96 protein-coding genes, 1 tRNA gene and 1 pseudogene (1 of these 98 running past the window's edge) are annotated in these 115343 nt (G+C 61.7%); 59 read left to right on the forward strand and 39 right to left on the reverse strand.

Annotated elements, in window-relative coordinates:
• Positions 1-422 (forward strand): LPXTG cell wall anchor domain-containing protein (locus tag HMPREF2743_RS05020; RefSeq protein WP_141761396.1); only part of this gene is annotated, 422 nt, incomplete at its 5' end.
• 707 nt (positions 423-1129) lie between these two features.
• Here HMPREF2743_RS05020 and HMPREF2743_RS05025 read toward each other — a convergent pair.
• The gene (locus tag HMPREF2743_RS05025; protein ID WP_070528925.1) at positions 1130-4831 is read right to left on the reverse strand and encodes a multifunctional oxoglutarate decarboxylase/oxoglutarate dehydrogenase thiamine pyrophosphate-binding subunit/dihydrolipoyllysine-residue succinyltransferase subunit; all 3702 of its coding nucleotides are present in this window, start codon (positions 4829-4831) and stop codon (positions 1130-1132) included.
• A 153-nt stretch (positions 4832-4984) separates the two neighbouring features.
• On the reverse strand, positions 4985-5752 hold the full coding sequence (locus tag HMPREF2743_RS05030; protein ID WP_070743913.1) for a hypothetical protein: 768 nt from the start codon (positions 5750-5752) through the stop codon (positions 4985-4987).
• Between the two features lie 115 nt (positions 5753-5867).
• Here HMPREF2743_RS05030 and HMPREF2743_RS05035 point away from each other — a divergent pair, with 115 nt between their 5' ends.
• The 3 genes from HMPREF2743_RS05035 to HMPREF2743_RS05045 all read left to right on the forward strand — a co-directional run bounded on the left by HMPREF2743_RS05035 (position 5868) and on the right by HMPREF2743_RS05045 (position 9455).
• Positions 5868-7589, forward strand: coding sequence for a carboxylesterase/lipase family protein (locus tag HMPREF2743_RS05035; protein WP_070818315.1), 1722 nt, complete (start codon positions 5868-5870; stop codon positions 7587-7589).
• Between the two features lie 76 nt (positions 7590-7665).
• On the forward strand, positions 7666-8541 hold the full coding sequence (locus tag HMPREF2743_RS05040) for a DNA primase (protein ID WP_070528915.1): 876 nt from the start codon (positions 7666-7668) through the stop codon (positions 8539-8541).
• Between the two features lie 62 nt (positions 8542-8603).
• Entirely contained in the window at positions 8604-9455 is an 852-nt protein-coding gene (locus HMPREF2743_RS05045; RefSeq protein WP_070818316.1) for a hypothetical protein, read from the forward strand.
• 77 nt (positions 9456-9532) lie between these two features.
• Here HMPREF2743_RS05045 and HMPREF2743_RS12925 read toward each other — a convergent pair whose 3' ends face one another.
• A complete protein-coding gene (locus HMPREF2743_RS12925) occupies positions 9533-10054 on the reverse strand; it encodes a hypothetical protein (RefSeq protein ID WP_246824467.1) in 522 nt (173 codons plus the stop codon).
• 94 nt (positions 10055-10148) lie between these two features.
• On the opposite strand from HMPREF2743_RS12925, the gene HMPREF2743_RS05055 reads away from it, so the two are divergent.
• Positions 10149-11384, forward strand: coding sequence for an MFS transporter (locus HMPREF2743_RS05055; protein ID WP_070529501.1), 1236 nt, complete (start codon positions 10149-10151; stop codon positions 11382-11384).
• Between the two features lie 344 nt (positions 11385-11728).
• Here the strand turns inward: HMPREF2743_RS05055 and HMPREF2743_RS05060 are convergent, their stop codons facing one another.
• From HMPREF2743_RS05060 to HMPREF2743_RS05075, 4 genes are read right to left on the reverse strand one after another with little or no spacing between them, the layout of a single operon-like run.
• On the reverse strand, positions 11729-14845 hold the full coding sequence (locus HMPREF2743_RS05060) for a DUF3427 domain-containing protein (RefSeq protein WP_070818317.1): 3117 nt from the start codon (positions 14843-14845) through the stop codon (positions 11729-11731).
• The gene (locus HMPREF2743_RS05065; RefSeq protein ID WP_070528905.1) at positions 14842-15234 is read right to left on the reverse strand and encodes a (deoxy)nucleoside triphosphate pyrophosphohydrolase; all 393 of its coding nucleotides are present in this window, start codon (positions 15232-15234) and stop codon (positions 14842-14844) included. The genes HMPREF2743_RS05060 and HMPREF2743_RS05065 overlap by 4 nt, the downstream gene beginning before the upstream one ends.
• A 33-nt stretch (positions 15235-15267) precedes the next feature.
• Entirely contained in the window at positions 15268-16236 is a 969-nt protein-coding gene (hutG, locus tag HMPREF2743_RS05070; protein WP_070818318.1) for a formimidoylglutamase, read from the reverse strand.
• A gap of 2 nt (positions 16237-16238) precedes the next feature.
• Positions 16239-17639 (reverse strand): amino acid permease, encoded by a 1401-nt coding sequence (locus HMPREF2743_RS05075; RefSeq protein WP_070528899.1) that lies wholly within the window; start codon positions 17637-17639, stop codon positions 16239-16241.
• 365 nt (positions 17640-18004) lie between these two features.
• On the opposite strand from HMPREF2743_RS05075, the gene HMPREF2743_RS05080 reads away from it, so the two are divergent.
• From HMPREF2743_RS05080 to HMPREF2743_RS05105, 6 genes are all read left to right on the forward strand, one after another.
• Positions 18005-19351, forward strand: a complete 1347-nt coding sequence (locus tag HMPREF2743_RS05080) for a YjiH family protein (protein WP_070528896.1) — start codon at positions 18005-18007, stop codon at positions 19349-19351.
• 37 nt (positions 19352-19388) lie between these two features.
• A complete protein-coding gene (locus HMPREF2743_RS05085; protein ID WP_070818319.1) occupies positions 19389-20117 on the forward strand; it encodes an IclR family transcriptional regulator in 729 nt (242 codons plus the stop codon).
• A 181-nt stretch (positions 20118-20298) separates the two neighbouring features.
• Positions 20299-21852, forward strand: a complete 1554-nt coding sequence (gene hutH, locus HMPREF2743_RS05090; protein WP_070818320.1) for a histidine ammonia-lyase — start codon at positions 20299-20301, stop codon at positions 21850-21852.
• A gap of 415 nt (positions 21853-22267) precedes the next feature.
• Entirely contained in the window at positions 22268-23944 is a 1677-nt protein-coding gene (gene hutU, locus HMPREF2743_RS05095) for a urocanate hydratase (protein ID WP_070528883.1), read from the forward strand.
• A gap of 21 nt (positions 23945-23965) precedes the next feature.
• Positions 23966-25144 carry an imidazolonepropionase gene (hutI, locus tag HMPREF2743_RS05100; RefSeq protein WP_070818321.1) on the forward strand — a complete coding sequence of 393 codons (1179 nt, stop codon included), beginning with the start codon at positions 23966-23968 and terminating at the stop codon, positions 25142-25144.
• Positions 25145-25512: 368 nt separating this feature from the next.
• The gene (locus tag HMPREF2743_RS05105) at positions 25513-27528 is read left to right on the forward strand and encodes a DEAD/DEAH box helicase (RefSeq protein WP_070528878.1); all 2016 of its coding nucleotides are present in this window, start codon (positions 25513-25515) and stop codon (positions 27526-27528) included.
• A 104-nt stretch (positions 27529-27632) separates the two neighbouring features.
• Here the strand turns inward: HMPREF2743_RS05105 and HMPREF2743_RS05110 are convergent, their stop codons facing one another.
• The 3 genes from HMPREF2743_RS05110 to putP all read right to left on the reverse strand — a co-directional run bounded on the left by HMPREF2743_RS05110 (position 27633) and on the right by putP (position 30552).
• On the reverse strand, positions 27633-28076 hold the full coding sequence (locus HMPREF2743_RS05110) for a DUF2269 domain-containing protein (protein WP_070528876.1): 444 nt from the start codon (positions 28074-28076) through the stop codon (positions 27633-27635).
• Positions 28077-28122: 46 nt separating this feature from the next.
• On the reverse strand, positions 28123-28665 hold the full coding sequence (locus HMPREF2743_RS05115) for an HNH endonuclease family protein (protein WP_070818322.1): 543 nt from the start codon (positions 28663-28665) through the stop codon (positions 28123-28125).
• A 324-nt stretch (positions 28666-28989) separates the two neighbouring features.
• Positions 28990-30552, reverse strand: a complete 1563-nt coding sequence (putP, locus tag HMPREF2743_RS05120; protein WP_070743929.1) for a sodium/proline symporter PutP — start codon at positions 30550-30552, stop codon at positions 28990-28992.
• 243 nt (positions 30553-30795) lie between these two features.
• Here putP and HMPREF2743_RS05125 point away from each other — a divergent pair, with 243 nt between their 5' ends.
• The 8 genes from HMPREF2743_RS05125 to HMPREF2743_RS05160 all read left to right on the forward strand — a co-directional run bounded on the left by HMPREF2743_RS05125 (position 30796) and on the right by HMPREF2743_RS05160 (position 40459).
• Positions 30796-33867: a DEAD/DEAH box helicase gene (locus HMPREF2743_RS05125; RefSeq protein ID WP_070818323.1), complete on the forward strand. Its 3072-nt coding sequence runs from the start codon at positions 30796-30798 to the stop codon at positions 33865-33867.
• Positions 33868-34701, forward strand: coding sequence for an SWIM zinc finger family protein (locus HMPREF2743_RS05130; protein WP_070684335.1), 834 nt, complete (start codon positions 33868-33870; stop codon positions 34699-34701).
• A gap of 62 nt (positions 34702-34763) precedes the next feature.
• Positions 34764-35888 (forward strand): metallophosphoesterase family protein, encoded by a 1125-nt coding sequence (locus HMPREF2743_RS05135; RefSeq protein WP_070818324.1) that lies wholly within the window; start codon positions 34764-34766, stop codon positions 35886-35888.
• 3 nt (positions 35889-35891) lie between these two features.
• Positions 35892-38477 (forward strand): AAA family ATPase, encoded by a 2586-nt coding sequence (locus HMPREF2743_RS05140; protein WP_070818325.1) that lies wholly within the window; start codon positions 35892-35894, stop codon positions 38475-38477.
• 24 nt (positions 38478-38501) lie between these two features.
• Positions 38502-39011, forward strand: a complete 510-nt coding sequence (locus tag HMPREF2743_RS05145; RefSeq protein ID WP_070443726.1) for a MarR family winged helix-turn-helix transcriptional regulator — start codon at positions 38502-38504, stop codon at positions 39009-39011.
• 65 nt (positions 39012-39076) lie between these two features.
• Positions 39077-39370: a molecular chaperone GrpE gene (locus HMPREF2743_RS05150; RefSeq protein WP_070443729.1), complete on the forward strand. Its 294-nt coding sequence runs from the start codon at positions 39077-39079 to the stop codon at positions 39368-39370.
• Between the two features lie 165 nt (positions 39371-39535).
• On the forward strand, positions 39536-39760 hold the full coding sequence (locus HMPREF2743_RS05155) for a hypothetical protein (RefSeq protein WP_246818716.1): 225 nt from the start codon (positions 39536-39538) through the stop codon (positions 39758-39760).
• 258 nt (positions 39761-40018) lie between these two features.
• Positions 40019-40459, forward strand: coding sequence for a hypothetical protein (locus tag HMPREF2743_RS05160; protein ID WP_070529498.1), 441 nt, complete (start codon positions 40019-40021; stop codon positions 40457-40459).
• Between the two features lie 202 nt (positions 40460-40661).
• Here the strand turns inward: HMPREF2743_RS05160 and HMPREF2743_RS05165 are convergent.
• From HMPREF2743_RS05165 to HMPREF2743_RS05190, 6 genes are all read right to left on the reverse strand, one after another.
• Positions 40662-40735 (reverse strand) — tRNA-Arg (locus HMPREF2743_RS05165).
• A 139-nt stretch (positions 40736-40874) separates the two neighbouring features.
• Entirely contained in the window at positions 40875-42476 is a 1602-nt protein-coding gene (locus HMPREF2743_RS05170; RefSeq protein WP_070818326.1) for an alpha/beta fold hydrolase, read from the reverse strand.
• Between the two features lie 104 nt (positions 42477-42580).
• Complete coding sequence (locus HMPREF2743_RS05175) at positions 42581-43210, reverse strand: LutC/YkgG family protein (RefSeq protein ID WP_070528844.1); 630 nt, start codon at positions 43208-43210, stop codon at positions 42581-42583.
• Positions 43207-44712, reverse strand: coding sequence for a LutB/LldF family L-lactate oxidation iron-sulfur protein (locus HMPREF2743_RS05180; protein WP_070443742.1), 1506 nt, complete (start codon positions 44710-44712; stop codon positions 43207-43209). Before HMPREF2743_RS05180 ends, HMPREF2743_RS05175 begins: the two co-directional genes overlap by 4 nt.
• Positions 44712-45497 carry a (Fe-S)-binding protein gene (locus tag HMPREF2743_RS05185; RefSeq protein WP_010187137.1) on the reverse strand — a complete coding sequence of 262 codons (786 nt, stop codon included), beginning with the start codon at positions 45495-45497 and terminating at the stop codon, positions 44712-44714. The genes HMPREF2743_RS05180 and HMPREF2743_RS05185 overlap by 1 nt, the downstream gene beginning before the upstream one ends.
• A 324-nt stretch (positions 45498-45821) precedes the next feature.
• Complete coding sequence (locus HMPREF2743_RS05190; RefSeq protein ID WP_070818327.1) at positions 45822-47474, reverse strand: L-lactate permease; 1653 nt, start codon at positions 47472-47474, stop codon at positions 45822-45824.
• Between the two features lie 236 nt (positions 47475-47710).
• Here HMPREF2743_RS05190 and argS point away from each other — a divergent pair, with 236 nt between their 5' ends.
• From argS to thrB, 4 genes are all read left to right on the forward strand, one after another.
• Entirely contained in the window at positions 47711-49372 is a 1662-nt protein-coding gene (gene argS / locus HMPREF2743_RS05195) for an arginine--tRNA ligase (protein ID WP_070818328.1), read from the forward strand.
• A 12-nt stretch (positions 49373-49384) separates the two neighbouring features.
• Positions 49385-50722, forward strand: a complete 1338-nt coding sequence (lysA, locus tag HMPREF2743_RS05200) for a diaminopimelate decarboxylase (protein WP_070818329.1) — start codon at positions 49385-49387, stop codon at positions 50720-50722.
• Positions 50723-50873: 151 nt separating this feature from the next.
• Positions 50874-52199: a homoserine dehydrogenase gene (locus HMPREF2743_RS05205; RefSeq protein WP_070528834.1), complete on the forward strand. Its 1326-nt coding sequence runs from the start codon at positions 50874-50876 to the stop codon at positions 52197-52199.
• A 17-nt stretch (positions 52200-52216) separates the two neighbouring features.
• Positions 52217-53140 (forward strand): homoserine kinase, encoded by a 924-nt coding sequence (gene thrB / locus HMPREF2743_RS05210; protein ID WP_070818330.1) that lies wholly within the window; start codon positions 52217-52219, stop codon positions 53138-53140.
• Between the two features lie 5 nt (positions 53141-53145).
• Here the strand turns inward: thrB and HMPREF2743_RS05215 are convergent, their stop codons facing one another.
• The 4 genes from HMPREF2743_RS05215 to HMPREF2743_RS05230 all read right to left on the reverse strand — a co-directional run bounded on the left by HMPREF2743_RS05215 (position 53146) and on the right by HMPREF2743_RS05230 (position 56722).
• On the reverse strand, positions 53146-53844 hold the full coding sequence (locus HMPREF2743_RS05215; RefSeq protein WP_070528829.1) for a helix-turn-helix transcriptional regulator: 699 nt from the start codon (positions 53842-53844) through the stop codon (positions 53146-53148).
• Between the two features lie 117 nt (positions 53845-53961).
• Positions 53962-55716: an ATP-binding cassette domain-containing protein gene (locus HMPREF2743_RS05220; RefSeq protein ID WP_070743941.1), complete on the reverse strand. Its 1755-nt coding sequence runs from the start codon at positions 55714-55716 to the stop codon at positions 53962-53964.
• On the reverse strand, positions 55717-56439 hold the full coding sequence (locus tag HMPREF2743_RS05225; RefSeq protein ID WP_070818331.1) for a molybdate ABC transporter substrate-binding protein: 723 nt from the start codon (positions 56437-56439) through the stop codon (positions 55717-55719).
• Positions 56440-56461: 22 nt separating this feature from the next.
• On the reverse strand, positions 56462-56722 hold the full coding sequence (locus HMPREF2743_RS05230; RefSeq protein WP_070818332.1) for a DUF2249 domain-containing protein: 261 nt from the start codon (positions 56720-56722) through the stop codon (positions 56462-56464).
• 94 nt (positions 56723-56816) lie between these two features.
• Between HMPREF2743_RS05230 and HMPREF2743_RS05235 the strand changes: the two genes are divergently transcribed.
• Complete coding sequence (locus HMPREF2743_RS05235) at positions 56817-58016, forward strand: beta-carotene 15,15'-monooxygenase (RefSeq protein WP_070818333.1); 1200 nt, start codon at positions 56817-56819, stop codon at positions 58014-58016.
• A complete protein-coding gene (locus HMPREF2743_RS05240) occupies positions 57997-59376 on the forward strand; it encodes a multicopper oxidase domain-containing protein (RefSeq protein WP_070818334.1) in 1380 nt (459 codons plus the stop codon). Before HMPREF2743_RS05235 ends, HMPREF2743_RS05240 begins: the two co-directional genes overlap by 20 nt.
• A gap of 84 nt (positions 59377-59460) precedes the next feature.
• Here the strand turns inward: HMPREF2743_RS05240 and narI are convergent, their stop codons facing one another.
• From narI to HMPREF2743_RS05265, 5 genes are read right to left on the reverse strand one after another with little or no spacing between them, the layout of a single operon-like run.
• The gene (gene narI, locus HMPREF2743_RS05245; protein ID WP_070528812.1) at positions 59461-60243 is read right to left on the reverse strand and encodes a respiratory nitrate reductase subunit gamma; all 783 of its coding nucleotides are present in this window, start codon (positions 60241-60243) and stop codon (positions 59461-59463) included.
• A gap of 9 nt (positions 60244-60252) precedes the next feature.
• Positions 60253-61113 (reverse strand): nitrate reductase molybdenum cofactor assembly chaperone, encoded by an 861-nt coding sequence (narJ, locus tag HMPREF2743_RS05250; RefSeq protein ID WP_070528806.1) that lies wholly within the window; start codon positions 61111-61113, stop codon positions 60253-60255.
• A gap of 43 nt (positions 61114-61156) precedes the next feature.
• Positions 61157-62758, reverse strand: coding sequence for a nitrate reductase subunit beta (narH, locus tag HMPREF2743_RS05255; RefSeq protein WP_070818335.1), 1602 nt, complete (start codon positions 62756-62758; stop codon positions 61157-61159).
• Complete coding sequence (locus HMPREF2743_RS05260) at positions 62758-66507, reverse strand: nitrate reductase subunit alpha (RefSeq protein ID WP_070818336.1); 3750 nt, start codon at positions 66505-66507, stop codon at positions 62758-62760. Before HMPREF2743_RS05260 ends, narH begins: the two co-directional genes overlap by 1 nt.
• A 54-nt stretch (positions 66508-66561) precedes the next feature.
• Positions 66562-67887, reverse strand: a complete 1326-nt coding sequence (locus HMPREF2743_RS05265; protein ID WP_070528793.1) for a nitrate/nitrite transporter — start codon at positions 67885-67887, stop codon at positions 66562-66564.
• Positions 67888-68084: 197 nt separating this feature from the next.
• On the opposite strand from HMPREF2743_RS05265, the gene HMPREF2743_RS05270 reads away from it, so the two are divergent.
• Entirely contained in the window at positions 68085-68582 is a 498-nt protein-coding gene (locus HMPREF2743_RS05270; RefSeq protein ID WP_070528789.1) for a molybdopterin-binding protein, read from the forward strand.
• Here HMPREF2743_RS05270 and HMPREF2743_RS05275 read toward each other — a convergent pair.
• The 5 genes from HMPREF2743_RS05275 to HMPREF2743_RS05295 are packed head-to-tail and all read right to left on the reverse strand — an operon-like array spanning position 68566 to position 73954.
• Positions 68566-69162 carry a molybdenum cofactor guanylyltransferase gene (locus HMPREF2743_RS05275; protein ID WP_070528786.1) on the reverse strand — a complete coding sequence of 199 codons (597 nt, stop codon included), beginning with the start codon at positions 69160-69162 and terminating at the stop codon, positions 68566-68568. The genes HMPREF2743_RS05270 and HMPREF2743_RS05275 overlap by 17 nt on opposite strands.
• The gene (moaC, locus tag HMPREF2743_RS05280; protein ID WP_070528782.1) at positions 69156-69635 is read right to left on the reverse strand and encodes a cyclic pyranopterin monophosphate synthase MoaC; all 480 of its coding nucleotides are present in this window, start codon (positions 69633-69635) and stop codon (positions 69156-69158) included. The genes HMPREF2743_RS05275 and moaC overlap by 7 nt, the downstream gene beginning before the upstream one ends.
• A 15-nt stretch (positions 69636-69650) precedes the next feature.
• Positions 69651-70976 carry a molybdopterin molybdotransferase MoeA gene (locus tag HMPREF2743_RS05285; protein ID WP_246824468.1) on the reverse strand — a complete coding sequence of 442 codons (1326 nt, stop codon included), beginning with the start codon at positions 70974-70976 and terminating at the stop codon, positions 69651-69653.
• 42 nt (positions 70977-71018) lie between these two features.
• Positions 71019-72152, reverse strand: coding sequence for a GTP 3',8-cyclase MoaA (moaA, locus tag HMPREF2743_RS05290; RefSeq protein WP_070528773.1), 1134 nt, complete (start codon positions 72150-72152; stop codon positions 71019-71021).
• A 50-nt stretch (positions 72153-72202) separates the two neighbouring features.
• Positions 72203-73954, reverse strand: coding sequence for a long-chain fatty-acid--CoA ligase (locus tag HMPREF2743_RS05295; protein ID WP_070818338.1), 1752 nt, complete (start codon positions 73952-73954; stop codon positions 72203-72205).
• A 467-nt stretch (positions 73955-74421) separates the two neighbouring features.
• On the opposite strand from HMPREF2743_RS05295, the gene rho reads away from it, so the two are divergent.
• From rho to HMPREF2743_RS05395, 21 genes are all read left to right on the forward strand, one after another.
• Positions 74422-76362 carry a transcription termination factor Rho gene (gene rho, locus HMPREF2743_RS05300; protein ID WP_070528766.1) on the forward strand — a complete coding sequence of 647 codons (1941 nt, stop codon included), beginning with the start codon at positions 74422-74424 and terminating at the stop codon, positions 76360-76362.
• On the forward strand, positions 76362-77438 hold the full coding sequence (gene prfA, locus HMPREF2743_RS05305; protein ID WP_010187085.1) for a peptide chain release factor 1: 1077 nt from the start codon (positions 76362-76364) through the stop codon (positions 77436-77438). Before rho ends, prfA begins: the two co-directional genes overlap by 1 nt.
• Before the next feature lie 24 nt (positions 77439-77462).
• Positions 77463-78359, forward strand: a complete 897-nt coding sequence (gene prmC, locus HMPREF2743_RS05310) for a peptide chain release factor N(5)-glutamine methyltransferase (protein ID WP_070528763.1) — start codon at positions 77463-77465, stop codon at positions 78357-78359.
• A 53-nt stretch (positions 78360-78412) separates the two neighbouring features.
• Positions 78413-79090 carry an L-threonylcarbamoyladenylate synthase gene (locus HMPREF2743_RS05315; RefSeq protein WP_070818339.1) on the forward strand — a complete coding sequence of 226 codons (678 nt, stop codon included), beginning with the start codon at positions 78413-78415 and terminating at the stop codon, positions 79088-79090.
• Positions 79091-79100: 10 nt separating this feature from the next.
• On the forward strand, positions 79101-80276 hold the full coding sequence (locus tag HMPREF2743_RS05320) for an MraY family glycosyltransferase (protein WP_070528758.1): 1176 nt from the start codon (positions 79101-79103) through the stop codon (positions 80274-80276).
• Between the two features lie 16 nt (positions 80277-80292).
• Positions 80293-80727 (forward strand): Cg1360 family ATP-synthase-associated protein, encoded by a 435-nt coding sequence (locus tag HMPREF2743_RS05325; protein WP_010187077.1) that lies wholly within the window; start codon positions 80293-80295, stop codon positions 80725-80727.
• Between the two features lie 445 nt (positions 80728-81172).
• On the forward strand, positions 81173-81985 hold the full coding sequence (gene atpB / locus HMPREF2743_RS05330; protein ID WP_070528755.1) for a F0F1 ATP synthase subunit A: 813 nt from the start codon (positions 81173-81175) through the stop codon (positions 81983-81985).
• A gap of 99 nt (positions 81986-82084) precedes the next feature.
• Positions 82085-82327: an ATP synthase F0 subunit C gene (locus HMPREF2743_RS05335; protein WP_010187073.1), complete on the forward strand. Its 243-nt coding sequence runs from the start codon at positions 82085-82087 to the stop codon at positions 82325-82327.
• Between the two features lie 45 nt (positions 82328-82372).
• The gene (locus HMPREF2743_RS05340) at positions 82373-82945 is read left to right on the forward strand and encodes a F0F1 ATP synthase subunit B (protein ID WP_046648931.1); all 573 of its coding nucleotides are present in this window, start codon (positions 82373-82375) and stop codon (positions 82943-82945) included.
• A 6-nt stretch (positions 82946-82951) separates the two neighbouring features.
• A complete protein-coding gene (locus HMPREF2743_RS05345; RefSeq protein ID WP_070443809.1) occupies positions 82952-83767 on the forward strand; it encodes a F0F1 ATP synthase subunit delta in 816 nt (271 codons plus the stop codon).
• A gap of 60 nt (positions 83768-83827) precedes the next feature.
• Positions 83828-85468 (forward strand): F0F1 ATP synthase subunit alpha, encoded by a 1641-nt coding sequence (gene atpA / locus HMPREF2743_RS05350; RefSeq protein ID WP_070443812.1) that lies wholly within the window; start codon positions 83828-83830, stop codon positions 85466-85468.
• Positions 85469-85524: 56 nt separating this feature from the next.
• Positions 85525-86508, forward strand: coding sequence for a F0F1 ATP synthase subunit gamma (locus tag HMPREF2743_RS05355; RefSeq protein ID WP_070818340.1), 984 nt, complete (start codon positions 85525-85527; stop codon positions 86506-86508).
• A 3-nt stretch (positions 86509-86511) separates the two neighbouring features.
• Positions 86512-87960 (forward strand): F0F1 ATP synthase subunit beta, encoded by a 1449-nt coding sequence (atpD, locus tag HMPREF2743_RS05360; RefSeq protein ID WP_070528745.1) that lies wholly within the window; start codon positions 86512-86514, stop codon positions 87958-87960.
• Positions 87961-87970: 10 nt separating this feature from the next.
• Entirely contained in the window at positions 87971-88339 is a 369-nt protein-coding gene (locus HMPREF2743_RS05365) for a F0F1 ATP synthase subunit epsilon (protein WP_070528741.1), read from the forward strand.
• Positions 88340-88523: 184 nt separating this feature from the next.
• On the forward strand, positions 88524-89009 hold the full coding sequence (locus tag HMPREF2743_RS05370) for a DUF2550 domain-containing protein (protein ID WP_070528738.1): 486 nt from the start codon (positions 88524-88526) through the stop codon (positions 89007-89009).
• A 24-nt stretch (positions 89010-89033) separates the two neighbouring features.
• On the forward strand, positions 89034-89726 hold the full coding sequence (nucS, locus tag HMPREF2743_RS05375) for an endonuclease NucS (protein ID WP_070528735.1): 693 nt from the start codon (positions 89034-89036) through the stop codon (positions 89724-89726).
• The gene (locus tag HMPREF2743_RS12415; protein ID WP_083299018.1) at positions 89726-90010 is read left to right on the forward strand and encodes a hypothetical protein; all 285 of its coding nucleotides are present in this window, start codon (positions 89726-89728) and stop codon (positions 90008-90010) included. The genes nucS and HMPREF2743_RS12415 overlap by 1 nt, the downstream gene beginning before the upstream one ends.
• A gap of 10 nt (positions 90011-90020) precedes the next feature.
• The gene (locus HMPREF2743_RS05380; protein WP_049155059.1) at positions 90021-90329 is read left to right on the forward strand and encodes a thiamine-binding protein; all 309 of its coding nucleotides are present in this window, start codon (positions 90021-90023) and stop codon (positions 90327-90329) included.
• Entirely contained in the window at positions 90326-91255 is a 930-nt protein-coding gene (locus HMPREF2743_RS05385) for a tetratricopeptide repeat protein (RefSeq protein WP_070743959.1), read from the forward strand. Before HMPREF2743_RS05380 ends, HMPREF2743_RS05385 begins: the two co-directional genes overlap by 4 nt.
• A gap of 189 nt (positions 91256-91444) precedes the next feature.
• On the forward strand, positions 91445-93022 hold the full coding sequence (locus tag HMPREF2743_RS05390; RefSeq protein ID WP_070743961.1) for a peptide ABC transporter substrate-binding protein: 1578 nt from the start codon (positions 91445-91447) through the stop codon (positions 93020-93022).
• 47 nt (positions 93023-93069) lie between these two features.
• Positions 93070-93468, forward strand: coding sequence for an arsenate reductase/protein-tyrosine-phosphatase family protein (locus HMPREF2743_RS05395; protein WP_070743963.1), 399 nt, complete (start codon positions 93070-93072; stop codon positions 93466-93468).
• Between the two features lie 91 nt (positions 93469-93559).
• Here the strand turns inward: HMPREF2743_RS05395 and glgB are convergent, their stop codons facing one another.
• A complete protein-coding gene (gene glgB / locus HMPREF2743_RS05400) occupies positions 93560-95680 on the reverse strand; it encodes a 1,4-alpha-glucan branching protein GlgB (protein ID WP_070743965.1) in 2121 nt (706 codons plus the stop codon).
• A 106-nt stretch (positions 95681-95786) separates the two neighbouring features.
• Positions 95787-97793: a maltotransferase domain-containing protein gene (locus HMPREF2743_RS05405; RefSeq protein ID WP_070818348.1), complete on the reverse strand. Its 2007-nt coding sequence runs from the start codon at positions 97791-97793 to the stop codon at positions 95787-95789.
• Positions 97794-97850: 57 nt separating this feature from the next.
• Between HMPREF2743_RS05405 and HMPREF2743_RS05410 the strand changes: the two genes are divergently transcribed.
• From HMPREF2743_RS05410 to HMPREF2743_RS05445, 8 genes are all read left to right on the forward strand, one after another.
• Positions 97851-98699, forward strand: a complete 849-nt coding sequence (locus HMPREF2743_RS05410; protein WP_070818341.1) for an ABC transporter ATP-binding protein — start codon at positions 97851-97853, stop codon at positions 98697-98699.
• A 95-nt stretch (positions 98700-98794) separates the two neighbouring features.
• Positions 98795-99622, forward strand: a complete 828-nt coding sequence (locus HMPREF2743_RS05415) for an NUDIX hydrolase (RefSeq protein ID WP_070743967.1) — start codon at positions 98795-98797, stop codon at positions 99620-99622.
• 21 nt (positions 99623-99643) lie between these two features.
• Positions 99644-100795, forward strand: coding sequence for a THUMP-like domain-containing protein (locus HMPREF2743_RS05420; RefSeq protein WP_070743969.1), 1152 nt, complete (start codon positions 99644-99646; stop codon positions 100793-100795).
• A gap of 34 nt (positions 100796-100829) precedes the next feature.
• On the forward strand, positions 100830-101630 hold the full coding sequence (locus HMPREF2743_RS05425; protein ID WP_070818342.1) for an electron transfer flavoprotein subunit beta/FixA family protein: 801 nt from the start codon (positions 100830-100832) through the stop codon (positions 101628-101630).
• Between the two features lie 12 nt (positions 101631-101642).
• Positions 101643-102602, forward strand: coding sequence for an electron transfer flavoprotein subunit alpha/FixB family protein (locus tag HMPREF2743_RS05430; protein ID WP_070528697.1), 960 nt, complete (start codon positions 101643-101645; stop codon positions 102600-102602).
• Positions 102602-103726: a cysteine desulfurase family protein gene (locus HMPREF2743_RS05435; protein ID WP_070818343.1), complete on the forward strand. Its 1125-nt coding sequence runs from the start codon at positions 102602-102604 to the stop codon at positions 103724-103726. Before HMPREF2743_RS05430 ends, HMPREF2743_RS05435 begins: the two co-directional genes overlap by 1 nt.
• Before the next feature lie 163 nt (positions 103727-103889).
• Positions 103890-104435 carry a hypothetical protein gene (locus HMPREF2743_RS05440; protein ID WP_141761397.1) on the forward strand — a complete coding sequence of 182 codons (546 nt, stop codon included), beginning with the start codon at positions 103890-103892 and terminating at the stop codon, positions 104433-104435.
• 465 nt (positions 104436-104900) lie between these two features.
• Complete coding sequence (locus tag HMPREF2743_RS05445) at positions 104901-106055, forward strand: glycoside hydrolase family 25 protein (protein WP_070529493.1); 1155 nt, start codon at positions 104901-104903, stop codon at positions 106053-106055.
• Here HMPREF2743_RS05445 and HMPREF2743_RS05450 read toward each other — a convergent pair.
• Positions 106052-106894 carry a spermidine synthase gene (locus HMPREF2743_RS05450; RefSeq protein WP_070818344.1) on the reverse strand — a complete coding sequence of 281 codons (843 nt, stop codon included), beginning with the start codon at positions 106892-106894 and terminating at the stop codon, positions 106052-106054. The two genes, HMPREF2743_RS05445 and HMPREF2743_RS05450, sit on opposite strands and share 4 nt — an antisense overlap.
• A gap of 102 nt (positions 106895-106996) precedes the next feature.
• On the opposite strand from HMPREF2743_RS05450, the gene mnmA reads away from it, so the two are divergent.
• Both mnmA and HMPREF2743_RS05460 read left to right on the forward strand, forming a co-directional pair.
• Positions 106997-108082, forward strand: coding sequence for a tRNA 2-thiouridine(34) synthase MnmA (gene mnmA, locus HMPREF2743_RS05455; RefSeq protein ID WP_070743984.1), 1086 nt, complete (start codon positions 106997-106999; stop codon positions 108080-108082).
• Positions 108083-108991 carry a uroporphyrinogen decarboxylase/cobalamine-independent methonine synthase family protein gene (locus HMPREF2743_RS05460; RefSeq protein WP_070743986.1) on the forward strand — a complete coding sequence of 303 codons (909 nt, stop codon included), beginning with the start codon at positions 108083-108085 and terminating at the stop codon, positions 108989-108991.
• 8 nt (positions 108992-108999) lie between these two features.
• Here HMPREF2743_RS05460 and HMPREF2743_RS05465 read toward each other — a convergent pair whose 3' ends face one another.
• The 6 genes and pseudogenes from HMPREF2743_RS05465 to HMPREF2743_RS05490 form a co-directional block, all read right to left on the reverse strand.
• Positions 109000-110130, reverse strand: coding sequence for an ATP-binding protein (locus HMPREF2743_RS05465; RefSeq protein WP_070528682.1), 1131 nt, complete (start codon positions 110128-110130; stop codon positions 109000-109002).
• A gap of 108 nt (positions 110131-110238) precedes the next feature.
• Positions 110239-110502 carry a FitA-like ribbon-helix-helix domain-containing protein gene (locus HMPREF2743_RS05470; protein WP_070528679.1) on the reverse strand — a complete coding sequence of 88 codons (264 nt, stop codon included), beginning with the start codon at positions 110500-110502 and terminating at the stop codon, positions 110239-110241.
• A 4-nt stretch (positions 110503-110506) separates the two neighbouring features.
• Entirely contained in the window at positions 110507-110791 is a 285-nt protein-coding gene (locus tag HMPREF2743_RS05475) for a hypothetical protein (protein ID WP_070528676.1), read from the reverse strand.
• Between the two features lie 9 nt (positions 110792-110800).
• A complete protein-coding gene (locus HMPREF2743_RS05480) occupies positions 110801-111799 on the reverse strand; it encodes a serine hydrolase domain-containing protein (protein WP_070528672.1) in 999 nt (332 codons plus the stop codon).
• Complete coding sequence (locus HMPREF2743_RS05485) at positions 111799-112311, reverse strand: ArsR/SmtB family transcription factor (RefSeq protein ID WP_070528669.1); 513 nt, start codon at positions 112309-112311, stop codon at positions 111799-111801. Before HMPREF2743_RS05485 ends, HMPREF2743_RS05480 begins: the two co-directional genes overlap by 1 nt.
• Positions 112312-112374: 63 nt before the next feature.
• Positions 112375-113045 (reverse strand): annotated as a pseudogene (locus HMPREF2743_RS05490) (3'-5' exonuclease).
• Positions 113046-113190: 145 nt separating this feature from the next.
• Here HMPREF2743_RS05490 and HMPREF2743_RS05495 point away from each other — a divergent pair.
• Positions 113191-114450: an ATP-binding protein gene (locus tag HMPREF2743_RS05495; protein ID WP_070743988.1), complete on the forward strand. Its 1260-nt coding sequence runs from the start codon at positions 113191-113193 to the stop codon at positions 114448-114450.
• Between the two features lie 53 nt (positions 114451-114503).
• A protein-coding gene (gene ligA / locus HMPREF2743_RS05500) for an NAD-dependent DNA ligase LigA (RefSeq protein ID WP_070818345.1) crosses the window boundary here: on the forward strand, positions 114504-115343 show its 5' end (the start). The gene runs 1185 nt beyond the window's last position; 840 of the gene's 2025 nt are visible here — the first part of the coding sequence; it begins with the start codon at positions 114504-114506; the stop codon falls past the right edge of the window.

A 115343-nucleotide genomic window follows, 5' to 3' on the forward strand; every position in this document is an offset into this window, starting at 1 on the left:
ACAAGCCAGGCAACCCGGACAAGCCAGGCACCTCGACCATCCCGAACCTCAGCAGCCTGTGGCCGCTCATCCCGCTGGTGATTATCCCGCCGGCATTGGCCCACTTCTTTAAGCTTCCGCACCTTCCGGAGCTGCCGACGAAGCCGGCCAAGCCAGTTGAGCCGCTGAAGCCTGAGGAGCCGAAGGCACCAGAGGCACCGAGCGAGGAAGCACAGCCGACGGCCGAGCAGACCCCGAGTGCTCAGCCGAGCCAGGGCAGCCAGCCAAGCGCGACCACGAGCACCCCGGCCTCTTCCAAGAGCACCTCGTCTGGCAAGCTTGCCAACACCGGTGCTAACGTCCTGGGCCTCATTGGTGTGGCGCTGGCACTCATCGCTGGTGCAGCTCTGATTCTGCGTCCTAGCCGCCGCAAGGACTCCTAAACGCTAGGTGTCCGCAGGGGCCCTTCCGGCCCCACGGCAGTGGTTGAGTAGACCACGAGTAAACGCCCGAGCAATAGCTCGGGCGTTTCTTTTTGATCAATTGCACTGCGGCAGTCGAAAAGCATTTTCGAAATTCGGGGTCATATCGAGTTAGGTCTGTCTGCTTTCGGCGTGAAGCACCACTCGACCCGAGGTGAGCAAGATTGGGGAGCTCGCTGTCCAGCTCAACGACTCTCTTAGTGCTGCCGTGGGTTCTGCCGCGATCGTCGGCAGCTGGGGCGTCATCGTGGTCGAACGCGCTGGTGGATGCGAAGACCGCTTAGAGGTTTCGCCACAGCTTTATCTCCTCGCGCAGTTCTGCCCAACATTTCGTGGATTTTCTGAGAAGAGATTCTTATGCGTGTCTCCCTTCGCGCTCACCAGGAGCCTGAATCGCTGACCACGGGCGTTCCCGGTGAGCGCCAAGGGCGAGTAGGGGAAAGCGAGGGGCGGTGGGGTGAGTGTGAAGGGCGATTGGGTGAGCGCGAAGGGCTGTTTGGTGAAAGGGGCATAGGCGCGCAGCGCGGCTGTAGTGCTCTGGTAGGGGAGGCAACCCGGGTTACACAAGCAAGAAAAGGCCCCGGCCACCACACTCGCTGTGAGTTCGTGGTGGCCGGGGCCTTGCTCGGCGCTGCGCAGTGTGCCAGCGCCTGTGGCGTTAAGCGCCTTTAGATGTCGAAGGCTTCCTCGAGCAGGTTCTTCTGCTCAATCTGGTGAACCTTCGCGTTACCGGTCGCAGTCGAGGACTGCGAGCGGCGGGATACGCGGGCCATCTCCGGCATGTCCGGGATGAGGTCGCGCAGGTGCTCGTTGTAGAACGGCCACGGGCCCTGGTTAGCCGGCTCGTCCTGCACGAAGCGAATCTGCGTTGCGTTCGGGTAAGCCTCGAAAGCCTCACGCAGGCGGTTGAACGGAATCGGGTGGAGCATCTCCACGCGCACGATGGCGATGTCATCGCGGCCATCGGCTTCCTTCTTCTTAGCCAGTTCCCAGTAGAGCTTGCCGGAGACCAGCATGATGGTCTTGACCTTGTCGGTGTCGCCGACCTTCTTGCCGTTGAGGTCCACGAAGTTCGGGTCGTTGATAACGGACTGGAACTTCTTGACCTCAGTGAAGTCCGCCACGGAGGAGGTCGCGGCCTTGTTACGCAGCATGGACTTCGGGGTGAAGACCACCAGCGGGCGCTTCATCTCACCGAGGGCCTGGCGGCGCAGCAGGTGGAAGTGGTTAGCCGGAGTGGAAGGCTGGGCCACCGTCATGGAACCCTCAGCACACAGCTGCAGGAAGCGCTCGATGCGGGCGGAGGAGTGGTCCGGGCCCTGGCCCTCGTAGCCGTGCGGCAGCAGCAGGATCAGGCTGGAGAGCTGACCCCACTTGGCCTCACCGGAGGAGACGTACTCATCGATGATGGTCTGCGCACCGTTGGCGAAGTCACCGAACTGTGCCTCCCAAGCCACGACAGCATCCGGGTTGCCCACGGTGTAGCCGTATTCGAAGCCCATGCCAGCGAACTCGGTCAGGGCCGAGTTGTAGACCATGAACTTACCGCCATTGCCCTTGGACGCGGCCAGGTGAGCAACCGGGTTGTGCTCCTCACCCGTGCGCGGGTCGAAGGCCACGGCGTGACGCTGGGTGAAGGTACCGCGGCGGGAATCCTCACCGGCCAGGCGCACAACCTTGCCGGAGTTAGCCAGGGAACCGAAGGCGATGAGCTCGCCCCAGCCCCAGTCGATGCCGCCTTCGCGCGAGGACTTCTGGCGGTCCTTGGCCACCTTGGCCACGCGCTTGTGGTACTCGAAACCCTCCGGCGGGGTGCCGTAGGCATCACCGATCTCGGCGAGCTCCTCGGCGGTGATGGAGGTGTCCAGACCACGGGTCAGCTCCTGGGAGGAGGTGATACCAGTCTGCTCCTTCGGGCCAGCCTCTTCAGCCTTCTTGTGGTCGGCGAAGACGGACTCCATCTGGTCGTGGAAGTCGCGTGCAGCTGCCTCTGCCTCTTCATCGGAGAGGTCACCGCGGCCAATGAGCTCTTCGGTGTAGCGCTCACGGACGGACTTGTGGTCGTCGATGATGTCATAAAGCCGCGGCTGAGTCATGGACGGGTCATCAGCCTCGTTGTGGCCGCGTAGGCGGTAGCAGACGAGGTCAATGAAGACGTCCTTGCCGAAGCGACGGCGGTACTCGGTCGCCAGCTTGCCCACCCAGACAACAGCCTCCGGGTTATCGCCGTTGACGTGGAAGACCGGGCAATCGAAGCCCTTAGCCAGGTCGGTGGCGTAGTGGGTGGAGCGGCCGGAATCCGGGGTGGTGGTGAAGCCCACCTGGTTGTTGACCACCACGTGGACGGTACCGCCGGTGGTGTAGCCACGCAGCTGGGAAAGGTTGATGGTCTCTTGGACCACACCCAGGCCAGTGAAGGATGCATCGCCGTGGAGCATGATCGGCACAACAGTGTGGCCCTCGGCGCCCTTGTCCAGGATGTCCTGCTTGGCGCGTGCGATACCTTCCATGACCGGGTCGACGGCCTCGAGGTGAGACGGGTTAGCGGCCAGGGTGACCTTGATTTCACCGTCACCGAACATCTGAAGGTGCTCGCCCTCTGCGCCCAGGTGGTACTTCACGTCACCGGAGCCGCCCATCTGGCCGCCCTTGTAGTTGCCGTCGAACTCGCCGAAGATATCCGCCAACGGCTTGCCCACGATGTTGAAGAGAACATTCAGGCGGCCGCGGTGCGGCATGCCGATGACAACTTCGTCGAGGTCCTGGCCAGCGGCGGTGTCCACGATGGAGTCCAGCAGGGCGATGAGGGACTCAGCGCCCTCCAGGGAGAAGCGCTTCTGGCCCACGTACTTGGTCTGCAGGAAGTTCTCAAAGGCCTCAGCGGCGTTGACCTTCTGCAGGATGTACTTCTGCTCCGAGTTGGTCGGCTTCGGCATACCGGCCTCAATCTGCTCCTGCAGCCAGCCGCGCTCATCGCGGTCGAGGATGTGGGCGTACTCGGAGCCAACCTTGAGGGTGTAGGCGGAGCGCAGGCGGGTAACCACCTCGCGCAGCGTCATGGTCTCCTTGCCACCGAAACCACCGACGTTGAAGGTGCGGTCCAGATCCCAGATGGTCAGGCCGTGGGTAGCCAGGTCCAAGTCGCGGTGATCCGGCCAGGGCAGGCCCGGCTGCTTCCAACCCAGCGGGTTGATGTCCGCCAGCAGGTGGCCACGGGAGCGGTAGGCCTCGATGTACTGCATGACGCGCGTGTTCTTGTCGACGCCCGTGTTGGGGACGTCGGCAGCCCAGCGGAAGGGCTGGTAGGGAACACCCATGGACTCGAAGAGCTCGTCCCAGAAGGCATCATCCAGAATCAGCTGGCCCACGGTGCGCAGGAATTCACCGGATTCCGCGCCCTGAATGACGCGGTGGTCATAGGTGGAGGTCAGGGTAACCAGGCGGCCGACGCCGAGGTCTGCCAGGCGGTCAGCGGAGGTGCCGGCGAACTCGGCCGGGTAGTCCATGGAGCCCACGCCGATGATGGAGCCGGAGCCCTTGGTCAGGCGGGCGATGGAGTGGCGGGTGCCGATGCCACCCGGGTTGGTCAGGTTGATGGTGACGCCGGAGAAATCATCCATCGTCAGCTTGTTCTTGCGGGAGCGGTCAACGATGTCCTGGTAGGCATCGATGAACTCGGAGAAGGTCTTGTTCTCCGCTTCCTTGATGGCAGCGACGACGAGGGCGCGGGAGCCATCCTTCTGCGGAAGGTCGATGGCCAGGCCCAGGTTGACGTGCTCCGGCTGGACAACGGTGGGCTTGCCGTCCTGAAGCTCGTAGCGCACGTTCATATCCGGGTGGATCTGAACGGCCTTGACCAGCGCGTAGCCCAGAATGTGGGTGAAGGAGATCTTGCCGCCGCGGGTGCGCTTGAGGTGATCGTTGATCATCGCGCGGTTTTCCCACATGAGCTTGACCGGGATGTCACGCACGGTGGTAGCGGTGGGGATCTCCAGGGACTCGTCCATGTTCTTGGCGATTGCCTTGAACATACCCTTGAGTACGCGGGAGCCCGGCTCCGGTGCTTCCTTGATTCGGTCCAGCGGGGACTCGGACTTCTTCTCCGTCTTCTTCGCAGCCTTCGCGGGTGCGGAGGAAGCCTTCTCCTCAGCCTGGTTCTTCTTCGGTGCAGCCTGTGCCGCGCTCTTCCTCTGGGTGGGGGTGCTGGATTGAGCGTTCGCAGCCTTGGACTGTGCGGCCGCCTTCGGTGCTCCGTTGGCCTCAAAGTACTCGCGCCACTCCTTGTCTACGGAGTTCGGGTCCTTGGAGTACTGCTGAAACTGTTCGTCAATCAGCCACGCATTCGGGCCATAGATGCTCGAGTTGCTCACGGCAGATGCTCGCCTCTTTCTGTGCTTCTAAGTTTGTCTTTATTCGACTCTAGTAGGCCAATCCACGGGTGCGAAAGGCACCCCGAAAAGTGTCTCCCCTTATGATACGGCCCTTGTAAGTTTGCCCACTATCCCGGGCGGGTTTCCCGCCTTTTACTCCCCCTGCAGGGGGGAGAGCTGGGTTCCGGCATGGTCAATAACTTGGCGGCCCAATTTACGGTTGGCGGTTGTTCCCAGCACCGCGCCTACACCCATTGGCAGCAGTTTGGATACCCATGCCCACTTGAGCTTCTTGGTGGCCTGCTTCATAAACAGCTTGGTCAGGCGTCCGTTGAGGCCGCTGAGGGTCGGACCGGAAAAACGCGAGAGGGTAGCAGCGGAGGTGACGCCAGACAGCGAGGTTGCATCCCCCACAAAGGTATCGACCAGCGCGCTGCCCTGGGAGCCGGTGAGTACCACCAAGACCAGCGCGCGGCGGCGCTCCTTATCCCGGATGTTGTCACCGCGCAGGTGCGCGGAGGCGAGGATGTACCAGGCGGCGGCTTCGAGGAAGACCAGGGATTCCGCGCCGATAATGGCCGCGCCGGTGACCAGACCGATGCCAGGGATAGCCGCGGAGGCGCCTGCGGCAGCACCGGTTCCGGTGATGATGTTCATGAAGTGCTTGTCAATGAGCTCTTGTAACTCTGCCGGGCTGGCGTCGGGGTTACGCTTCTTTACGCCCTCGACATAGTTGATGATGACGGAGGATTGGACAGAAACGATTTTGTCGATGGCCCCCAGGAATCCCTTAGTAATGCGGTTGGCCTCGTCTACCTCTAAGGTGCCCACGCCCTCTGCGGGGCCGGCTTGATCGACCAATCCTTCCCGGCGACTAACTGCTTTGCCTTTGTCGTCCTTGCCAAAGACCTTGTCCAACATTGTCTCACCTAACTTCTTTACTAAAACTGCGTGTGAATTTGAACAGTATGTTTACCACCGTATCGAAAACGTTTTATTCAGCGCGCCAGCAGGTTAGCGCATTAGGGTATGAGGCATGAGCGAGTTTGAGCCTTCCCCCTCGTGTGAGGTCAGCGCAGCTGCAGCGCGCTTGCTTGCCGAATCCCTGCATGCCCGTGCCCGCGCCGCGCAGGAGGCGGCACGCACCGCGCTTGCCGACGATCTCACGGTGCTCACCACAGGAGGTTGGGTGCGCGGTTGCATCGAGGAGGACTTGCGTCCGGACCGCCCGATTTCCGCGCCGGTGCGCTCGTGGCGCGGTATCCCTTTTGGCGCGGATACCTCGGGTGCCAACCGTTTCATGGAGCCGCGGCCTGCCCCGGCCTGGGAAGGAATCCGAGATTGCCGCGAGTTCGGACACGTGGCCCCGCAGCCGGTGTACTCCTGGACCGACCGCATCGAGGGCTCAGAAGATTGCCTGACCCTCGATGTTGTCCGGCCGCACCATTCGGGTTCGCCCGATACATCATCGGGTTCTAAGGCAGGGGAGAAGCTGCCCGTCGTGGTGTATTTGCATGGCGGCAGTTTCATTGTGGGTTCTTCCCACATGCTGATGCTGCGCGGCTTCGAGTTCGCAGCCCAGATGGACGTTGTCTATGTTTCGGTGAACTTCCGGTTGGGCGCCTTGGGCTATCTCGACGTCCGCAGTCTTGGCGGTGCGGCTTGCGCCAACCCGGCTGTGGCAGATCAGGTCTTAGCGTTGGAGTGGGTGCGCGAGAACATCGCGGCCTTCGGCGGGGACCCAGATAACGTCACGCTCATGGGGGAATCCGCCGGCGGCGCGGCGGTCCTGACACTCATGGCGGTGCCGCGCGCCGAGGGTCTGTTTCACCGCGCGATTGCGCAGTCACCGCCGATAGGCATGATTCATTCGCGGGCGCAGTCGGTGTTTTGGGCCCGCGAGCTGGTTCACAAGATGGCCTTGCCGCGCGATACCACCGCGGATGACCTGCGTCGGGAGGATTTCGCGGACTTGGTGCGCTCCGGTCAGTCCATGATGTGGCGCGCGGGCGAGTTGCTGTACCTGAACTCCTGCTACGCGCCGACTGTCGACGGTGACCTCATCCCGCAACATCCCATCGAAGCCTTTGAGGACGGCAACCAACACCCGGTGCCGCTGCTGGTGGGAACCAACTCCGGTGAGGCCAGCTTTGGAAAGTTCCTCTTCCAACGCCAGAGTGCCCGGGAGCGCGCGGCCCTGCGGCTTTTGGCCTCTTTTGATCCGGAGAGCGCACCGGACGTCATTGCGGCCTACGGCGGTGCGGTCTCGCGCCGCGACTTTGGGGACCTGCTTACCGACGCCCTCTTCTGGGCCCCCACCGTCCGCGTGGCCTCCGAACACGCGCGGCGCTATCCGACGTGGATGTACCGCTTCGACTTCGCGCCGGCAGCACTGCGCTGGTTGGGCTTGGGGGCGATGCATTCGATGGAGCTCTCCAATATCTTTGGCGATCCGGGAGCATCGCGCGTCTCCTTCCTGAACAGCATTGCCAAGCCCGCCGAAATGGAGGACGTGACCGAGACCATGCAGGCGCAGTGGGGCGAGTTCATTCGGGACGGCGCACCTCTAGAAAACTGGCCGCAATATCGCGCCCCGCAGCGCTCGACCATGGTTTTCGATGTGGAGCCGCGCGTGGAGGAGGCGCCGATGGAGGGGCGTCGCCAAGCATGGGAGGCCTACGACATGTTGGAGTGGGGCACCGGGCGTCCGGAGATTCTGAAGGAACTGGGATTCCTGCTCGATGAGGAGAGCTATTGACGGGGATCGCAGGTAAGATGTGTGGGGCCTTGGCAGCAGCCCGGGTGAGACTCCCACATGGACGGATGTTAATCACATGAGCTTTTTTGAAGATATCGCCTCTGCGCTGGACGGGGAGGGCATTGAGTCCCGCGTCAACGACGATGTGATGTTCGTGCCCATCACCTCCGATTTGGAAATCCAGTTTGTGGAAATTGACCCCATCCTGCCGGCGGCCAACGTTTACATTGCCGCAGCCGATGTGGATGAAGACGATGAAGACTTCGAGGCCGTTTTAGTTTCCGTGGCGTTCTCTGTAGAGGATGCAGTCGAGGCTGTGTCGCGTCACATCGCCACCGACCAGGTGGTGACGGTGCTGCGTGACCTGCTGGAGGGCACCGATGAACGCATCGCTGAGTTGGAGTTTCTCCAGGATGAGTTCAACCCGAACCTCGTCGTGGCGGAGGTGGCCAACGACTCGGAGCTGCGCGTGCTGGTGGAAACCATCGACGGTGTCCCGAGCGCAATCGTGCGTTTCCTCTCCTTCGACTTCGATGAGGAAGAGCTCGATGAGCTAGAGGATGAGGCAATCAGCAAGCTCTGGGAGATCGGTACCCCGGAGGACATGAGCGAGGAAGAGCGCGTTGCCATCTTCGGTGATGCGGAAGACGAGGAGGGCGGGCTAGCCCCCATCATCGAGGTTCCCGCCGAGGCTCTCGAACTGGGCACCTACACCGACTTCGACCGTCTCTTTGACGTGCTGAGCCTGGTTTCTGATCAAGCCCTGGACTGGGAAGCCCAGCTGGTTAGCATCGATGACTCCGACTTCGACGAGCCCGAGGTCTATGACATCTTCGGCGCCGATGACGATGACGATGATGACGTTCTCTTCGACGACGTTGATGACGATGACGATGATTACGACGAGGACGAAACAGAGGACGCCGATAGCGACGGTGACTCCGGGGACTAAAAGCTCCCAGGGTAGGGTAAGTGCGTACTTTTCCCTACGTTAATGAGGAGCGACGAAAACACATGCCGGACAAGAAGGCATCTCGGAGTCAACGTCTGTGTGTTGGCTCCGCACTAGTGTGCGCGGCTCTGGCCTGGGTCCTGTTGCTGAATTCGAACTACGGTAGCGGGGACTATGTTTTTGGCTCCGTGCTCTCCAGCAGTGTGTGGTGCCTGACCCTGCTCGGCGCCCTTCTCTTCCTTGCCGCACAGTGGCGTTCTTTGGGTCATCACGCATTGCTTAACCCGTTGCTGGCGGTGGCAGTGAACCTTGTGTTCTCCTCGTTGATCTTTAACGTGAATATTCCCTTGTACCTGGACATGATGGGCACGGCATTCGTGGCAATTGTCTACGGACCCGTCTTGGGGATGGGAACGGCGCTCTTGACTGCGTGCTTGGCCAGCATCAACAACCCGCTGCTTTTGGTGTACCTCCCGGTGGCCGTGGTGGTGGCCTACCTATTTGGTTGGCTGGCACGTCGTGGTGCCTTTAAGCGGATGTTGGTCATGATGCTCACCGGCGCCGGTGTGGGTGTAGTCGCCGGGCTATTGACCACGATGTGTACCTTGCTCCTGCCCAGTGAGTATGGGCAAAGCGGACCCATCAAGCTCATGGCGCTGTGGGAGCTAATTTTGCATGACGGGCGCCTGGCGGTTCTTTTGCAGAGTCTGAGCTCCGACGTGATTGATAAGACATTCACGGCCCTCGTCGTCTGCGTAGCTATTCGCTTGGCGCCGCAGCCCATCCTCCGTCTATATGACTACCCGGAGACACGCCGATCCCGTGCCCGTGTCTTAACGGAGGACAGGTTCTCGATTTCTCTTGATGAGGAACCACCCCGCAACCTCTTGGGCCGGATGCAGCGCTACTTCTAAAAGATTCACGAGCTTTAAAAGCTGCGCAGTTCCACCCACTCGGAACACACCCACATGGGACAGGAGCTAAGTAGGTACTAGGCAGCCTGGCTGAATCCTTCGAAGAGGGAGAGCGGTGAATGCACCGGGGTATAGGTGCTATCCACCAGCCACACAAACGTCGCCGCACTGCTGCTGGATATCTCATGCACCGCGGAGACAAGCTCCTCTGGGACCAGTGCCCGCACCCAGGCTTCCGCTAACGAGGGCGCGACGGGACGTCCGGTCGGATCGGTGATGCGCACGGTAATGAGATAAGCAGGCACGCGCTTTTCTCCATAGCCCAGCACACGGGCCTTGGCCCGCTCGCCCACGCGGTGGCGTGAAACAGTAAACGTCAGCGGTAGCGATTCGCCGCCCTCTATGTCCACTGGTGGCAACACCTTCGATGGTGGACGCCACTGCGGCGTGGGCCGCGCGAGCGAGCGTGGGTGGCGGATGATGCTCTCGATGGAGCGAAGCGTTTCATGGTGGTGGTAGAGGATCTCCGCGGTGAGCTCACCGCGGCTGAGCGTGGACGGGGACTGAACGGATTGGTAAATGCTGCTGTAGTTCTTCATGGCCCACACACTAGAAAACCGAGCGGACATTCCCTCCACGAGTATCGAACACGTGTGCGACGATTTGGCGGAGTGGGATACAGTGAGTGGCGATATGAAAAATAATGCTGCGCCGCAGGTTAAAATCCCGCGGGAAATTTGGGTCATGGTCACCGCCGGGTTCATCATTGCCTTGGGGTACGGACTCATTGCACCGCTGCTGCCGCAGTTCATCGTCAGCTTCGACGTCTCAATGGCCGCAGCAGGCCTCGTTGTCTCCGTCTTTTCCGCCAGCCGCCTCATCTTCGCTCCGGCCGCTGGGTTCCTCATCGACCGTGTGGGCACGCGCCGCGTCTACGTGACGGGTCTCTTCACCGTTGCGGTGACGACCGGCCTGGTGGGCGTGGCGCAGGAATACTGGCAGATCGTCGCGCTGCGCACTATCGCCGGCATTGGTTCGACGATGTTCACTGTCGCGGCGATGGGGCTCATTGTGCGTCTGGCGCCGCCCAGCATTCGCGGACGGTGTTCGGCCACTTATGCCACGTCTTTCCTGCTTGGTAACGTAATTGGCCCGCTCGTGGGCGCAAGCCTCTCCTTCTTAGGATTCCGCTGGCCCTTCTTCATCTACGGCGTCGGCGTGGCCATCGCCGCACTCGTTGTGTGGATCCTTATGCCCTCGGTCAACGAGGCCGATGAACGTCGGCGTCACCTAACACCAATGCGCTTGGAGGAAGCCTGGGCGGATACTGCATACCGCGCAGTGCTGACGTCGAACTTCGCCCAGGGCTGGATCAACATGGGCGTGCGCGTGGCGGTCCTCCCGCTGTTCGCGGCCGCCATCTTCGCCAACGGCGCATCCACATCCGGCGTTGCGCTAGCGGCCTTTGCCGCAGGCAACGCCATTGTCTTGCAGTTCTCCGGCTCCTGGTCGGACCGCGTGGGGCGCCGCCCGCTCATCGTTGCGGGGCTCGTGGGTTCCGCTCTGTTCGTGGGCACGCTGGGCTTGGCGACGAACATCGTCTCCCTCCTCATCCTCTCCGCCCTGTCAGGCGCGGCGTCAGGCCTTATTGCCCCCTCACAGCAAGCAGCCGTGGCGGATATCGTCGGCTCGCAGCGCTCGGGCGGCCAGGTGTTATCAACTTTTCAGATGGCTGGTGACTTCGGGCAAATTCTGGGCCCCATCGTCATTGGACTGCTGGCGGATAAGTACGGGTTTGAGACTGCCTTTGGCTTCTGTGCAGTAGTGGCTGCAGTTGGCGTCGTGGCGTGGGTTTTCGGCCGCGACACCTTGGGGGAGAGAACAGGTATTCTGCGCGGCCTGCGCCGCCGCTACCGCCCACGGCGGTAATGGGCAAAAACTGGAAGACTCCGTCGGTAGTTTTCTGACGGAGTCTTCAGGGCTGTTAAGTCCTAGTGGGTGCGGCGCGCTTTCTTGCTACACGCAGCCCATCGCGGGGTGGTGCCAGTTTTGAAGCTACGCTCCCGAAAGCGCGTAAAGCCATAGACGGAAGTTTCAGACCCGTTATCTGGGCGGCTCCACCTCTTTCGGCTTCGCTCACTCGCGGCTCCCATAACCGTCCTCCACACTTCCGCACCAAGGCATTAGAGACTGAACTTTTCTTAATCTGCTAAGGAAATCTTAAAGTGGGTTAGTTGGGGGTGTCAACTTCATTATTTATATTTATGTGAGACTTAAGCCACAGTGCGTCCAGCGGCATAAAGCTGTTTAGGCATGTCACGGCGAAGGCTCCACTCAAACTGGATGGGCTTCTCGCCCCTATGCGTAACGTAGTCGACATTGCCGAGGAAGGTGTATGCCGATGCAGTGTCCACCTTGTTCCTCTTGTTGAAGCGCGTAGCAATGATGATGTTGCCGTTGAGCTCATGATGGTGGATGTAGCGCCGTGCCATCGCGGACTTGAGTGACGTGGTGGATTGGGATTCCCAGTGCAAGCGATCCGGTGCCAGTGGGTAGTCGCGGTAGTTTGTGGAAGCACTGACACTCTCGTCTTTTTGGAAGGTGACCAGGAAGAGGTCGGTGTTTGATGCGTCGAAGCGCCGTACACCTTCGCGCGGCAGATTTGCCAATTTGCGCAACGGGCCATCGTCCAAAGCTCCAACGAGCTCGGCAAGACTGTAGTCGGCGTGAGTTTCCAAGACGCTGTTCGTTGACTTCTCTGGAATGACGCGGGAGCGGTCGAGCGTGAGCTGCATGATCTGCGTTACCTCAGCGATGAAGGAAGGGCAGGCACGGATGATGCGCAGGGCCTCATCGAGGGATTCCGGCACCGTCGTATTTGAGTTAGCCCACAGCGCCAACACGAGCATGGTGGCATATCGGGTTTGCTCGGGAGTCATTTCCTTCTCGTTGGGACCGTCCGGAGAAACAAGGAGGCTATAGGCCGCTACGCGGCGAGGGTCATTGATGTGCAACAGTACGCGGATTCGGCTGAGAAGGAATTCTTCGTGCTCGTTTGCGGGGCTGGAGGGCAGTAGCTTTTCGTCGCGCAGCAGCGTGGTCCACGTAATGCCCTTGCGGCGGTAGATATCTTCCACAGGAACACCGGAGCTATTAATGAAACTAGCGAGATCGGTTGTGCCGTAATCAGAAATGAGCGCTCGTATCTTCTTAACGGAGTTACGGGCCAAGCGCTTGATGTTCTTGAGAACGCGCTCGGTCGTTACACGGTCCAAGGTGATGTTGGAGCCCGGCGGAGCAGTGGGGAAACCTTGCTCTACCTCCTTGGCGAGGTTCTTTCCGCGAGCGGCGGTAAGCACCTTGAAGCGCTCTTCGAAATCGAATTCCTCGTGCTGGAGGCCCAAGAAATCAAAGACGGTGCAGGCATTCTTTCCCTCGTGGAGACGCAGACCTCGACCAAGCTGTTGGACGAAAAGCACCGGGCTTTGCGTCGGACGCAGAAGCAGCAGCGTATTGATCGATGGAATGTCGACGCCTTCGTTGAAAATATCGACCGCGAAGATAATCTTGATAGTGCCTTCGCGAAGCTGCTCGATGGCGCGACGACGCTCATCAACGTTGAGCCTGCTGCTGACCGCTAGGGCAGGGATGCCGAAAAGGTTGAACTGCTCCGCCATGTATTCGGCGTGGGCGATGGTCACGCAGAAGCCAAGGGCTTTCATTTCGGAGAGATCGAAGATGCGACGGTTGAGCTCATTGATGATGAACCTGGTGCGCTTCTCTCCGGCCTTGAGATAAAACTCGCTCAGCTCCGAAGCTTGGTAGTCCTTCTTTCCACGGTTCCAGGTTAGGCTCGTCAGGTCGGTATCATCGTCGACTCCGTAGTAGTGCAACGGTGCGAGGAGCTGGAGGCGCAACGCATCCCAGAGGCGAAGCTCATGGGCCACGCGGTAGTCGAAATACTTCTGGACGTTCTCGCCGTTACCGCGCTCGGGTGTGGCTGTCAGTCCGAGGAGTTCACGTGGTTGCAGGTAGTCCAAAACAGCGCGGTACGTCGCGGCCTCGGCGTGGTGGAACTCATCAATGACGACGACCTCAAAATGGTCTGGCGCAATCTGGGCTAGGCGCTTGCCATGCAGAGACTGGATGCTCGCGAAGACATGGTCCCACTGGGCGGGTTGCTCACCGCTTAGGAGGAGCTCGCCAAAGCCAGCAGTACGAAGAACCTCGCGGTACGTTCGCTGGGCCTGGGTGAGAATTTCGCGCCGGTGGGCAATGAAAAGTAGTCGTGGCCTGCGCCCCAGCTTCTCGCACAGGCGGCGGTAGTCCAATGCGGCCACGACCGTCTTGCCTGTACCGGTGGCGGCAATGAGGAGGTTGCGGTGACGATCGTGAACTTCGCGCTCGGACTCTAAAGCTTCGAGCATCTCTTCTTGGTAGGGGTAGGGCTCGACGCGAAGGCCAGATAGCTCGAGCTTTTCGCCGGGCTTTGATTCGAGGAACTTGGCGCTGCCGAGAGCCTCCTTGAGGCGCGCGTAGTCCTTCCCCGGAACAAAGGTTTTGAAGTGATTGTCGTACCAATAGCTATCGAAGGTCTTGATGAACTTCTCAATGATCTCCGGCGTGGAGGAACGAGAGCCCCGGACGTTCCATTCCCAGCCATCAACTAGCGCTGAGCGCGAGAGGTTCGAGCTGCCGATGAAGGCGGTGTCAAAACCAGACTGGCGCCGAAAGAGCCAGGCCTTGGCATGCAAGCGTGTGCTCTTGTGCTCATAGCAAATGCGGACTTCAGCACCGTAGTCTTCCACTAGGCGGCGCACTGCGGCTGCTTCGGTCGCCCCGCAGTACGTCGAGGTGATGACGCGCAGCGGGATCTGGCGATCCCTGAGGTACTCCAATTCATCGCTGATGACCGCAATGCCTGAAGTCTTGATGAAAGCGCACAGTAGATCGACGGAGTCGGCCGTTCGGATCTCGCGGGCAATCTCGACCGACATATTGGTATCGTCCACGCTGTTGGTAAACAAGGCACTGGAGTTGAGCGAGACTTCCGGAAGCTCTGGTGGCTCTTCATGCTCTGATCGATAGATGGCGTAGAGCAGCTGTTCTGCGGAGATGGACTCATCTGCACCAAGATGTTGTGCTAGCGCATTGATGAGGGCAACGCGGTCTTCCGCCTTCGTCATCTCGGTGAGTTTTTGTTCAAGTGCTTTGGCGAAATGCTGGGACACTGCCGCCGCGAACCGCGGGTCTACGTCCTTCTTGGATTCGTGTGCGATGCCCAGTGCAGCAGTGGGGCGAGCCTTCTTTGTTTCTTCGATTCGCTCCTGAATACGAGCGGTGACCGGGGTTTCGTAGATGCCGAAGGGCAGGATGGATTCGGAGCTCATAGGCGCGAAGAAATGAGTTTGACGGCGGGGATGTCTGCGGGAGCCCAGTCGAGTTCCCGTGCCGTGGCAGGGGTTACCCAACGCGTCTCGTCGTGATCACTAAGGGTTAGTTCACCGGACTCGATGCGGCACAGAAACGTCGTAAGCTCGATGGTGGCGAAGTCGTACTCATAGACCGTCGTGGTGACCTCGTCACCAACGGTTGCGGTTACGGAAAGCTCTTCCTTGATCTCACGCGCGAGCGCCTGCTCCGGGGTTTCGCCCGATTCAATTTTGCCACCCGGAAATTCCCACATGCCGGCTAGGGACTTTCCTGCAGCTTTGCGGCAAGCTAGGAATCGATTGCCGTCGACGAAGACGGCTCCGACAACACGAATCGGTGAACTCATGGGCACTAGTATGCCGGCTGGCCCCGGTCTTATCTAGGAATTCGCGGACGTGGTGGCAGAAAAATGCGCCGTCACAATGTCATCAATCAACCGCGCGGCCAGCTTGGCGGTGTGGTTGTCGGTGTCGAAGGTGGGGTTGAGCTCGACGACGTCGACAAGCGCCAGGCGTCCCGAGGCGGCGATGGTGAGTGCGAGTTCCCGGATGATGTTTAACGGCACGCCGAGGCCGGCGGGGGCGGAGACACCTGGTGCTTGGTCGGCAGGCAGGACATCCAAGTCGATGGAGAGGTGGATGGGCTTGGTGCCGGAGCAGATGCGCGCGACGGTGTCGCGCACCTGGGTGCGGTTCATGTTGAGCAATTCCTCGTCGAGGACGACGGTGACGCCGAGGGCGGCGGCTTCGTCGAAAAGCACCGGCGTGTTGTTGGGGCGGGAGATTCCCAGGACGGAATAGTCGAAGTCCTCGCGGCCCGCCAGGTCAGCAATCTGCTTGAACGGGGTGCCGGAGGTGGGCACGTCCGCGGTGCGGAGATCGAAATGCGCGTCCAAGTTGATGATCTGCAGAGGGCCTAGGGCGCGGAAGGCGCCGCGGTGAGAGCCGAAGGCAGTTTCATGGCCGCCGCCGAGGATGATGGGCAGGTGCCCGGCGCGTGAGAGTGATTCCACTGCGTCGGAGAGGCGCTCGTGGGAGCCCTCCAGGTCGGTGCCTTGGGTGGTGATCGTGCCGGCGTCGTACAGCGGGTGCGTATGGTGCAGCGCCAGGGAACCCAGGGCACCGCGCAGAGCGGCCGGGCCCGCAGCCGCGCCGGGGCGGCCATGGTTGCGCTCAACGCCCTCGTCGGAGGCAAAACCAAGGAGTGCGACGCCGGGTTCTGCCTGGGGCTTGGCGACGTCCAGCGGGCGAACCACGCTGTGCCACCGCGCATGCTCGGGGCCCGGGCCATCGGAGCGGCCGGACCACTCGGGGGCAGGGGAGTAGGCGGGGGCATCAACGGTGTTCATGGTTATCCTTTCGCGTCTGTTCCTTGCGGAGCTGTTCCCTGTGGGGTGCTCGCGGCGGCGGTGCGGCGGCCGGTGAGGTAGAAAATGGCGGTCATCAGGAGGATGAAGATAACGCCCGTGGCCAGTGCCGGACGGTACTGCTCCTGCCACACCATGATGCCAAAAGTGAAGATGATGAAGGCGATGGAGAAGTATTGGCCCCAGGGCCAGAAGGGGACGGTGTATTCCAGACTGGCGCGTTCTTCGGTGGGCATCTGGCGGCGGGAGGCCACGTGGGCCAGGAGGATCATCAACCACACGTAGATGGTGGCGAAGGTAGCCAGGGAAGCGATGATTTCGAAGACATTCTCCGGGATGAGCGCGTTGAGTGCGGTGCCGATGATCATGACGATAAGCAGGATGATCATGGTCATGACGGGCACACCGCGGGTCTTTTTGGCCATGACTTTTGGTGCGAGGTTCTGGCGTGCCAGGCCGGTAAGGACGTTGCCGGCGCCGAAGAGATCGGCGTTAATGGCGGAAACAGCCGCGGTGATGACGACGATGTTGAGGGCGGCCGCAGCCCAGGTGACGCCCAGGGTGGAGAAGATCTGGACGAAGGGGCTTTCCTCACCGGTGATGCTGCGCCAGGGGTTGATCATGAGGATGACCAGGATGGCTAGGACGTAGAACAGCAGGATGCGCACCGGGATGGTGTTGACGGCCTTCGGCACGGACTTGGCGGGATCTTCTGCCTCCGCACTGGCGACGCCGACGATCTCCGTGCCGCCGAAGGCGAAGAGGACCAAGATGAAGGAGGCGACCATGCCGGAGACGCCGTTGGGGAAGAAGCCGCCATCGTTGACCAGGTTGGCCGGGCCGGTGGTCTCCGCGGTGGAGAGGCCGAAGACGAGCACGGCTACGCCGCCTAGGATCATGGCGATGACGGCGCCGACCTTGACGATGGTGAAGGCGAATTCCAGCTCACCGAAGGCCTTGACAGTGGCGAGGTTGGCGCCGCCGACAAGGAGCAGTGTGGCCGCGACCCACACCCACTTGGGCGAGCCGGGGAACCAAAATTGCATGTAGACGCCGATGGCGGTGAGATCCGCGAGGGCCACGATGACCATTTCGAAGGCGAACATCCAGCCGGTGATGTAGCCGGCCCAGGGGCCTAGGAAGGTGCGGGCGTATTCGGCGAAGGAGCCGGTGACGGGGTGGTGTACGGACATCTCACCGAGTGCGCGCAGGAGGAAGTAGACCACGGCGCCGCCGAGAAGGTAGACCAAGAGCACCGAGGGGCCGGCGGCTTGGATGGCGCCGGCGGAGCCATAGAACAGGCCGGTGCCGATGGCCGAGCCCAAGGCGATGAAGTGCAGGTGCCGGTGTTTCAAGCCGGGGCGCTTGGGGGTGGTTTCTGCCACGGGGATGCGTCCTCCTCTGTCCCCTGTATGGCGCTTGGTGGTCCTGGCACCGCGCATTAAGGGGAGTAGTTGGTGCGGGTGGGTCTGGGAGTTACTTTCCTCTAGTTCAGACGTGGGGTCAATTTTGTGGTGGGGGTGGCGCGGTTGGGCGTATGGCGGGGGCCGCATTCTTTGCACGGGGGTGACGTAGGTGACATTTGTTTATGGTGCCGCTAGTATGTGAAGACCTGCGTGTGGCTGTCGCGTGGGCATGGCTTAAAAGCAACCGCCCCTTTCTTGGGTTTGTGCTTGCTTGGCGCGTTCAAGAAGTGAGCGTGTTGTGGCCGTGCTAGTGACGTATAGTTTCCACCACCGTGAGGTAGAACATGAACTCTGAAGACGCAATCGTTGACGCCTTCTACGAGAGTGACGACGATGTCCCCTCCAAGAAGGGCATCTGGCGCCTCTTTGTCTACAGCGCTATTGGCGCTTTCGTATTCTTCTTTCCCATCAGCTATGACGGAAAGAAGTCCATCCCGCTTGACCACATGGTCACCATCATCCGCACCTATGCTGAGGCTTTCGTGCCATGGTTCATCCTGGCGCTGGCGCTTTATGGCACGGTGCGCAGCATCGTGAACAAGAACTGGCGGGAGGGGCCACTGCAGGCGGTTTTCACCGCGCTCAACGTGGTGGGCCTGGTGGTCTCCTTCCTCATGGTCATTGGAACGCTGCCGGGAGTGCTGGCCAACGAGGACATCGTGCCCTTCCTGTGGAATTCCATTGCCACCCCGGTAGGCCTTATCGTGCCGATTGGCGGCGCCTTCCTCGGCCTTCTGATTGGCTATGGCCTCCTAGAATTCGTCGGCGTATTCATGCAGCCCATCATGCGCCCGCTGTGGCGCACGCCGGGGCGCTCCGCCATCGATGCGGTGGCCTCCTTCGTGGGTTCTTACTCGTTGGGAATCCTCATTACTGACCGCGTGTACCAGCGCGGCGGCTACACCGCGCGTGAGGCTTCCATCATTGCGACGGGCTTCTCGACGGTCTCAGCGGCTTTCATGGTCATCGTGGCCAAGCAGCTCGACCTGATGGATATGTGGGGCATCTACTTCGCGGTATCCCTCGTGGTGACCTTCCTGGTTACGGCGATTACCGTGTGGATTCCGCCGCTGAGCAGGATTCCTGATGACTACATCGATGGTGTGGAAGCGGATCCGGAAAAGCCAGTGAAGGGCAATTTCTTTAAGGCAGCGTGGCGTGAGGCGCTGCTGGCGCTGGACCGCGCGCCGTCCTTGGGTGCTGCCATTTGGGAGAACCTGCGCGATGGCGTGCGCATGGCGGCGGCGATTGTGCCCTCCATCATGTCCGTGGGCCTGATTGGCTTGTTGCTGGCCAACTTCACCCCGCTCTTCGATTGGTTGGGCTACCTGTTCTATCCATTCGCGTGGCTTGTCCAGCTGCCAGAACCGGAGCTGGCGGGCAAGGCCGCGGCAATGGGCATTGCGGAGATGTTCCTGCCGGCGACAGCTGTGGCGGGTTCTGAGAGCATGGTGCTCAAGTTCGTTATCGGCGTGGTGGCGATTTCCGCCATCATCTTCTTCTCCGCGCTGGTGCCGTGCATCTTGGCCACCAAGATTCCGATCAAGCTGTGGCAGATCGTGGTCATCTGGTTCGAGCGCGTGGTGCTCACCATCATTATTGCGACGCCGATTGCTTTCCTGGTGATTTAGCTGGGACTTAAATGAGGTCTCATTAGAATGTGGGCCCATGAGTACCTCCCGAGTCCCGGCGGCGCGCAACGCGCTGGAGATCCTGCGGTTGCTGTCCACCATCGACGTGCCGATTTCCGCCGCACGCATCCGCAGTGAGCTGGACCTGCCGCGCTCGTCCACCTACCACCTGCTCAAGGAGATGGTGGACGCGGGATTCGTGGTGCACCTGCCGGAAAACCAAACCTATGGTTTGGGGCTCGCCGCCTACTCTATGGCCGCGGCCTATGCCACGCAGCAGCCCCTCGTGAAGGCAACGCAGGGGCACCTCGAGCGGATTGCCAGCAGCGTTGGGGGATCGGGGCACCTATCGCGTTTGGCGGGTTCGGAGATTCTCTACCTCAACGAGGTGCGCGCGCCGGGGGCGCTGTCACTGGTCACGGAGAGGGGAGTGCGCCTGCAAGCTCAGCGGACGGCCTCTGGGCGGGCGATGCTGGCCCTGCTTTCGGAAGCGGAATGGAAGGCGGCGTTCTTTCCGGGTTCCTTAGGCTTTGGGGAATACAAGGAAATCCTGCGCCAGGTGCGCGAGCGCGGATGGGCCGAAGAGGTTGAGGTGGTGGCGCGCGGGCAGGCGTCGGTAGGCGTGGCAGTGATGGACCACGTGGGCAGGCCCGCAGCGGCGCTGGCGGTGACTTTCCCGGTGGGCACTGCCGACGCCTCTGATGTCGCGCAGCAGCTCCAGTCAGCAGCGCAGCAGGTGGCGGAGAGAATGTACGGGCGCCGCTAACAGGTAGTGCGCGGGGTATTGGCGCGCCGGGCAGCCTGTAGTACTATGAGCGCAACGCGTAAGGCTGTCGCGCGTATCACTATTTTTCTATTCTTGTGAAAACAAGTACGTGTTTTCGCGTGCCTTTCTCCCCGCCGGTGGGTGAGGTGTGGGCAACGCGGCGACGTTAAAGGAGCCTTACATGTCTAATTCTTATCCCTCCACCGTGACCGTGGGAATCGGGGCACTGAGCATCGAGGAGGTCGTGGCCGTCGCGCGCTATGGCGCGAAGGTGGAGATTTCCCAGGATGCGCTTGAGGAAATCGCCTCCACGCGCGAGCGCGTCGAAGAGCTGGCGCAGGATCCGACTCCGGTCTATGGCATTTCCACCGGCTTCGGCGCCCTGGCGCGTCGCCATATTCCGGAGGAGATGCGCGCGCAGCTGCAGCTTTCGCTCGTGCGCTCGCATGCGGCGGGCACGGGCCCGGAGGTAGAGCAAGAGGTCATCCGCGCGCTGATGCTGCTGCGCCTGTCCACCCTGTGCACTGGCCGGACCGGCGTGCGCCCGGTGGTGGCGGAAACCTATGCCGCAGTCCTCAACGCCAATATCCATCCGGTGGTCCGCGAATACGGCTCCCTGGGTTGCTCCGGCGATCTGGCTCCGCTGGCACACTGCGCACTGGCGCTGCTGGGCGAGGGCGAGGTGCGCGTTGATGGCGGCGAGGTCACTCCGGCTGCCGAGGCCCTGGCTGCAGCGGGCATCGAGCCGCTCAAGCTGCGGGAAAAGGAAGGCCTAGCACTCATTAACGGCACCGATGGCATGCTGGGCCAGCTCTGCCTGGCTATCACCGACTTGCGCGAACTGGCCAAGACCGCCGATATCGCTACCGCGATGACGGTAGAGGGCCTGCTGGGCACGCTGGTGGTCTTCGCTGATGACCTGCAGCAGCTGCGCCCGCATCCTGGCCAGGCGGATGCCGCGGCCAATATCTTGACGGTGGCGGAAGGCTCAGAGATTCTCGCGGCGGCGCTCGAGGACTTCAAGAAGAAGCAGGTCCAGGACGCCTACTCGGTACGCTGCGCGCCGCAGGTGGCCGGCGGTTTCCGCGATACTTTGGCGCACACAGCAACGGTTGCTGAGCGTGAGTTAGCCGCAGCTGTCGACAACCCGGTGGTGGCCAAGGACGGGCGCGTGGTCTCCAACGGCAACTTCCACGGCGCGCCGGTGGCCTACGCGCTGGACTTTTTGGCCATCGTTGTGGCTGACCTGGCTTCCATTTCTGAGCGCCGGACCGACCGCTTCCTCGACGTCGCTCGCAACCGCGGACTCAACGCCTTCCTGGCCGATGATCCGGGCGTGGACTCCGGCCACATGATTGCGCAGTATGCGCAGGCAGGCATTGTCTCTGAGCTCAAGCGCCTGGCCAACCCGTCTTCGGCGGATTCCATTCCGTCTTCGGCGATGCAGGAAGACCACGTCTCCATGGGCTGGTCGGGTGCGCGCAAGCTGCGCAAGGCAGTCGACGGTCTGCAGCGCGTGCTTGCCATCGAAATTCTCACCGCCGCCCGCGCTATTGATATGCGCGAGGGCCAGCCGGCCAAGGGTACCGGCGCGGTCATCGATGCGCTGCGCCAGACCGTCCAGGGGCCGGGCACCGACCGCTACCTCTCCCCGGAGATCGAGGAGACCGTGCGCCTGGTCAAGGAAGGTGCATTGGTGGATGCGGTAGAAGGGGCCGTCGGCACGCTGCGCTAACTCCGCCCCAGCCCCGTGGCATGTGCCATGGGGCTTTCTCGTGCGCCCTTGATTTCAAAGTGCAGACCTAGAAGTGCAGACCTGCTGGGCGGAATCAAGCGTGGCGCATCCACCGCTTGATTCCGCCCTGGTCGTCGTCAAGCACTGCCTTGGCGCTTCACGACGCCCACCTGCATGAATGCACTTCCAGGTCTGCACTTTTGGGTTTGGTAGAGGCGGGAAGCGCGGCGCTGCAGTACTGGTCGTGCAACAGTCTTGTATCTGAGACAGCCGGCCCGAAAGAGTGCTAGTGCATGGTCGTGGGTCACAGTAACTTGTCCTGTGTGACGCTGACCAAGCCCTAAAAGGGACAGCCCCGGGGAACCGGCCTTGGTGGGTTTGGGAGGGCGTCGAAAAGCACGAGCGAAAGGAAGTCATGTCTGAACCCCGCGAAGTACGCGCCCCGCGCGGAACCGAAATCACCGCCAAGTCTTGGCAGACCGAAGCCCCGCTGCGCATGCTCATGAACAACCTTGACCCCGAGGTTGCCGAACGCCCCGAGGATCTCGTGGTCTACGGCGGCACTGGACGCGCTGCCCGCAGCTGGGAAGCCTTCGATGCCATCGTGGAGTCGCTCAAGGATCTCGAGTCCGACGAGACGCTGCTGGTGCAGTCCGGCAAGCCGGTGGGTATTTGGAAGACCAACGAGTGGGCGCCGCGCGTGCTCATCGCCAACTCCAACCTGGTCGGTGACTGGGCCAATTGGGAGCACTTCCGCAAGCTCGAGGACGAGGGCCTGATGATGTACGGCCAGATGACGGCCGGCTCCTGGATTTACATCGCTACCCAGGGCATCCTGCAGGGTACTTTTGAGACCTTCGCGGCTGTGGCCAAGAAGCGCTTCAACGACACGCTCGCCGGCACCTTCACCCTGACTGGTGGTTGCGGCGGCATGGGCGGCGCGCAGCCGCTGTCCGTTACTTTGAACGGCGGCGCCTGCCTCATCGTCGATGTTGACGAGACCCGACTGAAGCGCCGCCAGTCCAAGCGCTACCTCGATGAGGTCGTCACCGACCTCGACGAGGCCCTCAAGCTGGTGCTCGACGCCAAGGAGAACAAGAAGCCGCTGTCCGTGGGTCTGGTGGGCAATGCCGCCGAGGTCTTCCCGGAGGTGCTGCGCCGCCAGCGCGCCGGTGAGTTCACCGTGGATATCGTTACGGACCAGACCTCCGCGCACGACCCGCTGAGCTACCTGCCCACCGAAATCACCGTCGAGGATTGGCACAACGAGGCCAAGGCGGACCCGACCACCTTCACGAAGAAGGCTCGCGAGGCCATGGCCGCCCAGGTCCAGGCCATGGTGGAATTCCAGGATGAGGGCGCCGAGGTCTTCGACTACGGCAACTCCATCCGCGACGAGGCCCGCAAGGCCGGCTACCAGCGCGCCTTCGAGTTCCCGGGCTTCGTCCCGGCCTACATCCGCCCGCTCTTCTGCGAGGGCCTTGGCCCCTTCCGCTGGGCAGCGCTCTCCGGCGACCCGGAGGACATCAAGGTCACCGACCAGGCACTCAAGGAGCTTTTCCCGGACAACGAGCACCTGCACAACTGGCTTGATGCCGCCGAGGAATACGTGGAGTTCGAGGGCCTGCCGGCGCGTATTTGCTGGCTGGGCTACAACGAGCGCCACAAGGCCGGCCTGCTCTTCAATGACTTGGTCAAGGAAGGCAAGATCAAGGCCCCGATCGTCATCGGCCGTGACCATCTGGACTCCGGCTCCGTGGCCTCCCCGTACCGAGAGACCGAGGCCATGCTCGATGGCACCGACGCCGTGGCTGACTGGCCGCTGCTCAACGCTATGACCGCAGTCTCCTCCGGCGCCACCTGGGTGTCCATCCACCACGGTGGTGGCGTGGGCATGGGCCGCTCCATCCACGCGGGCCAGGTTACCGTCGCCGATGGCACCGAGCTGGCCGCCGCCAAGCTGCGCGCGGTGCTCACCAACGACCCGGGCATGGGCGTTATCCGCCACGTGGATTCCGGTTACACTCGCGCCAAGGAAGTCGCCGACGAGCGCGGCGTGCGTATCCCGATGGAATTCAAGGCCCGCGACTAGACAAGAGAGGAAAAGAAGATCATGTCCACCCTGTTTACTGGAATCTCAGAGCTGCGCACGGTGTCGGAGACAGGCACGCTTGCCGACGCCTCACTCATCGCCAACACCGACGGCACCATCGCCTGGATCGGCCCAGCCTCCGAGGCGCCGGCCGCGGACGAGAAGGTCGACCTTGGCGGCCGCGCAGTTCTGCCGGGCTGGGTGGATTCCCATACCCACATGATCTTCGACGGTGACCGCTCCGCCGAGTTCGAAGCCCGCATGGCGGGCGAGTCTTACCAGGCCGGCGGTATCGCCGTGACCATGGATGCGACCCGCTCGGCGGGGGAGGAGCGCCTGGAAAAGCTCCTGGTGGAGCGCATCGCAGCGGCCCGCCGAGGCGGTACAACGACCCTGGAGACCAAGACCGGCTACGGTCTTAATACCGAATCCGAGGTGGAGGCTGCTCGCGTGGCGGCCCGCCACGTCGATGACGTGACTTTCCTCGGCGCGCACCTCGTGCCGCCGGGGGCGGAGGCTGAAACCTACCTCGACGAGGTTGTGGGCCCGATGCTCGACGGCGTGGCCGAGCACGTGCAGTGGATTGACGTCTTCTGCGAGCGCGGTGCATTCGACGAGGAGCAGTCGCGCCGCGTGCTCGAGGCTGGCAAGGCCCGGGGCTTGGGCGTGCGCGTGCACGGCAACCAGCTCGGCGAGGGTCCAGGCGTAGCACTCGCAGTGGAGTTGGGCGCGGCCTCCGTGGATCACGTCAACTACCTCAGTGATGCCGATGTTGAGGCGCTGGCCTCCTCCGAGACGGTGGCCACGCTGCTGCCGGCCTGCGACCTGTCCACGCGTGAGCCGCTGGCGCCTGGCCGCAAGCTTATTGATGCCGGCGCGACCGTCGCCATCGCTTCCAACCTCAACCCGGGCACCTCGTACACGTCCTCGATGAACTTCTGCGTGACCACGGCCGTGCTCCAGCAGCACCTGACTCTCGATGAGGCCATCGCCGCCGGCACGCTGGGTGGTGCCACCGCGCTGCGCCGCCAGGATGTCGGTGAGGGTAAGGACGCGAAGGGCCGCCCGGCCAAGGGCTCGCTGGTGGTCGGCGCTGCCGCGGACCTGCACGTCCTCGATGCCCCGAGCGCTATCCACCTGGCCTACCGCCCGGGCATGCCGATGACGTTCAAGACCTTTGTCGGCGGCCGCGAGGTGTAGGCGCAGATCACGTCTGGCCCGCGTGTTGATTACGTGTGGCCTGCGCGTTGGGCGTGCTAGGGCTAAACCCAGCCGCAAAGGCACCTTTTGAAGGGCACCTTATGAAGGAAACCGCATGCTTTAACCTGGGGTTTTATCTTTCGAAAGCCGCAAATGGTGCCTTTAGTTTGGTGCCTTTGGTCTTTCTCCGAGCCTTGGGATTCGGGGGTTGGGGGGCTGATCCAAAGGTTGCAGAGTGCTCCTCACGAGCTGCTGTGTGGGTTTTAACGGGCTGAGGCTCAAAGGAGACTGGGGCGCAGCATGGGGTAGCGGCAGGCCGTGGGGAGAAATAGCTAATCTCACCGCAGTGCCGTACTCTGGTTTGAGCAATGAGCATTACCGATAACGCCACCGGCGGCGTCAACGAGCCGGAAGAATTCAATAAGTCGGAATCTCAGGAAAACTCGCAAGGTGGCGAAGCATTGGACGCTTCGCAGGTGTCGAACCAGGACACCGGGGCTGCGAATAACCCTGAGGACACCGGCGCTGAAGAAACTTCAGCCAACGACAACTCCCAGGGTTTTGCACACCTCGGCCTTCCCGATGACGTTCAGGAAGCCGTGTCCAAGGTGGGCTTTACCAAGCCATCCCCAATTCAGGAAGAAACCATCCCGATCCTCATGGAGGGCCGCGACGTCGTCGGCCTGGCCCAGACGGGTACGGGTAAGACCGCGGCCTTCGCGCTGCCGGTTCTCTCCCAGATCGATACCGAGGCCCGCTACCCGCAGGCTTTGGTCCTCGCGCCCACGCGCGAGCTCGCCCTCCAGGTTGCGGATTCTTTCCAGTCCTTCGCCGACCACTTGGGCCGCATCGAAGTTCTGCCTATCTACGGTGGCCAGGCTTATGGCATTCAGCTCTCTGGGCTGCGCCGTGGCGCCCAAATCATCGTGGGCACCCCGGGCCGTGTTATCGACCATCTGGAGAAGGGCTCCCTGGACATCTCGCAGCTGCGCTTCCTCGTCCTCGATGAGGCGGACGAGATGCTCAACATGGGCTTCCAGGAAGACGTCGAGCGCATTCTTGAGGACACCCCGGAAGACAAGCAGGTCGCACTCTTCTCGGCCACCATGCCGAACTCGATTCGCCGCCTGTCCAAGCAGTACCTCAACAACCCCGCTGAGATCACTGTGAAGTCGGAGCGCCGCACGAATGACAACATCACGCAGCGCTTCCTGCTGACCCCGCACCGCCACAAGATGGATGCCTTCACCCGCATCCTCGAGGTTATTGACTACGACGCCATCATCGTCTTCTGCCGCACCAAACACGCGACTGAGGACGTGGCCGATAGCCTCAAGGAGGCCGGCTACAACGCTGCCGCCATCAACGGCGATATTGCCCAGCAGCAGCGTGAGCGCACCGTCGATCAGCTCAAGGATGGCCGCCTGGACATCTTGGTGGCTACCGACGTGGCTGCTCGTGGTCTCGACGTGGACCGCATTACCCACGTAGTCAACTACGACATCCCGAACGACACCGAGTCCTACGTGCACCGCATCGGCCGTACCGGCCGTGCTGGCCGCACTGGTGAGGCCATCCTGTTCGTCACCCCGCGTGAGCGCCGCATGCTGCGCTCCATCGAGCGCGTGACCAATGCCCGCTTGGAGGAGATGGATCTCCCGACCGCGGATGAAGTCAACGCCAAGCGCAAGGAGAAGTTCTTCGCTTCCATCGGTGCCTCCCAGCAGGACAAGCAGTTCGAGTTTTTCCGCGACATGGTGCGTGAGTACTCCGCGGCGGAGAACGTGGCGATGGATGATATCGCCGCTGCTTTGGCTGTGCAGCTGCAGGGTGGGACGGACTTCCTGCTCAAGGAACGTCCGGTATCCAAGAAGGACCGTCGCGAGCGCGATCGCTTTGAGCGCGACGGCCGCGGGCGTGACCGCGATCGTGAAGGCCGCGGCCGTGACCGGGGCGGCCGCGACCGCGACCGTGGCCCGCGCCGCCCGGATGGGGACTTTGAGACGTACCGGCTGGACGTCGGCAAGCGTCAGAACGTGCGCCCCGGCGCCATCGTGGGTGCGCTGGCCAACGAGGGTGGCTTGTCCTCTAAGGACTTCGGCCGCATCACCATTGCGGTGGGCCACACCTTGGTGGACCTGCCGAAGAACCTGGACCCGGCGGTGCTGGAGCGTCTGAAGGACACCCGCATCTCCGGACAGCTCATCAAGATCCAGAAGGATACCGGCCGCCCGCCGCGTCGGAACTACGATGACGACCGTGGCCGTGGTGGTTACGGCGGACGTGGTCGTGGTGGACGCGGTGAGCGCGGGGGATACCGCGACCGTGACCGCGGTGGACATGGCCGCGACCGTGGTGGGCGCCGCGGCGGTTGGCGCGACTAGGCTCCGTTCAACCCCGCAGCGGCCTTAATCCTGCACGAGAAAACCTCCCGAACTCTCAATGAGAGCTTGGGAGGTTTTCGCTGTTGAGGCCTAAACCGGAGAGTTTAGACGTACATCAGGATGGCGCAGATAACCCACAGCAGGTTGAAGATGCCGGAGAACATAGACAGCTGCTTCTTCAGCTTGGCCACATCCGCGGAGCCGGGGGTCGCAATCGCAGCCATGGCTTGGTTCTGCTTCGGGATAACCACGACGAGCAGAATGACCCAAGCGATGACAGAAAGCAGCAGAGCGATGTGGAACTGGACCTCGGACTTGTAAGTGGCCAGGTCAGTGAGGAAAACGGCCAGACCGATGACCGGAACGATGGCGGAAATGTAGCCATAGGTCGAGGTGATTTTGTTGAGGATGCCGGCGGCACCAGCAGCCGAAGCATCACCGGCGCCAGCCTTTGCCAGCTGGGCAGGGAAGGCGGAGGTGGAGATACACACGGTACCGACCAACAAGATAGCGGCGAAGGCGTGGAGGAAAATAAGCAAGCTTGTCATGGGGAGTGCGCTTTACCTTTCTGTACGGGGCTTTCCCAGCGAAAGTCTAACGGTGCTGTGAGATGAAATCGAATCGGCATTGGTGGCGCATGACCGCATAATCGCGGGAGGGAAGCGGGAGTTGATACTTACGCGCCACAGCGGCAAGGCGCTGCGAGTAGTCGCAACGATCAGCCGGTGGAAGCCAGTCTGCCGGCAAGGAATCGGACTTGGCTTGGTTGAGATTGCGGGCGGTGGCAACAAGGTTGAGCGGATCGTTGGCAAAGGCCATTTTCTTATCACGCGGCCAGGCTGATGCGCCGAGATCCCAGGCGGCGGCGAGCGGAAAAACGTGGTCGACTTCCACGCGCGCCGGTGCCGGTGCGCGGGCATAGGGGTCGTAGAGGGTGCCGTCGATGGTCTGCGTTGCTTTAACGCTATCGCGGGTACCCGGCGCCCAGCCGCCGAAATCATCGCGATCGTAGCCAGGGGCCTCCACGCGCGCGGGCACGGTAGCCACGCCCAGGTCGGGGCCGGGGAGGAGGTGGTAGCCGCCGTAGAGCACCGTGGCTATGGAAAGGAAGCCGATATAGGCCGCGCGCAGGTTCATGTACTTTTAGACTGCTGGGATGTATGGGCGGTTCCCGTATAGGCAGGAAGCACGTGGTTGCAGAAACGGGTTAGGTGGGGCAGCCACAAGGAATCTTCTAAAAGGCATTAGTAAGAAGGTTTCTCTGGGGGCAAAGACACCTTTTAGGGGCCCGCACACGGCGTTTTCGAGGCAAAAGCACCTTTTGAGAAATACCATTTGAGTAGAGGCTTTTGAGTAGCGACCTTGTAGAGCCACCGAGCCGATCACAAGCGAAACCCCGCCCCAGCAGATGGTGTGAACTGCTGTGAGCGGGGTTCGGGAAGAGGGAAAAGAGTGTGAAGGTTACTTCTGAACCTTCTCCGCGGCCTCCTCAAAGTCCAAGTCATCGTTCTTCTCAACGAGCTTGGCCAGGCGGGATGCCTCCTCGAACTCCTGGGTGACCTTCTCATCCGGAGCCTTGGTGGCCAGCGAAACGCCGACAGTCACGAGCAGAGCGGAGATGAAGCCCGGTACCAGCTCGTAGAGGGTATCGCCCAGCGGGCTCATGCCCCAGCCGATAGCCACGACGGCACCGGTGATCATGCCAGCGACGGCGCCGGTGGAGTTGAGGCGCTTCCAGTACAGCGACAGCAGCACCAGTGGGCCGAAGGCGGAACCGAAGCCGGCCCACGCGAAGCCAACCAGACCCAGAATCGAGTCGGAGGGGTTGATGGCCAGCACGGCAGCGATGACGGCAATGGCCACAACGGCGGTGCGGGACAGGTTGATCAGAACTTCTTGGCGTGGCTTCTTCTTAGCGAAGATGAGGTAGAGGTCCTCAATAAGCGAGGTGGAGACCACCAGCATCTGGGAGGACATCGTGGACATGATGGCCGCCAGAACGGCGGTCAGGACCAGACCAGCAAACAGCGGGTGGAACATAACCTGGGCCATGTCGAGGAAGATGGTCTCGTAGTTCTCCTGGTCAGTAATGGAGTGGCTGGTCTCAGTGAAGAAAACCGTGCCGGAGAGCGCGACGAAAATAGCGCCGATGAGGGAGATACCCATCCAGCTGACACCGTAGAAGCGGCCCGCGCGGGCGTCGGAAGGCTTACGCAGCGCCATGAAGCGCACGATGATGTGCGGCTGGCCAAAGTAGCCCAAGCCCCAGGCCAGGTTACCGATGATGACGGCGGCGGAAACGCCGGAGAACAAGGAGAAGTAGTCGGGGTTCTCAATGACGCCACCGGTGGCGTAGGGGTTTTCAGCAGCGAAGCTGAAAATCTCGCCCGGGTTGTCCAAGGAGAAGAGCACCATGATCGGCACGATGATGAGGGAGGCGAACATCAGCAGGCCCTGGACGGTATCGGTGTAGGACACCGCAAGGAAGCCGCCGACGAAGGTGTAGAAGACCGTCACGGCAGCCACGACGAGCATGCCCACCATGTAGTCACCGCCGAAGCTGGACTCGAAGTAGCGGCCGCCGGCCACCATGCCGGAGGAGACATAGAAGGTGAAGAAGAAGATAATGATCGCCGCCGCGATAATGCGCAGCAGGCGCGACTTATCGTGCAGGCGGTTCTCAAAGAAGGAGGGCACGGTAATAGAGTTGCCGGCAATTTCGGAGTAGGAGCGCAGACGCGGCGCAACCCACTTCCAGTTGGCCCAAGCACCAATGAGGAGGCCGATGGCCATCCACAGCTCGGACATACCGGTCAGGAACAAAGCGCCCGGCAGGCCCATGAGCAGCCAGCCGGACATATCGGAGGCGCCGGCGGACAGGGCGGCTACGAACGGGTGAAGGCCGCGGCCGGCGAGAACGTAGTCGTCATACTCATCCGTCTGCTTGTAGCTCCAGAAGCCAATAGCGGCCATGGCAAGCAGGTAGATGATCATCGCAACGACATACCAAGTGGAGTCTTGCACTGATCTCTCCTTGAGATTGAGATTAAAGAATAGGACTCACCCACGCTAACGAGGCAAATGCTCCTACCCAACTGAAAATTGGCTGGTTGACCAGTATTTGGTTATCTTGGTCACAGCTTAATGTACGGTCTTACTGGTGTTACGCCGTTATATAACGAGACTGTAACGATTGCTTATTTGGGCAGGATTCGGGAACTTTCTGCGACCCTGACCCCCAAAAGGCGTGCTGCTAAACTGGCCCCTATGGCTTCTTACCTGCTGCATGGCCTCTGGCTGCCCGTCTCCGGCCTGAGTCTATGGATCGAACAGGTCGAAGGGCACAAGATCATCATGCCCTCAGCAGTCCCAGAGGGAACCTTCCCGGATGTGGTGGACTCCATCCTGAGCAAGAAGACCTTCCGCAACCGAGCGCGAGTGTCCCTGCGCACACCGAAGGGCAAAGATGTCTCCCTCATGGTGCCCATGGCTATGTTCGCCCCTGATGAAGCGGTGGAAACATTGGCCAAGCTGGAATACCTCGACACCGATAGTCAAGCGGCCACCCCGGAGCAGCGCGCGACCATCGCGCCAGATCTCTTGTGGCTCATCCGGGCCTACCGCGGGCTTTACCGTTTTGTACGCGCCGGCCGCGTGACTATCCGCCTGTCTTATCAAGCAGGCGAGTGGTACCCCATGTGGCAACTGGCTTCTGGCTTGGGTGAGCGTAGCTGGCTGGCGGAGATGCTGGCCTCCGCGCCCGGCATCCTTTCCATAAATAACCGGGCTCTCTCTGATGATTTGGCTGATGAGCTCACGCACTGGATTGCCTATACCCAATTGCGTCCGCAGATCGACGCCCCGCGCGCCGCGCCCTGGCATGACTTCGCCCAGGCGCTGCTGAAGACCGCGCCGGTGAAGAAGGGCCGCGCCCAACTGCTGCGCGGACTCAATGAGTGGAAAGACTCCATTACCTCCGTCGATCTCCAGCTGGTGTTCCTCGTGGAGGAGCCACCAAATGAGAATGTCTCCGTCGAAGACGCAGCGTGGCCCATCCGCCTGCTGGTTCGCTCCGGGACCGATTCACCCCTGCCGGTGCGGCAGGAGCAGTTGGATCGGGGAAGCGTCGAGAAGCTGCGCGAAGCCCGCCGCCATGCCTTCGACGTGGCACCGCGGCTGAAGTACAACTCCGCGCCGGCGAGCCGGAACGCGGGTGACTGGGATGTGTACCTGACCACGGAACAGCTCGTGGATTTTGTTACCCACGACGCCGCCGCCCTGCGCAAGGCCGGTTTTACCGTGCTGCTGCCCAAGTCCTGGTCCCATATGGAGACCAAGGCCAAGCTGGAAACCACGGAGGTGCGCGATCCAGCCGATGCCGCCACTAAGGCGCACATCGGCATGGAGAAGTTGTTCAGCTATGACTGGAAGCTCTCGGTGGGAGACACGCAGCTAACCGACGCCGAAATGCAAGAGCTCATCTCCTCCAAGTCCGGCCTGATCCGCCTGCGCGGCGAGTGGGTCATGGCGGATACCCAGGCCTTGAACAAGATCTCGCAGTACATGCGCGAGTTGGCCGATACCGCACGCAAGCGCGCTCTGAAGGAGCTGGAGCAACTCGCCGCGACCGCGGAAATAGCCCGCCAGCTGGAACAGCCCGGCTGGGAAGAACTTGTGGCCGAAGTAGAGCGCCGCCGCAAGGAATTCAACGAGGGCGAGCAAGAAGAAGCGGTCACGCTTGCAGACCTGCGCGAGATGGCCTTGAAGTCCATGGCGGAGGACCCCGTGGCCTTCACCGGATCCGAGTGGCATACCTCGCTGCTCGGCGGGCTGGATAGTACGGCACCCGACCGCGTGGACATCCCCGATACGGTCCATGCCGAGCTGCGCGAGTACCAGCGTCGCGGTGTGGACTGGCTGTACTGGATGTCCCGCAACAACATCGGCGCGGTGCTGGCAGATGACATGGGTTTGGGCAAGACCCTGCAGCTGCTGTCTTTGTTGGCGGTGGAAAAGGCCGCCCATGAAGCTGAGGGGGAAGCGGAGGCGTGGAAGCCCACCCTGGTGGTCGCCCCGACCTCCGTGGTGGGCAACTGGGCTAGGGAGGCCAAGCGCTTCGTGCCGGATTTTAAGGTCATGGTGCAACACGGCACCGGGCGCCTGAAGGGCGAGGAATTGGTTACCTCAGCTCAGGAGGCCGATATCGTCATCACTTCCTATGGCACGGTAAGCCGTGACTTTTTGACCTTGAGCAAGGTGGAGTGGGACCGCGTGGTCCTCGATGAAGCTCAAGCGATCAAGAACGCCTCGACGCGTTCCTCCAAGGCGGTTCGCGCCATCCCGTCACGTCACCGCGTGGCGCTGACCGGCACGCCGATTGAGAACCGGCTGTCAGAAATGCGCTCCATCCTGGACTATTGCAACCCCGGAATCCTGGGCTCGGCCTCTTTCTTCCGCAACCACTTTGCCAAGGCCATCGAGCGCGAAGGCAGCGATGTCATGGCGGAGCGCCTGCGCCTGCTCACCGGCCCGTTTATCCTGCGCCGCCTGAAGACGGACCCTAATATCATCGATGACCTGCCGGAGAAGTCCGAGCAGATCATCACCGTGCGCATGACCGATGAGCAGGCCGCCCTCTATAAGGCCCTGGTCAATGATGTGGAACAGGCCCTGGCGAAGAAGAAGGAGGGCATCTCGCGCCGCGGCCTCATCTTGGCATCGCTGACCCGCATCAAGCAGATCTGCAACCACCCAGCGCACTTCTTGGCCGATGGCAGTCCCGTGACCATCAAGGGCAAGCACCGCTCCGGCAAGGTTGAAGAACTCATGCGGATCATCGACCAAGCCATCGAATCTCAGGAGCGCGTGCTGATCTTTACTCAGTACAAGGCTTTCGGTGACGTTCTCCAGCCTTACCTGTCTGAGCAGCTGGGCTGTGAGATTCCCTTCCTCCACGGCGGGGTGAGCAAGAACCGGCGCGACCAGATGGTGGAGGAATTCCAGGCCGAGGATGGCGCACCCGTCATGCTGCTCTCGCTCAAGGCCGGCGGTACAGGCTTGAACCTCACGGCGGCGTCGATTGTCGTGCACATGGACCGCTGGTGGAATCCGGCGGTGGAGAACCAGGCCACGGACCGCGCCTTCCGCATTGGCCAGCAGCGCAACGTGCAGGTGTACAAGATGATTACCGCCGGTACCTTGGAGGAATCCATCCAGGACATTCTTGATGGTAAGACGCAGCTGGCCGGGGCCGTCGTGGGCGAGGGCGAGGGCTGGCTCACCGAACTGAGCCCCGAGCAGCTGGCGGATCTCATGAGCTATAGGGAGCAGGAGAAGTAAATGGCACCGAAGAGTCCTGAGGACAACAACGTCATCTACGCCAACTTCGGCACCCGCAAGCGCGTGAGCACGCCTGAGGAGGTCAACCGCGTCGATCGCGTGCGCACCATGCAGCCGGCGGCCACGCGCCTGCTCAACTTTGTCAACCAGCAAACGGATTCCGGCCGCATTCGCCGCGGGCGCCAGTACGCCACCGAGGGTCATGTCGTGGGCCTCGACGTGCGCAATGGTGCTGTGCACGGCAAGGTTGCGGGCTCTCAGAATGAACCTTTCGCGGTGCTCATCCAGGTGCCTTACCGCAACAACGAGGACATCGGGCGGCTGTCGGAGATGTTCGCGCGCACCCCCAACTCCGTGGCGAAGGCTAGGGAGGGCATGCTTGCCGACGCCTCCCTCGACATCCTCATCGCCGAGTACCCCGACGACCTCCGTTTCTCGTGCACCTGCCCCGATCCGGAGTACGTGTGCAAGCACGTCGTGGCGGTGGCGGACCGACTGGCCGCGCGCATGGACGCTGACCCGTCCGTCATCTTCGCCTTGCGCGGCCTCGACTTCGCGCGGCTGGAGCAAGCGGTCATGGAGCAGGCCAAGGCGGCCTCGGAGGACTCTTATTCCGCTTCCGCGGCCTCTGAAATCTCGGCCGAGGAGCGCAATGCCTTGTTCTGGGAGGGGCGAGAACTCCCGCCCTTGCCGGAGCCGAAGACCGCTCCCGCCGTCGATGATTCCGACCCGGAACTGCTGCGCAAGGCCATGAGGTCTGTCAGCCATACGAACATAGATTTGCTTCGGGCCGTCTCCGATGTCGAGGACCTTTACTATCATCTGACGCACTAGACATTGCCACCCCAGGGGAGAGGCTCAAGCGCCAGCCCTGGACCACGTTGTAGGGAGTTTGCATGGCCGCGGTCACGTTCATCCACACCTCAGATTTCCAGCTAGGCATGACCCGCTGGTTCTTAAGCCCCGCCGCGCAGTCGCGCTTTGATGATGACCGCGAAGCAGCGGTCCTGCGGCTCGGGGAGTTGGCCACCGAGACAGGTGCCGAGTTCATCGTCGTGGCCGGTGATGTTTTTGAGCACAATTCCCTGAGCACGTCCACGCTGCTGCGCGCCAAGGACATGTTCAAGCGCCTGCCGGTGCCGGTCTACCTGCTGCCTGGCAACCACGATCCTCTCGTGGCGGATTCCATCTTCTTCAACTCCTTTGCGGATAACGTGCACGTCATCGCGGATTCAGAGCCCATCGAGGTGCGCCCAGGCGTGGAAATCGTCGGCGCCCCCTACTTGTCCAAGCGGGCCAATTATGACCTGGTGCGCCGCGCGCTGGAGCCGCTGCAGCCTGCCGATGAGGGCACGGTTCGCATCGCGGTGGGACATGGCCAGGTGGAGTCCCGCGCGGGCGAGGGCGAGGACTCTGACGCAGATACTATCGACCTCTCCTTCGTGGAGGAGTGCCTGGATAAAGGCGTTATTGATTATCTGGCGCTGGGGGATACGCACTCCACCGAATCCTTGGGCCGTACCGGCAAGGTGTGGTTCTCCGGCAGCCCGGAGACCACGGCCTTCGACGATAGGGAGCGCGATTCGGGCAATGCCTTGGTGGTGACCGTTGAGGGGGCGCGGGTGGACGTCGCCAAGCACCGCGTCGGTCGCTGGGACTTCCGGGCGATTGATGCGGACGTTAATTCACTGGAGGAGGTCGAGGCTTTTCTTGCGGGGCTAGACGCCGTTCCGGAGAAGATCCGCACCGCGGTGAAATACAGTCTGCGTGGCACTGTGGGGTTGAGCGCGCAGGCTCGTTTGGAGCAGGGCTTGGCGGAGCTAGAGGAGGTCTTCGCCTCCCTCAAGCCGCGCGAGAGGACGATGGATCTGCACCTAGCGCCCTCCGAAGAGGAGCTCAGCGAATTGAGCTTGAGCGGTTATGCCGCGGATGCCCTGGCGGAGCTGCTCGAGGACCTAGATAATCCCACCGCCCGCGACGCCGCCAACCTGCTGTTCCGCCTCAGCGCGATGGGAGCTTAAACCATGATGCAGCTACATTCTGTTGAACTGAACAACGTCCGCGGTGTGGAGCACCTAGAGGTCAAAGACCTCCCGGAGAACGGCGTGGTGGTTATCGGCGGGCCGAACGAGGCCGGCAAATCCACGCTGGTGGAGGCTATTGACTTCGTGCTGACGGAAAAGCACACGGCCAATTCCAAGCCGGTGAGAGCGCTGCAGCCTGCAGGCCGCGATGTGGGACCTGAGGTCACGCTGGAGGCGACCGTGGGGCCTTACCGCTTCCGCATTCGCAAGCGGTGGGTGAAGAAACGCACGTCGGAGCTGCATGTTTTCGCCCCACGCCCGGGCCAGTGGACCGGTGCCGAGGCGGATGGGGAGTTGGAGCGCATCCTCAGTGAGCACGTGGACCGCGCGCTTCTCGACGCCCTCTTCGTCCGCCAGGACGAGCACCACCAAGGCATCGCCGCAGTGGGCATTCCTTCCCTGACCGCAGCGCTGGAGGAGGAAACCGGGGCGAGTTCCGCGGCGGAAGACTCCGAGCTGCTCACGCGCATTGAGGCGGAGTATAAGGAGTACTTCACCGCGAAGACGGACAAGCCGGCGGGGGATTTTAAGGCCGCCATCGCCGCGCTGTCAGATGCAAAGGAGAAGCAGGCTGCTGCCGAGTCTGCATTGCGCGAACTCGATGGAGTGGTGGAGCGCTATGAAGCTGCCGAGCTGAAGAAGTCTGAGGCCGAAGCCGCTTTGCCGGACGCTGCGGAAGAGTGCGAGCGCCGGGACAGTGAGCTTGTTGCTGCCCGGGCCGCCCAGGAGAAGGTCACAGCGCAGGAGGCGGCCGTGACGAGGGCAGCGGAGGCCGTAACGCGCGCGGAGGCGGAAGCGGAGCGCCGTAAAGCTGTGGTTGCTGAGCATGCCGCGGCTATTGATACTGCTGAGCGCGCCGCCGCAGCGGTTATGGAAGCCCGCGAGCGGGCCAAGGAAGAAGCCGCCGCCCGTAGGAAACTAGAGGAGGAGCGCGCCGAGGTTCATCAGCGCTATGAGGCCGTGCGCGAGGAGCGCCAGCGCGCCCGCCGCGCCCAGCAACGCGCTGAACGCGAGGCCCTGGGCACCCGCCTCGAAACACTGAACAAGTTGGAAGAGACTTTGGCCTCCCGCCGCCGCGAGCTGGCTGCCACTCCGGACGTACCACACCTTCAAGATCTGGAAGCTGCGGCTCGTGAGGTCACCGTCCAGGAGCGTCTGCGGGCTGCCGCGGCGGCCAAGCTTCACCTTTCAGGAGAAGGCTCCGTCGTCGTTGATGGTGAGGAACGCGCGCTGGAGAGTAGCAAAGAACTGGCAGTTGAGCTGCGTGAGGGCACCACCCTTCAGCTCGGTGAGGTTACAGCCCGCTATGCAGCAGGCGCTGGTGAAACCGGTGAGGAAGGCGTGGAGAAGGCCCGCGCTGAGCTCGCGCGCCTACTGGAAGATGCCGGGTGCGAGGATCTTGAGTCCGCCCGTGCCGCTCACGAGAAACACACCGAACTCGCCTCTGCTCTCGACACTGCCGCTCGCGAACTGGCCGCCGCACTCGGCGGGGAGGACCTCGGTGAGCTGCGTGCGCGTTTTGAGGCCAGTGCAGAGGATAATGAGGACGCCGTGGACGCCGCCGGGATTGCCGAGGATTCTGCGAAGCCGCGAGAGTTGGACGTGGTGGAGCGCGAGGAAGAGGAGCTGCGCAGGAAGCTCGATGAGCTTGACCGCGCTGTGGCTCCCTACCGTGAGAACAAGGCAGGCGTGGCATTGGAGGTAGCCACCGTGCGCGCGGAGGAGGCCACCGCGCAGCGCGATGCCAAGGCCGCAGCAGTGGAGGCTGCCCGTGCTCAGCTCAGTGATGCCGACGTGACTGCAGCAATTGAGGCAGCACAGACTGAGCTGGCGAAGGAGAAGGCGGCTTTAGAGGAGATGTCTGCTGTGGACGTGGAAACTGCCGAGCACTTAGCTCAGGGAGCGCACACACACCTGGACTCCCTGAAGTCAGCGGTAAACACGGCGGTTGGCGATATGCGCGAGCTCAATGGGCTCATCACAATGCACTCCGGTGCGGCTGAGGACGCGGAGAAAGCCACCGCGGAGCTGGAAGTAGCGCATGAGCGGCACGCTGCCATCGAGCGCCGAGCGAATGCCGCGCGCTACCTCCGCACGCTCATGCTGCGCCATCGCGATGCCGCCCGTCAGCGCTATGCCGCGCCGTTTGTCGCGGCGCTCAACGGCTTGGCCCGCACGGTCTTCGGTGGCGATGTGGACTTTGAACTCTCAGAAGAGCTCAAGGTCCAGGCTCGCAGCCGCAATGGTGAGACCGTAGCCTTCAACGCGCTGTCCGGTGGCGCCAAGGAGCAGTTGAGCATCTTGACGCGCTTTGCCATAGCGCAGCTGGTCTCTGAAGAACCGGTGCCGGTCATCATCGATGACGCCTTGGGCTCCACTGACTCACAGCGCCTTCAGCTCATGGCGGCGTTGTTTAGCAAGGCTGGAAGGAACACGCAGGTCATTGTGCTGACCTGTATGCCGCAGCGCTACTCGTGGGTATCTGGGCGCACGGACTTAGATATGGAGAAACTTACAAGCTCCTAAGTCCTAGCGTGTAGGGTATGAGCCATGACAGCGGACACTCGATGGCTCACCGAAAGCGAACAGAACCTCTGGCGGCATATTCTGGCCAGCATTCGCAAGATTAATCGCGGCATGGAGGAAACTCTCTTAGCCTGTAGCGATATCTCTGCGGCGGAGTTTGCAGTCCTCGTCTCGCTTTCGGAGGCACCTGAGCACACGCTGCGTTTGCGCGAGTTGTGCTCGGAACTGGACTGGGACCGCTCCCGCGCCTCCCACCAAATCACCCGCATGGAGAAGCGGGGTTTGGTGTGCAAAGAAAAGTGCGCGGGCGATGCGCGCGGTGTTGAAGTCGTTATGACGAAGCTCGGACAGGAGCGCCTTGAGGCGGCGGTGCCTGAGCACGTTGAGTCCGTACGCCGCATGGTCTTTGATCACCTCGATCCTGCCGATGCCCCTGCACTCCTGCGATTCTGTGAGGGGGTCCTCTCAGAGAGCAACCTTCCGGGCTATGAGGGCTTCGTTCCGGATGAACGCTTGGGCCTCCACGCCGACTAGCTCCGCTTAGCGCGAGTAGAGTAGGGCCCGTCCGTTTACGCACTAGGAGGTGACTTTCCCGCACCATGATGGGACAAGAACTGTTTGAGCATCCGCAGCGTCAGTACACCACGTATGGCATCACCCCATTGACAGAGCTCAGCGCTCAGGTAGGCCCCGTTGAGGACCTAGAGGAGCTCACTGAGGAACAAGCCACCGCACTTGAGACTGCCCTTGAACAGCATCCGGAGGGTGCATTGACTTTCGATGACGCTTCGCAGCTGTGGATCGTCGGCGCGGAAGAAGATATTGAGCGCATGTTCCAGGACCGCGAAGATTTCGTCGAAGCGCTCAATAACAACGAGGACCCTGGGGTCTAGCCCACAGTCGGTGTCAAACTAAAGGCGGATAGCGGCGGAAATATCTGCGTTTAACTACGGACGGCTCTGCATAAACTGCTAAGATACTCTGTGTTAAAGGGCGAGCATCCCCCATGCTTTTTAAAGACAGCTTCAATGAGAGCGCAGTCTGGCTAGGGGAGCTAAGTGAAAGGACTAAACATGATCGGCGAGCGCGTTTTGGCTCAGGAGCAGCGCGAAGCAGCTGCACGTGACAAGGCTGACGGCTGGGTATCCGTCTTCGTTCAGTGGATTCCCTCCATGCTTCTCTCCGTGGTGATGCTGGGCGCCTTGATGTTCGGCATGTACTACATCGAGCACGGCACCTTGGATATCACCCAGCCGATCGTCAACCAGTACATCACCCAGTAACTGGTTCGCTCCTCACGCTGCCGCCAAGCGGGGGAAAACAGCTGACTTCAAGCCCCAGCAGAATTGCCTGCTGGGGCTTCATCCTTCTCACCTGCCACCCTCTCAACCTTTCATCCGTCTCTCTTCGCGCTCACTCACTTCTCGCCCGCGCCCTTCGCGCTCACCGTGGGCCTTAATCTGCTGCCACAAACATGCTCGGTGAGCGCGAAGGGAGTATCTATCAGGCAGGGAGTGTATTCATCCGATAGCCTGAACTCCATGGACTCTCGCATCTACGTTCGCTATCTCAACGGCCCGCTCCTGTGGCTGGGAATTATCGTTGGCTTTGCCGTCGTGGCCGCGGTGGTTCCCACGATGATTGACTCCACGTGGGCGGCAATCCTCTTCGGCGCCCTGGTGCTCGCCGCAACTGTGGCTTGCATTCTGATGCGGGTGAAGATCGTCGTGAGTGACGACGACGTTGCGGTCTCCATCCTGGGCATATTCACGAAGAGGATTCCACTCAGCGATATCACCGGGGCGAGCGTCGGTCCCGCGACCGGGCTCAAGGAAGGCGCAGGCCCGCGCATTGTCGACGGAGCTTCGGCGTACATCGTGTCCGGGCCGACTGTGCGCATTGAACAGGGCAGCAGCTGCGTGATTGCCTCCGCGAAGAATCCGGAAGAAGTGGTCGCGGATATTGAGTCGCGCTTGCGCTAGTTCCATATCCCCAGACCTCGATCCCGAAACCTCCTGGTGGGTGGTGAGACGTCGGCAAGCGCTGGGCGACGCCCACCTGGGCAGGTTGCGGGTTTCAGGTCTGGGGGAATGCAAAATGCGCACGGTTGCCCCGCACACGTGGCGTCGTTGAAACGGTGGGCCGAGGCGCGGCATAGTGCGGGGCGGTTTAGGCATGAAAAAGTGCCCCTGACAGGGATCGAACCTGCGACCTTCGGTACCGGAAACCGATGCTCTAATCCGCTGAGCTACAAGGGCATTGCTGGCGAAATGCCAACGATGCGATTCTAGCCTATAAAGACTGAAGCGCAGTAATTGGCCTCACGCCGATGGGGGTGTGATGGGAGGAAGGGGCGGCTAGGTAAGTAATCCGCCCCTTCATCGCTCCGCACCTGTGTTACTGGGTGGGCTGCTCCTGAGCCTGGGGCTGGTCAAAGAAGCCCGGCGCATCTGCGGTGTGGACCTCACCGGTGCGCAGGTAATCAACCACAATCTGGTTCACAGCCTGGTTTCCCATGGCGAAGTGTCCGTGGCCCGGGCCGTGGACGGTCACCACGCGGGACTGCATCGGGTCAGACAGGCCGCGGTAGAAGGCATACGGGGTCTGCGGGTCGCCGGTGGACTGAATCTGCAGCGGCTTGGTAGCCAGCTGCGCGCCGCTGACCTGTACCGGCTTGGTGATTGGTGCGCGGCCACCGCAGCCGACGCCGGAGGCGTACATGGAGTTAAACAGCGTGAAGGGGTCAACGGTGACGTAGTTGGACCACAGGAAGGCCGGGATGCGCGTCGGATCCATCGGGGCGGTGTTCTCGTTGCACATGATGATGTTCTGCATACTCTGGGTATTCACCAGGCTCTGGATCGCAGCTTCCTGGTCCGCTTCGCTAGCCTGCGGCTCGATTGCGTTGAAGTCGAGCGGTTCGATGCCACCGATGTGCTTGGCCATCGCGTCCCAGGCCTCTGGGCGCGGGACTACCTGGTCGCGCGTTACCTGGAGGGTAGGGGAGGTAGCCTGGATGCCCTGCGGGTTGGATGCCTTGCCTGCGAGGTGCTCGGCCTGCACGCGCAGTTCGCCCGTGGCGGTCATGATATTCGCGCCCGGCTGGCCGGCGAATTCGAGGCCCGGCGGGAGATCACCAATCTCGGCGTCCGGCGGCAATACGGTGGGGCGCACGCCGGCCTCGGCGGCGACAATCTGAGACCAGCGCTCGTAGGCCTTCAGCGGAGTCTTGCCCGCGTGGTAGGTGTCATCGTTCTTCGCCACGAAGTTAAAGAAGTCATGCAGGGCATTTTCGTAGCCTGCCTGCTGGGATGCGAAGATCTGGTTCCAGGCCATGTCCGGATTCATGCCGGAATCCAGCACCACCTTGTCGGTGTGCTGCGGGAAGAGAGTGGCGTAGGTCGACCCCAGGAAGGTGCCGTAGGACAGGCCAGCGATGTTAATGCGTTCATCGCCGAGTGCCTGGCGTACAACCTCCCAGTCGCGGGCGGTGTTCTCTGTGGTAAGGGAGTCGGTGTAGCCCGGGGTGTTCTTCTCGCAGTTGTTGCGGGTAACGGCACCTGCCTTCGTGAGAGTCTCTAGCGGATTGCCTGTGGCCGCGGTCATGGAGCAGTTCAGCGCGCCGGAATCGCGCAGGCCGCGCGGCTGGACGCCGATGATGTCGAACTCCTGCTCAATCTCGTCTGGCCAATTCGCGTTGTTCACCCAGGCGTATGCATCGCCGCTCGGGCCGCCCGGGTTGGTAAACAGGCTGCCCTTGCGCTCGCCGGTGGCCTTGAGGCGAATGAGTCCGACGTCGATGGTGCCCTTTTCCGGCGCATCGTGATAGGTCGGAGCCGTAACGTGACCGCACTCGGCGCGCTCCTCAGTGACCCCCTCCGGGCACGGCCCCCACTTGATGGTGGGTTGGTCTGCGTGGGCAACAGCGGGCGCGGCAACCAGGCCGGCAGCAACAGCTACGGGTCCCAGCACCGAGCCTAAAACGCGAGAAAGACGCATAGAATAAGGCTCCTAGAATCGTTAATTAGTACGTGCCTTATCCTATGCGCCGGGGGTGATGTGAGCCGAGTGTTCGGAAGGGGCGGGTGCCCCCGAACGTCACATTACTTAACAATCACCACAATGAGATCACGCGGGCCGTGGACACCCTCCACGCGGGAGAGCTCGATATCCGAGGTCGCGGAAGGGCCCGAGATCCACGTTGCCGGGCGCTCCGGGTTCATGCGGGAGACCATCTCCGGGACGCCATAGACAATCTGGTCCTTGCGCACGATGCACACGTGACGGTCCGGCACCAAGGTCAGCGCGCGGCGGCCACAGGTCTCATTGGACTCGAGCACGATGGTGCCGGTCTGGGCGGAGGTGACGTGGGATTCGGTCACCACTGCATCGACGGCGTCGAGCTCGCGCGGGTCCTTGGCATTGTCATCCGGGGTAATGGTTCCCTCGAAGCCGTCGAGAAGCCCAGCGTCCATGCCGGGTGCGTAGACGACGTTCGAGCAGCCGCGCTCGGTGAGGATGTCCACAAGGGTGGAGTTCAGTCCAGACTCATCGGTGACGTGCACATCAGCCTTGTAGTCTTCGAGGCGGTCCACCAGCATCTCACGCAGCTCATCTTCGTTGAGCGTGCCTTGCTTCTGGTACTCGCGCGGAATGTCTACGTGCTCCGGCAGGCCGGCCTGCTTCTGGGCGGCTGAAATTCGGTTGAGGATTTCCTCTTTGGCGGTGGTCACTTGATGCCCTCCTTCTTGGCTTGGGCGAGGAGTTCTTGAGCTTCGTCGGTGTTGAACCATTGGCGGAAGGACTTCTTCGGCGGAACGGCAGTATCGCGTACCTCGGACCAACCAGACATGAACAGCGGCAGCTTGTCGATGACTCCGTTGAAACCACCGAGGACACGGCCGAGCGCCACCATGTGGGTGATCTGGTTCCAAATCTTCGGGTTCTTCCACACCAGCTCCACGACCTGGAAGAGCTTCTCCTCGACCGGCGGGGTGGCGTGGGTGACCTTCTGGTAGCGGTTTTCCAGAATGACCTGGGAGAGCGGGATGCGCACCGGGCACACCTCATCGCAGCGGCCACACAGGGAGCAGGCGTAGGGCAAGCTTGCCGACGGATCGTTGTGGTCCTTCATGCCAGTCAGCTGCGGCGTCAGGGAGATGCCGATCGGGCCCGGGTAGACCGAGCCATAGGCGTGGCCGCCGGCGCGCTCGTAGACCGGGCAGACGTTCAGGCAGGCAGAGCAGCGAATGCACTTGAGTGCCTCGTGTCCCTTGGGGGAGGACAGTGCAGCGGTGCGGCCGTTATCCAGCAACACGATGTGGAAGTTCTGCGGGCCGTCACCTTCGGTCACGCCCGACCACATGGAGGTGTACGGGTTCATGCGCTCCGCGGTGGAGGAGCGCGGCAGCAGCTGCAGGAAGACCTCGAGGTCCTGGAAAGTCGGGACCAGCTTCTCAATACCCATCACGGTAATGAGGGTCTCCGGCAGGGTCAGGCACATGCGGCCATTGCCCTCAGACTCCACGATGTTGATGGTGCCGGTTTCTGCCACACCGAAGTTGGCGCCGGAGATGGCGACCTTAGCCTTCATGAACTGCTCGCGCAGGAACTGGCGGGATGCTTCGGCCAGCTCCGCCGGCTCGGCCTTGAGGGAGTCATCCGTATTCGGCATCTTGTTGACAAAGATGTCACGGATCTCCGCGCGGTTGCGGTGAATAGCCGGGACCAGAATGTGGGAAGGCTTGTCCTCACCCAGCTGGACGATGAGCTCCGCCAGGTCAGTTTCCTGGGCGTGGATGCCGGCCTCTTCCAGGTGCTCGTTGAGAGCGATTTCCTGGGTAGCCATGGACTTAATCTTGACCACGTCGGTCTCACCGGTTTCGCGGATAAGCCCCTCGATGATCTCGTTGGCTTCCTTGGCGTCGCGTGCCCAGTGGACGATGCCTCCGCGCTTGGTCACCTGCTCTTCGAATTGGAGCAGCAGTTCGCCCATGCGCACGGCGACATCATCCTTGAGTGCAGAGCCGGCGTCGCGAAGCTGCTCCCAGTCCGGTGTTTCATCAACGGCGTGCTGGCGCTTGTCACGAATCGTGGTGGTGGCGTGGTGCAGGTTGCGGCGCTGGGTGGCGTTGTTGAGACCCACGTGAGCCAGCGGCACGAAGGCCTTCGATCCGCGCAGGTTGCCGTAGCCTTCTGGGGCGCGGGGAGGGGTGGTGTCGAGGAAGGAAGTCATTAGAGCATCTTCTCCTTGGAGTAGGCCGCGGAGGTGGGAGTCCACGGGTGTTCCTTGGTGGAGGCGAGGATTTCCGCCAGGTGGATAGCGCGAACACCGGAGCGCTGGCGAGCCAAAGCGCCACCGATGTTCATCAGGCAGGAGGAGTCACCGCCGGTGACGTACTCGGCCTCGGTTTCGCGGATGTGGCGGGTCTTATCACCGACCATCGCTGCGGAAACCTCGGCGTTCTTGAGTGCAAAGGTGCCGCCGAAACCACAGCATTCTTCTGCATTAGGCAGCGGGGCGAGGTCGATTCCTTCGACCTCCTTAAGAAGCTGGTAGGGGCGGTCACCCAACTTGAGGAAGCGCAGGCCGTGGCAGGAGGGGTGGTAGGTCACGCGGTGCGGGAAGAAAGCGCCGACGTTGGTGACACCGGCGACGTCGACAAGAAACTCCGGCAAGTCCAGGGTCTTGCCGGCTGCCTTCTTGGCGCCGTCCACATCAGCGGAGGTGCCGAAGCGGTCCGCGATCATCTCGTGCTGCTCGCGCACGGCGCCCACGCAGGAGCCGGAGGCAGAAACCACGTAATCAATGGAGGGATCCGCGAAGGCGTCCGCATAGGTGCGGATCATGCCCAAGGTCTGCTCCTGGTAGCCGGTGTTGATGTGCATCTGGCCGCAACAAGTCTGTTCCTCGGGGAAGACGACGTCGTAGCCCAGGCGGGAGAGGATCAGGGCCGTGGCCTTGTGGGCATCGGGGAAAAGTGAGTCACCGATGCAGGTGGAAAACAATGCTATTCGCATTTGTGAGCGCTCCTTAATCTGCCTCCATGTGGCTTGTCCCGTGCTGTGCACAGCGGAGTTGTGCTCGGATGCGCGCTACCAGGACAGCCGCACTGGGCATTTTTCGAGTGTGTACCTTTGAGCCTACCGCCCAAAACTCACATTATCGACACGGGATTACCCCTCCTACCTGGCTTTTTATCGCAACACTAATGTTGTGAAATTCCTAACGTGCGGTGATGGTCGCAGCGGTCGCGGCCGATATGAGGCAACCCCCAGACTGGGCGATGAAGACGCCCGAATCTGGGGGTAGTTAGTGGTGTAGAACTTTATGGCTAAATCCTTTTAGGGGACCAAGAAGCCCAGCACGTTGGTCATGAGGAAGACGATGACGCACACGACGGCGAGGAAGGCCACGGAGTAGCCCACGACCGCCTTGAAGATGCGGGATTCCTCGCCCTCCATCTGCACGGCGGTGGCGGCGATGGCCAGTGACTGCGGGGAGATCATCTTGCCCACAACGCCACCGGAGGTATTGGCGGCCAGCATGAGGTCCGGATTGACGCCGATGCGCTCGGCGGCGGTGACCTGCAGGTTGGCAAAGAGTGCGTTGGCGGAGGTATCCGAGCCGGTGACGGCGGTGCCGATCCAGCCCAGGACGGGGGAGAAGAGCGCGAAGATGCCGCCGACAGAAGCCACGAACTGGCCGATGGAGATGGTTTGGCCGGAGTAGTTCATGGTGTAGGCCAGTGCGAGGACCAGGATGATGGTCAGCGCGGAGAACTTCATGCGGGAGACAACCTCGCCGAACTTGGTCAGCGGCGCGGAGGCGTCCAGCTTGTAGCGGCCGTTCTCGTTGAAGGTCATGTAGATAAGGGCCACGATGATGCCGGAAATCAGCAGTAGGGTTCCCGGGTTGCCCAGCACGTTGAACGTGAAGGCGGTGTCCATGGCGTGGCCTTCGGCGTCGAAGACGGTGCCGTCGAGAAGCGGCCAGGCAACGTTGACCTGGAGGAAGCCGAAGATGGCCGGCCATGCGGTGGCGATGGCGAAGACAGCGGTGACCACGGCATAGGGCAGCAGGGCCATCCAAATGCGGCTGCCGTTGAGATCCGTGACCTCCTCCTGGGCGGGCAGCTCCATGCGCTCGCGCAGGCTGTCGACACCCTTGGGCTTCCACACACGCAGGAAGATGAAGCCCGCGCCGAGGGAGACGATGCAGGCCACGACGTTGGTGAGCTGGTAGGCGAAGAAGGTAGCCGCGGCCCACTGGGCAATGGCGAAGGAGATGCCGATGACGGCCGCGGCGGGGCCGGCCTCCTTAACACCGCGCATGCCGTCAAGGATAAAGAGGATGAAGAAAGGCACGACGGCGGCAATGAGCAGGACCTGGAGGGAAATCAACGCGGCGATGTCAGCGGTCTGCTCGGCGGTGCGCCCGCCGACCGAGCCCGCGGTGGTGACTGGGATGCCCACCGCGCCGAAGGCCACGGGCGCGGTGTTGGCAATGAGGACGGTGGTGGCTGCCTTGAGAGGCTTCACTCCTAGCACCAGGATCATGGTCGCCGTAATCGCGACGGGAGCGCCGAAGCCAGCCAGGGCTTCCAGCAGGCCACCGAAGCAGAAGGCGATGAGGATGGCCTGGATGCGGATATCGCCGTCGCCTAGGAGGTCGAAGGTCTTGCGCAGGTCCTCGAAGCGGCCGGAGGCCACGGTGACTTCGTAGAACCAGATGGCGGTGATGATCACCCAGACGATGGGGAAGAGGCCAAAGAGTCCGCCGCGCACCGCGGAGGACAGGGCCATGCCGGTGGGCATGTCCATGCCAAAGACTGCGATGAGGAGTGCCACGAGAAGCGCTACCGCACCCGAGGTATGGGCGCGGGCCTTGAGGCCCAAGAGCATGATGAAGAACGCGATGAGCGGCAGCGTGGACACCAGCGCGGTAAGCCCCACGTTGCCAGCAATGGCGTCGGTGGTGATGTTGAAGGTTGACATAAATCTCAATTCCAGTTGGCTCCCGCTGGCGTCCTCGTGGAGATCCCCAGGATGCGGCACCGCATGTTTCGGCCGAGCGAGAGGGCGAAAGATTGAATCGATTCAGATAGCGCCTTTTAGGGTAGAACTTGGCGCTTCGCTGTGCTGCATTGTTCACCCGATGGGGGTGAGTGACCTTGCTAACGTCTGAGACCTGATAGCGCCTCCAAGCGGCGGAGACGATAGACTTTGGCCCTATGAATCCTGAAGATCTTTCCGTCCTGATCAAGAACACTGCCGCCGCCGTGCTCACCGAGCATGAGCTGGACTCCTCCGTCCTGCCGGAGACCGTGAGCGTGGAGCGCCCGCGCAACCCGGAGCACGGCGATTACGCCACCAACCTGGCACTCCAGGTGGCCAAGAAGGCCGGCACCCAGCCCCGCGAGCTGGCGCAGTGGCTGGCGGATGCCCTCGCCGGCAATGACGCCATCGATGAGGCCTCCATCGCGGGCCCGGGATTCCTTAATATTCGCCTCGCTGCCGCAGCGCAGGGCGCCATCGTGGCCCAGGTCCTCAACGCCGGCGCAGCCTTCGGCAGCAACACCACCTACCAGGGCAAGAAGATCAACCTGGAGTTCGTCTCCGCGAACCCGACTGGCCCGATCCATCTGGGTGGCACCCGCTGGGCCGCCGTGGGTGACTCACTCGGCCGCGTGCTCGAGGCCTCCGGCGCGGACGTGACTCGCGAATACTACTTCAACGATCACGGCGGACAGATCGACCGTTTTGCTCGCTCCCTCGTGGCCGCGGCCAAGGGCGAGCCCACCCCGGAGGATGGCTACGGCGGAGACTACATCAAGGACATCGCGCAGGCGGTAGTGGAGAAGAAACCGCAGGCTCTCGAGGGCAGCGATGCCGAGGTCCAGGAGAACTTCCGCGCTGACGGCGTGGAGATGATGTTTGCCCAGATCAAGGAGTCACTCCACGAGTTTGGCGTGGACTTCGACGTGTATTTCCACGAGAATTCTCTCTTCGAATCCGGTGCCGTGGAGAAGGCTATCCAGACGCTCAAGGACAACGGCAAGCTCTACGAAGCCGAGGGTGCATGGTGGCTGAAGTCCACCGAGTACGGCGATGACAAGGACCGCGTGGTCATCAAATCCGATGGCAACGCCGCCTACATCGCCGGTGATATTGCCTACGTGGCCGATAAGTTCGACCGCGGCCACGACCTGGCCATCTACATGCTGGGCGCGGACCACCACGGTTACATCGCCCGCCTGCGCGCCTCGGCCCAGGCCCTGGGCTATGACCCGGAGGCCGTCGAAGTCCTGATCGGCCAGATGGTCAACCTGGTCCGCGATGGCCAGGCAGTCAAGATGTCGAAGCGTGCCGGCACCGTCATCACCCTTGATGACCTTGTCGAGGCCATTGGCGTCGACGGCGCCCGCTACTCCCTGGTGCGCTCCTCCGTGGATTCCAGCCTGGACATCGACTTGGGCCTGTGGGCTTCGCAGTCGGCGGATAACCCGGTCTACTACGTGCAGTACGGCCATGCTCGCATTTGCTCCATCCTGCGCAAGGCAGCAGAGCTGGGCTTCGACACCGCCGCGCTTGGCGACGCCCCCCTCGACCTCCTCACCCACGACAAGGAGGGCGACCTCATCCGCACCCTGGGCGAGTTCCCGGAGGTTGTGGCCACCGCCGCCACGCTGCGCGAACCGCACCGCATCGCGCGCTATGCCGAGGAGCTTGCCGCCGTGTTCCACCGCTTCTATGACCAGTGCCAGGTGCTGCCAAAGGCCGGTGAAGAGACAGAGCCGATTCACTCTGCACGCCTCGCCTTGGCCAGTGCCACCCGCCAGGTCATGTCCAATGCCTTGACCATGGTCGGGGTCAGCGCACCGGAGAAGATGTAAGAAAAGGTATCGATGACTGATTTCAATTCTCTTCCGGCCCACGTATGGCCGCGCAACGCCGCTCGAGGCTCCGATGGTGTGGTCTCGATTGGTGGCGTTTCCCTGACCGAGCTGGCTGAAGAATACGGCACCCCGCTCTATGTTTTCGATGAGCAGGACTTCCGCTCGCGCTGCCGGGACATGGCCCAGGCCTTCGGCGGCCCTGACCACGTGCACTATGCCTCCAAGGCTTTCATTACCAAGCGCATCGTGCGCTGGGTCGATGAGGAGGGCCTGTGTCTTGACGTGGCCTCCCTCAACGAGGCCAAGCTGGCGCTTGCCGCGGACTTCCCGTCGGAGCGCATGACCGCGCACGGCAATAACAAGGAAGACGAGTACCTCGAACTGTGCGTAAACGAGGGCATTGGCCATGTGGTGCTGGATAACGCGTCGGAGCTCTCGCGCCTCAACAGCATCGCTGCGGCCGCCGGCCGTGTGCAGCCGGTGATGATCCGCGTGAAGCCTGGCGTGGATGCCCACACGCACGAATTCATCGCCACGGCTCACGAGGATCAAAAGTTCGGCATCTCCCTGTCCACCGGCGCCGCTTTCGATGTCGCTCGCACGGTGCTGGAATCCGCGAACCTTAAGCTCGTGGGCTTGCACTGCCACGTGGGCTCCTCAGTGTTTAACGCCGATGGCTTCAAGTTGGCAGCCGAGCGCGTGCTGAGCCTGTACAAGCGCATCCACTCCGAGCTCGGAGTTGCCCTCGAGGAACTGGACTTGGGCGGCGGCTTCGGCATTCCCTACATGGAATACGAGGAAGCCCTCGACGTCGCCACGCTGGCCAAGGACCTGCTCGACGCCGTGGAGCGCACCGCTACCGAGCTCGGTATCAAGCCGCCCTTCGTGCTGGTGGAGCCCGGCCGCTCTTTGGTGGGCGCCTCCGCGGTCACCGTCTACCGCGTGGGCACGGTCAAGGATGTGGAGACCGGCAAGGCGGATCTGCCGATGCGCCGCTACCTCTCCGTGGACGGTGGCATGTCCGATAACATCCGGCCGGCGCTCTATGGCTCGGAGTACGACGTGCGCGTGGTCAACCGCCACACCCAGGGTGAGCCGGTGGATTCGCGCATTGTGGGCTTCCACTGCGAGTCCGGTGACATTCTGGTCAACGAGCGCCGTTTCCCCTCGGATATCACTACCGGGGATCTCCTCGCTTTCGCCACCACCGGTGCCTATCAGTACATGATGGCCTCGCGCTATAACGGTGCTTTGCGCCCGGCGGTCGTCTCCGTGCGTGACGGCAAAGCCTCGCTCATGCTGCGCCGGGAAACGGTGGAGGACTTGCTGGCGTTGGACGTCGACTAGCGCGGCGTTGCCACAGCTCACCGCATTTTATTCACAAAGACATGGCCGGTCGCACGTTGTGCCGGCCATTTTGTATAGAAATAGACAGCTCGTTCTGTATAGTGATGGGCTAGCACGTAAGAATCTTTCGCAATTTCAACAAGGGGACACCATGACGACGACGAACCGTAGCAAGAAGCCCGAAGGCGAACCCGTAGGAATCGCGCTGCTTGGATTTGGCACCGTGGGCGCCGAGGTTTTCCGCCTCGTGCAGGAGAACGCTGACGCTTTTGCGCACCGCATCGGCGGCCCCGTGGAGATCCGCGGCGTCGCCGTGCACAACAAGAACAAGTTGCGCCCGGGCGTGCCGGCGGAGCTGCTGACCGACGACGCCAAGGCGCTTGTCCTGCGCGATGATATCGACCTCGTCGTCGAGGTCATCGGCGGCATTGATTTCCCGCGCGAGCTCGTCCTCGCAGCCCTCAATGCCGGCAAGTCCGTGGTTACCGCCAACAAGGCTCTCGTGGCCGCGCACGCGGATGAGCTCGCTGAGGCCGCCGACCGCGCCGACGTTGATCTGTACTTCGAGGCCGCCGTGGCCGCCGCCATTCCGGTCGTCGGCATGCTGCGCCGCTCCCTAGCCGGTGACAAGATCCAGCGCATCTCCGGAATCGTCAACGGCACCACGAACTTCATCCTGGACGCCATGGAGTCCACCGGCGCCTCCTATGAGGACGCACTGGCTGAGGCCACGCGCCTGGGCTATGCGGAGGCCGATCCTACCGCTGACGTGGAGGGCCACGACGCCGCCTCCAAGGCCGCCATCCTGGCATCCCTGGGTTTCTACACCCGCCTGACCTTCGACGATGTTTATTGCGAGGGTATTTCCAAGATCACCGCGGATGACATTAAGGCTGCTAATCAGGCTGGCTACTCTATCAAGCTGCTGGCTATCTGCGAGCGCCTCGTCGATGAGGAGACCGGTGCGGAATCCGTCAACGCCCGCGTGCACCCGACCTTGGTGCCGAAGGAGCACCCGCTGGCTTCGGTCAGCCAGTCCTACAACGCCATCTTCGTCGAGGCAGAGGCCGCTGGCTCGCTGATGTTCTACGGCAACGGCGCCGGCGGTAACCCCACGGCATCTGCTGTGCTGGGTGATGTCATCGGTGCGGCACGCAACATTGTCCACGGCGGCCGTGCGCCGGGGGAGAACACCTACGCCAACCTACCTATTGCGGAGTTCGGAGAAGTGGAAACTCGTTATCACGTCGACATGGAAGTTGAAGACCGCACCGGCGTGCTCTCCGCCATCTCCGGTGTCTTTGCCCGCCACGGGGTCTCCCTGCGCACCGTGCGCCAGGAAGACGGCGATGCTACCGCTCGCCTCATTGTGGTCACCCACGCGGCGAAGGAAGCAGTCCTCGAGGATATCGTCGCCGCCCTTGGAGAGCTCGATGAGGTCAAGGCCGTTCACTCCGTCATCCGCCTGGGCGTCTAAGGGGCTTAGGTACAACAATGAGTATCGATATCGAAGTAGGCACCAAGGTCACCGTCCAGGTTCCCGCCTCCTCGGCCAACCTGGGGCCGGGCTACGACACCCTCGGCATCGCGCTGAGCCTCTACGACACCGTAGAGGTAGAGGTTACCCGCTCTGGCCTCGAGGTAGAGATCTTCGGCGAGGGTGCCGATGAGCTGCCGCGCGACGGCTCCCACCTCGTGGTCAAGGCCATCCGTTCCGCACTCAAGGCCGCCGACGTCGAAGTCTCTGGCCTGCGCGTGGTGTGCACGAATAGCATCCCGCAGTCCCGCGGCTTGGGCTCCTCGGCCTCTGCCGCGGTGGCCGGCGTGGCCGCGGGCAACGGCTTGGCTGGATTCCCACTCTCCGAAGAGCAGGTTGTGCAGCTGTCATCTGCCTTCGAAGGCCACCCGGATAATGCTGCGGCCTCCGTGTTAGGCAATGCTGTGGTCTCTTGGACCACCGTGCCTGTCGACGGCCGCTCGCTTCCGGAGTACCGCGCCGCCACCTTAGAGGTGCACCCGAGCATCAAGGCGACGGCCTTGGTCCCGGACTTCCATGCCTCGACGCAGGCAGTGCGCCGCGTGCTGCCCTCGCACGTCACCCATGCCGACGCCGCCTTCAACGTCTCCCGCACCGCAGTGAACGTGGCGGCGCTGACGGCCTATCCGGACCTGCTGTGGGAGGGCACCCGCGACCGCCTGCACCAGCCTTATCGCGCTGACGTGCTGCCGGTTACCGCGGAGTGGGTCAACCGCCTGCGCAACCGCGGCTATGCCGCCTACTTGTCGGGCGCCGGCCCTACCGTCATGGTCCTGCACACCGAGCCCATCGAGGAAGCCATCCTCGATGACGCCCGCGAACAGAACCTGCGCGTGCTGGAGCTGGAGGTCGCCGGGCCGGTCTCCGTCGAGCGTGGCTAGGCTAGTTAGCTGGACTTTTCCACACTGATCCGGCACACACCGTTGCCGGACTTGGGGATGAGCTTCAGGTTTAACCGACCGCCGGAATCGGCAGCCGCCTGCTCTAAGTAGCCATCGTGGATGGCGCAGACGAAGGGGGAGGGCTCTACACCGGCGGTCACAAAGGGGCAGGCGTTCAGCTCCACGTCGGTGCGGCCCTCCTGGTCGAATTGCTCGGCCGAGGTTACCGGGTCAAAGCCCATATCGCGCATGGTTTGGTAGAGCGGTGCCAGCGCCTCAGCGCCGTGGCTGCTGGCCGCGGCCTTAGCCCATGCGCGGCCGATCTCTCGTGCTTGTTCGGAAGAATAATCATTGAGTTGATTTTTATCCGCGAGCGCTTTGACTAACACGCTAATCAGCGTGACGTATTCTTCCGCCACCGAACGGTTGTCGGGTACCCGCACTTGGAAGATCAGGGAGGGGCGCCCACGCCCTTTCGCTGGGGCAGTGACTACCCGCACCGCCCCGGCTCCGACGAGTTCGTCCAGATGCCCGCGCGCTGTGTTAACGTGCATGCCCATTTTCTTAGCAATTGCTGCGGCCCGCGCTCCTTGCGGGAACGTCTGTAGAACCGAGAGGACTTCGCGCTGCTTGGGGGAGAGCCTCATCGTGTCAGGAAATAGCTCGCTAGATGAGCGAGGACTATGGGTAGACATTGTGGACATGGACTGTAGCTCCTTGGTAAACGCTACGAGGATCCTACATCCACTCCGTCGAATTTCTACTATCGTGGTGAGTTTAAATACCGAGATCTTCCTCACGACGTGGGCAGACCCAGTAGATTAAGTACGGGTATAGACCGTGAGGGCGCTGGAGTCGAGCGCCACCGGCACCGCCTGACCGGGAGCGTTTTTACGCGCTGGCTGGCCCACCGTGACCCGTTGGCCGTCGATATCAACGAGGGTAGAGCTTCCCAAATCAGCCACAATGGTGGCACTCAAACTGGTGGCATGCTGCGCGTCAGTGGAGTCGAAGTGCAGCGCTGACTGCGGGAAGGCCGCCCAGTGCTCACCGTCGCGGTCTGGAGCAAACGCGTCTCCTCTGAGGGAACCGCGCAGAACATTAACGCCCGCTAGCTCCGCCATGAAGCGGGTGGTGGGCTGCTCCAATAGTCGGTCCGCAGGGCCTTGGGAAGTGACTTCGCCGGCTTCCATCACCGCGACGTCATCCGCAAGCGTGGTGAGGTCCACGCGGCTGTGGGTGACAATGACCGTGGTGCGGTCAGCGGCCGAGATACACAGGAGGTGGCGCCACCGTGCGGCGGATTCGACGTCCATGGCGGCAAAGGGCTCATCCGCAACCAATACCTCTGGCCGTGCCGCGAGCGCGCGCAGAAGTGCAACTTGCGCGGCCTGGCCGCCGGAGAGCTCGGAGACATGGACTAGCTCCTGCAGTCCGGCGGCCTTCAGTAACTCCTCCGTCCGTCGCGGGTCATTGGTCACCATGGTCAACGCTTGAGCCACGGTGGCTGTGGGCGGTAGCCCGGGGTTTTGAGAGAGCATGATGACGCGTTCAGTGTTAGTTTGCGCTCCCTGGAGCCGCCCGCTAATAAAACGCATCAGTGTGGTCTTACCGGCGCCGTTGGGTCCGACCACCGCGGTTACGCGCCCGCCTCGGAACGTCGTGGTGGTGTCGCCGACCGTCACGGAAAGATCGTGGGGCGGCGTCAGCGGGGCAGTCGCCGCGCGGAGTGCATTTGGGTCCATCGGCTGCAAAGCGCGTACAGCTTGCTCGCGGCGGCGCCGTAGCAGCAGGGGCATTCCGGCAGCGGTGAGCGTAAGGATGGCTATCCCGATTAACACGGCCGACAGAGCATAGGCATTGTCCGCGCTGACTTCACGTTCAAGGTAGATACCGCTCGGCATGGTTCGGGTAGAACCGGGCAGGGATCCGGCGAAGGTGATCGTCGTTCCAAATTCACCCAGTGAGCGGGCGAAAGCCAGTGCACCGCCCGTGAACACGGCGGGGAGGATAGCCGGGAGGATGATGTGTCGAAGGATGGTGCTTGTGCTGAGGCCGATGCCCCGCGCGCTAGCCACGACCTCAGGATCGAGCTGCCGCAAAGCAGAATCCACCGCCACCACCACGAAGGGGAGGGTGACAAAGAGATGTGCTGCCACGACACCGGGGAAGGCGAAAGAGACGTGCAGCCCTGCCTGCTCCAATGCCGGGCCAAGGAGTCCACGGCGCCCGAGTAGCGCGGTAAGGGCCAAGCCGCCGACCACAGGAGGCAAGGCCAAAGGGAGGTAAACCACCAGCCTCACAAGGTGAGAAACACGGCGTAGCTGCTGGAGCCACAGCGCCAGGCAGGTGCCCAGGAATGTCGACAGCAAGGTCGACAAGGCCGCTGCGGAGAGGCTGACGCGGAGGAGGTCATGGGTCGCCGGAGCGCTCAGCGTGTCGGAGAGCTTCGGCCACGGTACCCGCACTCCGAGGGCGAGGACCGGGGCAAGGATGTAGAGCGCGGCGAGCGCGCCGGTGGCGATGGCCGGCCAGGTTGTCCGCGGGCGCTGCTCGCGCAAAAACGTGGGTGACACTTAGTTCACCGGGGTGAAACCGTACTTTTCCCAGGTGCTATCAAAATCCGACTCGAGGAGCGAGAGGACCTCTTGGGCTTCCTCATGCCGTGGTGAATCAGACACCACCGCGCCCATGATCTCGTTGCGGAAGTTTTCCGCGTGGTCGAGCGGAATGGCCTCGACATCCTCGTTAGCGGCGGCATCAGTGGAGTAAACCCACCCTGCGTCCGCCTCACCTGAGGCGACCTTACCCAGGACGTCAGCTACCTGTCCCTCCAAGGAGGAGGCCTGCAGATCCCAATTATTGGCCTCCATGATGCGCGTGGAAATGGCACCGCAGGGAACGCTGGGATCGCAAAGAACCAAGCGTGCGGAGGAATCCAGATCGGCAGCGGAGCGCAGACCTAAAGGATTGCCCTTCGGCACCACCATGACCATGACGTTGCTAGCGAGGGCTACAGAAGTGTCCACGCTGCCTTGCGCAGTCGCATTCTCCATGGTCTCGCGAGAGGCAGTAAGGAGCAGAGCTGCGGGCGCTCCTTCATTGATCTGTTGAACGAGCGCGGAAGAGCCGCCATTGTTGAAGGCCAGCGGAGTTTCAGAAGCGCTGGAGAGGTCGTCATTGAGCACGCGCGTGGAGGACGCTGCAAATACCTGCAATGGCTCGTCGGAGCTGGAGGTGCAGCCAGCGACAGTCAGCGCGGCGGCAAGGACGGGGACGGCAATCTTGAGAAAGCGCATGTTCAGTCAGCTTACGGGAGCTCTACGCGGTTCGCGTGAATTTAATATGTACTTCCTTTGGGTCCTTCTTGAGGTACTCACGCGTGAAGGACTCCTCCCGCTGGTCCACCTCCTTGAGCAGCGGAAGCGGGTCGTGGGGAGCAATGAGAATCATGGATTCGCCCACGTTGAGGGTGCCCAGCGCTCCGTGGATGGCACCGTGGCGCACTGCGTGAGGGATTTCGGAGGCGTTGAGGGTGGGGATGTCGTGGCCCTTGGAGGCGTCAACAAGTGGCAAGTTCATTAGGGTTATCCCTTTCGAGTTCTAGGGCGGCGGGCGTTGCTGCCCGTGCAACTAATTTACTACGATTATATCCGTGCAAATAAAAATGTCAGATATGTCTCTGCGTGATGTCTCCCTGGCTTCTCGCCGGCGCTGGCACACCATTGCTTTCAGCCTCGTCGCGTTCTGGATTGTGGCAGGCGTGGGGATCACCGTGGCGAATATCTGGGGCGCGCCCGTCGTATGGTGGGACCTCATTCATCCTTTCACCCTCGGGGCGCTGACCACCGCCATCCTCGTATTCAGCACCCACTTCACGGAGGCGCTGACCCGCACCCCGGCCACAGGGTTCCTCGGGGTGGGCGCGCGGGTGGGGCTGGTTCAGGTGGGGCTGGTTCTTTTACTCGTTGATCGCGCAGGCTACGACTGGGGCGTGCTTGCGGATATCGGCTCCGCTCTCGTCATCGCTGCCGTTGCGTGGCACCTGCGGGCGCTGTGGGGCAAGCTCCGGGGGTCATTGTCTGGTTCCTTCGCCGTCACCGTGCCCTTTTATCTGGCTGCGGCCTGTTTCATGGTTCTCTCGGTGCTCGTGGTCATCCTTGCTGCGCACGGGGTGGGAAACTACTCGTTATTGGTGGCAGCGCACTCACGCGGGATGGTGTGGGGCTTCGCCTTGCTTACTATCCTGGGCACGGTCATCACGCTTGTGCCGACGTTTACCCGGACCCCCTTTTCCTCGGTGGCCCGGGCGCGGTGCAGCCGGGCTTTGGCAGTGCATTGCGTGGGCCTGGCGGCGGCCATGCTTGCCGACGCCTCCGGGCTCACCCGCGCCGCCGGCATGGCACAGCTGCTCACGGTGCTCGCTGCCGTGCTCATCATCCAGCCCGTGCTTGCCAGCGCTCTTGGCGGCGAAAAGACGACGGCAAGCGTGTCCGCGATGGCAGGCCTGGTGTGGATGGTGGTGCTCTGCGCCGGTGATGCCGCCGCTACCGTCGCAGGGGCCTACCCGCGTGCGGTTACCTTGCTGCTCATGCCGGCATTTCTTGGTGCCGGCCTACTGCAGCTCGTGACCGGGGTGCTCCACCACATGCTGCCCATCCTGGGCGGGGCGGCACGTCCCGCACGTGGGCACCTCGCAGGGTTCCTGCGCGTGGGGCTCATCAATCTCGGCGGCGTGCTCAGTCTTCTTGGCATTGCTGGTGTGTCCTTCGCCGGGCTTATCATGATGGGGCTAGGCCTCATCGCCAATATTGTGGCCCTGGTGTGGGCCGTCTCGTCACCTCAAGGAGAAGTTCATGTCAAGCGCGCCCGTTAAACAGGAGCATTCTGAGAAGCAATGGGCATCCTGGCTCATTATCATCGTGGCGCTTCTCGCCGTCATTGGGCTGGCGGTGTTCAACTCGGCCACAGGCAAGCAGGACCCAGCCACGGTGGCATCCGCCGACGCCGTGACTGTTGACGTCTCCGTGGACGGCATGGCCTTTGTCCCGTCCTCCATTGACGTGGCCGCGGGCAGTCACCTCGTAGTGAACTTCACCAACACCGGTGACCAGGTACATGACCTGAAGATCGGACGCGAGGAGACCGGACGGGTAGAACCGGGCGAGACCGTGCAGCTGGATGCCGGGGTCATTGAGGAGTCCATCGAAGGATATTGCACGATCGCCGGCCACAAGATGCAGGGCATGACGTTCATGGTCAATGTCGATGACTCCGCTTCGAGTGGGCATGATCATGCGGGGGTATCGGAAAGCACGGGCTCTGCTGGTGCCCCGGCGAAGGTGCCCTCGGTTGCCGAGCGCATGGCAGCTCGCGAAGGTTTCGAAGCCGTCGACGCCTCCCTTGCCCCCGCCGAAGGCGACCTCCATGAGGAAACCTGGGTGATGACTGAGGAAGAGATGGAAGTCGCCCCAGGAGTGCGCCAAACTCGCTGGCTTTTCAACGGGCAGGCGCCCGGACCAACTCTGCGCGGCAAGGTAGGGGATACGTTCCGCATCACCATCAAAAACGAAGGCTCGATGGGGCACTCGGTGGATTTTCATGCCGGTGAGGTCAACCCGGATAAGAACATGAAGACGATCCAGCCGGGTGAATCGCTGACCTATGAATTCGAGGCCCACAGGGCGGGTATCTGGATGTACCACTGCTCAACCATGCCGATGAGTCTGCACATTGCCAACGGCATGGCAGGAGCGGTGATCATCGATCCGCGCGGCGAGGATGCGCTGGCAGACGTCGATGCGGAGTACGTCATGACGGCGAGCGAGGTCTTCCTGGCCTCCGCCGGTAAGGAAGCTGACGGTGCGGATGCGCAGCGAGTCAGCGACGGCGACTATGACCTCACGGCCTTTAACTACTATCCCAATCAATATGACGAAGGCTTAGCCCCGCTGCGCGCGAAGGTGGGCGATACCGTGCGCATCTGGCTGGTTAACCTCGGCCCGGATCTGCCGTTGAGCTTCCACGTCGTGGGCGAGCAATTCGACACCGTGTCCAAGGAAGGCGCTTACCTGTTTAAGGGCGCGAAGGATTCCGGATCCCAGGCGCTCGACCTTCTACCTGCCCAGGGCGGATTCGTGGAGATGACCTTCAACGAGCCGGGGACCTACTCCTTTGTCAACCACCTCATGACGAACGCGGAGAAGGGCCAGCACGGACAATTCATTGTCGAGTAAACGGCTACAAGCCGAAGGGAGACAGTAAAGCGGCTTGGCAGCGGCCCTCATTTAGAGGGCTGTGCCAAGCCGCTTGAGCATTAACTAGGCGCCGTGCGAGGGAGTCTCGCTGGCATCGAGCTGCGCGCGGTGGGAGCGTACAGGTTCCCACGCGGTGTGACCGCGCATATCAGTGGTGCGGTTATCCCGAGAACGGTAGACCACGTACGGACGGGTGACGTAGCCCACCGGGGCGGAGAAGGCATGCACCAATCGGGTAAATGGCCATACTGCGATAATGGTGAATCCACAAAGCACGTGCACCTTGAATTGCCACGGCACATCCGCCATGGTTTCCGGGTGGAGATTGAACACCAACAAATCACGCAGCCACGGGGAGATGGTCTCACGGTAGTCGTATCCATGAGGCCCACCAAATACCTGGGTGCTTACCGTCGCGATAGTGCCGGAGGCAATCGCTAGGCCAAGCACGAGGTACATCACCTTGTCCGAGGTTGAGGTCGACAGGAAAACGGAGCGATTGACTATGCGGCGGTAGAGCAAGCCGATGAAGCCCAGCACGACGGCGATGGCCGCAAGAGTACCGGGGATGGTGGCGATGAGGTGGTAGACGGCATCGCTAATTCCCATCGCCCGCGTCCAGGATTTGGGAATGGCGAGGCCCATGAGGTGGCCGATGATCACAAAGACCATGCCCCAGTGGAACAGCGGGGAAGAAAGGCGGAGCAGCTTTGACTCGTAGATCTGGGTGGAATGCGTGGTCCAGCCAAACTGGTCTGTGCGCCAGCGCCAGAACGTGCCTACAACGAAGGCAGCGATAGCCAACCACGGGAATGCGCCCCAGAGGAAGTTAGTGAAATAGTCCATGGGTGGTCCTTAAATGTAGTCGGGTTGGGTGGTCGGAAAAGGAAGATCAGCGATGCCCACCATCTCTGCCGGTGGGCCCGTGCGGATAAGGTCAACGTATTTTTGCGCGGTGTCGGGATCCACGGCAGGCAGGGATGCGCACACCGCGGTGATGAGCGACGCAAAGGGTGAACCCAAACCCAGCAATGCTGCGCGCAGCACCTCGAGGCCCTGACGGTGGCTGGCCAGCATCTCGATGGCGTGCGCGTGATGAGCGCCCTCAGCCATGGCAACAGCTTCGAGGACCACGCAGAGGTGATCAGCTAGCTCGTCGTCGTTGGGGAAAAGCCCCATCGACTCTAGTTGTTGGCGGAAGGCCAGGATTGCCATGCCGCGTTGGCGGGTATCACCTACCGCATAGTAGGAAAGGTAGAGCGAACACCGGCGGCGCTGATCGAAAGTCTCCACGTAGTGTTCTTCGATGGCTCGTAGGCCGGCTTCTGTGGCCCACGCGGCAAACTCCGAAAAGCAGGTTCGCACTTCCTCAGGCAGCCCGGCGGTAGATTCCTCCACCACGGCAAGCCGCTCAAGGTAGTCCGCGTTGGGGTAGTGGAGCAACACGGCCGCGGACATCGCTACAGTACGGCGTTGCTCTTCGCTCATCCTCACCGGATCCACGAAGTCCGTCGGGACCGGCCCGGTGTGCGTGCGCGCGGTTCGCTTGAGATCCTTCGCCCCGCCCGCGCTGCCGATGCCGGCCGGAGTTCCGTAACCAGCGATGGCGTCGTCAAGCGGCGCGCCCGCTGGACCGCCGTGTGAGGCAGTGCTGCGGTGGGTAGCGCTGAGCTTGGCTGCGGCTCGGCGCTGCGCCAGCTTCTCAAAGATATTCATCCTCGTTCTCCTAGCTTGTACATGCTGGTGTGGACGCTGGCCTTTAATCCTCGCGCTTGGGCGGGAACATGGAATCGGGGCGATCCCCTGTCCAGGACAATAAGGAGACCGGCTGGCCTTCCCCCGATGCTCCAGTGGAGCAGGCCTCGGGTGCTCCCATACCCAGGTCATGGAAGATCTCATCACTCTGGCGCGCTGGATCGACGCCGCCGAAAGGATCGAGAGCGGAAATGCCACGCGGGGTTTCCGGGGAGGCGGTGGGGATCACATAGCGATCGTCATACTTGGCGATGGACAGCAGGCGATACATAGCCTCCATGTCCTTACCTGTCATGCCCACGGCCTGAGCGATCTCCTCCTGCGGTTCGTTACCGAGGTTGATATCACGCATATAGGAGCGCATGGCCACGAGACGGCGCAGGGACTTTTCCACCGGCACGGTATCGCCCGCAGTGAAGAGGCCTGCGAGGTACTCCAGCGGGATGCGCATATTCGACAACGCACTGAAGAGAATCTTGTGGTCTTCACCGTCATTGCCGGTGGCACTGACCTGGTCCACGATGGGGGACAGCGGCGGGATGTACCAGACCATGGGGAGGGTACGGAACTCTGGGTGCAGAGGCAGGGCCACACCGTAGGTGAAGATGAGGTCGTAGATTGGTGAGTTCTGCGCGGCATCGATCCAAGAATGCGGGATACCTTCGGCCTGCGCGGCGCGCACCACCTCAGGGTCGTGGGGGTCGAGCATCACGGACTTCTGTGCCTCGAAGAGGTCCTTCTCGTCCTCAACGGCAGCAGCCTCTGCTACGCGGTCGGCGTCATAAAGGATGACGCCCAGGTAGCGCAGGCGACCGACGCAAGTCTCGGAGCACACGGTGGGCTGGCCCACCTCAAGGCGCGGGTAGCACAGCGTACATTTCTCCGCTTTGCCGGTCTTGTGGTTGAAGTACACCTTCTTATAAGGGCAGCCGGAGACGCACATGCGCCAGCCTCGGCAGCGATCCTGATCCACGAGCACGATGCCGTCCTCGGTGCGCTTATACATGGCACCTGAAGGGCATGAGGAGACGCAGGTGGGGTTGAGGCAGTGCTCGCAAATACGCGGCAGGTAGAACATGAAGGAGTCTTCGATCTCCTTCTTTACCTGCAGGTTCATCGCATGCAACGTGGGGTCTTGGTCCAGTGTTTCCGTCGAACCGCCCAGGTTATCGTCCCAGTTGGAGGACCATTCAATCTTGTTGATCTCGCGGCCATCGATCTGGGAGACCGGCTTGGCGGTGGGCTGGGTTTTCTGCCCAGGTTTGGCTCCCATGAGGTCCTCATATTGGTAGGACCAGGGTTCGTAGTAGTCCTTGATGGTGGGCAGGTTGGGGTTGTGGAAGAGGGTGGCAAGCTTCTTGAGGCGGCCGCCTGCCTTGGGTTTGAGCTTACCGCTGGATGTGCGCTCCCAGCCGCCCTTCCACTTCTCCTGGTCCTCCCAGGTGCGCGGGTAGCCCACGCCGGGGCGGGTCTCTACGTTGTTGAACCAGATGTACTCAGTGCCTTCGCGGTTGGTCCAGGCCTGCTTACAGGTCACTGAACAAGTGTGACAGCCGATGCACTTGTCCAGGTTCATGATCATGGAGATTTGTGCCATGACTTTCATTAGTACGTAACCTCCTGTGAACGACGGCGTACGCGGGTGACTTCGTCGCGGTTATTGCCGGTGGGGCCGATGTAGTTGAAGTGGTAGGTCAGCTGGCCGTAGCCACCAGCAATGTGCACCGGCTTAATGGAAATACGGGTCAGCGAGTTGTGCGTACCGCCGCGGCGCCCAGTGTGCTCGTTGAGCGGGGTGCCAACGGTGCGCTCCTGGGCGTGGTTGCAGATCATGGTGCCTTCCGGGATGCGGTGAGAAACAATCGCACGCGCGGAGACCACACCGTTGCGGTTATAGACCTCCACCCATTCGTTATCGCTCACGCCGATCTTGGCGGCGTCCTTATCGGACATCCACACCACCTGGCCGCCACGCGAGATCGACAGCACGTGGAGGTTGTCAAAGTACTGCGAGTGAATGGACCACTTGTTGTGTGTGGTCAGGTAGCGCAGCGTGACCTCGACTTCGCCGCGCTCATTCTGCAGAGTCTGGCCGGGGGCGAATTCGCCGTGCATGCGCACGTGGTCGAGAGGCGGGCGGAAAATCGGCAGGGCTTCGCCGTAGTCGAGGAACCAGTCGTGGTCCACGTAGTACTGCATGCGCCCCGTCACGGTGTGCCAGGGTTTATCAAACTCCACGTTGATGCTGAACGCCGTGTAGCGGCGCTTCCCGCGCTTGTCCGCGGTCCACTCCGGCGACGTGATGACTTCAGTCGGGCGTTCCTTAATGGAGTCCCAAGTAATGCGCACATCCTCGTCCGAGGCGCCCAGCGGGGTGAGGTCCTTGCCCGTGCGTGAAGAGAGGAACTCAAATCCCTGCTTGGCCAGCTCGCCGTTGGAGACACCAGAAAGGTGAAGGATGGCGTCGATGACCTTGGTGTCCTTGGTGAGGTCAACCAGTTGGCCCTGCGAGGTCTCTGAGGTGCCGCAGATAAGCTCCAATTCCTTGACCTGCTTGGACACATCGAACTTGGTGCCATGCACGCCGGTTCCGGCCTTCGCCGGCAGGGGACCAAGGTGCGTCCACTTCTCGTAGATCTTGGTGTAATCGCGCTCGACAACGTGCAGCTTGGGCATGGTCTTGCCCGGAATAAGGTGCTGCTTGTCGACGTCCGGCACCACACCGCGCGGCATTCCCATCTCATCGGGGGAGTCGTGGTGGGAAGGCTGCGTGATGATATCGGTCTGAGTACCCAGCCACTTGACCGCCTTATCTGACAGCGAGGCCGCCAAGTCCCTGAAGACCTCGAAATCAGTGCGCGCCTCCCACGGCGGGTTGATGGCGGCATTGAAGGAGTGCAAGTAGGGGTGCATGTCCGTGGAAGACATGTCGTGCTTCTCGTACCAGGTAGCCGCCGGCATGATGATGTCAGAGACCAGCGTGGTCGAGGTGTTGCGGAAATCCGTCGTCATCATCAGGTCGAGCTTGCCTTCAGGAGCTTCGTCGACCCACTTGATGGTCTTGGGACGATCCTCTTCGCTGAGCTCCTCGGCGTTGGCATCAGAGTCCACGCCCAGCAGGTGACGCAGGAAGAACTCCGTTCCCTTAGCGGAGGACCCCAGAAGGTTGGTGCGCCAGTTGAGCAGGATGCGCGGCCAGTTTTCCTCAGCGGAGGGGTTGTCGTAAGAGAACTCCAACTCGCCAGTACCAAGCTTCTCCACGACATAGTCAGAGATATCCTTGCCTGCCTGTTTAGCCTCTTCCGCGATGATGAGGTTGTTCTTATTGAACTGCGGATAGGCCGGCATCCAACCACGGCGCATGGATTCAGCCATGGTGTCCGACACCATCTTGTCGCCGATACTGCCGCGGGTGGCCAAGGGGGAGCCCAGATGCGAGGCACGGGAATTGTCATACCGGTACTGCTCGGTGGCGAAGTAGTAGAAACCAGTGGAGATCATGTGACGCGGCGGGCGCTGCCAGTCTGTCGCCATAGCCCACTGGGTCCAGCCGTTGATGGGGCGCAGTTTTTCCTGGCCCACGTAATGAGCCCAGCCGCCGCCGTTGACGCCCTGCGTGCCGCACATGGAGGTCAGGGCCAGGAACGTGCGGTAGATGGTGTCAGCGTGGAAGTAGTGGTTGACACCGGCTCCCATGATGATTTGGGAGCGACCCTTGGAGTCCGCAGCGTTTTGGGCAAACTCACGTCCGATTCGGATGGCGGTCTCTGCCGGCACACCGGTAAGCTCTTCTTGCCATGCCGGGGTTCCTACCTCGCTGGAGTCGAAGAAGTCCTTCGGCCAACTGCCGGGGAGATTCAGCTCGGGGCGCTCAACGCCGTAGTGGGCCAGCATGATGTCGAAGACGGTGGTCACCTTCGTGCCATTCACGTCACGCACGGGGACTCCGCGGTGGACGATGCCCGCGCCAATGGGGCCATGACCGCCATCGGCGGTTTCTCCCTCCACGTCGGCGTCGAGATCGAAGCGGGGGAAGAGAACCTCGGCGGTGCTAAACTCGTCGGTCTCGGCGATAGACATCACTGAGTCAACGTTGTCCTGCGAGAGGTTCCACTTGGCGGAGTCCATATCCCAGCGGTCGGCCATCGTGCCGCCCGGGTCCACGATGCGGCCGTTGGCCTCCATCACGAGTGTGCGGGACTCAGCATTGGCGGACTGCGCCAGGGGGTCAGTGTCCAGCTCAGCAGCGGTGAGGAACTTGCCCGGGGTGTAGGTGCCATCCTCGCGCTCATCGAGGGTGATGAGGAAGGGCGCGTCGGTGTACTTGCGCATGTAGCTGAGGAAATAAGGCTCTTGGCGCTCGACGTGGAAGGTCTTGAGGATGACATGCCCCATGGCAAAAGCGAGGGCAGCATCTGTGCCGGGTTCAATGCGTGCCCACTCGTCGGCGAATTTGGTGTTATCCGCAAAATCGGGAGAGACCACGACCACCTTGGTGCCCTTATAACGGGCCTCGACCATGAAGTGAGCATCCGGGGTGCGGGTGACCGGGATATTCGAGCCCCACATCATGAGATAGGAAGAGTTGTACCAATCTCCGGACTCTGGCACATCGGTCTGGTCACCAAAAGTCTGCGGTGATGCTGGCGGGAGGTCAGCGTACCAATCGTAGAAGGACAGCGCGACGCCGCCGATCATTTGCAGGAAACGAGTTCCCGCACCATAGGAGACCTGGGACATAGCGGGAATGACGGTGAAACCGAAGATGCGGTCCGGGCCGTACTTGCGCAGCGTGTAGACGTGTGCGGCGGCCGCGATGTCGATGGCTTCTTCGTAGGAGATGCGGATGAGACCGCCTTTTCCTCGCTGGGAGACGTAGGCGCGGCGCTTTTCAGGATCCTCCTGAATTGCCTTCCACGCCAGGACGGAATCCCCGTCGTGCTTAGCCTTTTCTTCACGGAACATGTCCACCAAGACACCGCGGGCGTAGGGATAACGTACGCGAGTGGGTGAATAGGTGTACCACGAGAAGGAAGCGCCGCGCGGGCAACCGCGGGGTTCGTACTCCGGCATGTCAGCGCCGGTAGTGGGGTAGTCCACAGCTTGGGACTCCCAGGTGATGACTCCGTCCTTGACGTAGACCTTCCACGAGCACGAGCCGGTGCAGTTGACACCGTGCGTGGAGCGGACCATCTTGTCGAAGGCCCAGCGGTTGCGGTAGAAGACATCAGCTTGACGGCCACCGCGGAGGAAGAGTTGCTGGCCCGAGTCGCTGGCTTCGCCCTTGCGGAGGTGCGCGCCTAGCTTGAACAGCGGGTTTTGTTTGTCGTTGTTGGGCCCATCGTAATAAGCCATGTGGTGGTCTCCTTGAGATAAGTTTCGCGGGGAGAGTCTGTAGCCCCGGTGCGGTTAGCCAGGGAACGGGGCATTGGGGCGGGCGTAGTAGACCCACACCAAGACTGTGGTGATGGCGAAGTACACCACGCAACCCCAGAAGAACGCGGCGGCCGGCATCATGGACAGCAGGACGCCCACGACGAAAGGACCGAAGGCGCCGATCGCGCCGGTCCAGCCAATGACACCGCCAGCTTGGCGCGGCGGCAGGATCATAGGCATCTGTTTAAAGGTTCCGGCGTTACCCAGACCGGTGAAGAAGAACATGATGAGCATTGAACCCAAGAACCACCAGAACTGATCCGGGCTGGAGGGATTCAGGAAGAGTGCGGCGACAGCCGTGAAAACGGTCATTCCCGCACAACCAATGAAGGTCCAGATCGCGCCGCCGAACTTATCGCACAGCGGGCCCCAGAGAGCGCGTACGAGCGCACCAATGAGTGGGCCGAGGAATGCAAAGGCTGCTCCCTTAGGGAGGTTGTCGTAGGAACCGGCGAACTGGGAGTCCGCGCCGAAAGTCTGGTTGATGAGGAGCGCCATCTGGGCGGCGAATCCGGAGAAAGCACCGAAAGTCATGAGATAAACCACGGTGAGAATCCAGGTATTCTTGTTGCCGAAGATGTCTATCTGCTGACGGAAGTTGGCTTTGACCGGCACGTCCTTAAGAACCATCCACGCGACGACGGCGCCGACGAGTGCCCAGGGAACGAGGAAGATGGCGGGGTTGTGGACGAAGATCTCGCCGGTGTCGGTGCGCTGCGGAGCGACAAAGCCGATACCCAGCAGGGTGAATCCCATAAGCCACGGTGCCACGAGCTGGATGAAGGAGATGCCGAAGTTACCGATTCCTGCCTGGATGCCCAGGGCGGTGCCGGACATGCGCTTGGGAAAGAAGTAACCAGTGGAGGGCATGAATCCGGAGAAAACGCCGCCGCCAATACCGGAGAGGAAGGATAGGGTGAGCAGCCACCAGTACGGGGTAGAGGTGTCCTGCACTGCAAAGAACCAGCCCAACATGGGGATGATGAAGAGCAGCGAGGAGAGACTGACTAGTTTTCGGGTGCCGATCATTGCCGGCAGGAACATGAATAGTAGACGGAAGAGTCCGCAAGATAGGCCTGCGATGGAGGTCAGCCAATAGAGCTGTGGCTTGGTGAGATCGAAACCAATCTGGTTGAGCATCGGTGCGATGGCAGACACCAGGTACCAGGTGGCAAAACCGATGATCAGAACGAAAGTGGATACCCACAGAGTGCGCCAGGCAATTTTAGAGTCCCAGCGGGCGGGATCTTCTGGATCCCAGCCTTGGATGACCTTTCCTGAGGTGGTGAGAGCTGACATGATGCCTCTCTTGGTCGAAGTGAACCTGTAACTGCCAAAGTACCCGAGTATCTCCGTTAATATGGCATTTAACAAGAAGAATCTCGTGGAAAATAACGACACAAAAATGTTGCGAAATTCTTTGTCGCTCGGATTTCTACGGGACGGCTGTGTGTGGATTTCAACTTCTGCGATTCTTAACCACTGGAGGAAGAAACATGACGCCATGGACGACATCCATCATCGTCGCCTCGGACCGGGTACTCCGCGGGGAGAAAGCCAATAACGCTGGTTTTCGCGCACAGGAGCTAGCCAAGGAATTCGGCTGCGCGGTGGTGAGCTCCACGGTGGTGGCGGAAAACTTTGAAGCAATCGATGAGGCATTAAGAGCCGCGTTGGAGTCAGGCGCACAGGTGGTAATCATCATTGGTGCAACCGGCACTCATGTTGGAAACGTCACTCCGGAGGTTAGCGAGCGCTACGTGCGCGTGCGCCTACATGGTGTGGAGACCCAAGTGCTCATGGAGGGGCTGAAGAATTCGCCAAAGGCTGGACTGTGCCGGGGCATCATCGGCCTTGACCACCACGGCGGAAACCTCATCATCAATAGTGCATCCTCCCGTGGGGCGGTGGAGGACACCCTTGGTGTGGTGCTGCCTTTGGTGCCGGACATTTTCGGCAGTTGCAGTAGCGGTGACTCTAAACCGAACCACTAATTCTTTGCTCATAAGTCCGCAATTCCTGCGGGGTATCGTAGTCGCGGACCTCCTCACCCACCTGGACGACAGCTACCGAGTCCGCGGCGCGGAGAAGCGAGCGTGCGGAGCGATTGTGCACACGGCCCAGGCGCGTCAATGCGCGGCCTAGAGCGTCAACACGCCACACCGCGCATAGTGGTTGAATCTGGTTTCCTGCGGCAGCAACCGCAACTGAATGCTCACCGAGTCCATCGATGAGGTGCGGAATAGCTATTGGGGACTCCGGCGCGTCGACGGCCAAAACCGCAACGAGTTCGCGCTGAGAGTGCTGAGCTGAGTCGCCTCTTGTGAGGAAGCGGTAGCCAGCCGCGATGCCCGCGGTGGGCCCGCCGTAGAGCGGTGATTCGCAGACCTGCGGGAGGCCCAGCCAGTGTGGGGATACCACCACGCTAGGCGTGCCATAAGGCAGGTAACTGTGCAGCCTGTCGACTAAGCGCTGCCCGCCGACGCGCAGGCTGGCCTTGTCCGCTCCGCCCATGCGGCTGCCACGACCACCGGCGACGATGATGGTGGCATAGGGCGCAGTTCTGGCTAACATGCGGGCAACTCGCGGGACCAGTCACCCGAGCGCCCACCGGACTTGGCGGTAATGCCACAGCGGCGGATGTACGCGGAGCGATCGACACCCTTAACCATGTCAATGATGGATAGTGCTGCCACGTTCACCGCGGTTAAGGCTTCCATTTCCACACCAGTGCGGTCGGCCGTGCGTACGGTGGCCTCGATAAAGACGTGCTCCTCGGCCAGGGAGATGTTGAGTTCACAGCCATGCACACCGATGGTGTGGGCCAAGGGGAGGAGATCCGGAACCTTCTTGGCCGCGGAAATGCCTGCTACCCGCGCCACCGCAAGGACGTCGCCCTTCGGGACGGTGCCATCGCGCAGCGCGCTAAGAACCTCTGGGGAGCAAGCCACTTCGCCCTGTGCGGTGGCAGAGCGCACCGTGGGCTGCTTCTCAGTGACATCGACCATGTAGGCCGAACCGGACTCGTTGAGGTGGGTGAACTTCATGGGTATTTCTCCTTGCTAGAACAGGTAAATCGTTAAGCTGTTATGTACTTCTTCACCAGCATGAACTGCCGCGAAACCGTGCGTGCCTGACAACGAGGCCACGAGGTGACTGCCTACTGTGCGGTGACTGAAAGGTATGGCCACAGGTATACGCCCCCGGAAATCCACGTGCACAGGTATCAACGTGGTTTTCGCCGGCGCAGCCGCCGGGAATTTCGTCGCATCGATGGTGGCGTTCACGTGTGGGCGCTGCCAGGGTGTCTCCGGGCGCGGATGCCCTGCCAATGCAGCGATCGCCTGACTGACATAAAGGTGAAAAGACATAAACGCCGCTACCGGATTGCCCGGCAAACTCAGCACCGGTGTGTCCTTCCATTTGGCCTGCCCCTGGGGAGCACCAGGCTTGTGCGCCACGTGCCCGAACCAGGCGCCCTGGTTCTGGCCTAGGGTTTCATGCACGACATCAAAGGCTCCTGCTGAGACCCCGCCGGTCGTGACAATGAGATCACAGCGTTCAGCGAGAGCGTCCAGCTTCGAAGCAAGCTCAGCCGCGTCGTCGCTGCTGTGAAGCGTGTCGATGACCTCCGCGCCGGCCTGGCACGCGAGTGCGCTGAGCATGGGACCATTGGAGTCAGGAATGCGTGTACCGGACTCTGCTGATGCAGTGAGATCATCGTGCGTCTGCCCGCTGAGCTCGGCCCCGGTAGAAATAATCCCAACGCGCGGGCGCAGATACACACTGACGCGTGACACCCCAGCGGAGAGTAGGGCGGCGAGCGTTCCGGCGTCGACAAGCTCGCCAGCGCGCGCAATGACCTCCCCTTGGGCTATGTGCTCGCCACGGGACCGGATGTGACGGCGATGTGGCGCCTCGGTGATCGTCACCTGATGCGGTACTGGCTGCGGGCCCGGCGCAGTGGTAGTCAATTCGACCGGCACCACACAGAGAGCCGAGTGCTCTTCAGGCACTGGGCCACCAGTCATGATGCGTACTGCCTGGCCGGGGGAAGGCTCGAGCGGAGTACTGCCGGCGGGGACATCACCAACCACCGGAAGCGTCCACGGGCCCGGACCGCCCTCGAGGCTAGAGGCGTGGAGGAGAAAACCATCCATTGCGGAATTGCTAAACGGTGGCAGAGGGAACTTCGCATAAACATCCTGTGCCAACACCAGCCCCACGATGGAGGCATCGACGTCACGCTCGTGACTACGCAGTGGGGATGAGCTGAGAACAAGATCGAGCACCGCGGTGAAGTGCTCCTCTAGATTGCGGGCGTTGCCCGGGCCGGAAGCACTATGTGGGGAAGCAAAAGGAACAGGTGAATGAGAAGAATTCAGCACGTCAATAGCCTAACAGCGGGATTAAAAGGAACCTTGTAGCGCTTATCCGCCGATTGCAGACATAGGGCGGTCTGGCTGCAAGAAACCTTCGTCGTTTACGCCATGTCCGGGAAGCTTGGCCCACATCTCCTTGGCCCACGCGTGTGCCAATTCGGAATCGCTGGCTCCGGCGCGCATGAGATCCCGCAGCGAGGTTTCCGAGTTGCCAAAGAGGCAGTTGCGCACAGCGCCGTCGGTGGTCAGCCGGGTGCGGTCGCAACTGCCGCAGAAAGGACGCGTCACGGAAGCGATGACACCAATGCGCCCTGAGGGAGTGTCAGCATCGAGCCCGGTTGCCTCCCACAGCGCAGCCGGGGCGGAACCCCGCTGCTCGCCCGCAGGTTGTAAGGTGAATGCCTCAGCGAGGCGGGCGAGGATATCATCAGCGGTCACCATCTGTTCCCGATTCCATTGATCGCGCGGCCCCAACGGCATCTGCTCAATAAAACGTAGCTGTGCACCGTGGCCAAGGCAGTAGCGTGCCAAGGGGATGATGTCCTCTTCATTTACCCCGGGCATCACCACAGCATTGACTTTGACCGTGCCTAGACGGCCTTCGCGGTGGGCGGCAGTTGCGGCTTCGATGGCAGCAAAGACATCGATGAGCCTGTCGCGCCGGGTGAGTCGGGCATAGAGGTCAGGATCAATGGTGTCTAGGGAGATGTTGACGCGGTCAAGCCCCGCCTCAATGAGGCCGTCTAGGCGGCGGGGCAGTCCCAAGCCGTTCGTGGTCAGGGCGGTGGCGGGAGCCAGCTGTTCGTCCGTCTGCAGCTGCGTCGTGGCGGCGACTATCTTCTCTAGCGACTTGCGCAGCAAAGGTTCGCCGCCGGTAAAACGCACCTGGCGGATGCCCAATTGGGTCACAGCAATTCTGATGAGGCGGATAGTCTCTTCATCGCTGAGTGTCTGTTCAGTGGGCATCCACTCGAGGCCCTCGGCGGGCATGCAATACGTGCAACGCAGGTTGCAGCGATCCGTCAGCGAGACGCGAAGGTCGCGTGCTTGGCGTCCGTAACGGTCGAGCAGGTCGCGGCGACCATCGCTTAGGGCAGGCGGCAGGTCCGGAGGCGTTGCGTCGGCCCCGCCGCGGGGGATTCCGCGTGGGGAGGGCGTAGGCAGGAAGACGCGATCAGACATTAACTACACTTTAGCCGGAGTAAAAGCAGATCTATAGTCGCTCAGCCCCTTTATTGCGGTGTGCCCTCTTCGGCGTCTAAGCGCTGCGCCTCACCCGGGCCCTTCAGGCGAATGATGTTGTACTCGCCTTCCGCCAGGTGGGCGCGCAGGTCCTTCTTATCGAATTTGCCCACCGAGGTTTTGTCGATGGATTTCACGAAGGTCCAATACTCCGGCAGCATCCAGGAGGGCAGCTCAGAGCGCATGCCATTGCGTAGACGCTCAGCGGTCTCAATGGTGGGACTGATGCCTGCGGCGAGCACGGTGACGGCTAGCGGGCGCTCGACCCACTGCTTGTCGGGGTAGCCAATGACAGCGCATTCGAGCACCACTGGGTTGGCCATGATGAGGTTCTCCAACTGCACGGAGTAGATCCACTCACCACCGGACCGGATGACATCGCGCGCGCGGTCCTCCACGGTGAGGAAGCCCTCCTCATTGACGAAGCCGACATCCCCTGTACGCAGCCAGCCATCGGCCGTGAACTTCGAGGCCGCGTCCTCGACATCCTTGCCGCGGAATTCGTGGGCGGCACCGCCATCCTCCGAGGTGGGCGAGTGATAGTAGGAGCCGGTGACCAAGTTGCCGCGGACCTGAATCTCGCCCGCATTGCGGTCGGTGGTGTTGACCACGTGGCCGTCGTTGACCACGCGGTATTCCAGGGCGGCAGGGAAGCGACCTTGGGAAATGCGGTAGGCCCACCGGGCTTCACCCGAGGCGCCTGAGGGCGGGCGCGCCACGGTACCCACCGTGGTGGTTTCCGCCATGCCCCAGACATGGACCACGTCCACGCCATAGCGTTCTTCCCAACTTTTGATGAGCTGCGGCGGAACGGGCGAGCCGCCGGCGAAAATCTCCGTTAGCGTCATGCGCTCCGGCGGATTCTTGAGGTAGTGCACGAAGAGCTGGATCCAGATGGTGGGCACGCCATGCGCCACGCGTGGGGAGGTGGCGGCGATGATCTTGGCCAGGGTGGCGGGGGAGACGTCGGCGTCGGGAAGCACCAGCGGCGTGCCCGTCATCCACGCCGCAAAGGGAACTCCCCAGCTCAGGACGTGGTAGATGGGGATGCAGCACAGGAAGGTCTCACCGTGGGTCACACACAGGGAATCGGAGGAACGCAGCTGCATACCTTCCAAGTACAGGGCGCGGTGGGAGTAGAGCACGCCCTTTGGCGCACCGGTGGTGCCGGTGGAATAGCACAGGGCGGCGGCGGTGTGTTCATCCAGAACCGGCCAGTCATATACGGTGGAGCGCCCATCTAGCAGTTGCTCATAGCTATAAATCTCGACGTTGCCCGGCAGAGCGGTGCTGGGCTTGTCGACGCCCGTGAACACCACCGCACGCACACAGTCCACGCCTTCCAGAACCTGGGCTAGTTGCTCGGCGAGGCGACAATCCGCGACGATGACGCGGACCTCGGCGTGGTTGATGATGTGCCGGATCTGATCATTCATCAGCTGCTTGTTGAGCGGGGTAAACACCGCGCCCTTGCAGGCAGTGCCGAAAAGCACCTCGAGGTGCTCGGCGCAATTCCACATCAAGGAGCCCACGCGTTCATCACCGGTGATGCCGAGGGTGTCATGCAGGGCGTGGGCGAAGGCAGCGGCGCGAGCGCCGATATCGGCGAAGGTGGTTTCTTCGCGTTCATTGCCGGGATTGGCGCTGTGCCACGTAACCACCTGGGTTTGGCCGTGGACAGTGGAACCGTACTCCAGGATGCGAGTGAGGGACAGCGGGATATCCTGCATTGTGGAGAGCATGCGCACTACTTTAGCCGTGTCAGTGTGAGCGCGGTGGAAGGATGCGGTATAGTTGTCGGCGACTGGCGGGGAAGGCCTTCTCCGCACCTCCGAGCTCCCTCCACGGCGCACACACCTGCGGTGAAAACTCATGGCAGTCCAACGGTGCACGCGACGGTGAGAGGGGAGAGACACGCTCGCAGTCGCCTTCTTAAAATATCTCCCCGCGATTGACCCGCGGCCGCTTCCTCGAGAACTTTTCAGGAGTTCTGCAAGGAGTTCTTCATGTTCTGTACCGCAGGGCCGGAGAGGGGGGAGAGCCAAAGAAAACCACCGCCCACGGGGATCGCCGTCGCGTGAACTCGCTGGTGGCGGTGGACCATCTCAATTACACACTGGCTTCCAACGCCCATTCGGAGCGGCACCGCGCACAGTGCAGGTGCAGCACAAGAAACAGCGCGCGTTGGTGAAGCGACGAAAGGATATCCGTGAGCGATACGGACAAGACCGCAGCACAGGATCTCGCATCCCTGAAGCTGCCGGAATTGCGCAAGCTGGCTGCGGAGCGCGGACTTCGCGGCGTTTCTGGCCTGCGCAAGGGGGACCTCATTACCGCACTGACCACCGGCCAGGTTCCGGCACGCGGCGCGAAGGCTGCTGCCGAGGGCGAAGCTAAGGACGCACAGCCGCGTCGCGCCGCCCGCAAGGCCTCGCGCCCTGCCGGTGCTGCTGAGCAAGCCTCCGAGCAGTCGGAGCAGGATAAGAAGCGCCAGCAGGAGCAGCCGCAGCAGCAATCCGAGAATGCCCGCAAGGGCGAGGACGGTGCTCAAGAGTCTGAGCACAAGGGCGGCCACGACGAGCAGCGCTATGAGTCTCGCTCCCAGGCCCGCCGCGCCCGCCGTAACCGTGCGCGCCGTCAGGAGCGCGAGGCCCGCGAAGAGTCCAAGGGCAACGGGAATGACAACGGCGCCGAGGACAACAATGCCAAGTCGGACAACAACGGCAAGTCCGAGGAGAACCAGTCCCGTGGCGGAAAGAACTCCGACAACGGTGACCACGGTAACGGTGGCAATGGCAACAACGGCGGTGGCAATAACGGGGGCGGCAACAACAACCGCCGCGATAACCACCGCAACGACGATGACAACAATGGTGGCGGTGGCCGCCGTAACCGTCGTAACCGTCGCAACCGCCGCGGGCGTGACCGCGATGGCGGCGGCAACGGTGGCAATGACCTGCAGATCCGCGAGGGCGATGAAGTACAGGTAGTTGGCGGCATCCTCGAGGTCGTGGACAACAACGTGGCCTTCCTGCGCACCACCGGTTACCGCGCGGCGAGCTCCGATGTCTTCGTCAACAACAACCTCGTGCGCCGCTTGGGCCTGCGCTCTGGCGACGCCCTGACCGGCAAGGTCAAGGTTTCCGGCCCGACTCACACCCACGGCAACGGCCGCAACCGCCGCAAGTACAACCAGCTGGTGGAGGTTGACACCGTCAACGGCCTGGATCCGTCCACCGCGAAGGAGCGCCCGGACTTCGCCAAGCTCACCCCGCTGTACCCGAACCAGCGCCTGCGTTTGGAGACGGACCCGAAGATCCTCACCACCCGCGTCATCGACCTCATCATGCCGATTGGTAAGGGCCAGCGCGCGCTCATCGTCTCCCCGCCGAAGGCCGGTAAGACGACGATCCTGCAGAACATTGCCAACGCCATCGCCACGAACAACCCGGAGTGCTACCTCATGGTGGTCCTCGTGGACGAGCGCCCCGAAGAGGTCACGGACATGCAGCGCAGCGTCAACGGTGAGGTCATTGCCTCCACCTTTGACCGCCCGCCGTCAGAGCACACCTCCGTGGCGGAGCTGGCTATCGAGCGTGCCAAGCGTCTGGTGGAGCAGGGCAAGGACGTCGTCGTTCTGCTCGACTCCATCACCCGCCTGGGCCGCGCCTACAACAACTCCTCCCCGGCGTCGGGCCGCATCCTGTCCGGTGGTGTGGACTCCAACGCCCTGTACCCGCCGAAGCGCTTCTTGGGCGCTGCCCGCAACATCGAAAACGGTGGCTCACTGACCATCATCGCTACCGCGATGGTGGAGACCGGTTCCACCGGTGACACCGTCATCTTCGAGGAGTTCAAGGGCACCGGCAACGCCGAGCTCAAGCTCGACCGCGCCATCTCCGAGCGCCGCATCTTCCCGGCTGTGGACGTCAACCCCTCCGGTACCCGTAAGGACGAGCTCCTGCTGGTTCCGGAGGAGGCACGCATCATGACCAAGCTGCGCCGCATCCTTTCCGGCCTGGACTCCTTCGCTGCCATTGACCTGCTCATCAAGCAGCTTAAGAAGACCCGCTCCAACGGCGAGTTCCTCATGCAGGTCGCTTCGTCCGCGCCCATGGCGGCAGATACGGACGAGGAGGACTACAAGTAATGTCTAATCAGGTTTCCCTCGTTGATGACATCATCTCCGAGTACCAAGGCATCGAAATGCAGATGGCTGACCCGGAAGTAGCCGGGGATCAGTCGCAATTCCGCAAGCTGTCCAAGCGCTACGCTGAGCTGCGCCCCATCGTCGCCGTCAACGAAGAATTGGTTCAGGCCCGCCAGGACTTGGCCGATGCCAAAGAGATGGCCTACGAGGATCACGAGTTTCAGTCTGAGGTTGACCGACTCGAGCCGCTCGTTGTGCAGCTGGAGGAGCAACTCGCGGATCTGCTAGCCCCGCGCGATGAGCATGACTCCGAGGACATCATCATGGAGATCAAGGCCGGTGCCGGTGGCGAAGAGGCAGCGCTCTTCGCCGGCGACCTGGCCCGCATGTATGAGCGCTTCGCCGACAAGGCAGGTTTCCAGTGGGAGGTTCTGGGCCTCAACGAGTCCGACCTCGGCGGCGTGAAGGATATGTCCATTTCCTTCAAGTCCAAGACCCCCTCGCGCGATGGCGCGTGGAGCGTGTTCAAGTTTGAAGGAGGCGTCCACCGTGTACAGCGCGTGCCGGTGACCGAGTCCCAGGGCCGCATCCAGACCTCTGCGGCTGGTGTGCTGGTCTACCCGGAGCCGGAGGAGATCGACTCTGTCAACATCGATGACAAGGACATCCGTGTCGACGTTTACCGTTCCTCCGGTAAGGGTGGTCAGGGCGTGAACACCACTGACTCCGCTGTGCGTATTACCCACCTGCCCACTGGCTTGGTGGTGACCTGTCAGAAGGAGCGCTCGCAGATTCAGAACAAGGCGCGTGCCCTGCAGGTGCTGCAAGCTCGCCTGGATCAGATGGAGCGCGAGGCCCGCGAGGCCGAGGCTGGCGAGCAGCGTGCCTCTCAGGTGCGCACCATGGACCGCTCGGAGCGCATCCGCACCTATAACTGGCCGGAGAACCGCATCACCGATCACCGCATTGGTTACAAGGCCAACAACCTTGACTCCGTGCTCGACGGCGATATGCAGGATCTCATTGAGGCTCTGCAGGCTCAGGAGCGCGCGGAGCGCCTTGAGGCTGAAGGCTAGAAGGCTAAGGCACGGTTAGATACGGTGACTTTTCACACCTATAAGGAGGCGCTTCGTGATGCCACGGAGCGCCTTCGCGCTGCCGGGGTACCTTCACCCGAGTGGGATGCGCGGCTGTTGGCGGCCCACCTCATTCACTGCGGGCACATGGATATCCCGCTTAACGAGGCTCCGGTCCCCGGCTTTGACGTGGCATACGGGGCGTTGGTGGGGCGTCGTGAAGCGCGCGAGCCCCTTCAACACATCCTGGGAGTGGCGTGGTTTGGACCCCTCGAACTCGAGGTGGGCCCCGGCGTGTTCATCCCGCGCCCGGAGACGGAGGTGCTTGCCGACTGGGGAGTTAAATTTCTAAAGAAATTTAACTCGTTGGGGACGACGAAGACTAACGCGCGTCCTCCCCGCGTCGTGGATTTGTGCGCTGGATCCGGTGCGCTGGCCTTATACGCCGCCCACTACGTGCCGCAGTCCGAGGTGTGGGCAGTGGAGCTTGCCGACGCCGCCCTGGCCTACACCCGCCGCAATGCCGCGAGTACTGTGCGCGACGGTGCGGGATCGGTGGACGTGGTCCAGGGCGACGTCACCGACTCTGAGCTCTTGCTGAAGCTGCACGGCACCGTTGACCTCGTGCTGACCAACCCGCCCTACGTCCCCGAGACCCCGGACCTGGATCCGGAGGTCTACCAAGACCCCCACGAGGCGGTGTTTGGGGGAGAAGACGGCATGGAGACCATCACCGCGATGATCCCGACCATCGCCGCGCTGCTGCGCCCCGGCGGCCGCGTGGGCATCGAGCACGACGACGACACCTCGCACCAGGTGCAAGAAGCCCTACGCGCACACGGAGGGTTTAGCCACATCGAGGTGCTCAAGGACCTGACTGGTACCGCCCGCTTTGTCACAGCAGAGCGGGGAGTACAGTAGATTGGTCGAAGATTGGTCGACAAGCCGATAGGAACGGGATTAAGGAGAGACCAATGCAGGGACAGATTTATAACTGCGCTGACGCGGCAGAACGCGAAGAAGGAATGGCCCTTGCCGTCAAGGCTGCCAAGTCGGGGCGGCTCGTCGTGATGCCCACCGATACGTTGTACGGGTTGGGCTGCGATGCCTTCGATAATGATGCCGTCGCCAGCCTGCTGGCCACCAAGCACCGAGGCCCGGACATGCCGGTACCGGTGCTCGTGGGTTCCTGGGATACCGTCAAAGGCCTTGTCGCTTCGCTGGATGATACCGCCCAAACGCTGATCGAGGCCTTTTGGCCGGGTGGTCTGTCCGTTGTGGTCCCGCAAGCGCCTTCGCTTCCCTGGAACCTGGGCGATACCCGCGGCACGGTGATGCTGCGCATGCCACTGCACCCGATTGCTATTGAGCTTTTGCGCGAGGTCGGCCCCATGGCGGTGTCCTCTGCGAATATCTCTGGACAGACTCCGCCCACCACCGCGATTGCTGCGAAGCAGCAGTTGGGCAAGGCGGTCACGGTCTACCTCGACGGGGGAGAAGCTGAGGTGGGCAAGCCTTCCACCATTATCGATCTGTCTGGCCCGCGTCCCTACCTCTTGCGCGAAGGCGCGCTGAGCTCCGAGCAGATTGGTGAAGTCATCGGAGTCTCCGCCGAATCGCTGCGCACCCGCCCGGGCGCCCAATCCTCTTAAGGAGACTTTAGTGGCTGGAACCGGAGTGCCGCTGCGCGAGCTAGCGTTGGTGATATTCGTCGCCGCGGCGTTTACCTACCTCACCACCGGACTGGTGCGCACCTTCTTAGTGCGCAGCGGCCAGGTGGCGGAGATCCGCCTGCGCGATAGTCACTCCCAGCCCACCCCGCAGCTTGGCGGAGTGGCGATGTTTACGGGTTTTGCCGCCGCCGTCTATCTCGCAGGACAGCTTCCAGCCTTGACTCGCGGCTTTATGCCCGTCACGCCAGAGATGAACGCTGTGCTCTGGTCCGCTGCCGCCATCGTGGTTGTCGGTGTGGTGGACGACCTGTTGGAGCTAAGCGCTTTGGTCAAACTCATCGGGCAGCTCGTAGCCGCGGCCATCATGAGCGGATTGGGGCTGACGTGGACGCTTCTCTTTCTGCCTTTTGGTGATGGAACCACGGTCATCCTTGACCAGGTCCAGGGAACACTCTTGACTACTTTCTTTACCGTACTGCTCATTAATGCCATCAACTTCGTCGACGGCCTCGACGGCTTGGCGGCTGGACTGGGAATGATTGCCGGCGGAGCCATCCTGGTTTTCTCCTTGACTGTTCTGCATGACCAGGGCGGTACAGTATCGGCTTATCCGCCCGCGATTATTGCGGCGGCGCTCGTTGGTGTGTGTGCCGGATTCCTTCCGCACAATTTCGAGCCCTCCCGCATCTTCATGGGGGATAGCGGGGCGATGCTGATTGGTTTGTTGCTTGCCGCGGCGTCGACCTCAGCATCCGGCAAGATCAACATGTCCCTCTACGGCACCGTGGACATTGTGGCGCTGATGTCACCCGTCATCGTCGTTATCGCTGCGGTCTTTGTTCCAGTCCTGGACCTTGTCTGGGCGGTTATTCGGCGTGTTTCGCAGGGGCGCTCGCCCTTCGCTGCCGACAAGGCCCACATTCACCACCGGTTGCTGTCGCTGGGGCACACGCATCGCCGCACGGTGCTTGTGCTCTATCTGTGGGTCTCCGCGGTAGCTTTCGGGGCGGTTTCTTTCTCTATCGTTCCGGCCCCCGTCGCGGTGGCGCTGGCTGTTTTCGCGCTCCTCGTAGCCTTTGGCGTGACCTTGATTCCGCTGCGCCAAGGCAAGATTGGCCGCCGTCCGCGTTCTACTAGCGTGGTGCTGGAAACGGATCCTTCCTGAGGTAGGGTATGGGGCTGTGACTGATTCAACGACTTCCGAAGAGCTATCGCCCTATGACGATCATCGTCGTCCCCTCAAGCGCGCCCTGCGCCTCGGGGTCATTGGCCTCGTCGTAGTGACCATCGCGTCCTTGGCTATCTGGGGTGGCGTCCGCGGGTTGCCTGGTATCTGGGGAGTGCTTGTCGGCGCTGCTATCGGAGGCGGCTTCGTGCTCTTTACCGCAGCGTCGGTGCTTCTCACCGCGCGGACTACTCCCTCGACCACGATGGCTGTGGTACTCGGCGGCTGGTTGCTCAAGGTGGTCATCCTGATCATGGTGCTGTTGCTGATTAAGGACTTGGAGTTCTATGACACGATGGCGCTGTTCGTGACTGTGTTGCTAGCACTAGCGGTGACGCTGGGAACCGAGGTCTGGGGCGTCATTACCTCCAACGTGACCTACGTGTCCTAATGCGCCTTAATCTTCATCAAAAGCCACTGCTTCCGGTGACCCCGGGAGGGTGGCTTTTTGTGTAGTAAGACGCTCCTTTCAGCATGCTCATTACCCCCGTCAAGGTGGGAAAACGTGGGTATGTGACCAAATACACTCAGCAGGGTTTTGGCAGAATGCGGGCCTTTTATGAGGCTTTCTAGTGCTGGGCTGTGCCTTTAGGCTCGCAACACTGCCCCCACGTGCGAAAACTTGAGGGCGAACTGATAGCATTCTCTTCGGGTTACCGCGGGTTAGCGTCATGCTATCCCGAAAAAGTACGGTTTATCCTTGCCCTGTTTACGCTGATGTGCGACGGAGTCCGTGAGCAGGGCAAAGAGCTTGAGACGTCCATCGCACCACATAGCCTTCGACAAGCTGTGTGGCCCGAACACGGGAGAGAACGCTGAGCGTTACGACATTGGCCATGAAGGGTGAGTTTCACGCACCCGAACTGGATCCAGAATTTTTCCCGGGGCACGTAACCGATGATGGTGATGTCGTCGATCTTTTGTTCGCCGATTTCGCCAACGGTTGGTTCGCTTTGGATCGCATCATGCTGGTTCGCCTGTTCATGGCGGCTATCTTGGTGCTCCTTTTTGTTGTCGCCTTCAGGAACCCGAAGTTGGTTCCTAAAGGATTGCAAAACGTAGCGGAGCATGCGATTGACTTCGTACGAATTCACATCGCAGAAGACATTCTGGGCCGCAAGGAAGGACGCCGTTTCCTTCCTATCTTGGCCACGATCTTCTTCGGTGTTTTGTTCTGGAACGTGGCAACCATTGTTCCAGCCCTAAACATCTCTCCGAATGCTCGTATCGGTATGCCAATCGTGCTGGCAGTCGTTGCGTACATCGCCATGATTTACGCCGGCGCAAAGCGCTTTGGCTTCGGCAAGTTCATCAAGTCCTCGGTGGTTATTCCTAACCTTCCACCGCTGCTGCACGTGCTTGTTGTACCGATTGAGGCTTTCTCTACGTTTGTCATGCGTCCAGTCACGCTGGCTCTTCGTCTTATGGCGAACTTCCTGGCTGGTCACCTCATTTTGGTCCTGTTGTACTCGGCAACGAACTTCTTCTTCTTCCAGTTCAACGGTTGGACCGCACTGAGTGGCCTCACTCTGGTCGCAGCGGTTCTGTTCACGCTGTACGAAATTATCGTCATCTTCCTGCAGGCATACATTTTCGCCCTGCTGACGGCGGTATACATCGAACTGTCGCTGCATGCAGATTCGCACTAACAACAACGCGAACCTCGCGGTTAACTAAATACCCCAGAAATCACCACTTCCCCCGCGGAACAATTCGCGGGAAAACATTGAAAGGGAACGACTTTCATCATGAACGAAATCATTCTTGCTCAGGCTGCTGACGAGTCCACCCTCAAGGGCCTCGGCGCTATCGGCTACGGCATCGCAACCATCGGCCCGGGTCTGGGCATCGGTATCCTCGTCGGCAAGACCGTCGAGGGCATGGCTCGCCAGCCGGAGATGGCCGGCCAGCTGCGTACCACCATGTTCCTGGGTATCGCCTTCGTTGAGGCCCTGGCACTTATCGGCCTCGTTGCAGGCTTCCTGTTCTAAAGAGCGCTTTACACAAAGTAAATCGAACTTTAAGAACGGAGCCCCATGAACAACGTCATTTACTACCTTGCAGCAGAGGGAAGTGAGCACCTGCCGCTGGAGAGCGGCAACTCCATCCTTCTGCCCAAGATGTACGACTTGGTCTGGTCGATCATTCCGTTCGCCATCATCCTGATTGTGTTCTGGAAGCTCGTTCTTCCGGCATACAACAAGATGCTGCAGGAGCGTGAAGACCGGATCGAAGGTGGCCTTAAGCGTGCGGAGGCTCAGCAGGCCGAAGCAAAGGCCGCCCTGGAAAAGTACAATGCTCAGCTCGCTGACGCTCGAGCAGAGGCTGCGGAGATCCGCGAGCAGGCGCGTGAGCGCGGCAAGCTGATCGAGGCAGAGGCTAAGGAAGCTGCAGAGGAAGAGTCTCGTCGCATCCTGACCGCCGGCGAGAAGCAGCTTGAAGCTTCCCGTGCACAGGTCGTGTCTGAGCTGCGTTCCGACATCGGGCAGAACTCCATCAACCTGGCAGAGAAGCTGCTCGGCGGCGAACTTTCGGACGCCACCAAGCAGTCCTCCACGATTGATAACTTCCTGTCCGAGCTCGACACTGTGGCACCGGCCGGAAAGTAGGCAACGATGAAGGCAGCTAGCCGCGAAGCACTCGCTACCACTGAGTCCAAGCTGGATGAGTTCCTCTCCAGCGACCGCTCGGTAGCGACTGCTACCCAGGCAGGCCAGGACCTCTTCGAGGTAGTCCGCGTCCTCGACGGCGACCGCGAACTGCGCGTCGCTCTGACCGACGACGCCGCCACCGCAGAGGAGCGCAAGTCCCTGGTCCAGACCCTTTTCGGCGGGAAGGTCACCCCGGTAGCACTCCAGGTGCTGCAGGAGGCCGCCGCCGCACAGTGGTCGAGCCCGCGTGATATCGCCCGTGGCCTCATCATCCTCGGCCGCCGCGCACTGCTGCGTGGCGCTGAGTTTGAGGGCAAGCTGGGCCAGGTAGAAGACGAGCTCTTCTCCCTGTCGCGCGTGCTTGACCGAGAAGGCGAACTGACCCAGCTGCTTTCAGACCGTACTGCTACGTCCGATCGTAAGGTCGGGCTGCTGGCAAGCGTGCTCTACGGCAAGGTCACGATGGTTACTGAGGCGCTCGCGCTGCAGGCCATTGGCCGCCCGGAGCAGAACCCGATTGATGATCTCGCCGGTTTGGCGGACACCGCAGCCAAGCTGCAGGGCCGTACCATCGCGCGCGTGACCACTGCGGGTGAGCTGAACGATAGCCAGCGGGCAGCACTCGCTGAAAAGCTGGGCAAAATTTATGGTCGTGCGATGTCCATCCACTCTGAGGTTGACACCAGCCTCCTCGGTGGTATGACCATCCGCGTCGGCGATGAAGTCATCGATGGCTCGACGGCAGGCAAGATCGCCCGCCTTCGCGCGCAGATGGCATAAGCCGAAACGACAGAAACGATTAAGTAATTGCTGGAAGATACTACCGAGAGCAGGAAGAACATGGCGGAGCTGACGATCTCCTCCGACGAGATCCGTAGCGCGATTGCGAACTACACCTCGAGCTACTCCGCGGAGGCCTCCCGTGAGGAGGTCGGCGTGGTCATTTCGGCAGCTGACGGTATTGCGCAGGTTTCGGGCCTGCCGTCCGTCATGGCGAATGAGCTGCTCGAGTTCCCGGGCGGCGTGATTGGCGTCGCACAGAACCTTGACACCAACTCCATCGGTGTCGTGGTCCTGGGCAACTTCGAGTCGCTGAAAGAAGGCGACGAGGTCAAGAGGACCGGCGAGGTTCTCTCCATCCCTGTGGGCGAGGAATTCCTCGGCCGCGTAATTAACCCCCTGGGCCAGCCGATTGACGGCATGGGCCCGATCACCGCTGAAGAGGACCGCGTCCTCGAGCTGCAGGCACCGTCCGTGCTGCAGCGTCAGCCGGTGGAAGAGCCGATGCAGACCGGCATCAAGGCTATTGACGCGATGACCCCGATTGGTCGCGGTCAGCGTCAGTTGATCATTGGTGACCGTAAGACGGGTAAGACGGCTGTCTGTATCGACACCATCCTGAACCAGAAGGCTAACTGGGAATCTGGCGACAAGAACAAGCAGGTTCGCTGCATCTACGTCGCCATCGGCCAGAAGGGCTCCACCATCGCTGGTGTGCGCCACACCCTGGAGCAGCACGGCGCTCTGGAGTACACCACCATCGTGGCTGCTCCGGCATCCGACGCCGCTGGCTTCAAGTGGCTGGCACCGTTCTCCGGTGCAGCTCTGGGTCAGCACTGGATGTACCAGGGCAACCACGTCCTGATCATTTACGATGATCTGACGAAGCAGGCTGAGGCCTACCGTGCGATTTCCCTTCTGCTGCGCCGTCCGCCGGGCCGCGAGGCTTACCCGGGCGACGTCTTCTACCTCCACTCCCGTCTGCTGGAGCGTGCTGCAAAGCTCTCCGACGACATGGGTGCAGGCTCCATGACCGCACTGCCGATCATCGAGACCAAGGCGAACGACGTCTCCGCCTTCATTCCGACCAACGTTATTTCTATTACCGACGGCCAGGTCTTCCTGGAGTCCGACCTGTTCAACCAGGGCGTCCGTCCGGCAATTAACGTCGGTGTGTCCGTCTCCCGTGTTGGTGGTGCTGCACAGACCAAGGGCATGAAGAAGGTCGCCGGTAACCTGCGTCTTGAGCTGGCTGCTTACCGTGACCTGCAGGCCTTCGCGGCCTTCGCATCCGACCTGGATCCGGCCTCCAAGGCTCAGCTGGAGCGCGGTGAGCGCCTCGTCGAGCTGCTCAAGCAGGCCGAGTCCTCCCCACAGCCTGTCGAGTACCAGATGGTTTCCATCTTCCTCGCAGACCAGGGCATCTTCGACGTCGTTCCCGTCGAGGACGTACGCCGCTTCGAGAAGGAGCTGCACGATCACCTCAACTCTGCAACCCCGCAGGTGTTCGAGCAGATCCAGGGCGGCACCGCTCTGACCGACGAGTCCAAGGATGCACTTGTTGCAGCAGCTAAGGACTTCACTCCGTCCTTCCGCACGACCGAGGGCCACAACCTCGGCACCGAGGCGCCGGTTGACCCGCTCGCCGCGGATGACGTGAACAAGACCGAGCTCAACGTCTCCCGCAAGACGGCCAAATAGAGTTTCGCACGCTCTAAGAATTAACCGTCTAGAAAGAGAAGGGAGGAGCGAACACCATGGCTAATCTTCGTGAACTGCGTGACCGTATCCGGTCCGTCAACTCCACTAAGAAGATCACCAAGGCACAGGAGCTCATTGCTACCTCGCGCATTACCAAGGCTCAGGCCAGGGTAGAAGCGGCGCAGCCTTATGCACGTGAACTGTCCAACGTGCTCAACAAGCTGGCGGCGCACACGTCCCTGGATCACCCGATGCTCCGGGAACGCGAAGATGCCAAGGTAGCCGCCATTCTCGTGGTCTCTTCTGACCGCGGTATGTGCGGTGGCTACAACAACAACATCTTCAAGAAGGCGGCCGAGCTGGAAGCCCTGCTGAAGAGCGAGGGTTTCGAGACCGTCCGCTACGTTACCGGTAACAAGGGCGTTGGCTTCTACAAGTTCCGTGAGGCCGAGGTCGCTGGTAGCTGGACTGGATTCTCGCAGGATCCGACCTGGGAAAAGACGCATGATGTGCGCCGCCACATTATCGACGGCTTCGTTGCCGGTTCGAATGGCCAGGCCAAGACCCGCGAGGGCATTAACGTGGAGGGCGAGACCGTTCGCGGTTTCGACCAGGTGCACGTTGTGTACACCGAGTTCGAGTCCATGCTGACCCAGACCGCGCGTGTGCAGCAGCTGCTGCCGGTGGTACCGGTTATCGAGGAAGAGGACTACAACCTGGGTGAGTCCGCGCTTTCCGACGCCGAGCCGAACAATCAGATCACTCCTGATTACGACTTCGAGCCGGATGCGGACACCCTGATGGAAGCGCTGCTTCCGCAGTACGTTTCTCGCCTCCTGTTTGCGATGTTCTTGGAGTCCTCGGCCTCCGAGTCCGCCGCACGCCGTACCGCAATGAAGTCTGCAACCGACAACGCTACCGAGCTGGTCAAGGACCTCTCGCGCGTGGCCAACCAGGCACGTCAGGCGCAGATTACCCAAGAAATCACAGAGATCGTCGGTGGCGCTGGGGCGCTCGCCGAAAGCGCAGAAAGTGACTAGATTATGACTACAGCTCTGCAAGAGCAGAACACACAGTCGTCGGCTACCGCCGGCCGTGTGGTGCGTGTCATCGGTCCGGTCGTCGACGTGGAGTTTCCGCGTGGCGGGCTGCCGGCACTGTACAACGCACTGACCGTCGAGGTTTCCCTCGAGGCTGTTGCAAAGACCGTCACCCTTGAGGTCGCTCAGCACCTCGGTGACAACCTCGTCCGTGCCGTGTCCATGGCTCCGACCGACGGCCTTGTCCGCGGTGCCGCCGTGACCGACACTGGCAAGCCGATTTCCGTCCCGGTGGGCGATGTGGTCAAGGGCCACGTCTTCAACGCCCTCGGTGACTGCCTTGACCAGCCGGGTCTGGGCCGCGACGGTGAGCAGTGGGGCATCCACCGCGAGCCGCCGGCATTCGACCAGCTGGAGGGTAAGACCGAGATCCTGGAGACCGGTATTAAGGTCATCGACCTGCTGACCCCGTACGTGAAGGGCGGCAAGATCGGCCTCTTCGGTGGTGCAGGTGTGGGTAAGACCGTTCTTATCCAGGAGATGATTACTCGTATCGCACGCGAGTTCTCCGGTACCTCCGTCTTCGCAGGTGTTGGCGAGCGTACCCGTGAGGGCACCGACCTTTTCCTCGAGATGGAGGAGATGGGCGTTCTTCAGGACACCGCACTTGTCTTCGGCCAGATGGATGAGCCGCCAGGAGTCCGTATGCGCGTGGCTCTGTCCGGCCTGACCATGGCGGAGTACTTCCGCGATGTGCAGAACCAGGACGTGCTGCTGTTCATCGACAACATCTTCCGTTTCACCCAGGCCGGTTCTGAGGTGTCGACCCTTCTGGGCCGTATGCCTTCCGCCGTGGGTTACCAGCCGACTCTGGCTGATGAGATGGGTGTGCTGCAGGAGCGTATTACCTCCACCAAGGGTAAGTCCATTACCTCCCTGCAGGCCGTCTACGTGCCGGCCGATGACTACACCGACCCGGCTCCGGCGACCACCTTCGCCCACCTCGATGCCACCACCGAGTTGGACCGTGGTATTGCTTCGAAGGGTATTTACCCGGCAGTGAACCCGCTGACCTCTACCTCTCGTATTCTGGAGCCGTCCATCGTGGGCGAGCGCCACTACGAGGTGGCACAGCGTGTCATCGGTATTCTGCAGAAGAACAAGGAGCTCCAGGACATCATCGCTATCCTTGGTATGGACGAGCTGTCTGAGGAAGATAAGATCACCGTTCAGCGTGCTCGCCGTATCGAGCGCTTCCTGGGCCAGAACTTCTTCGTCGCAGAGAAGTTCACCGGCCTGCCGGGCTCCTACGTGCCGCTGGCCGATACCATCGACGCTTTCGAGCGCATCTGCAACGGCGAATTCGACCACTACCCGGAGCAGGCTTTCAACGGCCTGGGTGGCTTGGACGATGTCGAGGCTGCGTACAAGAAGCTGACCGAGAAGAAGTAGGGAGAGGCACATGGCTGACATCACCGCCGAATTGGTTTCCGTCGAGCGCCTGCTGTGGACCGGAAAGGCCACCATGGTGACGGCTGAGACCACCGAGGGTGAGATCGGCGTGCTTCCTGGCCATGAGCCCATGGTCGGTCAGTTGATCGACAATGGTGTTGTGACCATCCACCCGGTGGACGGCAAGCGTCTCGTCGCCGCCGTCCAGGGTGGCTTCCTCTCCGTGTCCGAGAACAAAATCACCGTCCTCGCTGACTGGTCCATCTGGGCCTCCGAGGTCGATGAGGCCCAGGCACAGGAAGACCTGAAGTCTGAGCACGAGCTGACGAGGTCTCGTGGCGATGCCGCACTGCGCGCCGCCCGCCGCCACAACAGCTAACGGATGAGCGGAGAGGGAAACGACGGGCAGCAATGACCGCCCTTCCCACTCTCACCTAGGAACCCCACAACCTCATTAAGAGGGGGTGGGGTTTCTTCGTGATCTCAGCAAGAGGGGTACCTCAGGGCTAGCAGGAACTGGCAAGAACTAGCATTGCCTGCTCCAACGGCGGTACAATCAACCCATGAATTCTCAGGTGCTTCAGGGGCTAACAATTCTTTTGGGTCTGTGTGCACTGGTCCTCCTGGTTTTCCTCATCCTGGCGGCGGTGCGCTTTTTCACCGTGCGATCCCGTGGCACGAGCATTCTGTTGCGCCGACTCCCGTCGAAGGACTCTTATACATGGCGTCATGGTCTCGTGCGCTATGACGGTGAGTTCATGAAGTATTTTAAGCTTCGCTCCGTCATGCCCCGCGCCAACAAGCGCTTTAATCGCCTCGACATCGAACTGGGTAGCATCCGCCCTATGGACGATGACGAGGCTTCTTTTATGCCCTCCGGCCACCAAATCATCCAGATTAGCGTCGATGGGCAGGACTATGAGATTGCCTCCGATGCGCAGGGAATTATGGCCTTGAATGCGTGGGTCGAATCCGCGCCGTCGAAGCGTCAAGAGAAGCTGGATTATCACCAGATGCGCCAGCGGGCTACCCGCTTACCCAAGAAGTAGGGGCCCAACGATAGGGTAGAGGGCATGCGTGTTGTCATCGCCCAATGCTCCGTAGATTACGTAGGCCGCCTCGACGCCCACCTTCCCATGGCGGACCGGCTCATCCTCATCAAAGCCGATGGTTCGGTGTCCGTTCATGCGGATGACCGGGCCTATAAACCTTTGAACTGGATGACGCCGCCGTGCACCTTTGAGGAGTCGGCTATTGAGGATATCGACGGCGAAGACACGGGGGAGAAGCTGTGGCTGGTGGAGAACCCGAAAGGTGAGCAGTTGCGCATCACCATCTCGCAGATCCACCAAGAGATCGACATGGAGTTGGGGGAAGACCCAGGCCTGGTCAAAGATGGCGTGGAGGCACACCTACAGGAGCTTCTGGCCGAGCACATCGAAACGTTGGGGGAGAAGTACTCGCTCGTGCGTCGCGAGTATCCCACGGCTATTGGTCCGGTAGACATCATGGCCAAGAATGATAAGAACGAGTTCGTCGCCGTGGAGGTAAAGCGTCGCGGGGGCATCGATGGTGTCGAGCAGCTCACGCGCTACCTTGAGCTGCTCAACCGCGATGATTTGCTAGCACCCGTCCACGGCGTGTTCGCCGCGCAGGAAATCAAGCCCCAGGCGCGGACCTTGGCGGAGGACCGCGGCATTCGTTGCGTCGTCTTGGATTACCAGGAGCTGCGCGGCATCGAGTCCAACGAGCTGCGGTTGTTCTAGTGCCTCGCCGCAACCGCCGAATTCGTGAGGAGCCGCGCTCACTGCCGCGCGATGGCAGCGCCTTCCTCGGCTCGCAGACTGTCCCTGGGCCGCGTTGGACCCATGGCGAGCCTTTCGTTATGAGGCATGTCGGCAGCGCCGCCGCACAGAAGTACTACGTGTGCCCGGGATGCAACCAGAATATTCCTCCCGGGGTGGCGCACATCGTGGCCTGGCCACGGGATACAGGCGGGCGCGGCGAGGACCGCCGCCACTGGCACCGGCACTGCTGGGAGCGGCGGTAGGATAGCGGGCATGATTGTTGCCTTTTCCGTAGCCCCCACCGTTGTGGGTGATGAAAGCGCTGAAATGTCCGAGGCCGTGGCTGAAGCCGTGCGCGTCGTCCGTGCTTCCGGCTTGCCCAATGAGACCAACTCCATGTTCACCATTATTGAAGGTGAATGGGACGAGGTCTTCGCGGTTATCAAGGAGGCCACCGACGCCGTGCGCGCCGTGTCGCCGCGCACGAGCCTGGTGATTAAGGCCGATATCCGTGAAGGTGTGACTGGGCAGATTACCCAAAAAGTAGATTCCGTTAACCGTTACCTGGAGGAGAATAAGTGACCGGACCGTACGTAGGAGGAGCCCTCGACCTAGGCGCCATCAAGCAGCAGGCGGAGGCGCGGGCGCAAGCGAAGTCCACAAATGCCGGAGCTGCTAACTCCGGCGGAGGAATTGCCCCTTTCTTCGAGGTCACCGAGCAGAACTTCGAGAATGACTTGGTGCGCCGTTCCGCGGAGGTACCGGTTATCGCCCTGATCGGCTCGCCTCGCTCCCCGGCCTCCGAGCAGCTCAAGAAGGACTTCGAGGAGATGGCGGCCGCAGGTGGGCTGAAGTTCATCGTGGGCTATATCAACGCTGATGTTGTGCCCCAGGTGGCGCAGGTCTTCGGCGTACAGAATCTGCCGACCACCGTTGCCATCGCCGCCGGACAGCCCGTCACCAACTTCGAGGGCGGGCAGCCGCGCGAGAACCTGGAGCAGTGGGTAGCGGCGATCGTCGATAAGCTCGGCCCCCAGCTCAAGGGCCTGTCCGAACAGGGTGAGGCAGGGGAGAGCCCCGCAGAGGAAGCTGCTGATCCGCGCCTGAGCCTGGCGGAGGAGGCGCTCAACCGTGGCGATTTCGATTCCGCCATCGCCACCTACGAGGAGATCCTGGCCGCCGAGCCAGATAATGCGGAGATTAAGCAGGCGCGCGATACCACGCTGCTGCTCAAGCGCTTGGACCCAGCTAACCGTAGTGAGGATCCCATCGTCGCTGCGGATGCTGCCCCGGAGGACGTGGCAAAGCAGCTCGACGCCGCCGACGCGGAGGTCGTCGCCGGTGCCCCCGACCGCGCCTTCGAGCGCCTCATTGAGGCCATGAAGCGCACCGCTGGGGATGAGAAGGAACAGCTCAAGAACCGCCTCCTAGAGCTCTTTGGGCTCTTCGATTCCGGCGATCCGCGCGTGCTGGCCGCGCGGACGAAGCTAGCTAGCGCGTTGTACTAATAGCGCTCAGCTTGTGCAGGAGCCGATAGCGACCTCCCAGCACCGTCGCCGGTTGAACCCTCAGGATGATTCCGTTGAGTCCTCTCCTGAGGGTCTTTTCATGTTTGAACTTGAGTGTGAGTTACCTCATGCTAAATTCCTTCTAGTGTTATCACACACACTTTGTTTAGCTCTTTCAGGAGGACTCTCATGCGCAAGCTCCTCGGCGTCGTCGGCGCCGCTTCTCTTGCTTTTACCCTTACTGCCTGCGGAAGCGATAGCTCCGATAGTGCCGGCGGCTCCAACTATGTTCGCGTGCTCGGTACCGAACCGCAGCAGGGACTCATTCCCGCTATGACGAATGAGAACGGTGGCGGACGCATCGTCGACATGCTGTTTTCCGGATTGGTGTACTACGACGCCGACGGCAACGTGCACAACGAAATGGCCGAGTCCATTGACAAGGAAGGGGATAAGACCTACAAGGTCACGCTCAAGCCGGACCTGAAATTCTCCGACGGTTCCGCCGTAACTGCGGCTACCTTCGTCGATACGTGGAACTACGCGGTGGCCAACGAACAGCTCAATGAGAGCTTCTTTTCCTCCATCAAAGGTTACGGTGAAGGCGTCAAGGAGATGGAGGGCCTTAAGGTTATCGATGAGCGCACCTTCACTATCGAGCTCACCCAGCCAGAGAGCGATTTCCCAAGCCGCTTGGGCTACAACGCCTATTTCCCAGTTCCTGCTGCCGCACTGGAGGACCCACAGGCTTTCGGCGAGACCCCGGTGTCCAACGGTCCGTACAAGATCAAGGAATGGAACCACAACCAGAACCTGATCATTGAGCCGAACCCGGAGTATAAGGGCGACCGCGCAGCGCAGAACGACGGCATCGAGTTCGCCTTCTACGCCGATTCCAGCGCGGCCTACATGGACCTGTTGGCGAATAACCTCGATGTGCTCGAAGCCATTCCTTCGTCCGCTTTCGGCAGCTATGAGCAGGACCTGGCCGGCCGCCAGGAGACCAAGCCAGCAGCCACCTACCTGGAGATGTCCATCCACGTCGAGACGCCCCATTTCAGTGGGGAAGAGGGCACGCTGCGCCGCAAGGCAATCTCGATGGCTATCAACCGCGAAGAGATCGCGGAGACCATCTTCCACGGCACCCGCACCCCAGCCCGTGAGTTCACCTCACCGGTGCTGAATGGCTACAACGACAGCCTGCCGGGTTCGGAGAACCTGGATTTTAACCCGGAGGAGGCGAAGAAGCTGTGGGCGGAGGCCGATAAGAAGTACGGTGCTTTTGAAGGCACGTTCCCGATCAACTACAACACCGATGGCGACAACAAGGACTGGGCCGATGCCGTGGCCAACAACATCAGCAACACGCTGGGAATTCAAGCCGTGGGGAACCCCTACCCGGACTTCAAGTCCTTCCGCGATGCCTACCGCACCGAGCGTATGGACGGCGCCTACCGCACGGCCTGGTTCGCCGACTATCCCTCGATGGGCAACTTCCTTGGGCCAAACTTCACCACGGGTGTGGCCTCTAATGACTCGAAATACTCCAACCCGGAGTTCGATGAACTGATTGTGAAGGCCAACGGCGCCGCGAACGAGGAAGAGGCAGCGAAGCTCTACAACCAGGCACAGGAGCTGCTGCTGCGTGACCTTCCCTCAATCCCGCTGTTCTACCCGAACGTGGTCGGCGGCTGGTCCGAGAACGTCCAGGACGTGACGTTTAACTGGAAGTCTCTGCCGGTGTACTACGCGGTGAAGAAGAACTAGGGATCTGGCCCTACAGGCACACCGCAATATGACTAAAGTGCGGAGGCATGACCTCCGTACTTTTCCTTTGCAATACCAACCGCGGTAAGTCTCAGATGGCGGCTGCCTTAGCTAAGAAGCATGCGCCCGACTGGCAGGTTTACTCTGCGGGCGTAAAGACCACTGAACAGCATCGTGCACAGGGCGTGAACGCCGAGGCGCAGGCCTCTCTTGCAAAGGTCGACGCCGACATGTCAGGAACGCCAACGCTGCTTGATGCCGGCCTCGCGTCTTCGGTGGATCACGTCATCATCGTCGGTGATGCCGACTATGACGGAGTGGCTGAGCGTTGGGAGATTGAGGACCCGTCCGTGCGCGGTCTAGAGGGAGGGGAGCGAATGGATGCGTTGCGCGATGACATTGATGCTCGCGTAAGAGCTTTCCTCGATACTCACGCACAAGACTGAAAACTGCAACTGCCCGAGTTGCCAAAACTAGCGGCTGGAATTCGATCTCAGCGGTGATCTTTGGCAGATCGGGCAGTTGTGTTCTTAGAAACTAGCCACGGAAGGCATACCACTGCACCGAGTTGGCCGGCAGGTGCAGCTGGACGTGGTTGCCTTCGGAGCGCACGCGGTGGGCAAGGTCGTTGCCAGCGCCCTGGTAGACGGCGTCGTCTGTGTTGATGACTAGCTCCCACTCGCCATCGCGCGGCAACCAGAGGTCATAGTTCGGCACCGAGCTGCCGGAGAAGTTGCACACCGCCAACAGGGCGGAGCCGTCCTTGCCGTAGCGGACGTAGCCGAGCATGTTGTTGTTCGAGTCATCAGCCTTGACCCACTGGAAGCCATCCTGCGTGAAGTCTTGTGTCCACAGGGCTGGCTGTTGCTTGTACACCGCGTTGAGGTCGCGCACCAGGCGCTTAACGCCGTGGTGCCACTCGTTGCCCCAGCCTTCCAAGTTGGACCAGTCCACGGAGTGACCTTCGGCCCATTCGGTGGTCTGGCCAAACTCTTGGCCCATGAACATCAGCTGTTTGCCCGGGTGGGAGAACATGTAACCATACAGTGCGCGCAGGCCCGCGGCCTTATTCCAGTCGTCGCCCGGCATGCGCTCCCACAAGGAGCCCTTGCCGTGGACCACTTCGTCGTGGCTAAACGGCAGTACGTAGCGCTCCGAGTAGGCGTAGACCATGGAGAAGGTGAGCTCACCGTGGTGGTAGCGGCGGTGGATCGGCTCGTGCTTGAAGTACTCCAGGGTGTCGTTCATCCAGCCCATGTTCCACTTCAGGCTAAAGCCCAATCCGCCCTCGTGAGTCGGTGCGGTAACACCGGGCCAGGAGGTGGATTCCTCGGCGATGGTCAGCACGCCCGGGTGGTTACGGTTCAGCGTGGCGTTGGTCTCCTGCAGGAATTGGACTGCCTCAAGGTTCTCGCGCCCGCCGTAGATGTTGGGCAGCCATTCCTCGCGGGAGTAGTCCAGGTAGAGCATGGAAGCAACGGCGTCGACGCGCAGGCCGTCGATGTGGAATTCTTCGGCCCAGTAGAGGGCATTGGCCACAAGGAAGTTGCGCACCTCGTTGCGTCCGAAGTCAAAGACATAGGTGCCCCAATCCGCCTGCTCACCGCGGCGCGGGTCCGGGTGTTCGTAGAGTGCCTGCCCATCAAACCGACCCAGCGCCCATTCGTCCTTGGGGAAGTGCGCGGGTACCCAGTCGATGAAGACGCCGATGCCAGCGTTATGCAAATCGTCGATAAGCGCGCGCAGCTCATCCGGGGAGCCCCAGCGCGCGGAGGGAGCGTAGTAGCCGGAGACCTGGTAGCCCCAGGAACCGCCGAAGGGGTGCTCGGCCACGGGCAGCAGCTCCACGTGGGTAAAGCCGTGCTCCAGCAGGTAGGGGATGAGCTCTTCGCGCAAGGTGTTGTAGTTGGCGCCTACCTTCCAGGAACCGACGTGCAGCTCGTAGACGCTCATCGGGACGTCGAGGTCCCCGGTGCGGCTGCTCATCCACTCCTCATCGCTCCACTCAAAGCTGGAGCGCGCCACCACGGAGGCTGTCTCCGGCGGGGCGATGGTGCGCTTGGCTAGGGGGTCGGCCTTGTCAATGCGCGGAGAGTTCTTGCCGTGGACCGCAAACTTATAGCGCTCGCCTTCGCCCACACCGGGGATGAAGACCTCCCAAATGCCCGTGGAGCCAAGGCAACGCATGGGGTATTGGGTAGGGTTCCAGCCGCAGAAGTCACCGACCACGGCCACGCCCTCCGCGTTGGGTGCCCACACGGCAAACGCGGTGCCTTCGACTACGCCCATGTCGGTGGTGTAGCTCTTGAGGTTGGCCCCCAGTACTTCCCAGAGGCGTTCGTGGCGGCCCTCGCCGATGAGGTGCTGATCCAGGGTGCCCAGGGTAGGCAGGAAGTGGTAGCCATCCGCTACCTCGATTGCGGGCTGTCCTGGGTAGGTGATACGCAGGCGGTAGTCTGCTTCTTCGGCGAGCGGGGCCTCCCAGATATCATCTCCAACCGCGCGCATGGCGAGGGTCTCGGTGGCGGTGACGAGCTCGACGGCTTCGGCACCGGGGCGGCGAGTGCGGACGGTTCCATCGTGCCAACCATAGAAATCATGGGGCGCGTGGTGGCGGCAGTGGTTGAGGCGTTCGAGGTCTGAGGCCGGGATGTTCATACAGACCAAATTACCCAAGAACACGTGCTCGCGGGGCCGAAAAGAAACCCCGCGCTACCCAGAAAGGGGGACGGAATCAGCGCCGGGTATCTACTGGCCTGAGAGCTTAAGCGCGGTAGTCGTTGACACGGCGCCACGCGATGCGTTCTTGCAGGTCATGGTGGGCTGGCGGAAGGATGAAAACGTGGGCGACGTCGCGAAGCGGTTCCAAGCGCACGAAATTGCGGTCGGACCACTCGTAGGCGGCACCACTGATGGTGTCCTGCACCGTGAAGTGTTCACCCGGGTGGCGGCCCACGGCAGCCAGATCAACAAAGACCGTAGCCTCCTGCGCATTGCGCGGGTCCAGGTTGACCACCACGAGCACCACGTTGCCGGTGGTGGGATCGGCCTTGGAGTAGGCGATGATGGCCTCGTTATCCGTGTTGTGGAAGCGTAGCGTGCGCAGCTGCTGGAGGGCCGGGTTTTCGCGGCGGATGAGGTTGAGCAGGCGGATATAGGATTCCAGGGAGTCACCGGACTTGACGGCGGCCTGGAAGTCGCGCGGGCGCAGCTCGTACTTTTCCGAGTCGAGGTACTCCTCGCTGCCTGGCTTGACGGCTTGGTGCTCGTAGAGCTCGAAGCCGGAGTACACGCCCCACAACGGGGACAGGGTAGCCGCCAGGGTGGCGCGGATGGCGAACATGGCGCGCCCACCGGTCTGCAGGGATTCGTGGAGAATATCCGGGGTATTGACAAAGAGGTTGGGGCGGCAGATATCGGCCTGCTCCACGTGCATCTGCGCGAACTCCGTGAGCTCGTGCTTGGAGGTCTGCCATGTGAAGTAGGTATAAGACTGCGTAAATCCTGCCTTAGCCAGGCCGAAAAGGCGCGGGGCGCGCGTGAAGGCCTCGGAGAGGAAGATGACCTCTGGGTAGGTGATGTGCACCTTGGAAATCAGCCAGTTCCAGAAGTTAGCCGGCTTGGTGTGTGGGTTGTCCACGCGGAAGGTGGTGACTCCGGCCTCCACCCAGATCATGACGATGCGGTAGATCTCTGCGTAGATGGCATCCGGGTCGTTATCGAAGTTCAGCGGGTAGATGTCTTGGTATTTCTTCGGCGGGTTCTCCGCGTAGGCAATGGTGCCATCGGCCAACACCGTGAAAAACTCTGGGTTGGTCTTAGCCCACGGGTGGTCTGGGGAGGCCTGCAGTGCCAAGTCCAGCGCTACCTCCAGGCCCAAGTCGGCGGCCTTCTTGACCAGCTGCTTGAAGTCCTCCATGGTGCCCAGCTCCGGGTGCGTGGTGGAGTGATCCTGGATGGCCCACGGAGAGCCCACATCACCGGGCTCAGCCACCACCGAGTTATTGCGGCCCTTGCGGTGCACCTTGCCAATGGGGTGGATAGGCGGGAAGTAGACGGTATCGAAACCCATGGCTGCCACGCGCTCAAGTGCCTGCGCTGTGGTCTTAAACGTGCCGTGCACGGGGTTGCCCTCGTCATCCCAGCCGCCGGTTGAGCGCGGGAAGAGTTCATACCACGAGTTGTAGAGGGCCTCGGGACGCTCTACTAGGACCTCGTGGATGTCACCTTCCACCAGCAGGTGGCGCAGCGGGTGGTGGTGGAGGATCTCGGCGACCTTATCGGAGAGTGCGGTGCGCACGCGCTTATCGACGTCCACCGACTCATCCTTCAGCTCCTTCGCCGCCTGAAAGAGCAGCTCCGCCTTGTCGCTCGGGCATTGGATTGCTGCCTCCTCGAAGAGTTCAGCCCCGTGCAACAGGTCGTTGTTGAGTTCTTGCGCGGATTGACCGGCTTCCATCTTCTTGACCACCGCGTTGCGCCAGGTGGACATCGGATCCGACCAGGCATCGATGCGGAAGAACCAGCGCCCGGTGGTGGCCGGGCTAAACACGCCGTGGACTCGGTCCGGATCCTCCGGGTCCACCGTCATGGTCACGGAAGACGTAGAGGGGGATTCGGTGTTCCACACCGACAGCGTCGCGGCGACGGCATCGTGGCCCTCGCGCCACACCAGCGCGGTAACAGGAATGACCTCTCCGACGACGGCCTTCGAGGCGGCATTACCGGAGAGGGAGGGGCGGACATCGTCGATACCAAGGCGTTGAGTCATGCCCATAGAATAATGCAGCTGTGTCAGTTTCACCGGGGAAGAAGGATTTCAGCCACAATGGTGCCTGTGAACACTCCAGAGCAAATGAGCCAGCAAGACCCCGAACTGATGGAAACCGACGAAGATTGGTTGATTGACTTCCGCGGCGTCGAGCTGCGACGCGGCGGGCGCACGCTGGTGGGGCCCATCGATTGGCAGGTGGAGCTCGACGAGCGCTGGGTCATCATCGGCCCCAACGGTGCAGGCAAGACCTCCCTGGTGCGGATGGCCGCCGCCGAAGAGTTTCCCTCCGCGGGCGTGGCTTACCTAATGGGGGAGCGCCTGGGTAAGACGGATATGCGGGACCTGCGCGCCGCTATCGGTATTTCCTCCGCTGCCGTCCAGCACCGCATCCCGGACAACGAACGCGTGGATGATCTCGTTGTGTCTGCCGGCTATGCGGTCCTCGGGCGCTGGCGTGAGGACTACCAAGACATGGACTTCTCCCGCGCCGATGACATCCTGGCTCAGGTCGGCGCATCCCACTTGGCAAAGCGGACCTGGGGCACGCTCTCCGAAGGGGAGAAGAAGCGCGTCATCCTCGCCCGCGCGCTTATGGCCAACCCGGAGCTACTCATCCTGGATGAGCCCTCCGCCGGTATGGACTTGGGCGGCCGTGAGGACCTCGTGGGCTACCTGGGGGACCTAGCACTCGATGCGGATGCCCCGGCAATTGTCATGATTACCCACCACGTCGAGGAAATCCCTTATGGATTTACCCATGCGATGCTTCTGGATGAGGGTAAGGTCGTGGCCAAAGGACTCATTAACTCTGTCCTGACGTCGGAAAACCTTTCCAAGGCCTTCCACCAACCCATCCAGGTGGATCGCATCGGGGAGAGGTACTTCGCCCGACGAGTCCGCTAACTCCTAGTACATAACCCCTAGTAGATAATCTCAGTACGCATTCTCGACGTATACCTCTCGAATTCTGCTTTTAGCTTGCAGGCACGGAAAGTTGCATGAGCCAGTCCATCCACGACAGCCTTGACGCCATCGACCCTGGCGAAACCACGGGCTTCAATGGGGCACGCCTGGCCGCCACGGTTCTCCTTTTGCGTGATACCGCGGAGGGCTTGCGCGTGTGGATCCAAGAACGCGTGCACACCATGCGTAACTACCCTGGCCACGTCGTCTTTCCCGGCGGCGGGGTAGACCCGCGTGACTTCCCACCACGTACTTGGGATTCCGGTGAGCTGTGGGCGGGTCGCTCAGTGGTTTCTATTGCGCGGCGCATGGGCGTGACCAAATACAAGGCACACGCCCTCGTCTTCGCCGCCGCCCGCGAACTGTTCGAGGAGGCCGGCACGCTGTTAGCGATCCGCGATGACGGTTTGGTTTCCGACGCCTCTCGCTACCACCGCGAGCGCGAGCTGTTAGAAACCCACGAGATTTCCTTCACCGACTTCCTCGAACACAACGGCATGCGTGTCGACGCCGACATGCTATTGCCCTGGTCCCGCTGGGCCGGTGAAGATAACAACCACTGGTTCGACACCTTCTTCTTCATCGGTGTGCTGCCCGAGGGCCAAGAACCCGATGGGGATACAGGGGAAGCCGACGACGCCGGCTGGTTCGACCCACAATTGGTCCTCGATGGCTGGCGCGCCGGGTTGGTACGCCTAGCCATTCCCACCTGGGCGCAGCTCAAGCGCCTCACGTCCTATTCCAGCGTCAAGGAAGTCTTGGACGATGCCTCCTTCTCCGATCTGCGCCCGATTATCGGCGACCCGCGCGATGATGAGCGCTACCGCGAATACTTCACCACCTTCCCCGTTGACCGAATCTAAGCCACACCTGAAGAAACCTGCATGAGCTACACTCTGGACGAAGTTGCCTTCCTGCGCGAGAATGCAGCCGCCATCGACACCGCCGCAGAGGACCTGGAAGGCACAAAGAAGGCGCACCTGAGGGACGTCGCCAAGCTGCAGGCGCAGTTCGGTGATTATGGGCGCGCCGTGGCCGAGCTCATCCAAGCTCGTAGCTCCGGAAAGCTGCCGCAGGATTGGCTCATGGACCACGACTCTGCACAACAGGCCACTCCACCCGCGGTGGCCACCTACCGCGCGCAATTCCTCCAGGAGCGCAACGTGGAACTCGTCCACGACCTCACGTGTTCCATCGGCACCGAAGGCCAGGCCTATCGCCCCGGCGCTTATGTGGGCAGCGACCTGGATGCCTCGCGCGTGGCCATGGCGCGGCACAACATTGAGCACCCCGTCTTTCGCGCAGATGCGCTGACAACAACGACGACCGCCGAGGTCTGCATCGCCGACCCCGCCAGGCGCCAAGGCGGCAACCGTATCACCCGGCTTGACCAACTGCTACCGCCACCAGCAGACCTGTTGGCCACCCACGGCGAGATGGCCATCAAATGCGCGCCGGGCATCGACCATTCCGAATGGGAGGGGCTGGCCTGTGTGGTCAGCCTCGACGGCGGGGTGAAGGAGACCTGCCTGTATACCCCGGGGCTGGGAACGGGGAAGAGGGCAGTGGTCCTCACCACCACGCCCGAAGGACTACACACGGACGTCATCGAGGATGACCTCGACGAAGAAGAACTGCCTGAGGCAGGGCCCATCGGCCGCTTTCTCATCGATCCCGACGGCGCCATCGTGCGCGCCGGGCTGGTGCGCCACTACGCCGCGCGGGAAGGCCTGCACCAGCTGGACCCACGCATTGCTTACCTCACCGGTGACCGCCTGCCTCACGGCACGTCCGGATTTGAATTCATCGAGATGGTCCCCATGAAGAAGCTCAAGGCGGCGATGGCGGCCCATGATGTCGGCTCGCTAGAAATCCTGGTACGCGGGCAAGACGTGAACCCGGACCAGCTGCGCAAAAAGCTCAAACTCAAAGGCTCCACGGCCAAGACCCTCGTGGTTACGCGCATCGGGGCGAAGGGAGTCGCGGTGTTGTGTGGACCGCGAGTAGTATCGTCCGAAGGTAATTACGCACCCTAATAGTTTCAAAATTTACGGAAGGGGAAGTGCCCACATGCCAGTCATTGTGGCTCTGGTCAAGCACGTACCGGATACGTGGTCAACGAAGTCCCTCGAGGCGGACCACACCTTGGACCGCACCTCGGTGGATAACGTCATCGATGAGGTCAACGAGTACTCCGTCGAACAGGCACTGCGCCTGCGCGACGATAACGCCGACGCCGGCTATGAGGTCGTGGCGCTTACCATGGGCCCGGCGGCTGCCGACGAGGCCCTGCGCAAGGCCCTGGCCATGGGCGCGGACCACGCCGTGCACGTGACGGACGACGCCCTCGCCGGCGCCGACGCCCTGGCCACCGCCTGGGTCCTCAACGCAGCCATCAATAAGGTGGCTGAGAAATTCGGCGAAGTCCAGGTCATCACCTTGGGCAATAATTCCTCGGACGCCTCCACCGGCCTTCTCGCTGGCCTGCTGGCCGAGTACCGCCAGCTGCCCGCGCTCACGGAGCTCAAGGCAGCCTCCCTGGCCGGCGCCACCGCCACCGGCACCCGCGAGGACGCCCACGGCCACTGGGAGCTCAGCGCTAACCTGCCGGCCATCCTGTCCTTTACCGATAAGGCCGACAAGCCGCGCTTCCCCAACTTCAAGGGCCTGATGGCTGCCAAGAAGGCTGAGGTCACCACGCTCGCCGTGGCCGACCTGGGCATCGACGGCGTGCCGTCCACCACCACGGTTACCGCCTCCGCGCAGCGACCGGCCCGCACCGCCGGTGAGGTCATCACCGATCCTGATCCGGCCGTGGCTGCTGCCAAGGTCGCGGACTTCCTGGCCGCCAAGAATCTCATCGAGGGTTAAAGGAGAAAAGTTATGTCTCACGTTTATGTCCTGGTTGAGCACGAAGCAGAGCAGCTCAGCCCCGTTACCGGCGAGCTGATTACCGCCGCCCGCGCACTCGGTACCGTCTCCGCCGTGGTCGTGGCCAAGGACGCCGCCACCGCAGCTTCCTTCGACGCCGAGCTGGGCAACTTGGGCGCCGCCCAGGTAGTTCAGGCCATCGCCGCGGACTATGAACAGCGCATCGTCACTCCGGAGGTCGACGCCCTCCACGCCCTGGCCGCCAATAACCCGGCGCCCATCGTGCTGGCTGCCACCCCGACCAACAACGAGATTGCTGGCCGCCTCGCTGCCCGCCTGGGCTCGGGTGCCCTGGTCAACGTCGACGGCATCAATGCTGACGGCTCCGCACACCACACCATCTTCGGCGGCTCCTACGAGACCTCCTCCACGGCCACCGGCTCCGTGGTCTACACCCTGCGCCCGGGCTCCGTGGCTGCCGAACCCCAGCCGGTCACCGCGGCACCCGCTCCCTTCGAGCTGCCTGCCGCCACCGCGAAGGACGTCACCGTCACCTCCTTCACCCCGGCGGAGAAGACCGCCCGTCCGGAGCTGACCTCCGCGAAGGTCGTCGTCGCCGGCGGCCGCGGCGTGGGCGACAAGTTCGCCGACGTGGTGGAGCCGCTTGCCGACGCACTCGGTGGCGCCGTCGGCGCCACCCGCGACGCCGTGGACGAAGGCTTCTACGACCCGGCCCACCAGGTGGGCCAGACTGGCGTGACCGTCTCCCCGAAGCTCTACATCGGCCTGGGTATTTCCGGTGCAATCCAGCACACCTCCGGCATGCAGACCTCGGAGACCATCGTTGTGGTCAACCAAGACCAGGACGAGCCGTTCTTCCAGATCGCCGATCTGGGCGTGGTGGGTGACCTCCACGAGATCGCCCCGGCCCTGGTCTCCGAGCTTGAGTCCCGCAAGGGGGCCGGCAACTAATGCCTCGCTACCTCGATTACGCAGCCACCCAACCCATGCGCCAGTGCGCCATCGACGCCTGGGTCGACGCCGCCGGGTCCCTGAACCCCGGCTCTGCCTATGGCTCCGGGCGCAAGGCGCGCTCCGTGTTGGATGACGCCCGCGAGACCGTCGCCGAGCTGCTCGGCTGCGAACCCATCGAGGTAGTCTTCACTTCCTCCGGCACGGAGGCGGATAACATCGCAATCCAGGGTCTTTTCCGTGCGGGGTCGGATACGACACCGCACATCATCTCGACCCCCATCGAGCACCCCGCCGTCCTGGAGACCGTGGACAAGCTCCGCGCTGAGCACGGCGCTACCGTGGACCTGCTCCCGGTTGATTCCACCGGCCACGTCAACGACTTAAGCGCCCTGGACACCCCGGCCGCGTTGGCCACGTGCATGTGGGCCAACAACGAGACTGGCGCTATTCAGCCGGTCGCGGACATCACCGAGCGCGCCGCCGCACAGAACACCCCGGTTCACATCGATGCCGTGCAGGTCGCCGGCAAGCTACCCATCAACTTCCATGAGCTGGGTGCCACCACACTCGCGGCCAGCGCCCACAAGTTCGGCGGGCCCCGGGGCATCGGCCTGCTGCTCGCACGCCGTACCCCCGCGCCACTGCCACTAGCCTTCGGCGGCGGCCAGGAGCGCGGCATCCGCCCCGGCACCGTGGACGTGGCCAGCGCGAGCGCGCTCGCCGCGGCCCTGCGCGAGTCCGTCGCGGAAATGGAGCAGGAGACCTCCCGCTTGAGCGCACTCCGCGACAAGCTCAAGGCCGGTATTCAGGACAGCATCGACAACGTCATCATCAACTCCGCCGAGCCCACCCTGGCTTCCCACCTCCACGTGTCCTTCCCGGGCACGGATGGTGACAGCCTCATCATGCTTCTCGACGCCTCCGGCATCGAAGCCTCCGCCGGCTCCGCCTGCCACGCGGGCGTTAACCGCATGTCCCACGTACTCGAGGCCATGGGAATCGACGAGGAACACGGTCGCGGCAGCCTTCGCTTCAGCCTGGGCCGCCTCACCACCGACGAGGACATCGACGTGGTCTTGGCAGAGCTTCCGGAGATCATTCGCCGCGCCCGTTCGGTCTAAGGGAAGCGCGGTTTCTAATAACTTAGCCGGACACTTCACGTGTCGGCTTAGCAGTTCTTTTTTGATGGAAACTATCTGTTGCGCTTTCCCCAACTCGGCTTATCCTAGGCATGCCGATTAGTTCAGGCTCGCGGAGCTTGGTCGGAAGGTCGTGGAGGTACAGATGACTTCTTCAATAACGTTGTTCTCGCATGAAGGTGCTCGGTTCGCTTTACCGTTTGGCGAAGGTACTATCCGTTTCGGTGACAGTGCTGAGCAGGTGGTAGCGGTTCTCGGGGAACCGGAGAATCACCCGAGTGAAAGCCCCTTGTACTACTCCCAAGCAAGTATTCAAGTTCACATCGGTGACAACGGTGTCGAATTCATTGAGTTCGCGACCAACCCTGAGAAAGACGGTGTCACGGTGGAATGGGAAGGCCATAACCTCTCCCGCATGAACGCCATCGAGTGCGCCGAGCTGTTGAAGAGGCTCAACCACGGGGCGCGGCTTGCTGATGATCAAGCTCCAGAATCCTATGTTTTCGAGAAACTGGGGCTTAGCGTATGGCAACCGTACGCGCTTGTTGATGCCCTTGAGGAACTCGAGGAAGCGCGAGCTGAGGGCACCGAGGGTGAGGAACTCGAATATTTCGAAGAAGAAGCCAGGATGGCAGAGTGCTTTGACTCGATCGGTCTGGTTTCTCGCGACTACATGAACGAATACTTCTAGGCCCGCCTTTCGCCAGACCCACGTCCCGCTCCACGGAGGCCAGCGAGAACGTGCGAAATTATTGCCACGCCCAAGGGCGAACAAATGGATCCACTGCGGGAGCCCTATCTTGCGGCCTAGCAAACTCTTGTAACTCGTCAAGCGAACTGAGCGACCACACGTCGTCGGTGTTGAGCTCGCGACCAAGCGCGTCCTCGAGAACCACAATCTGACAACTGGACAGCAGCGAAGTGTGCGAGCGCGGCTTGTTGGCGAACTCGAAACAGTGGTCGTAGGGGCGTCGCCAAGCGCTGCCCAAACACTCGCAGTTGTAGTTCACGTCAAAGGAAGCCGGTGGCCACTGCCAAAGGGGAGCAGGTGTGGTGGTGCCGGTGGAGCAAGCTGCGTGAGAAATGTGCCAAAAGAATTCAATGTTACGTGTGTTGCATCTGTGACTGATGTTGTTAAAGCAGTAGTGTGGCGCGCATGAGCCATGCACGTCGCCTTGTTACCGCCGCCGTTACTGCTGTAGCGGCCGTGGCACTGTCCGTATCCACCGCCGTTGCCATTCCGTCCACCGCACCTTCCGGTGTGGATGTCTCCGGAAATAACCACGCGTCCCTTCGCGGAATCGATTGGGATGCCGTGAAGTCTGATGGCCAGTCCTATGCCTTTGTCAAGGCCACTGAAGGCGTTGGGTTTGTTAACAATCACTTCGTACGCGATGCCAATGCTGCCGCAGCTGCTGGACTGAAGGTCGGTGCTTACCACTACGCGCGCCCGGCTGGTGACGCCAAGCAGCAGGCAGCCAGCTTCGCCTCCCAGATTGCACTGGTGCCGACGCAAACCCTGCCGCCGGTGCTCGATATTGAGGTCGATGAAGGCCTGAGCGCCAAGCAGCTGGAGGAGTGGATCGACACCTTCATGACTGAGCTGAAGTCCCTGACCGGCCGCACGCCGATGCTGTATACCTACAAGTACTTCTGGATGGGCCAGATGGGTAACTCCACGCGCTTCTCTGAGTACCCGCTGTGGTTGGCGGCCTACCAGGACACCGCGCCGGACCCGGTCGGTGGTTGGGACAAGCTGGCTTTCTGGCAGCGCTCCGGCAGCGGCCGCGTGGCCGGCATCGAGACCGATGTGGACATGAACCTTTTCAACGGCACTGAGGCCCAGCTGCACTCCTTCTCCGGCGGCAACTACATTGACTTCGGCGGAATCTTGGATGACCTGGTCATCCCGGGCGTTGACTTGGGCGACGACGCCGGCGTTTTGATTGCTGGAATCCTGGCCCTGGCAGCAGGTGCTGTAGCCCTGCCTGCCGTTGCTGATGCCGCCAAGGATGCGGGCCTGGACGTGGATCCGACCGGGCTTATCAAGCAGGCGGAGAAGCTGCTTAACGACGGCACTATCAGCGCCGATGACCTCAAGCGCATGTCCAACAATGACGCCAGCATTGGTGACTTGGCCATCTTCTTGGATAACGCACAGCACCTCCAGGACGTTGACGCCGATAACGTCAGCCAGCAGGATGTGGAGAACGCCGACCGTGCCGCGCGCAGCGCTGGTCACGCCGCGGGTGTAGCCATCCCGGCATTTGATTCCAAGCAGGTAGCGGACCTGCTCAATAGCCTTCGCTAATCCTCGGCGGTTGCGGCGGCGTCGCGGCGCGGAGTCGCGCCCTTCAAGAAGCGGCGGGTCCAAGACTCGTCGCGAAAGTGCGCGGGCACCGCACCGGAAAGCAGCGGTTTAGCAAGCGCGGCGGCTTGCGGGGAGCCGTCGACTGGCAGCTCGGTGTCTGAGCCGATGAGGATAATGTTGCCGTAGCGCCGCCCTTTAAGCATGGGAGGGTCGGCAATAACGGCGACGTGTGCAAAGACCTCCGCCATCCCAGCTAGTTCTACCTTCGCGCCCTGCAGGTCGGAGTGGTCACCGCAGTTGGCCACGTAGAGCCCGCCAGGCGACAAGGTGGCGCGGACGTGCTGGAAGAACTCTTGTGTGGTCAGCGGTTCCGGGGTTGTATCACCTGCGAAGACGTCGCGGATGATGACGTCGAAACGGTTCGGCGGGAAGCCCTCCGTCACCGCGCGTGCCTCGCCGGCGCGGATTTTCACGCGGGGAGCGGCAGGGATATCGGCCAGCTCGCGGATGAGCTCGGCCAGTTTCGCGTCGAGTTCGACGACGGTGTTGTGGGAATCCGGCCAGAGATCCGCGAAGTAGCGGGGGAGCGAGCAGCCACCGCCGCCTAGGTGGAGCAGGCGCTTGCCACGCGCATGGTTCTCCACAGCTGCGGCAATCCAGCGCATGTACTCAAACTCCAGCGTGCGTGGCTCTTCGGGGATGAGGTGTGAGGAGGGCACGCCGTTAATGTTGAGGATGAAGGCGCCATCGCGGAAGGGGTCGGCTTCGACGACAAGCTCCCCCGTGGAAATTTCGTAGGTGCCCGCGATTGAATCTGTCTTGTTGCGTTTCCTGCCCATAATGCCCTTTAGCATAGGGAATAGAGCGTGAGTCCAGTGTGTTGGGGTATGGGGTACACCGCGACTAACCTAAGGGTCCGAAAGAAAGAAGAAGGGGAAAGCATGCGAGTATTGGTAGCCATGTCCGGCGGCGTCGATTCCTCGGTCGCCGCGGCACGCGCGGTGGAGGCGGGCCACGACGTCATTGGCGTGCACTTGGCCCTGCACAAGGATGCACAGCAGACCCGTGAGAAGGCGCGCGGTTGCTGCTCCTTGGAGGATTCCGCCGATGCCCGCCGTGTGTGCGACAAGCTCGGCATTCCTTTCTACGTGTGGGACTTCTCCGAGGAGTTCAAGGAAGCCGTCATCGGTGACTTCGTGGACTCCTACGCCCGCGGCGAAACCCCGAATCCGTGCTTGCGCTGTAATGAGAAGATCAAGTTTGCAGCTTTGCTCCGCAAGGGCATGGCGCTGGGCTTCGATGCGGTGGCCACGGGCCATTACGCCACTATCGACGATGACGGCTACATGCGCCGCTCCCTGGATGAAAACAAGGACCAGTCCTATGTGCTGGGTGTCATCACCAAGGAGGAGCTGGACCACTGCTTCTTCCCGATTGGAGATACCCCGAAGCCGCAGATCCGCGAGGAAGCCAAGCGCCATGGTTTCTCCACGGCAGCCAAGCCGGATTCTTATGACATCTGCTTCATTCCGGATGGCAACACCCAGGCCTTTCTGGGGCGTTCCATCGGTCTGCGCCCGGGCATGATCGTGGACACTGAGGGCAATGAGCTCAAGGAACACGATGGCGCGTGGAACTACACCATCGGCCAGCGCAAGGGGCTGGACATCAAGACGCCGACTGCCGACGGCTCCCCGCGCTACGTCACCGACATCGACGCGGCCACCGGCACCGTCACCGTCGGATCGCGCGCCGACTTGGCCGTGACCCGAATCGAAGCCGACCGCTTGAAGTACCTGCACCCGGCTATGGAGGGCGACTTCGACTGCGAGGTACAGGTCCGCGCCCACGGTTCCGTCGTTCCCTGCCGCGCCCACGTGGACCGCGAGGCCGACCGCATGACGCTGGAGCTGAAGGAGCCTCTTTCCGGTGTGGCTCGTGGCCAGGCTGCCGTGCTCTACCTGCCGAGCCCGGACGAGCTGGGCGATATCGTGCTGGGCTCGGGCACCATCTGCGGGACGGCGTAGATGACGGGATTCGCCCTTGGCCCCATGCCCGGCACCTCCATGGCGGAGGCTGCGGACATCATCATGGGGGAGACCGAACTTCCTGCCATCCCGCAGCTGCCCGAGCGTGGCCTCGGTTCCGACGCGGTGGGCCGCACGGCCAGCATGCTGGAGGCTATCTCCATCGACCGCGGCCCGCGCTCGTGGCGCATGACGGCGCGCCCGCAGTTGCTGACTCGCCGCACGTGGGACCGCTTGGAACGTGACCTCGACGAGGTCCAGGAAGCCTGGGGCGAGACGGTGCCTCGCGTCAAGGTGCAAGCACTCGGTCCATGGACGCTTGCAGCGAGCATTGAGCTTTCCGACGGGCACCGCGTCCTCACCGATCGCGGCGCCTTTCACGAGCTCGCGGAGTCACTTCTCTATGGCGTCCGCGCCCACGCCGCGGATGTCGCGCGCCGCTTCAACGGGGAGGTCGTCGTCCAACTCGACGAGCCACTCCTCGCAGACGTCATCTCCGGCCGAATCCCCGGCACCACCGACTTCGATACCATCCCGGCGGTTCCAGAGGAGGTCGCTCTTGAGCAGCTCCTTGTCTTCGAGGCCGACTACCTACACGCCCCGCCGCTGTGGTCGCTAGCGCCTGCAGCCTCGACCTTCCTCACGGATTTCCGTGGTCTGGAGACCCCGCGCCACCTGGATGGCCTGGGCGAGCACTTGAATGCCGGCCACCGCATCGGTCTGGGCATTGAAGGCTCCGATGCCCGCGCGGAGGCCATCGCGCTGGCCCGCCACCTTGACCGCATCGGCATGCCGCGCGACCTGCTCGTCGACCGTTTCGACGTCTATCCCGTCAAGGCCTCCGCCAGATCCCTGCGCTCGGTTACCGAGACCGCCGGCATCCTCACTCGCGATGCCGGTGACCTTTAGCTCACCCTCTAATCGACTCTCCCCAGGCTGTCCGTCGTGGTGAAATACGACTCCATATACGGGATGACGAACTGGAGCTGGCCATGGGCAGTGGCTTCGATGAGGTCGGCGTCGATAAGCCTTTGGCGTGTGGCCGACAGCGACCGCACCGTCCGTTCCTGGTGCGCCGCAATGTTCTTGATTTCTGCCGTGCCGTCCTCCATGACCGCGCTCATCGCCTCGAGGAAGAGGCGCTGGGCCGGTGGAAGCGAAAGGGTAGCGGGCTGGTGCACCTGGGCGCCCAAAACCGAGATAGCCTCGGCCGACACTGCCGCGACGTCACCCTCCTCGATGCGGCTTCCCCCCTCGCGCTGTGCTGTGCCCCAAGCCAGTGAGCCCACCAGCTGCACCATGTAGGGGTAGCCGCGGGACAGCCGCACCGCGGCCGCTACTGCATCATCGGTGAACTCGAGGCCGGATTGTGAGGCGGTTTCGGTGAAGGCCACCTCGGCGTTCGCGGGGGAGAGCGGGCCCAGAACGAATTTCTGCGCGCGGCGCAGGAAAGTTACACCAGGCAGGTCTAACAGGCGGTTGACTCCCTGTGGAAGTCCTGCAGCGACAATGGCGACGTCGAGCTCATCGCGCACCAAGTCTTGGTAGGTCACGGCCAACGACGTGAGGTCCTCGGCGTCGGCGTCCTGGACCTCGTCGATGGTCAGCAGCACGCCAGTGCCTTCGAGCAGGCCTAAAAGCTCGCGCAGGCGGGTGTTGAGCGTGGGTTTATAGGCTTCCTCGGTGTTGTGTTGGATGCCGATGGTTGCCAAGCCGCCGATCCCCACGCGGTTGACCTTGCTCTTATCCGCCGGGGCCAGCTTGTCCATGATGCGTGGGATGGTGGTGTCAACGAGCTCGTCAACCATGGAGCTGCGGCCTGAGGCCCGCAGGGTAATCCACCCGCGGCTAGAGGCGATATCTTCGAGCTCGTTGAGGAGCACCGTCTTACCGATACCGCGGGCACCGCTGATGATGAGCGAGCGGCCCGGGCTGCCTGGTTGGGAGTCAAGCGCAGCCCGGAAGGTGTCGAGCACTGCCGTGCGCCCGACCCAAAAGAGTGGTGGAACGCCGAAGGTGGGGCGGAAGGGGTTTTCATGTGGGGACATAGCCTCATCCTAGAGCATTGGGAGATTTGGGAGACTTTTTAAACTCAGGAGATTTGGGAGACTTTTCTGAGGGTGTCGACTAGGGAGACCAACTATCTCTCTCGTCCTCTATGCGTCTCGTCCGGCGCGGATTGCGGCGACGACGTCGAAGTCTCCCTTCACATCGATAGGTGCACGCTGGGAGAGTTCGGTCGCCTTTTCTTCGATGGACTTTCTGTTAGCAGTGAATGGGGATGACGCGGCCATAGTGAGGATGTTGCGCACGTAGTCTTCGAGGGAAACACCAGCGGTAGCGGCGCGGTGCTGAAGAGTTGCGATGGTTGTACTGTCTACGTCCTGGATTTCAACGGTGCAGGTAGGGGAGGAGCTCATAGTGCTATCGTACGGGAGCTTCTTGACCAGCGTCTGCGTGGCTAGAAGGCTGCAAGGCCTGCCAAGCTACCGCGCCAATGTGCAGCGAGCAGGCTGCCACAAGGGCGTACCACCAGCCAAAATTCACTGAGGTGTGCCATGGCATGGCGTAGCCGATGAAGAGTATGGCGAGAATCGTAATCGCCGCGGTGACGATGTGATTTGCCGTGGAAAGGGGCTTTCGCAGGGCCTTCCATGCGGCCCAGAGCTCCGAAGCGGTGATGACGGCGAGCGCTACGGTGAGGAACATGCTTACTCCTTAAGATGCGAGCTCGTCGAATAGAGCTTGGGCAAGGTCTTCGGTACCGGCGAGGGAATCGTTGTTGGCGAAGGCGGCGCGCTTGGTCTCTGGTTCGATGATGAGCATCGTGGAATAGCCATAGGTACCGCCGTTGTGCCAGTACCCAGCATTGTTTTCGCTGGGAGGCTGCCAGCCGAAGTCGGTATCGCCGTTGTCCATGAACCACTCGGCGAACTTGGCCATGTCACTCGCCGTGGAACGGATCGCTCCCGCGGGTGCGGAGCCTTCCATCTCCCACGGCTCAGCGTGGCGGCCGGTGGGGGTTAGGCCGCGTGGAGCGTCGTCAGGCACAGAGCCCGGAGTCATGAGATAGGTCTCTGTCATGCCAGCTGGCTCGAAGATGCGTTCCTTGAGCATCTGCTCATAAGGTTGCCCGTCAACGGTCTCGAGCATGTGGCCCAAGAGTCCATAGCCAAGGTTTGAATAGGATTCTTCACCGCGGTCTTTTAGTTCGGCCTCCGTGGCGGCAGCCACGATGTCCTCAATGGTCTCACCTTCATAGGGATTCGAGCCGGTGACACCCGAGGCGAGATTGCTGAGGAGGCTCGCGCTCGCCAGTCGCGGTAGGCCAGAGGTGTGGTCGAGCAATTCTTGGACGGTGACGTCCGCGACGGGCGCATCGCCGACATTGAGGACCTCGCCCACAGTGGTGTCAGTTCTCAGCTTTTCCTCTTCGACGAGCTGGTGGGCCAGTTCGCCGGTGAACATCTTGGTCACGGAGCCGATTTCGACCTCCGTGTGCTCGTCGCTGCCCAGTCCCGCAAAGGTGACCTTGCCGTCCTGGAGGGTAAAAGCGGTGATGTTGTGGAAGCCGGACTCTGAGTGCTCTTCCAACTGGGCAGCTAAGGCTTCGTCACCAGTTTTGTCTTTTGCCAGAGCAATTCTTTGCGGCCCCGTGATGAGCAGGATGGCTGCAACGGCAATGGCAGCGATGACGGCTAGGGAAATTCTACGCATTAGTGGTCCTCGCTCGCGGTGATGATGGTGAGAAGGGGGATTACTCGGGCAGGGCGGATGGAATACTCGCCGCCAGACTTCGTGGTCCAGCCCGCATGGGTCAGCGCGCTCAAGTGGTGGTAGGCGGTGCCAGTTGAGGTGACGATGTCTTCTTCGACAAGCTCAGCGGCTGTCGCGGGTGCAGCGAGCAGGCGGCGCAGGATTTCGCCGCGGATGGGATGGGCAAGCGCGGAGAGTCGCTCGAGATTCTCCGCCCAGCTCTCATCGGTGACGAAGTTGGTGGGGCGCTGCCATTGGTAGGCATAAGTGCGCTTACCGACGTTTATGTTGCCGCCAAAGATGACGGAACCGTCGGGAAGCTGCTCGTTGGGTGCGAGGGCGTCGACCAACCAGTAGGTCGAGTCTTCTCCAGTGGTGGATGCGGGGCCGGCGTCGGTGGGCGTGGTGCGCCCCTCAAGCGCGGCGACGCGCGCTTCAAGTTCTGCGAGGCGTGCTTCGACTTTTGTGTCCATGGTTTCTAGAATTCCAGAAATCTAGAAACCTGGCAAGAGTTAGTTGGGGATTAGGTGCTGGGGTTAAGAAATCATCGGCCAAGCAGTGGAGACATCCGAGGCATCGCGCCCGCGTCCTTCCAGGTACTTCTTGAAGGACTCGCGGTCCTTGTACCACTCGACGGCCTGGTACTCCATGAGCTCGTTGGTATCCATCTGGGCTAGCTCGGGGAAGTGCTGGCGCACTTGCTTCCAGGCGACGCGGGCGGCCGCGAGGGCGTCGGCAGTCGCCTCGTGTGCGTTGGTCAATTCCACGCCGTAGTGGGCGGAGACCTCCTCCAAGGTGCGCTTGCCTTTGCGCCACTTGTCCTTAACGCGGTCGATGACGAAAGGATCGAACACTGGGCCGTTTACTGTGAAGTCCCGGTCAGCGCGCGCAGTACGGAGAGATCGTAGGCGGCGTTGTAGACGATGAGCGTGAGTCCCTCGTCCCAGGCCTGATAGATGGAATCGATCGTCTCCTTGAGCACCTCCTCGTGGGGGCGACCTTCCGCGCGGGCCTTCTCAGTAGTGATGCCGTGGATCTTGGCGGCTTCCTCGGGGATCTCCACGCCGGGGTCAGCGAGCATTTCCCGCTTGTCTACTTCGCGCCCGTCGATACGCACTAGGGCAGAGGTGACGATGCGGGCTTCTTTGGGCTTTACGGAGGTGGTCTCGAGGTCGAAGGAGAGCATGCGGGTGGCGTCGAAGTTCATGGACAACACTCTAGCGCCCGGCTCGGACACGCACTGTGGAAGTGCTGCAGAATGGCGATCCGAATCTTGCAGAATGACGATCCAACCCTTGTAGAATGACGGATGAATCATTGCAGAATGACCAACTGCAGGTAGAGTGCTATGTATGGAACGGTATATTAGGCGCGGCATGGAAGGTTTTGCCCGAGAAGCATTGACCTTCTCACCCGTTGTCCACGTCACGGGCGCACGGCAGGTTGGCAAATCGACGTTGACAAGGCATCTCGGCCTTGAACGTGCTGTGTATGTAACGCTGGATGATCCCGCTGCTCTCTCACTAGCGGAAGAGGATCCGACGACCTTTGTGCAGCAAGGTGGTGACGCAACGCTGATTATCGATGAGATTCAGCGGCTTCCCGAGCTCACGCTGCCGTTAAAGGCTGAGGTGGATAGGAACCGCCGGCCAGGTCGATTTATCATTACTGGTTCATCAGATTTTGCTCGGGGCGTGGGTCGGAAGGACTCTCTGGCAGGAAGAATTATTGATCTCCATTTAAACCCACTGAGCCAACAAGAGATTTGTGAAACGGTCAGTGACGGCGCCTTTGTAGATAGGCTCGATGAGCTCGTCGAATTGCCTGTGCGTTCGGTTCCTACGGAACAAGTAGATCGAGCTGGCTTGGTGGACAAAGTGCTCAAGGGCGGCTATCCGGTTGCATTAGAACTGCAAGATCGGATGCGCCGAGCTTGGTTCGAGTCTTATGTTTCACACGTGACGGTGATTGAAGAAACCCTATCCCGGGAAAGCGCACAGCCGGGGAGGCTGCAATCGCTGTTGCGTCTACTCGCAGCGCATCAGGCAGGGGAGTTGGTTCCGGCGAAACTCGCGCGTGAAGCGGAAATCCCAGCGTCTACTGTTCGCTCCTACCTTGATACTTTGTCAAGGCTGTTCCTTTCCTCGCAAGTGAAAGCGTGGAAATCAAATTTGACGTCGAGAGAGATCTCCAAGCCTAAAAGCTGGGTCACTGACTCCGGTTTGGCTTCCTGGTTAGCAGGGCAAACCCGAGACATGCTCATGAATCCTCTGGTGCAGTCGCACCTAGGGCATTTGGTCGAAGGGTTTGTTCTTCAAGAGCTTTCTGCCCAGCAGGGTTGGGCAGAAAACCAGCATCAGCTTCTTCACTGGCGTGATAGCGCCGGGATGGAAGCAGACGTTGTGATCGAATTCGCGGACAATAGCATCGCTGCGCTTGAGGTTAAATCCGGTGCGACAGTCAAGGCAGGGCAGGTTCGGCATTTGCGTGCACTGAGCGAGAAACTAGGGCCGCGTTTCCGTGGAGGATTTGTCTTGGCTCCGATTCCCTATGTGCAGCCCTTGGGGGACAAACTATGTGCGTTACCGATGTCATTTTTGTGGCGTGGATAGGCCGTTTGGCCAGGTACATGCTGTGTCCGGTAGCCCCGCTACACTGGTGACTCGTGAGTGATGCAGTAGATATCCAACGCGAATGGTCCGAGCTTGCCCAGGAAGTGCGCAAGCACCGTGAGCTGTACTACAACGGCGAGCCGTCAATCCCGGATGCGGACTTTGACGCCCTTTTTCAGCGCTTGTTGACCCTGGAAGCAGAGCACCCGGAGCTTCAAACTCCGGATTCGCCTACCCAGCAGGTCGGTGCCGCGCCGGAAGGTGCCGTTGACATCGAGCATCTGGAGCGCCTGTACAGCTTGGACAACGTCTTCAGTGCGGATGAGCTGCAGGACTGGCTGGACCGTACCCCGGCAAAGGCCTACCTCACTGAGCTGAAGATCGACGGTCTGTCCATTGACTTGGTCTACCGCGACGGCAAGCTCGCCACGGCCGCCACGCGTGGTGATGGTCGCGTCGGTGAGGACATCACTGCCAACGCACGTGTTATCCCCGACATCCCTCATGAGTTGGCGGGCAGCGAAGAATACCCGGTTCCCTCCCTGGTAGAGGTCCGCGGCGAGGTGTACATGCGCCCGGATGAATTTGAGGAGATTAACTCCGCACGCCGCGAGGATGGCAAGCCGACCTTTGCCAACCCCCGCAACGCGGCGGCGGGTGGGCTGCGCATGAAGGACCCGGAGGACGTCAAGAAGCGTCGGCTCCACATGGTCTGCCACGGCATCGGCGCGCGCGAGGGCTTCCAGCCCGCCTCGCAGCACGATGCCTACAAGGCCCTCGAGGCCTGGGGATTCCCGGTGTCGCCCTATACCCAGCGAGTCACCACCGCCAAGGAGGTTCAGGAGCGCGTGACCTACTGGGAGGAGCACCGCCACGACGCCTACTTTGAGATG

This window comes from Corynebacterium sp. HMSC036D02 (genome assembly GCF_001836165.1).
Taxonomy (GTDB): domain Bacteria; phylum Actinomycetota; class Actinomycetes; order Mycobacteriales; family Mycobacteriaceae; genus Corynebacterium.

What these genes read in the sequence shown, in the direction of transcription:
- HMPREF2743_RS05030 (WP_070743913.1), bottom strand. Translation starts at nt 5,752, where the DNA reads ATGTTGGACAAGGTCTTTGGCAAGGACGACAAAGGCAAAGCAGTTAGT.
- HMPREF2743_RS05035 (WP_070818315.1), top strand. Translation starts at nt 5,868, where the DNA reads ATGAGCGAGTTTGAGCCTTCCCCCTCGTGTGAGGTCAGCGCAGCTGCA.
- HMPREF2743_RS05040 (WP_070528915.1), top strand. Translation starts at nt 7,666, where the DNA reads ATGAGCTTTTTTGAAGATATCGCCTCTGCGCTGGACGGGGAGGGCATT.
- HMPREF2743_RS05045 (WP_070818316.1), top strand. Translation starts at nt 8,604, where the DNA reads ATGCCGGACAAGAAGGCATCTCGGAGTCAACGTCTGTGTGTTGGCTCC.
- HMPREF2743_RS12925 (WP_246824467.1), bottom strand. Translation starts at nt 10,054, where the DNA reads ATGAAGAACTACAGCAGCATTTACCAATCCGTTCAGTCCCCGTCCACG.
- HMPREF2743_RS05055 (WP_070529501.1), top strand. Translation starts at nt 10,149, where the DNA reads ATGAAAAATAATGCTGCGCCGCAGGTTAAAATCCCGCGGGAAATTTGG.
- HMPREF2743_RS05060 (WP_070818317.1), bottom strand. Translation starts at nt 14,845, where the DNA reads ATGAGCTCCGAATCCATCCTGCCCTTCGGCATCTACGAAACCCCGGTC.
- HMPREF2743_RS05065 (WP_070528905.1), bottom strand. Translation starts at nt 15,234, where the DNA reads ATGAGTTCACCGATTCGTGTTGTCGGAGCCGTCTTCGTCGACGGCAAT.
- hutG (WP_070818318.1), bottom strand. Translation starts at nt 16,236, where the DNA reads ATGAACACCGTTGATGCCCCCGCCTACTCCCCTGCCCCCGAGTGGTCC.
- HMPREF2743_RS05080 (WP_070528896.1), top strand. Translation starts at nt 18,005, where the DNA reads ATGAACTCTGAAGACGCAATCGTTGACGCCTTCTACGAGAGTGACGAC.
- HMPREF2743_RS05085 (WP_070818319.1), top strand. Translation starts at nt 19,389, where the DNA reads ATGAGTACCTCCCGAGTCCCGGCGGCGCGCAACGCGCTGGAGATCCTG.
- hutH (WP_070818320.1), top strand. Translation starts at nt 20,299, where the DNA reads ATGTCTAATTCTTATCCCTCCACCGTGACCGTGGGAATCGGGGCACTG.
- hutU (WP_070528883.1), top strand. Translation starts at nt 22,268, where the DNA reads ATGTCTGAACCCCGCGAAGTACGCGCCCCGCGCGGAACCGAAATCACC.
- hutI (WP_070818321.1), top strand. Translation starts at nt 23,966, where the DNA reads ATGTCCACCCTGTTTACTGGAATCTCAGAGCTGCGCACGGTGTCGGAG.
- HMPREF2743_RS05105 (WP_070528878.1), top strand. Translation starts at nt 25,513, where the DNA reads ATGAGCATTACCGATAACGCCACCGGCGGCGTCAACGAGCCGGAAGAA.
- HMPREF2743_RS05110 (WP_070528876.1), bottom strand. Translation starts at nt 28,076, where the DNA reads ATGACAAGCTTGCTTATTTTCCTCCACGCCTTCGCCGCTATCTTGTTG.
- HMPREF2743_RS05115 (WP_070818322.1), bottom strand. Translation starts at nt 28,665, where the DNA reads ATGAACCTGCGCGCGGCCTATATCGGCTTCCTTTCCATAGCCACGGTG.
- HMPREF2743_RS05125 (WP_070818323.1), top strand. Translation starts at nt 30,796, where the DNA reads ATGGCTTCTTACCTGCTGCATGGCCTCTGGCTGCCCGTCTCCGGCCTG.
- HMPREF2743_RS05130 (WP_070684335.1), top strand. Translation starts at nt 33,868, where the DNA reads ATGGCACCGAAGAGTCCTGAGGACAACAACGTCATCTACGCCAACTTC.
- HMPREF2743_RS05135 (WP_070818324.1), top strand. Translation starts at nt 34,764, where the DNA reads ATGGCCGCGGTCACGTTCATCCACACCTCAGATTTCCAGCTAGGCATG.
- HMPREF2743_RS05140 (WP_070818325.1), top strand. Translation starts at nt 35,892, where the DNA reads ATGATGCAGCTACATTCTGTTGAACTGAACAACGTCCGCGGTGTGGAG.
- HMPREF2743_RS05145 (WP_070443726.1), top strand. Translation starts at nt 38,502, where the DNA reads ATGACAGCGGACACTCGATGGCTCACCGAAAGCGAACAGAACCTCTGG.
- HMPREF2743_RS05150 (WP_070443729.1), top strand. Translation starts at nt 39,077, where the DNA reads ATGATGGGACAAGAACTGTTTGAGCATCCGCAGCGTCAGTACACCACG.
- HMPREF2743_RS05160 (WP_070529498.1), top strand. Translation starts at nt 40,019, where the DNA reads ATGGACTCTCGCATCTACGTTCGCTATCTCAACGGCCCGCTCCTGTGG.
- HMPREF2743_RS05170 (WP_070818326.1), bottom strand. Translation starts at nt 42,476, where the DNA reads ATGCGTCTTTCTCGCGTTTTAGGCTCGGTGCTGGGACCCGTAGCTGTT.
- HMPREF2743_RS05180 (WP_070443742.1), bottom strand. Translation starts at nt 44,712, where the DNA reads ATGACTTCCTTCCTCGACACCACCCCTCCCCGCGCCCCAGAAGGCTAC.
- HMPREF2743_RS05185 (WP_010187137.1), bottom strand. Translation starts at nt 45,497, where the DNA reads ATGCGAATAGCATTGTTTTCCACCTGCATCGGTGACTCACTTTTCCCC.
- HMPREF2743_RS05190 (WP_070818327.1), bottom strand. Translation starts at nt 47,474, where the DNA reads ATGTCAACCTTCAACATCACCACCGACGCCATTGCTGGCAACGTGGGG.
- argS (WP_070818328.1), top strand. Translation starts at nt 47,711, where the DNA reads ATGAATCCTGAAGATCTTTCCGTCCTGATCAAGAACACTGCCGCCGCC.
- lysA (WP_070818329.1), top strand. Translation starts at nt 49,385, where the DNA reads ATGACTGATTTCAATTCTCTTCCGGCCCACGTATGGCCGCGCAACGCC.
- HMPREF2743_RS05205 (WP_070528834.1), top strand. Translation starts at nt 50,874, where the DNA reads ATGACGACGACGAACCGTAGCAAGAAGCCCGAAGGCGAACCCGTAGGA.
- thrB (WP_070818330.1), top strand. Translation starts at nt 52,217, where the DNA reads ATGAGTATCGATATCGAAGTAGGCACCAAGGTCACCGTCCAGGTTCCC.
- HMPREF2743_RS05215 (WP_070528829.1), bottom strand. Translation starts at nt 53,844, where the DNA reads ATGTCCACAATGTCTACCCATAGTCCTCGCTCATCTAGCGAGCTATTT.
- HMPREF2743_RS05225 (WP_070818331.1), bottom strand. Translation starts at nt 56,439, where the DNA reads ATGCGCTTTCTCAAGATTGCCGTCCCCGTCCTTGCCGCCGCGCTGACT.
- HMPREF2743_RS05230 (WP_070818332.1), bottom strand. Translation starts at nt 56,722, where the DNA reads ATGAACTTGCCACTTGTTGACGCCTCCAAGGGCCACGACATCCCCACC.
- HMPREF2743_RS05235 (WP_070818333.1), top strand. Translation starts at nt 56,817, where the DNA reads ATGTCTCTGCGTGATGTCTCCCTGGCTTCTCGCCGGCGCTGGCACACC.
- HMPREF2743_RS05240 (WP_070818334.1), top strand. Translation starts at nt 57,997, where the DNA reads ATGTCAAGCGCGCCCGTTAAACAGGAGCATTCTGAGAAGCAATGGGCA.
- narI (WP_070528812.1), bottom strand. Translation starts at nt 60,243, where the DNA reads ATGGACTATTTCACTAACTTCCTCTGGGGCGCATTCCCGTGGTTGGCT.
- narJ (WP_070528806.1), bottom strand. Translation starts at nt 61,113, where the DNA reads ATGAATATCTTTGAGAAGCTGGCGCAGCGCCGAGCCGCAGCCAAGCTC.
- narH (WP_070818335.1), bottom strand. Translation starts at nt 62,758, where the DNA reads ATGAAAGTCATGGCACAAATCTCCATGATCATGAACCTGGACAAGTGC.
- HMPREF2743_RS05260 (WP_070818336.1), bottom strand. Translation starts at nt 66,507, where the DNA reads ATGGCTTATTACGATGGGCCCAACAACGACAAACAAAACCCGCTGTTC.
- HMPREF2743_RS05265 (WP_070528793.1), bottom strand. Translation starts at nt 67,887, where the DNA reads ATGTCAGCTCTCACCACCTCAGGAAAGGTCATCCAAGGCTGGGATCCA.
- HMPREF2743_RS05270 (WP_070528789.1), top strand. Translation starts at nt 68,085, where the DNA reads ATGACGCCATGGACGACATCCATCATCGTCGCCTCGGACCGGGTACTC.
- HMPREF2743_RS05275 (WP_070528786.1), bottom strand. Translation starts at nt 69,162, where the DNA reads ATGTTAGCCAGAACTGCGCCCTATGCCACCATCATCGTCGCCGGTGGT.
- moaC (WP_070528782.1), bottom strand. Translation starts at nt 69,635, where the DNA reads ATGAAGTTCACCCACCTCAACGAGTCCGGTTCGGCCTACATGGTCGAT.
- moaA (WP_070528773.1), bottom strand. Translation starts at nt 72,152, where the DNA reads ATGTCTGATCGCGTCTTCCTGCCTACGCCCTCCCCACGCGGAATCCCC.
- HMPREF2743_RS05295 (WP_070818338.1), bottom strand. Translation starts at nt 73,954, where the DNA reads ATGCTCTCCACAATGCAGGATATCCCGCTGTCCCTCACTCGCATCCTG.
- prfA (WP_010187085.1), top strand. Translation starts at nt 76,362, where the DNA reads ATGTCTAATCAGGTTTCCCTCGTTGATGACATCATCTCCGAGTACCAA.
- HMPREF2743_RS05315 (WP_070818339.1), top strand. Translation starts at nt 78,413, where the DNA reads ATGCAGGGACAGATTTATAACTGCGCTGACGCGGCAGAACGCGAAGAA.
- atpB (WP_070528755.1), top strand. Translation starts at nt 81,173, where the DNA reads ATGAAGGGTGAGTTTCACGCACCCGAACTGGATCCAGAATTTTTCCCG.
- HMPREF2743_RS05335 (WP_010187073.1), top strand. Translation starts at nt 82,085, where the DNA reads ATGAACGAAATCATTCTTGCTCAGGCTGCTGACGAGTCCACCCTCAAG.
- HMPREF2743_RS05340 (WP_046648931.1), top strand. Translation starts at nt 82,373, where the DNA reads ATGAACAACGTCATTTACTACCTTGCAGCAGAGGGAAGTGAGCACCTG.
- HMPREF2743_RS05345 (WP_070443809.1), top strand. Translation starts at nt 82,952, where the DNA reads ATGAAGGCAGCTAGCCGCGAAGCACTCGCTACCACTGAGTCCAAGCTG.
- atpA (WP_070443812.1), top strand. Translation starts at nt 83,828, where the DNA reads ATGGCGGAGCTGACGATCTCCTCCGACGAGATCCGTAGCGCGATTGCG.
- HMPREF2743_RS05355 (WP_070818340.1), top strand. Translation starts at nt 85,525, where the DNA reads ATGGCTAATCTTCGTGAACTGCGTGACCGTATCCGGTCCGTCAACTCC.
- atpD (WP_070528745.1), top strand. Translation starts at nt 86,512, where the DNA reads ATGACTACAGCTCTGCAAGAGCAGAACACACAGTCGTCGGCTACCGCC.
- HMPREF2743_RS05365 (WP_070528741.1), top strand. Translation starts at nt 87,971, where the DNA reads ATGGCTGACATCACCGCCGAATTGGTTTCCGTCGAGCGCCTGCTGTGG.
- HMPREF2743_RS05370 (WP_070528738.1), top strand. Translation starts at nt 88,524, where the DNA reads ATGAATTCTCAGGTGCTTCAGGGGCTAACAATTCTTTTGGGTCTGTGT.
- nucS (WP_070528735.1), top strand. Translation starts at nt 89,034, where the DNA reads ATGCGTGTTGTCATCGCCCAATGCTCCGTAGATTACGTAGGCCGCCTC.
- HMPREF2743_RS05380 (WP_049155059.1), top strand. Translation starts at nt 90,021, where the DNA reads ATGATTGTTGCCTTTTCCGTAGCCCCCACCGTTGTGGGTGATGAAAGC.
- HMPREF2743_RS05390 (WP_070743961.1), top strand. Translation starts at nt 91,445, where the DNA reads ATGCGCAAGCTCCTCGGCGTCGTCGGCGCCGCTTCTCTTGCTTTTACC.
- HMPREF2743_RS05395 (WP_070743963.1), top strand. Translation starts at nt 93,070, where the DNA reads ATGACCTCCGTACTTTTCCTTTGCAATACCAACCGCGGTAAGTCTCAG.
- glgB (WP_070743965.1), bottom strand. Translation starts at nt 95,680, where the DNA reads ATGAACATCCCGGCCTCAGACCTCGAACGCCTCAACCACTGCCGCCAC.
- HMPREF2743_RS05405 (WP_070818348.1), bottom strand. Translation starts at nt 97,793, where the DNA reads ATGACTCAACGCCTTGGTATCGACGATGTCCGCCCCTCCCTCTCCGGT.
- HMPREF2743_RS05410 (WP_070818341.1), top strand. Translation starts at nt 97,851, where the DNA reads ATGGTGCCTGTGAACACTCCAGAGCAAATGAGCCAGCAAGACCCCGAA.
- HMPREF2743_RS05415 (WP_070743967.1), top strand. Translation starts at nt 98,795, where the DNA reads ATGAGCCAGTCCATCCACGACAGCCTTGACGCCATCGACCCTGGCGAA.
- HMPREF2743_RS05420 (WP_070743969.1), top strand. Translation starts at nt 99,644, where the DNA reads ATGAGCTACACTCTGGACGAAGTTGCCTTCCTGCGCGAGAATGCAGCC.
- HMPREF2743_RS05425 (WP_070818342.1), top strand. Translation starts at nt 100,830, where the DNA reads ATGCCAGTCATTGTGGCTCTGGTCAAGCACGTACCGGATACGTGGTCA.
- HMPREF2743_RS05430 (WP_070528697.1), top strand. Translation starts at nt 101,643, where the DNA reads ATGTCTCACGTTTATGTCCTGGTTGAGCACGAAGCAGAGCAGCTCAGC.
- HMPREF2743_RS05435 (WP_070818343.1), top strand. Translation starts at nt 102,602, where the DNA reads ATGCCTCGCTACCTCGATTACGCAGCCACCCAACCCATGCGCCAGTGC.
- HMPREF2743_RS05440 (WP_141761397.1), top strand. Translation starts at nt 103,890, where the DNA reads ATGACTTCTTCAATAACGTTGTTCTCGCATGAAGGTGCTCGGTTCGCT.
- HMPREF2743_RS05445 (WP_070529493.1), top strand. Translation starts at nt 104,901, where the DNA reads ATGAGCCATGCACGTCGCCTTGTTACCGCCGCCGTTACTGCTGTAGCG.
- HMPREF2743_RS05450 (WP_070818344.1), bottom strand. Translation starts at nt 106,894, where the DNA reads ATGGGCAGGAAACGCAACAAGACAGATTCAATCGCGGGCACCTACGAA.
- mnmA (WP_070743984.1), top strand. Translation starts at nt 106,997, where the DNA reads ATGCGAGTATTGGTAGCCATGTCCGGCGGCGTCGATTCCTCGGTCGCC.
- HMPREF2743_RS05460 (WP_070743986.1), top strand. Translation starts at nt 108,083, where the DNA reads ATGACGGGATTCGCCCTTGGCCCCATGCCCGGCACCTCCATGGCGGAG.
- HMPREF2743_RS05465 (WP_070528682.1), bottom strand. Translation starts at nt 110,130, where the DNA reads ATGTCCCCACATGAAAACCCCTTCCGCCCCACCTTCGGCGTTCCACCA.
- HMPREF2743_RS05470 (WP_070528679.1), bottom strand. Translation starts at nt 110,502, where the DNA reads ATGAGCTCCTCCCCTACCTGCACCGTTGAAATCCAGGACGTAGACAGT.
- HMPREF2743_RS05475 (WP_070528676.1), bottom strand. Translation starts at nt 110,791, where the DNA reads ATGTTCCTCACCGTAGCGCTCGCCGTCATCACCGCTTCGGAGCTCTGG.
- HMPREF2743_RS05480 (WP_070528672.1), bottom strand. Translation starts at nt 111,799, where the DNA reads ATGCGTAGAATTTCCCTAGCCGTCATCGCTGCCATTGCCGTTGCAGCC.
- HMPREF2743_RS05485 (WP_070528669.1), bottom strand. Translation starts at nt 112,311, where the DNA reads ATGGACACAAAAGTCGAAGCACGCCTCGCAGAACTTGAAGCGCGCGTC.
- HMPREF2743_RS05495 (WP_070743988.1), top strand. Translation starts at nt 113,191, where the DNA reads ATGGAACGGTATATTAGGCGCGGCATGGAAGGTTTTGCCCGAGAAGCA.